The 115343-nt window shown below is 59.5% G+C and carries 98 protein-coding genes and 7 pseudogenes (2 of these 105 cut by a window edge); 73 read left to right on the top strand and 32 right to left on the bottom strand.

What is annotated here, in order from left to right:
• From EAG14_RS10685 to EAG14_RS10665, 5 genes are all read right to left on the bottom strand, one after another.
• Nucleotides 1–128, bottom strand: partial view of a glutaredoxin family protein gene (locus tag EAG14_RS10685; RefSeq protein ID WP_121728842.1) — the 5' portion only. 526 nt of this gene lie to the left of the window's left edge; the window shows 128 of its 654 coding nt (coding positions 1–128); it begins with the start codon at nucleotides 126–128; the stop codon falls past the left edge of the window.
• Between the two features lie 47 nt (nucleotides 129–175).
• Entirely contained in the window at nucleotides 176–2239 is a 2064-nt protein-coding gene (locus tag EAG14_RS10680) for a M3 family metallopeptidase (RefSeq protein WP_121728841.1), read from the bottom strand.
• A 72-nt stretch (nucleotides 2240–2311) separates the two neighbouring features.
• Nucleotides 2312–3163 carry a bifunctional methylenetetrahydrofolate dehydrogenase/methenyltetrahydrofolate cyclohydrolase FolD gene (gene folD / locus EAG14_RS10675; RefSeq protein WP_099655424.1) on the bottom strand — a complete coding sequence of 284 codons (852 nt, stop codon included), beginning with the start codon at nucleotides 3161–3163 and terminating at the stop codon, nucleotides 2312–2314.
• 71 nt (nucleotides 3164–3234) lie between these two features.
• Nucleotides 3235–3861 (bottom strand): response regulator transcription factor, encoded by a 627-nt coding sequence (locus tag EAG14_RS10670; RefSeq protein ID WP_099655425.1) that lies wholly within the window; start codon nucleotides 3859–3861, stop codon nucleotides 3235–3237.
• Nucleotides 3858–6416, bottom strand: a complete 2559-nt coding sequence (locus EAG14_RS10665) for a PAS domain S-box protein (protein ID WP_099658625.1) — start codon at nucleotides 6414–6416, stop codon at nucleotides 3858–3860. Before EAG14_RS10665 ends, EAG14_RS10670 begins: the two co-directional genes overlap by 4 nt.
• Before the next feature lie 163 nt (nucleotides 6417–6579).
• On the opposite strand from EAG14_RS10665, the gene aceE reads away from it, so the two are divergent.
• The 10 genes from aceE (at nucleotide 6580) to EAG14_RS10615 (ending at nucleotide 24318) form a co-directional block, all read left to right on the top strand.
• A complete protein-coding gene (gene aceE, locus EAG14_RS10660) occupies nucleotides 6580–9288 on the top strand; it encodes a pyruvate dehydrogenase (acetyl-transferring), homodimeric type (protein WP_121728840.1) in 2709 nt (902 codons plus the stop codon).
• Nucleotides 9289–9306: 18 nt separating this feature from the next.
• Complete coding sequence (gene aceF, locus EAG14_RS10655) at nucleotides 9307–10965, top strand: dihydrolipoyllysine-residue acetyltransferase (protein ID WP_121728839.1); 1659 nt, start codon at nucleotides 9307–9309, stop codon at nucleotides 10963–10965.
• Between the two features lie 16 nt (nucleotides 10966–10981).
• On the top strand, nucleotides 10982–12841 hold the full coding sequence (gene lpdA / locus EAG14_RS10650) for a dihydrolipoyl dehydrogenase (RefSeq protein ID WP_121728838.1): 1860 nt from the start codon (nucleotides 10982–10984) through the stop codon (nucleotides 12839–12841).
• Between the two features lie 56 nt (nucleotides 12842–12897).
• Complete coding sequence (locus EAG14_RS10645) at nucleotides 12898–13125, top strand: DUF3079 domain-containing protein (RefSeq protein WP_099655429.1); 228 nt, start codon at nucleotides 12898–12900, stop codon at nucleotides 13123–13125.
• A 187-nt stretch (nucleotides 13126–13312) separates the two neighbouring features.
• Nucleotides 13313–15685 carry a M48 family metallopeptidase gene (locus EAG14_RS10640; protein WP_121728837.1) on the top strand — a complete coding sequence of 791 codons (2373 nt, stop codon included), beginning with the start codon at nucleotides 13313–13315 and terminating at the stop codon, nucleotides 15683–15685.
• Nucleotides 15625–17115: a hypothetical protein gene (locus EAG14_RS10635; protein ID WP_162995965.1), complete on the top strand. Its 1491-nt coding sequence runs from the start codon at nucleotides 15625–15627 to the stop codon at nucleotides 17113–17115. Before EAG14_RS10640 ends, EAG14_RS10635 begins: the two co-directional genes overlap by 61 nt.
• Nucleotides 17116–17267: 152 nt before the next feature.
• Nucleotides 17268–18689, top strand: coding sequence for an aspartate kinase (locus tag EAG14_RS10630; RefSeq protein WP_099655431.1), 1422 nt, complete (start codon nucleotides 17268–17270; stop codon nucleotides 18687–18689).
• 151 nt (nucleotides 18690–18840) lie between these two features.
• Complete coding sequence (locus EAG14_RS10625; protein ID WP_121728835.1) at nucleotides 18841–19989, top strand: ATP-binding protein; 1149 nt, start codon at nucleotides 18841–18843, stop codon at nucleotides 19987–19989.
• Between the two features lie 287 nt (nucleotides 19990–20276).
• On the top strand, nucleotides 20277–22082 hold the full coding sequence (locus tag EAG14_RS10620; RefSeq protein ID WP_121728834.1) for an ATP-binding protein: 1806 nt from the start codon (nucleotides 20277–20279) through the stop codon (nucleotides 22080–22082).
• Nucleotides 22075–24318: an AAA-like domain-containing protein gene (locus EAG14_RS10615; protein WP_162995964.1), complete on the top strand. Its 2244-nt coding sequence runs from the start codon at nucleotides 22075–22077 to the stop codon at nucleotides 24316–24318. The genes EAG14_RS10620 and EAG14_RS10615 overlap by 8 nt, the downstream gene beginning before the upstream one ends.
• 622 nt (nucleotides 24319–24940) lie before the next feature.
• Here EAG14_RS10615 and EAG14_RS10610 read toward each other — a convergent pair.
• Together EAG14_RS10610 and EAG14_RS10605 are read right to left on the bottom strand one after the other, a co-directional pair.
• The gene (locus tag EAG14_RS10610) at nucleotides 24941–26419 is read right to left on the bottom strand and encodes a TIGR01777 family oxidoreductase (RefSeq protein ID WP_121728832.1); all 1479 of its coding nucleotides are present in this window, start codon (nucleotides 26417–26419) and stop codon (nucleotides 24941–24943) included.
• Between the two features lie 37 nt (nucleotides 26420–26456).
• Nucleotides 26457–27134, bottom strand: coding sequence for a DUF4166 domain-containing protein (locus EAG14_RS10605; protein WP_121728831.1), 678 nt, complete (start codon nucleotides 27132–27134; stop codon nucleotides 26457–26459).
• Between the two features lie 197 nt (nucleotides 27135–27331).
• On the opposite strand from EAG14_RS10605, the gene EAG14_RS10600 reads away from it, so the two are divergent.
• Nucleotides 27332–29236 carry a sensor histidine kinase gene (locus tag EAG14_RS10600; RefSeq protein WP_121728830.1) on the top strand — a complete coding sequence of 635 codons (1905 nt, stop codon included), beginning with the start codon at nucleotides 27332–27334 and terminating at the stop codon, nucleotides 29234–29236.
• A complete protein-coding gene (locus EAG14_RS10595; protein WP_240457002.1) occupies nucleotides 29179–30681 on the top strand; it encodes a sigma-54 dependent transcriptional regulator in 1503 nt (500 codons plus the stop codon). The genes EAG14_RS10600 and EAG14_RS10595 overlap by 58 nt, the downstream gene beginning before the upstream one ends.
• Nucleotides 30682–30690: 9 nt before the next feature.
• On the opposite strand, the gene EAG14_RS10590 is transcribed toward EAG14_RS10595, so the two are convergent.
• Entirely contained in the window at nucleotides 30691–31668 is a 978-nt protein-coding gene (locus EAG14_RS10590) for a DMT family transporter (RefSeq protein ID WP_121728829.1), read from the bottom strand.
• Between the two features lie 184 nt (nucleotides 31669–31852).
• Here EAG14_RS10590 and EAG14_RS10585 point away from each other — a divergent pair, with 184 nt between their 5' ends.
• A complete protein-coding gene (locus EAG14_RS10585) occupies nucleotides 31853–32755 on the top strand; it encodes a LysR family transcriptional regulator (RefSeq protein WP_121728828.1) in 903 nt (300 codons plus the stop codon).
• Here EAG14_RS10585 and EAG14_RS10580 read toward each other — a convergent pair whose 3' ends face one another.
• Nucleotides 32756–33517, bottom strand: coding sequence for a DeoR/GlpR family DNA-binding transcription regulator (locus tag EAG14_RS10580; RefSeq protein ID WP_099741141.1), 762 nt, complete (start codon nucleotides 33515–33517; stop codon nucleotides 32756–32758).
• 96 nt (nucleotides 33518–33613) lie between these two features.
• Here EAG14_RS10580 and EAG14_RS10575 point away from each other — a divergent pair, with 96 nt between their 5' ends.
• The 3 genes from EAG14_RS10575 to EAG14_RS10565 all read left to right on the top strand — a co-directional run bounded on the left by EAG14_RS10575 (nucleotide 33614) and on the right by EAG14_RS10565 (nucleotide 35763).
• The gene (locus EAG14_RS10575; protein WP_121728827.1) at nucleotides 33614–34024 is read left to right on the top strand and encodes a DUF4406 domain-containing protein; all 411 of its coding nucleotides are present in this window, start codon (nucleotides 33614–33616) and stop codon (nucleotides 34022–34024) included.
• Nucleotides 34021–34641 carry an NUDIX domain-containing protein gene (locus EAG14_RS10570; RefSeq protein WP_099655436.1) on the top strand — a complete coding sequence of 207 codons (621 nt, stop codon included), beginning with the start codon at nucleotides 34021–34023 and terminating at the stop codon, nucleotides 34639–34641. Before EAG14_RS10575 ends, EAG14_RS10570 begins: the two co-directional genes overlap by 4 nt.
• A 168-nt stretch (nucleotides 34642–34809) precedes the next feature.
• Nucleotides 34810–35763, top strand: a complete 954-nt coding sequence (locus tag EAG14_RS10565) for a class I SAM-dependent methyltransferase (protein WP_121728826.1) — start codon at nucleotides 34810–34812, stop codon at nucleotides 35761–35763.
• Nucleotides 35764–35819: 56 nt separating this feature from the next.
• On the opposite strand, the gene EAG14_RS10560 is transcribed toward EAG14_RS10565, so the two are convergent.
• Nucleotides 35820–36308: an EVE domain-containing protein gene (locus EAG14_RS10560; RefSeq protein WP_121728825.1), complete on the bottom strand. Its 489-nt coding sequence runs from the start codon at nucleotides 36306–36308 to the stop codon at nucleotides 35820–35822.
• 326 nt (nucleotides 36309–36634) lie between these two features.
• Here EAG14_RS10560 and EAG14_RS10555 point away from each other — a divergent pair, with 326 nt between their 5' ends.
• Genes EAG14_RS10555 through EAG14_RS10545 form a run of 3 tightly spaced genes read left to right on the top strand, consistent with a single transcriptional unit; the run spans nucleotide 36635 to nucleotide 39108 of the window.
• Entirely contained in the window at nucleotides 36635–37879 is a 1245-nt protein-coding gene (locus tag EAG14_RS10555; RefSeq protein ID WP_121728824.1) for a hypothetical protein, read from the top strand.
• Nucleotides 37880–37906: 27 nt separating this feature from the next.
• Nucleotides 37907–38554 (top strand): DUF3592 domain-containing protein, encoded by a 648-nt coding sequence (locus tag EAG14_RS10550; protein WP_121728823.1) that lies wholly within the window; start codon nucleotides 37907–37909, stop codon nucleotides 38552–38554.
• Entirely contained in the window at nucleotides 38554–39108 is a 555-nt protein-coding gene (locus EAG14_RS10545; RefSeq protein ID WP_121728822.1) for a DUF3592 domain-containing protein, read from the top strand. The genes EAG14_RS10550 and EAG14_RS10545 overlap by 1 nt, the downstream gene beginning before the upstream one ends.
• 57 nt (nucleotides 39109–39165) lie before the next feature.
• Here the strand turns inward: EAG14_RS10545 and EAG14_RS10540 are convergent, their stop codons facing one another.
• Complete coding sequence (locus tag EAG14_RS10540; RefSeq protein WP_121728821.1) at nucleotides 39166–40347, bottom strand: HPP family protein; 1182 nt, start codon at nucleotides 40345–40347, stop codon at nucleotides 39166–39168.
• A gap of 323 nt (nucleotides 40348–40670) precedes the next feature.
• On the opposite strand from EAG14_RS10540, the gene EAG14_RS10535 reads away from it, so the two are divergent.
• Nucleotides 40671–42923, top strand: a complete 2253-nt coding sequence (locus tag EAG14_RS10535) for a cation-translocating P-type ATPase (RefSeq protein WP_121728820.1) — start codon at nucleotides 40671–40673, stop codon at nucleotides 42921–42923.
• A gap of 134 nt (nucleotides 42924–43057) precedes the next feature.
• Here EAG14_RS10535 and EAG14_RS10530 read toward each other — a convergent pair whose 3' ends face one another.
• The 7 genes from EAG14_RS10530 to EAG14_RS10500 form a co-directional block, all read right to left on the bottom strand.
• Nucleotides 43058–45979 carry a DEAD/DEAH box helicase gene (locus EAG14_RS10530; RefSeq protein WP_121728819.1) on the bottom strand — a complete coding sequence of 974 codons (2922 nt, stop codon included), beginning with the start codon at nucleotides 45977–45979 and terminating at the stop codon, nucleotides 43058–43060.
• Between the two features lie 57 nt (nucleotides 45980–46036).
• The gene (locus tag EAG14_RS10525; RefSeq protein WP_121728818.1) at nucleotides 46037–46531 is read right to left on the bottom strand and encodes a hypothetical protein; all 495 of its coding nucleotides are present in this window, start codon (nucleotides 46529–46531) and stop codon (nucleotides 46037–46039) included.
• A 253-nt stretch (nucleotides 46532–46784) separates the two neighbouring features.
• A complete protein-coding gene (locus tag EAG14_RS10520; protein WP_121728817.1) occupies nucleotides 46785–48152 on the bottom strand; it encodes a HAMP domain-containing sensor histidine kinase in 1368 nt (455 codons plus the stop codon).
• Complete coding sequence (locus EAG14_RS10515; protein WP_121728816.1) at nucleotides 48139–48804, bottom strand: response regulator transcription factor; 666 nt, start codon at nucleotides 48802–48804, stop codon at nucleotides 48139–48141. The genes EAG14_RS10520 and EAG14_RS10515 overlap by 14 nt, the downstream gene beginning before the upstream one ends.
• Nucleotides 48805–48818: 14 nt before the next feature.
• The gene (locus EAG14_RS10510; RefSeq protein ID WP_121728815.1) at nucleotides 48819–49364 is read right to left on the bottom strand and encodes a cytochrome b/b6 domain-containing protein; all 546 of its coding nucleotides are present in this window, start codon (nucleotides 49362–49364) and stop codon (nucleotides 48819–48821) included.
• 47 nt (nucleotides 49365–49411) lie between these two features.
• Nucleotides 49412–49669 (bottom strand): PepSY domain-containing protein, encoded by a 258-nt coding sequence (locus EAG14_RS10505; protein WP_099741155.1) that lies wholly within the window; start codon nucleotides 49667–49669, stop codon nucleotides 49412–49414.
• 160 nt (nucleotides 49670–49829) lie between these two features.
• Nucleotides 49830–50666, bottom strand: a complete 837-nt coding sequence (locus EAG14_RS10500; RefSeq protein ID WP_205603511.1) for a LuxR C-terminal-related transcriptional regulator — start codon at nucleotides 50664–50666, stop codon at nucleotides 49830–49832.
• Between the two features lie 122 nt (nucleotides 50667–50788).
• On the opposite strand from EAG14_RS10500, the gene EAG14_RS10495 reads away from it, so the two are divergent.
• From EAG14_RS10495 to EAG14_RS23320, 4 genes and pseudogenes are all read left to right on the top strand, one after another.
• The gene (locus EAG14_RS10495; protein WP_121728814.1) at nucleotides 50789–51265 is read left to right on the top strand and encodes a DUF3237 domain-containing protein; all 477 of its coding nucleotides are present in this window, start codon (nucleotides 50789–50791) and stop codon (nucleotides 51263–51265) included.
• Nucleotides 51266–51364: 99 nt separating this feature from the next.
• Nucleotides 51365–52387, top strand: a complete 1023-nt coding sequence (locus tag EAG14_RS10490; RefSeq protein ID WP_121730413.1) for a tripartite tricarboxylate transporter substrate binding protein — start codon at nucleotides 51365–51367, stop codon at nucleotides 52385–52387.
• A 46-nt stretch (nucleotides 52388–52433) separates the two neighbouring features.
• Nucleotides 52434–52823, top strand: a pseudogene (locus tag EAG14_RS23325) (tannase/feruloyl esterase family alpha/beta hydrolase); the annotation flags it as partial.
• A pseudogene (locus EAG14_RS23320) lies at nucleotides 52820–54156 on the top strand (tannase/feruloyl esterase family alpha/beta hydrolase). The pseudogenes EAG14_RS23325 and EAG14_RS23320, both read left to right, overlap by 4 nt.
• Before the next feature lie 100 nt (nucleotides 54157–54256).
• On the opposite strand, the gene EAG14_RS10480 reads toward EAG14_RS23320, so the two are convergent.
• Nucleotides 54257–54508 (bottom strand): GlsB/YeaQ/YmgE family stress response membrane protein, encoded by a 252-nt coding sequence (locus EAG14_RS10480; protein ID WP_099658630.1) that lies wholly within the window; start codon nucleotides 54506–54508, stop codon nucleotides 54257–54259.
• A gap of 290 nt (nucleotides 54509–54798) precedes the next feature.
• Between EAG14_RS10480 and EAG14_RS10475 the strand changes: the two genes are divergently transcribed.
• Entirely contained in the window at nucleotides 54799–55107 is a 309-nt protein-coding gene (locus EAG14_RS10475; RefSeq protein WP_205603510.1) for a hypothetical protein, read from the top strand.
• 48 nt (nucleotides 55108–55155) lie between these two features.
• Here the strand turns inward: EAG14_RS10475 and EAG14_RS10470 are convergent, their stop codons facing one another.
• Nucleotides 55156–55743 (bottom strand): C40 family peptidase, encoded by a 588-nt coding sequence (locus tag EAG14_RS10470; RefSeq protein WP_121728813.1) that lies wholly within the window; start codon nucleotides 55741–55743, stop codon nucleotides 55156–55158.
• Nucleotides 55744–56015: 272 nt separating this feature from the next.
• Between EAG14_RS10470 and EAG14_RS10465 the strand changes: the two are divergent.
• Nucleotides 56016–56620: pseudogene (locus EAG14_RS10465) on the top strand (isochorismatase family protein).
• A 125-nt stretch (nucleotides 56621–56745) separates the two neighbouring features.
• Here the strand turns inward: EAG14_RS10465 and gloA are convergent.
• Both gloA and EAG14_RS10455 read right to left on the bottom strand, forming a co-directional pair.
• Nucleotides 56746–57159 (bottom strand): lactoylglutathione lyase, encoded by a 414-nt coding sequence (gene gloA / locus EAG14_RS10460; protein WP_099655450.1) that lies wholly within the window; start codon nucleotides 57157–57159, stop codon nucleotides 56746–56748.
• Complete coding sequence (locus EAG14_RS10455; protein WP_121728812.1) at nucleotides 57156–57707, bottom strand: PaaI family thioesterase; 552 nt, start codon at nucleotides 57705–57707, stop codon at nucleotides 57156–57158. The genes gloA and EAG14_RS10455 overlap by 4 nt, the downstream gene beginning before the upstream one ends.
• A 73-nt stretch (nucleotides 57708–57780) precedes the next feature.
• Between EAG14_RS10455 and EAG14_RS10450 the strand changes: the two genes are divergently transcribed.
• From EAG14_RS10450 to EAG14_RS10435, 4 genes are read left to right on the top strand one after another with little or no spacing between them, the layout of a single operon-like run.
• Nucleotides 57781–58281, top strand: coding sequence for a MarR family winged helix-turn-helix transcriptional regulator (locus tag EAG14_RS10450; protein WP_099655452.1), 501 nt, complete (start codon nucleotides 57781–57783; stop codon nucleotides 58279–58281).
• A complete protein-coding gene (locus EAG14_RS10445; protein ID WP_240457000.1) occupies nucleotides 58271–59548 on the top strand; it encodes an MFS transporter in 1278 nt (425 codons plus the stop codon). The genes EAG14_RS10450 and EAG14_RS10445 overlap by 11 nt, the downstream gene beginning before the upstream one ends.
• A 42-nt stretch (nucleotides 59549–59590) precedes the next feature.
• On the top strand, nucleotides 59591–60100 hold the full coding sequence (locus EAG14_RS10440; protein ID WP_121728811.1) for a MaoC family dehydratase: 510 nt from the start codon (nucleotides 59591–59593) through the stop codon (nucleotides 60098–60100).
• Nucleotides 60097–61503 carry an MATE family efflux transporter gene (locus tag EAG14_RS10435; protein ID WP_121728810.1) on the top strand — a complete coding sequence of 469 codons (1407 nt, stop codon included), beginning with the start codon at nucleotides 60097–60099 and terminating at the stop codon, nucleotides 61501–61503. The genes EAG14_RS10440 and EAG14_RS10435 overlap by 4 nt, the downstream gene beginning before the upstream one ends.
• Nucleotides 61504–61593: 90 nt before the next feature.
• Here EAG14_RS10435 and EAG14_RS10430 read toward each other — a convergent pair whose 3' ends face one another.
• Entirely contained in the window at nucleotides 61594–62406 is an 813-nt protein-coding gene (locus EAG14_RS10430; protein WP_121728809.1) for an SDR family NAD(P)-dependent oxidoreductase, read from the bottom strand.
• A gap of 286 nt (nucleotides 62407–62692) precedes the next feature.
• Here EAG14_RS10430 and EAG14_RS22780 point away from each other — a divergent pair, with 286 nt between their 5' ends.
• The 8 genes from EAG14_RS22780 (at nucleotide 62693) to EAG14_RS10405 (ending at nucleotide 75327) form a co-directional block, all read left to right on the top strand.
• Nucleotides 62693–64804, top strand: a complete 2112-nt coding sequence (locus EAG14_RS22780) for a hypothetical protein (protein WP_162995963.1) — start codon at nucleotides 62693–62695, stop codon at nucleotides 64802–64804.
• Between the two features lie 50 nt (nucleotides 64805–64854).
• Nucleotides 64855–65853 carry a hypothetical protein gene (locus tag EAG14_RS22775; RefSeq protein ID WP_162995962.1) on the top strand — a complete coding sequence of 333 codons (999 nt, stop codon included), beginning with the start codon at nucleotides 64855–64857 and terminating at the stop codon, nucleotides 65851–65853.
• Between the two features lie 37 nt (nucleotides 65854–65890).
• Complete coding sequence (locus EAG14_RS22770) at nucleotides 65891–67678, top strand: hypothetical protein (protein ID WP_162995961.1); 1788 nt, start codon at nucleotides 65891–65893, stop codon at nucleotides 67676–67678.
• 530 nt (nucleotides 67679–68208) lie between these two features.
• On the top strand, nucleotides 68209–71913 hold the full coding sequence (locus EAG14_RS10425; RefSeq protein WP_121728808.1) for an ATP-binding protein: 3705 nt from the start codon (nucleotides 68209–68211) through the stop codon (nucleotides 71911–71913).
• Entirely contained in the window at nucleotides 71900–72571 is a 672-nt protein-coding gene (locus tag EAG14_RS10420) for a hypothetical protein (protein WP_121728807.1), read from the top strand. The genes EAG14_RS10425 and EAG14_RS10420 overlap by 14 nt, the downstream gene beginning before the upstream one ends.
• Nucleotides 72568–73800: a hypothetical protein gene (locus tag EAG14_RS10415; protein ID WP_121728806.1), complete on the top strand. Its 1233-nt coding sequence runs from the start codon at nucleotides 72568–72570 to the stop codon at nucleotides 73798–73800. Before EAG14_RS10420 ends, EAG14_RS10415 begins: the two co-directional genes overlap by 4 nt.
• On the top strand, nucleotides 73797–74615 hold the full coding sequence (locus EAG14_RS10410) for a hypothetical protein (protein ID WP_121728805.1): 819 nt from the start codon (nucleotides 73797–73799) through the stop codon (nucleotides 74613–74615). The genes EAG14_RS10415 and EAG14_RS10410 overlap by 4 nt, the downstream gene beginning before the upstream one ends.
• Nucleotides 74616–75024: 409 nt before the next feature.
• Nucleotides 75025–75327: a helix-turn-helix domain-containing protein gene (locus EAG14_RS10405; RefSeq protein ID WP_121728804.1), complete on the top strand. Its 303-nt coding sequence runs from the start codon at nucleotides 75025–75027 to the stop codon at nucleotides 75325–75327.
• Here EAG14_RS10405 and EAG14_RS10400 read toward each other — a convergent pair.
• The gene (locus EAG14_RS10400) at nucleotides 75324–75764 is read right to left on the bottom strand and encodes a hypothetical protein (RefSeq protein WP_121728803.1); all 441 of its coding nucleotides are present in this window, start codon (nucleotides 75762–75764) and stop codon (nucleotides 75324–75326) included. The two genes, EAG14_RS10405 and EAG14_RS10400, sit on opposite strands and share 4 nt — an antisense overlap.
• 178 nt (nucleotides 75765–75942) lie before the next feature.
• Here EAG14_RS10400 and EAG14_RS10395 point away from each other — a divergent pair, with 178 nt between their 5' ends.
• The gene (locus EAG14_RS10395; RefSeq protein ID WP_121728802.1) at nucleotides 75943–76380 is read left to right on the top strand and encodes a helix-turn-helix domain-containing protein; all 438 of its coding nucleotides are present in this window, start codon (nucleotides 75943–75945) and stop codon (nucleotides 76378–76380) included.
• A 75-nt stretch (nucleotides 76381–76455) separates the two neighbouring features.
• Here the strand turns inward: EAG14_RS10395 and EAG14_RS22765 are convergent, their stop codons facing one another.
• Together EAG14_RS22765 and EAG14_RS10385 are read right to left on the bottom strand one after the other, a co-directional pair.
• Nucleotides 76456–77715, bottom strand: coding sequence for a hypothetical protein (locus tag EAG14_RS22765; RefSeq protein ID WP_162995960.1), 1260 nt, complete (start codon nucleotides 77713–77715; stop codon nucleotides 76456–76458).
• A 170-nt stretch (nucleotides 77716–77885) separates the two neighbouring features.
• Nucleotides 77886–80287, bottom strand: a pseudogene (locus EAG14_RS10385) (DNA polymerase II).
• A 792-nt stretch (nucleotides 80288–81079) separates the two neighbouring features.
• Here EAG14_RS10385 and EAG14_RS10380 point away from each other — a divergent pair.
• The 5 genes from EAG14_RS10380 to EAG14_RS10360 all read left to right on the top strand — a co-directional run bounded on the left by EAG14_RS10380 (nucleotide 81080) and on the right by EAG14_RS10360 (nucleotide 86336).
• Complete coding sequence (locus EAG14_RS10380) at nucleotides 81080–82255, top strand: SIR2 family protein (RefSeq protein WP_121728800.1); 1176 nt, start codon at nucleotides 81080–81082, stop codon at nucleotides 82253–82255.
• Entirely contained in the window at nucleotides 82248–84029 is a 1782-nt protein-coding gene (locus tag EAG14_RS10375; protein WP_121728799.1) for an ATP-binding protein, read from the top strand. Before EAG14_RS10380 ends, EAG14_RS10375 begins: the two co-directional genes overlap by 8 nt.
• Nucleotides 84030–84051: 22 nt before the next feature.
• Nucleotides 84052–84261, top strand: a complete 210-nt coding sequence (locus EAG14_RS10370; RefSeq protein ID WP_121728798.1) for a KTSC domain-containing protein — start codon at nucleotides 84052–84054, stop codon at nucleotides 84259–84261.
• A gap of 1152 nt (nucleotides 84262–85413) precedes the next feature.
• Nucleotides 85414–85752 (top strand): MbcA/ParS/Xre antitoxin family protein, encoded by a 339-nt coding sequence (locus EAG14_RS10365; RefSeq protein ID WP_162995959.1) that lies wholly within the window; start codon nucleotides 85414–85416, stop codon nucleotides 85750–85752.
• A gap of 62 nt (nucleotides 85753–85814) precedes the next feature.
• Nucleotides 85815–86336, top strand: coding sequence for an HAD domain-containing protein (locus tag EAG14_RS10360; RefSeq protein ID WP_121728796.1), 522 nt, complete (start codon nucleotides 85815–85817; stop codon nucleotides 86334–86336).
• A 206-nt stretch (nucleotides 86337–86542) separates the two neighbouring features.
• Here EAG14_RS10360 and EAG14_RS10355 read toward each other — a convergent pair whose 3' ends face one another.
• Complete coding sequence (locus EAG14_RS10355; protein ID WP_121728795.1) at nucleotides 86543–86995, bottom strand: HAD domain-containing protein; 453 nt, start codon at nucleotides 86993–86995, stop codon at nucleotides 86543–86545.
• Between the two features lie 328 nt (nucleotides 86996–87323).
• Nucleotides 87324–87671, bottom strand: a complete 348-nt coding sequence (locus EAG14_RS10350; protein ID WP_121728794.1) for an H-NS family nucleoid-associated regulatory protein — start codon at nucleotides 87669–87671, stop codon at nucleotides 87324–87326.
• A gap of 130 nt (nucleotides 87672–87801) precedes the next feature.
• Between EAG14_RS10350 and EAG14_RS10345 the strand changes: the two genes are divergently transcribed.
• Nucleotides 87802–88116, top strand: coding sequence for a hypothetical protein (locus EAG14_RS10345; protein ID WP_121728793.1), 315 nt, complete (start codon nucleotides 87802–87804; stop codon nucleotides 88114–88116).
• Nucleotides 88117–88233: 117 nt separating this feature from the next.
• On the opposite strand, the pseudogene EAG14_RS10340 reads toward EAG14_RS10345, so the two are convergent.
• Together EAG14_RS10340 and EAG14_RS10335 are read right to left on the bottom strand one after the other, a co-directional pair.
• A pseudogene (locus tag EAG14_RS10340) lies at nucleotides 88234–88401 on the bottom strand (DNA/RNA non-specific endonuclease); the annotation flags it as partial.
• A gap of 126 nt (nucleotides 88402–88527) precedes the next feature.
• Complete coding sequence (locus tag EAG14_RS10335) at nucleotides 88528–91398, bottom strand: phospholipase D-like domain-containing protein (protein ID WP_162995958.1); 2871 nt, start codon at nucleotides 91396–91398, stop codon at nucleotides 88528–88530.
• Nucleotides 91399–91905: 507 nt separating this feature from the next.
• On the opposite strand from EAG14_RS10335, the gene EAG14_RS10330 reads away from it, so the two are divergent.
• From EAG14_RS10330 to EAG14_RS10220, 23 genes are all read left to right on the top strand, one after another.
• The gene (locus EAG14_RS10330) at nucleotides 91906–92172 is read left to right on the top strand and encodes a flagellar biosynthetic protein FliQ (protein ID WP_121728791.1); all 267 of its coding nucleotides are present in this window, start codon (nucleotides 91906–91908) and stop codon (nucleotides 92170–92172) included.
• 1 nt (nucleotide 92173) lies between these two features.
• Nucleotides 92174–92992, top strand: a complete 819-nt coding sequence (locus EAG14_RS10325) for a flagellar biosynthetic protein FliR (protein WP_121728790.1) — start codon at nucleotides 92174–92176, stop codon at nucleotides 92990–92992.
• Nucleotides 92993–93030: 38 nt separating this feature from the next.
• Entirely contained in the window at nucleotides 93031–94113 is a 1083-nt protein-coding gene (gene flhB / locus EAG14_RS10320) for a flagellar biosynthesis protein FlhB (protein WP_121728789.1), read from the top strand.
• A 7-nt stretch (nucleotides 94114–94120) separates the two neighbouring features.
• Complete coding sequence (locus tag EAG14_RS10315; protein ID WP_121728788.1) at nucleotides 94121–96223, top strand: flagellar biosynthesis protein FlhA; 2103 nt, start codon at nucleotides 94121–94123, stop codon at nucleotides 96221–96223.
• Between the two features lie 21 nt (nucleotides 96224–96244).
• Nucleotides 96245–97033 carry a flagellar hook-basal body protein gene (locus EAG14_RS10310; protein WP_121728787.1) on the top strand — a complete coding sequence of 263 codons (789 nt, stop codon included), beginning with the start codon at nucleotides 96245–96247 and terminating at the stop codon, nucleotides 97031–97033.
• Between the two features lie 41 nt (nucleotides 97034–97074).
• Nucleotides 97075–97869 (top strand): flagellar basal-body rod protein FlgG, encoded by a 795-nt coding sequence (gene flgG / locus EAG14_RS10305; protein WP_121728786.1) that lies wholly within the window; start codon nucleotides 97075–97077, stop codon nucleotides 97867–97869.
• Between the two features lie 185 nt (nucleotides 97870–98054).
• Nucleotides 98055–98927, top strand: coding sequence for a flagellar basal body P-ring formation chaperone FlgA (gene flgA, locus EAG14_RS10300; protein ID WP_162995957.1), 873 nt, complete (start codon nucleotides 98055–98057; stop codon nucleotides 98925–98927).
• A gap of 14 nt (nucleotides 98928–98941) precedes the next feature.
• Nucleotides 98942–99535 (top strand): flagellar basal body L-ring protein FlgH, encoded by a 594-nt coding sequence (locus EAG14_RS10295; protein ID WP_240456997.1) that lies wholly within the window; start codon nucleotides 98942–98944, stop codon nucleotides 99533–99535.
• The gene (locus EAG14_RS10290; protein WP_240456996.1) at nucleotides 99502–100671 is read left to right on the top strand and encodes a flagellar basal body P-ring protein FlgI; all 1170 of its coding nucleotides are present in this window, start codon (nucleotides 99502–99504) and stop codon (nucleotides 100669–100671) included. Before EAG14_RS10295 ends, EAG14_RS10290 begins: the two co-directional genes overlap by 34 nt.
• Nucleotides 100672–100693: 22 nt before the next feature.
• Nucleotides 100694–101089: a flagellar basal body protein gene (locus EAG14_RS10285; protein WP_121728782.1), complete on the top strand. Its 396-nt coding sequence runs from the start codon at nucleotides 100694–100696 to the stop codon at nucleotides 101087–101089.
• Between the two features lie 20 nt (nucleotides 101090–101109).
• A complete protein-coding gene (gene flgC / locus EAG14_RS10280; RefSeq protein WP_121728781.1) occupies nucleotides 101110–101523 on the top strand; it encodes a flagellar basal body rod protein FlgC in 414 nt (137 codons plus the stop codon).
• Between the two features lie 8 nt (nucleotides 101524–101531).
• Nucleotides 101532–101855, top strand: a complete 324-nt coding sequence (gene fliE, locus EAG14_RS10275; RefSeq protein WP_205603509.1) for a flagellar hook-basal body complex protein FliE — start codon at nucleotides 101532–101534, stop codon at nucleotides 101853–101855.
• 45 nt (nucleotides 101856–101900) lie between these two features.
• A complete protein-coding gene (gene fliF / locus EAG14_RS10270) occupies nucleotides 101901–103406 on the top strand; it encodes a flagellar basal-body MS-ring/collar protein FliF (protein ID WP_240456995.1) in 1506 nt (501 codons plus the stop codon).
• A complete protein-coding gene (locus EAG14_RS10265; protein WP_121728779.1) occupies nucleotides 103403–104122 on the top strand; it encodes a hypothetical protein in 720 nt (239 codons plus the stop codon). Before fliF ends, EAG14_RS10265 begins: the two co-directional genes overlap by 4 nt.
• The gene (locus tag EAG14_RS10260; RefSeq protein WP_121728778.1) at nucleotides 104119–104853 is read left to right on the top strand and encodes a FliH/SctL family protein; all 735 of its coding nucleotides are present in this window, start codon (nucleotides 104119–104121) and stop codon (nucleotides 104851–104853) included. The genes EAG14_RS10265 and EAG14_RS10260 overlap by 4 nt, the downstream gene beginning before the upstream one ends.
• Nucleotides 104808–105047: a FliH/SctL family protein gene (locus EAG14_RS23760; RefSeq protein ID WP_121728777.1), complete on the top strand. Its 240-nt coding sequence runs from the start codon at nucleotides 104808–104810 to the stop codon at nucleotides 105045–105047. Before EAG14_RS10260 ends, EAG14_RS23760 begins: the two co-directional genes overlap by 46 nt.
• Nucleotides 105034–106518 (top strand): FliI/YscN family ATPase, encoded by a 1485-nt coding sequence (locus EAG14_RS10250; protein WP_121728776.1) that lies wholly within the window; start codon nucleotides 105034–105036, stop codon nucleotides 106516–106518. Before EAG14_RS23760 ends, EAG14_RS10250 begins: the two co-directional genes overlap by 14 nt.
• The gene (locus EAG14_RS10245; protein WP_121728775.1) at nucleotides 106518–107033 is read left to right on the top strand and encodes a hypothetical protein; all 516 of its coding nucleotides are present in this window, start codon (nucleotides 106518–106520) and stop codon (nucleotides 107031–107033) included. The genes EAG14_RS10250 and EAG14_RS10245 overlap by 1 nt, the downstream gene beginning before the upstream one ends.
• Complete coding sequence (locus tag EAG14_RS22760) at nucleotides 107030–108193, top strand: hypothetical protein (protein ID WP_162995955.1); 1164 nt, start codon at nucleotides 107030–107032, stop codon at nucleotides 108191–108193. The genes EAG14_RS10245 and EAG14_RS22760 overlap by 4 nt, the downstream gene beginning before the upstream one ends.
• Nucleotides 108190–108588: a flagellar hook assembly protein FlgD gene (locus EAG14_RS10235; protein ID WP_121728773.1), complete on the top strand. Its 399-nt coding sequence runs from the start codon at nucleotides 108190–108192 to the stop codon at nucleotides 108586–108588. The genes EAG14_RS22760 and EAG14_RS10235 overlap by 4 nt, the downstream gene beginning before the upstream one ends.
• A gap of 29 nt (nucleotides 108589–108617) precedes the next feature.
• Entirely contained in the window at nucleotides 108618–109793 is a 1176-nt protein-coding gene (locus EAG14_RS10230; RefSeq protein WP_121728772.1) for a flagellar hook protein FlgE, read from the top strand.
• A 492-nt stretch (nucleotides 109794–110285) separates the two neighbouring features.
• The gene (locus EAG14_RS22755) at nucleotides 110286–110705 is read left to right on the top strand and encodes a FliM/FliN family flagellar motor switch protein (protein WP_162995954.1); all 420 of its coding nucleotides are present in this window, start codon (nucleotides 110286–110288) and stop codon (nucleotides 110703–110705) included.
• 144 nt (nucleotides 110706–110849) lie between these two features.
• Nucleotides 110850–111167 carry a FliM/FliN family flagellar motor switch protein gene (locus EAG14_RS10220; protein ID WP_240456993.1) on the top strand — a complete coding sequence of 106 codons (318 nt, stop codon included), beginning with the start codon at nucleotides 110850–110852 and terminating at the stop codon, nucleotides 111165–111167.
• On the opposite strand, the gene EAG14_RS23310 is transcribed toward EAG14_RS10220, so the two are convergent.
• Nucleotides 111139–111279: a hypothetical protein gene (locus EAG14_RS23310; RefSeq protein WP_240456992.1), complete on the bottom strand. Its 141-nt coding sequence runs from the start codon at nucleotides 111277–111279 to the stop codon at nucleotides 111139–111141. The two genes, EAG14_RS10220 and EAG14_RS23310, sit on opposite strands and share 29 nt — an antisense overlap.
• Here EAG14_RS23310 and EAG14_RS23755 point away from each other — a divergent pair.
• The 5 genes and pseudogenes from EAG14_RS23755 to EAG14_RS10195 all read left to right on the top strand — a co-directional run.
• Nucleotides 111242–111574, top strand: a complete 333-nt coding sequence (locus EAG14_RS23755) for a flagellar biosynthetic protein FliO (RefSeq protein ID WP_371414418.1) — start codon at nucleotides 111242–111244, stop codon at nucleotides 111572–111574. The genes EAG14_RS23310 and EAG14_RS23755 overlap by 38 nt on opposite strands.
• Nucleotides 111571–112343: pseudogene (fliP, locus tag EAG14_RS23750) on the top strand (flagellar type III secretion system pore protein FliP). Before EAG14_RS23755 ends, fliP begins: the two are co-directional and overlap by 4 nt.
• Nucleotides 112344–112367: 24 nt before the next feature.
• Nucleotides 112368–113213, top strand: a complete 846-nt coding sequence (locus EAG14_RS10205; RefSeq protein ID WP_240456989.1) for a sigma-70 family RNA polymerase sigma factor — start codon at nucleotides 112368–112370, stop codon at nucleotides 113211–113213.
• A gap of 67 nt (nucleotides 113214–113280) precedes the next feature.
• Entirely contained in the window at nucleotides 113281–114522 is a 1242-nt protein-coding gene (locus EAG14_RS10200; protein ID WP_121728768.1) for a tetratricopeptide repeat protein, read from the top strand.
• Between the two features lie 119 nt (nucleotides 114523–114641).
• A pseudogene (locus tag EAG14_RS10195) lies at nucleotides 114642–115175 on the top strand (transposase); the annotation flags it as partial.
• 22 nt (nucleotides 115176–115197) lie between these two features.
• Here EAG14_RS10195 and EAG14_RS10190 read toward each other — a convergent pair.
• A protein-coding gene (locus EAG14_RS10190) for a hypothetical protein (RefSeq protein WP_240456988.1) crosses the window boundary here: on the bottom strand, nucleotides 115198–115343 show its 3' portion. It continues 190 nt past the right edge of the window; 146 of the gene's 336 nt are visible here — the last part of the coding sequence; its start codon lies beyond the right edge, outside the window; its stop codon occupies nucleotides 115198–115200.

The raw sequence follows: 115343 nt of genomic DNA, 5'->3' as shown, positions 1-115343 counted from the left end.
GTCTCTGGGGCCTTGTCAGAAAACGTGACTTTGCCATCTGGGCCAACAATACGGTACACCGTCTGGGCCTGTGCACCGACGGCAAGCAGCGCCAACATCAATGGCAAGGTCAGGGCTTTGAGCTGCATGGTGAATTTCCTCGTGGGGTACTTGGGACAACGGCGCATCATAGAGGCTACGAGGCCTGGGCCATACCCTGGTGTCGCAGCAACGCATCAAGCTGCGGCTCGCGGCCACGGAAGGCCTTGAACGACTCCATGGCAGGGCGGCTGCCCCCAGCCTCCAGGATGGCCTTGCGGTACTTGCGTCCGGTTTCGATGCTGGGCAGGCCATCGGCCCCCATGGTTTCCTCGAAAGCAGCGTAAGCGTCGGCACTGAGCACTTCTGCCCATTTGTAGCTGTAGTAACCCGCTGCGTAGCCGCCCGCAAAAATATGGCTGAAGGTGTGCGCAGTGCGGCTGAATTCCGGGGGCTGCAGCACAGCCACTTCATTGCGGACCTGCGTCAGCAGGGGCATCACGTCGTTGGCTGGGTCGTGCTCGGTGTGGAGCAGCATGTCAAACAAGGCAAATTCGATTTGCCGCAGCGTTTGCATACCGCTCTGGAAGTTCTTGGCCGCAATCATCTTGTCAAACAATGCACGTGGCAGCGACTCGCCCGTGTCCACATGGGCGGTCATGTGCTTGAGCACGTCCCATTCCCAGCAGAAGTTCTCCATGAACTGGCTGGGCAACTCCACCGCATCCCACTCCACACCGCCAATGCCGGACACATCACGCTCATTCACCTGGGTGAGCATGTGGTGAAGGCCGTGACCGAACTCGTGGAAGAGGGTGATGACATCGTCGTGCGTGAGCAGTGCGGGCTTGCCGTCCACGCTGTCTGCAAAGTTGCACACTAGATGGGCCACCGGCGTTTGCACCGCGCCCGTGTCCGGGCGCAGCCAGCGGGTGCGCACATCGTCCATCCAGGCGCCGCCACGCTTGCCGGTGCGGGCGGGCTGGTCCAGATAGAACTGGCCGACCAGTTGCGTGCCCATGTGGGCTCCCTCCGGGTGTGTGCGTTCAATGCGATAGAACTCGACCGAGGGGTGCCAGACTGGGGCGCTGTCGCGCCGAATGGCCACTTCAAACAGGGTTTCGATGATTTTGAACAGGCCTGCCAGGACCTTGGGCGCGGTGAAGTACTGTTTGACTTCCTGCTCGCTGAACGCATAGCGCGCCTCTTTGAGCTTTTCGGCCACATAGGGCCAGTCCCACGCCTGGGGGGACGCCAGACCCAGCTCGGTGCGGGCAAACTCGCGCAGATCGGCCACGTCTTTCTCTGCGTAAGGGCGGGCACGTTGGGCCAAGTCGCGCAAAAAGTGCGTTACTTCGGCGGGCGACTTGGCCATCTTGGGCACCACGGAGACTTCGCCAAAGTTGGCATAGCCCAGCAACTGGGCTTCTTCCTTGCGCAAGGCGAGGATCTCGCCCATCAGCGCGGTGTTGTCAAACTTGCGCGCATCCCCCTCGGCTTGGTCAGATGCCCGGGTCACGTAAGCGCGGTACATCTTTTCGCGCAGCGCAGCCTGCGCGGCAAACTGCATCACCGGCAGGTAGCAAGGCATCTTGAGAGTGAGCTTGTAGCCCTCTTTGCCCTCGGCCTGGGCAGCCGCCAGGGCGGCTTGCTGCACATCCGCGGGCACGCCTTGCAGCTCGGGCTCGGTAGCGTAGTAGGCAAACGCATCAGTGGCATCCAGGGCGTTTTCGCTGAACTTCTGGCTCAGCTCCGCCTGGCGCTCCTGAATCTTGGCAAACCGTTCCTTGGCCGCCCCAACCAGCTCAGCACCGCTGAGCACAAAGTTGCGAACCGCATTCTGGTGCGCCTGGCGTTGCTCGGCATTCAGGGTGCTTGGGTCAATGGCCTTGTACTTTGCATACAGGCGCTCATCGGCACCCAGACGGGTCCAGAACTCTGTGACCTGGGGCAGGGCGGCGTTGTAGGCGGCGCGCAGCTCGGCGGTATCGGCCACGCTGTTGAGGTGGCTGACGGCCCCCCACGCAATGCCCAGTTGTTCCGTGGCCACGTCCAGCACCTTGGCAATTGCATCCCAGCGGGCTGGAAAGTCTGCGGCGGTCACCGTATCTAGTGCGGCGTTGGCGCGCTCCAGCAGGGCGTCGACAGCGGGGGCTACGTCGGCGGGTTGGATGCGATCGAACGCGGGCAGGGTGGAGAAGTCGAGGAGGGCGTTGCTCATGCGGATGTAGATAACGGCGCAGTGCGCAGGTTCAAGTTGCCAAGCGGCCGCAAGCGGCTTTTTACCGAAGGTTTACCCGGCGGCGCGTTCAGCGGCCTCCAGGGTGTTGACCAGCAGCATGGTGATGGTCATGGGGCCCACGCCGCCTGGCACGGGGGTGATGTGGCTGGCCACGGCCTTGACGCCTTCAAAGTCCACGTCGCCGCAGAGCTTGCCTTCGTCGTTGCGGTTCATGCCCACATCCAGCACCACGGCGCCGGGTTTGACCATGTCTGCCGTGAGCACGTTGCGCTTGCCCACGGCGGCCACGATCACATCGGCCTGCAGGGTGAGTGCTTTCAAGTCAGCGGTGCGCGAATGGCAAACGGTGACCGTGGCGTCCTTTTGCAGCAGCATCAGCGCCATGGGTTTGCCCACGATGTTGCTGCGGCCAATGACCACAGCGTGCTTACCCTTGAGGTCGTAGCCAATGCTCTCCAGCATTTTCATGCAGCCATAGGGTGTGCAGGGCCAAAAACCGGGCATGCCGGTCATCAGTGCCCCGGCGCTGGCGATGTGAAAGCCGTCCACGTCCTTGGCGGGCGAGATGGCTTCGATCACTTTTTGGGCGTCGATATGGGCTGGCAGGGGCAACTGCACCAGGATGCCGTGGATGCTGGGGTCGTTGTTCAGGGCCTCCACGCGGGCCAGCAGCTCGGCCTCGCTCATGCTGGCGTCGTACTTTTCCAGCACCGAATGCAGGCCGCTGTCTTCGCAGGCCTTGACCTTGTTGCGCACATACACCTGGCTGGCAGGGTTATCGCCCACCAGCACTACGGCCAGGCCGGGGGTAACGCCGCGCGCTTTCAGGGCCGCAGCACGTTCGGCGACTTCGGTGCGCAGTTGGCGGGAAAGTGCGTTGCCGTCGATGGGTTGAGCAGTCATTCTGATCTTCAAATAAAAACAGCCGCTAGCGCAAGTTAGATAAGCGCTAGCAGCTATGAAAAAAGGAGCAATCAGCCCTTGGGTGCGTTTTGCCCCAGGGCAATCTTCAGCAGGTCGGCCACGGTGTTGGCGTTGAGCTTTTCCATGATGTTGGCGCGGTGCGCTTCCACGGTCTTGATGCTGATGCCCAGGTCGTCGGCAATCTGCTTGTTCAAGCGGCCGGCCACGATGCGCTCCAGCACCTGAGCCTCGCGGCTGGTGAGCTTGGAGAGCAGGGCGTCACGGCTGGCGGCCTGTTGAAAGCCGGCGAAGGCCTCACGGGCATGGTCGAGCATGCGCTCCACCAGGCCCAGCAGTTCTTCTTCGTTGAAGGGTTTCTGGATGAAGTCCAGCGCGCCCTTCTTCATGGTGTTCACCGCCATGGGCACATCGCCGTGGCCGGTGATGAAAACGATGGGCAGGGGGGACTTGCGTTCGATCAAGCGGTCTTGCAATTCCAGGCCGGTCATGCCGCCCATGCGGATGTCCACGATCAGGCAGGCCACTTCGCGGGGGTCATAACGGGACAGGAAGGTCTCAGCCGAATCAAAGCAGCGCACCCGATAGTCCTTGCCCTCTAGCAGCCACTGCAAAGAGTCGCGGACGGCCTCATCATCATCAACAACGTATACGGTGCCTTTTTTCGGAATCAAGCTCATGCAATGGTCCTTGGAGTTTGTTCGTTTGCTACAGAGTTTGTAGTGTCATCGGCAGGCTTTGCCAGCGGCAGCCAGAAGGAGAATCGGCAGCCCGTGACCTCTGATCCATTGTAGATGTTCTGCGCCTGCATCCGCCCCTGGTGCGACTCGACGATGCTGCGGCACAGGTTCAGGCCCATGCCCATGCCTTCTTGCTTGGTAGAAAAGAACGCTTCAAACAGGCGCTCCAGCACCTCAGGGGCCAAGCCCTTGCCAGTGTCTTGCACCGAGAACTCCACCACCTCGCGCTCATCCACCTGCTTGGGCACCACGCGCAACTCCACACTGCGGCCCGATGCTGGGCGCTCGGCATGCTGGATCGATTCGGCGCCGTTCTTCATGAGGTTCACCAGCACTTGCTCGATGAGGATGGTGTCGGCCATCACGGGGGGCAAGCGGGCTGCGATGTAGTGCGTGAGGCGCACGTTGTGCCGCCGCAGTTCGATGTCAGCCAGCTCCACCGCTTCAGACACCATGTGGTGCACGTCGGCCAGCGTGCGGTTGGGTTCGCTCTTTTTCACGAAGGCGCGTATGCGCTGAATGATCTGCCCCGCGCGCTGGGCTTGGTGGGCCGTCTTTTGCAGGGCCGTCAGCAGGGCCTCTTCGGTCAGTTGGCCGCTTTGAATGCGCGAGACCATGCCGCTGCAGTAGTTGTTGATGGCGGTGAGCGGCTGGTTCAGCTCGTGCGCCACGCTGGACGCCATCTCGCCCATGGTGATGAGGCGGCTGACCGACTGCGCCCGTTCTGCCTGCCGGTCCGCCTGCTCCTCGGCCAGGCGCCGGGGCGTGATGTCGGTGGCAATCACCATCTGGGCCAGTCGGCCATCCACCCAGTTTAGGTAGCGCGAGCGCACCTCCAGCCACTTGCCCAGATCGGGCAGGTAGATCTCGGCGTTTTCCGAGCGGGCGCTGGTCAACGGGTCGGTGGGCAGGCCCATCAGGCCATCTTCATCGTCCACGCCGCTGCTGGTGCTGCTGGCCACCGGCAACACACCCGCCTGGGCCACCAGCTGCAGGTGGCCTGCTGTTTGGGAGCCAAACCACTGCCGGTACAGCTTGTTGGCAAACAGCAGCTCCTGGCTGCCCAGCGGCGCCACGGACACGGATGCATCCAGAGACTCCAGCACGATCGTGAAGCGCTCATGTGCGGCCGTCAGCTGCTGGCGCACACGGTTGGGCTCGGTGATGTCGGTCATCGAGGTCATCCAGCCGGTTTGCTGCCCATGCGCGTCGATCAGCGGCGACACATACAACCGTGCATCGAACAGGCTGCCGTTCTTGCGCTGCACGCGCACCTGAAACCCGCCCGCCACACTGCGGCCACTGATTTCGTCCCGCAGCTTGGCGTGCAAGGCTTCATGGTCTTCCTTGGGCCAATAAGGGTAGGGGGGCAGCAAGCCCACCAGCTCGGCTTCGCTCCAGCCCGTCATCTGGCACAGCGCGGCGTTCACATAAGTAATACGCCCCTCCATGTCCAGGGCGCGCATGCCCGTCAGGATGGAGTTCTCCATCGCTCGGCGGAAATTGGTCTCGGCCACCAGCGCCTGCTGGGCCTGCAAACGGCGGCGGGTATGGCGCCAGGTGGCAATCAGCATCCACGCAGTCATGGCGCTCAGGGTGCCCACCAACCAGAAGAGCCCACTGCCCACCACCCCAAGTGATGTGCGATAGGCCTGCGCTCGCAGCACCAGCCCGTTGCCTACGGGCGATACGGGCACTTCGTATTCGTTGGCCTTGGGCGTCCAGGGCAGCAAGTGGCTGGCGGGGTTGCGTGCTGGCAGCGGGGTGCCCGCCAGCACCTGGCTGCGCCCATCGAGCAGGGTCACGGCGTAGCGCGCCAGCACCTCGGTGGGGGTGCCATAGCGCAGCAGGCTGTCAATCGAATACTCGCCCAGCACCACGCCAGCGAATTTGCCCTGGTTATTCAATGGCACCTGCAGCTGCAGCAGGGGCGACACATCGCCCTTGGCCGCTGCGGGCTGTGCATACACGGGCTGCTGCAGATCGCGCGCCAAGCCATAGGTATCGGCCGTGTCCCCCGGCTTGAGCACTTCGCCCGCAACCCGAAGCTGCGGGCTCGACAGGGTGGGCGCGGCATGGCTGGCACGGATCTTCCGGCGCTCGTCAATCCAGGTGATAGCCTGCAGCTCGGGGTACTGGCTGATGAGGGCCTCAGCCCGGTTCACGAATTCCGCACGCTCCAGCTCCTGATTGGACAGGTCGCGTGCGATGCGCATGAGCTGCTCTTGCCGCTCCAGCAACCGCAGGCGCACCCGCTGCTGGGCATATTCCACGTCGCGGCGCAAGGCTTCTTGTTCGCGCTCCGCCTCCTCGGCCCTCAAATACCAGAACGCGGCCACGATGGCGGCCAGGAACATCATCACCGCCGCCAAGGGCGCCAGGGCGGCAAACCGGTCTTGTCGCGTAGGCGAAAGGCTGCGCCACCATTTGCGCCACCAGCGCGCTGGCGCGGCAATGGCAGAGGGGGCTGCGATGGGCTCTGAGCTTGTATCCATGGCCGAAGTGTAGAGGACGGGCGTGCACTTTTCAGCAGCTGAAATTATGTGCGTTTGCAGCATTTTTTCTTAATATGAAATTCAAAAGCACGATTTGAAATGATGAAAAAATGTGCGAAACTACGCCCGATTTTTGCCCGCTGCACTTCACAGGAGACAAAGCATGTCAGCTCAGCCCGACCCAAAGGCCGGCCTCGGTATCGGCACCGACGCAGACCAGCAGGAAACCCGCGAATGGATGGATGCCCTGTCCGCCGTCATTGAAAAAGAGGGCGCTGAGCGTGCCCACTCCCTGCTCGAACAACTGCTGGAACACGCCCGCCAGAGCAGCATTGACATGCCGTTCTCTGCCAACACCGGCTATGTGAACACCATTGAGCCTGACAAAGAGGCCCACTGCCCCGGCAACATCGCCATCGAAAAGCGCCTGCGCGCCTACATGCGCTGGAACGCCATGGCCATGGTGGTGCGCGCCAACCGCCTGAACCCCGCCGACGGTGGCGATCTGGGCGGCCACATCGGCTCCTTCGCCTCGGTGGCCAGCATGTTCGGTGCGGGCTTCAACCACTTCTGGCATGCCGCCAGCGAAGACCACGGCGGTGACCTGCTGTACATCCAGGGCCACAGCGCGCCCGGCATCTATGCCCGCGCCTACCTCGAAGGCCGCCTGAGCGAAGAGCAGCTCGACAGCTTCCGCCAGGAAGTGGACGGCAAGGGCCTGTCCAGCTACCCGCATCCCAAGCTGATGCCCGAGTTCTGGCAGTTCCCCACGGTGTCCATGGGCTTGGGCCCGCTGATGGCCATCTACCAGGCCCGCTTCCTCAAGTACCTGCACGCCCGTGGCATTGCCAACACCGAAAACCGCAAGGTCTGGGTGTTCTGCGGCGACGGCGAGATGGACGAACCCGAATCGCTGGGCGCCATCGGCCTGGCCGCGCGTGAAAACCTCGACAACCTGGTGTTCGTCATCAACTGCAACCTGCAGCGCCTGGACGGCCCGGTGCGGGGCAACGGCAAGATCGTGCAAGAGCTCGAAGGCGAATTCCGCGGCGCAGGCTGGAACGTCATCAAGCTGCTGTGGGGCAATGGCTGGGACACCTTGCTGGCCCGCGACAAGACCGGCAAGCTCAAGCAGCTGATGATGGAAACCCTGGACGGCGACTACCAGGCCATGAAGGCCAACGACGGTGCCTTCGTTCGCAAGAACTTCTTTGGCAAGTACCCCGAGACCGCCAAGCTCGTCGAGCACATGACCGACGAAGAGATCTTCGAGCTGCGCCGCGGCGGCCATGAGCCCGCCAAGGTGTACGCCGCCTTCCACGCTGCCAACGCGCACAAGAACCAGCCCACCGTGCTGCTGGTCAAGACCGTGAAGGGCTACGGCATGGGCAAGGCCGGTGAAGGCAAGAACACCGTGCACCAGACCAAGAAGCTGTCGGACGAAGACATCAAGTACATCCGCGACCGCTTCGCGATCCCGATCCCGGACAGCCAACTGGCCGACATCCCTTACTACAAGCCGGCTGACGACACGCCGGAAATGCGCTATCTGCAAGAGCGCCGCAAGGCCCTGGGCGGCTACCTGCCCAAGCGCCTGCCCAAGGCAGACGAGCACTTCACCGTTCCATCGCTGGACACCTTCAAGGCCGTGCTGGAGCCCACCGCCGAAGGCCGTGAAATCTCCACAACCCAGGCCTACGTGCGTTTCCTGACGCAACTGCTGCGCGACCAGGCCCTGGGCCCACGCGTGGTGCCCATCCTGGTGGACGAAGCCCGCACGTTTGGTATGGAAGGCCTGTTCCGCCAGATCGGTATCTACAACCCCAAGGGCCAGCTGTACACCCCGGTGGACCGCGACCAGGTGATGTACTACCGCGAAGACAAGGCTGGCCAGATCCTGCAAGAAGGCATCAACGAAGCCGGCGGCATGGCCAGCTGGATTGCCGCAGCCACCAGCTACAGCACGAACAACCGGATCATGATCCCGTTCTACGTGTACTACTCGATGTTCGGCTTCCAGCGCATTGGCGATCTGGCCTGGGCAGCGGGCGACATGCAGGCGCGTGGCTTCTTGCTGGGCGGTACCTCGGGCCGCACCACGCTCAACGGCGAAGGCTTGCAGCACGAAGACGGTCACAGCCACATCCTGGCCAACACCATTCCCAACTGCGTGAGCTACGACCCCACCTTCGCCCACGAAGTCGGCGTGATCATGCACCATGGCCTCAAGCGCATGGTCGAGCGCCAGGAAAACGTCTTCTACTACCTGACGCTGCTGAACGAAAACTACCCCATGCCTGGCCTGCAGCCCGGCACGGAAGAGCAGATCATCAAGGGCATGTACCTGTGCAAGCCCGGTGCAGACGGCAACAAGCGCGTGCAACTGCTGGGCTCGGGCACCATCCTGCGTGAATCGCTGGAAGCCCAGACCCTGCTGGCCGCCGACTGGGGTGTGCAAGCCGACGTGTGGAGCTGCCCAAGCTTCAACGAGCTGACCCGCGAAGGCCAGGACGCTGACCGCTGGAACCTGCTGCACCCGCTGGAAACCCCACGCGTGCCATTCGTCACGCAGCAACTGGGCAGCCGCAGCGGCCCCATGGTGGCGTCGACCGACTACATGAAGGCCTACGCTGAGCAGATTCGCCCCTTCGTTCCCAAGGGCCGCACCTACCGCGTGCTGGGCACCGACGGCTTTGGCCGCAGCGACTTCCGCAGCAAGCTGCGCGAGCACTTCGAGGTGAACCGCCACTACATCGTGATCGCCGCCCTGAAGGCACTGGCAGACGATGGCGTGGTGCCCGTGGCCAAGGTGGCCGAAGCGATTGCCAAGTACGGCATCAACGCTGACAAGATCAACCCGCTGTACGCGTAACCCCTACCGGAGACAACAATGGCATTGGTCAACATTCAAGTCCCGGACATCGGGGATTTCGATGAAGTCGGCGTGATCGAGTTGCTCGTGAAAGTGGGCGACACCGTCAAGGCCGAGCAATCGCTCATCACAGTGGAGTCCGACAAGGCCTCCATGGAGATCCCCTCCAGCCACGCTGGCGTGGTCAAGGAACTCAAGGTGGTTCTGGGCGACAAGGTCAAACAAGGCTCGGTGATTGCTGTGGTTGAAGCCGCAGGTGTGGCAGCGGCCGCCCCTGAGGCTGCAGCACCAGCTCCCGCAGCGGCTGCGGCGCCCGCCCCGGTGGCGGCCCCAGCACCTGTGGCCCCCGTGGCTGCGGCCGTTGCAGGCCCCGTGGAAGTGCGCGTGCCTGACATCGGCGATTTCAAGGACGTGGCCGTCATTGAGTTGCTGGTCAAGGTGGGCGACACCATCGCTCTGGAGCAATCGCTCTTCACCGTCGAATCGGACAAGGCCTCCATGGAGATCCCTTCGCCCGCCGCAGGCGTGCTCAAGGAGCTCAAGGTCAAGATCGGTGACACCGTGAACATCGGTGATCTGATGGCCATCCTCGAAGGTGTGGCCAGCACTGCGGCGGCAGCCCCTGCCGCGCCCGTCGCTGCGGCACCGGCAGCAGCCCCAGCCATTGCTGCTGCAGCCCCCGCTGTGGCCGTGGCCACCGTGGCTGCGCCAGCGGCGCATCAGCCAGGCGCAGGCACGCTGGGCCTGCCCCACGCCAGCCCCTCGGTGCGCAAGTTCGCTCGCGAGCTGGGTGTGCCACTCGAAGAAGTCAAGGGCACCGGCCCCAAGGGTCGCATTACGCAAGACGACATCCAGAGCTTTACCAAGCAAGTGATGAGCGGCGCTGCGCAAACCAAGGCCCAGGCCGCCAAGGCACCCGCTGCCAGCGGTGGCTCCGGCGTCGGTCTGGACCTGCTGCCCTGGCCCAAGGTCGACTTCGCCAAGTTCGGCCCGGTGGAGCGCAAGGACCTTTCGCGCATCAAGAAAATCAGCGGTGCCAACCTGCACCGCAACTGGGTCGTCATCCCGCACGTCACCAACCACGACGACGCGGACATCACCGACCTCGAAGCCTTCCGCGTGCAGTTCAACAAGGAAAACGAGAAGAGTGGCGTCAAGGTCACCATGCTCGCCTTCATGATCAAGGCCGCCGTGGCCGCGCTCAAGAAGTTCCCCGAGTTCAACAGCTCGCTCGACGGCGACCAACTGGTGCTCAAGAACTACTTCCACATCGGCTTTGCGGCCGATACGCCCAACGGCCTCGTTGTGCCCGTCATCCGCGATGCAGACAAGAAGGGCATCGTCCAAATCTCGCAAGAGATGGGCGACCTGGCCAAGAAGGCGCGCGACGGCAAGCTGGGCCCGGCCGACATGACCGGTGGCTGCTTCTCCATCAGCTCGCTGGGCGGTATTGGTGGTCGTTACTTCACGCCCATCATCAACGCCCCCGAAGTCGCCATCATGGGCGTGTGCAAGAGCACCCTGGAGCCCAAGTGGGACGGCAAGCAATTCGCACCGCGTCTCATGCTGCCACTGAGCCTGAGTTGGGACCACCGCGTGATCGACGGCGCCAGCGCCGCGCGCTTCAATGTGTACTTTGCCTCGCTGCTGGCGGACTTCCGCCGCATCGTGATGTAACGCGAGGGAGCGACACATGGCAATCATCGACATCAAGGTGCCCGACATCGGCGACTTCGCCGAAGTGGCCATCATCGAAGTGCTGGTTAAACCCGGCGACACCATCAAGGCCGAGCAAAGCCTTATCACCGTGGAGTCTGACAAGGCCTCCATGGAGATCCCCTCCAGCCACGCTGGCGTGGTCAAAGAGCTGAAAGTGAAGCTGGGCGACAAAATCGCCGAAGGCGCCGTGGTGCTGACGCTGGAAGTGCAGGGCGCTGCCGCTGCAGCCCCTGTTGCGGCCCCCGCACCAGCGGCACCTGTGGCTGCGGCATCTGAGCCAAAATCGGCTCCAGCGCCCGCCCCACAAGCGCAAGCAGCTATCAATCCAGTAGCATCCAGCTTTGCTGGCGCGGCCGACCTGGAGTGCGACGTGCTCGTGCTGGGCGGTGGCCCTGGCGGCTACAGCGCAGCCTTCCGCGCGGCCGATCTGGGCCTCAAGGTCGTCATCGTCGAACGTTACGCAACGCTCGGTGGCGTGTGCCTGAACGTGGGCTGCATCCCGTCCAAGGCGCTGCTGCACGTGGCCGCCGTCATGGACGAGGTCAGCCATCTGTCCGCCGCAGGCATTGACTTTGGCGCCCCCAAGGTCAACGTCGACATGCTGCGCGGCCACAAGGAAAAGGTCATCGGCAAGCTGACCGGTGGCCTGGCCGCCATGGCCAAAATGCGCAAGGTCACCACCGTGCGCGGCTACGGGGCCTTTGTGGGCGCCAACCATGTCGAGGTCGAAGAAACCACCGGCACGGGCCAGGAGAAGACGGGCACCAAGAAGGTCATTGCCTTCAAGAAGGCCATCATCGCCGCTGGCAGCCAGGCCGTGCGCCTGCCCTTCATGCCCGACGATCCACGCGTGGTCGACTCCACCGGCGCCCTGGCGCTCAAGGAAGTCCCCAAGCGCATGCTCATCCTGGGCGGCGGCATCATCGGCCTGGAAATGGGCACCGTGTACAGCACCCTGGGCGCGCGCCTGGACGTGGTCGAAATGATGGACGGCCTGATGCAGGGTGCCGACCGCGACCTCGTCAAGATCTGGCAGAAGATGAACGCCCCGCGCTTCGACAACATCATGCTCAAGACCAAGACGGTGGGGGCCAAGGCCACGCCTGAAGGCATTGAAGTGACGTTTGCCGCAGCGGAAGAGGGCGGCACCGCCCCCGCGCCCCAGGTCTACGACCTGGTCCTGCAGGCCGTGGGCCGCACGCCCAACGGCAAGAAGATCGCCGCCGATAAGGCTGGCGTGGCTGTCACAGACCGTGGCTTCATCAACGTCGACATCCAGATGCGCACCAACGTGCCGCACATCTTCGCCATCGGCGACATCGTGGGCCAGCCCATGCTGGCGCACAAGGCGGTGCATGAAGCGCACGTGGCGGCTGAAGTCATCGCCGGTGAACTGCAGGGCAACAAGGAACTGGCAGCCGCTGCCTTCAATGCCCGGGTGATTCCGTCGGTGGCCTATACCGACCCCGAAGTGGCATGGGTCGGCCTGACGGAAGACCAAGCCAAGGCCCAAGGCATCAAGGTCAAGAAGGGCCTGTTCCCCTGGACGGCCTCCGGCCGCGCCATTGCCAACGGCCGCGACGAGGGCGTGACCAAGCTGCTGTTCGACGACTCGCCCGAGGCCCACGGCCACGGCAAGATCCTGGGTGGCGGCATCGTGGGCACCCATGCGGGCGACATGATCGGCGAAATCGCGCTGGCCATTGAGATGGGCGCCGACGCGGTGGACATCGGCAAGACCATCCACCCGCACCCCACGCTGGGCGAAAGCATCGGCATGGCGGCAGAGATTGCGCACGGCAGCTGCACGGACGTGCCGCCCGCACGCAAGTAAGGCGCCCACACAGCACAGGTTTGGCGGGAGCCCGGTACCCAGTCTGGAGACGAGCCATGGCAGTCAAGAAGTTTCCCAAAGCCCCCGCCCACCCCGAGCGGGTGTGTTGGGGCTGCAACCTCTACTGCCCCGCCAAAGACATGCGCTGTGGCAATGGCTCCGACCGCACGCAACACCCTGCGGAATTGTTCGGGGACGACTGGGATCAGTGGGGGCTGGATGCTGACGCTGAGGAAAAGTCGGCCAATAGCCTCAGTGCCAGTCCCCGCGAGCCAAACACCTGAAGCCGGGCCGTGGGCGCGCCGCCCGAGGCGGGTCAATGGACACAAACGGCGGTCCACATCCTTCAAAACAGGCTCCCATATTGGGCGGCGTGCAGCTTTGGTAAAAGACTGCATCTGCACCGATCTCCATGGCCGTCGAAGATAAACTTCCTTGAATACTTATTAAGAGAGATTCAGGGAGGATTACATGGAGCTGAAGTATCCAGCTGGGCCGCAGGCTTACCCAGAGGAATTGATCAAAGCCACTTCGTCTTACAAGCGCCACGCGTGGATTGCGCTGTTGGCGCTACTGGGTTTTGTCGCTTTTTACTTTTCGCTGTCAGGCTGGTTTGCCTGGAAGGCCTATGCGCTGATACGCGCAAGTTTGCAGGCTCCACACCAAGCCCTGTGGCTTTTCTTGGGCGGGGTGGCGTCGGGCTTTGTCGCGCTGTTCATGCTCAAAGCCATTTGGTTCGTCAAACGCAGCAATATGTCTGATCTCACCGAGATCACGAAAGACGAACAACCAGAGCTTTTTGCATTTCTGTACCGCTTGGCCGATGAAGCGCGTGCACCGCGACCACGCAAGGTCTTTCTTTCCGCACGGGTGAATGCGGCCGTTTTTTATGATTTATCGCTGCTGAACCTGATATTCCCATCTCGAAAGAACCTTGAGATTGGGTTACCCCTCGTCAACGTGCTGAACGCCTCTGAATTCAAGGCCGTTCTGGCCCATGAATTCGGGCATTTTGCGCAGCGGTCCATGGCGGTGGGGCGGTGGGTGTATGTCGCTCAGCAAATCGCGGGGCATGTGGTCGCCAAACGCGACAGCCTGGACGGGTTTCTGCGCAGTCTTTCGTCTTTCGATATTCGCGTTGCCTGGGTCGGCTGGATTCTTTCGCTCGTGGTGTGGGCGATCCGGTCCGTGGTGGACACGTTTTTCAAACTCGTTCTGGCGGCAGAACGCGCGCTGTCTCGCGAGATGGAGTTTCAGGCAGACAAGGTGTCTGTCAGCTTGACGGGCAGCGATGCACTCATCCATGCGCTGTACCGCTGCCAGTCCGCCGATATGGCCTGGGACCGAACGCTCGCGTTTGCCAATGCGGAGGTGCGCGCCGGGCGCGTGACGGCCGACTTGTTTGAAATCCAGTCGCTGATCATCGCCAAATTGCGCGAAATTCTGGATGACCCTACCTTCGGTGAGCCTGCGCAGCCGCAAGGTGACCCCAGCCAGCACCGCGTTTTCCAGCAGCAGATGGTGCAACCCTCCCGCATGTGGGCGAGCCATCCGCTCAATCACGAACGGGAATTCAACGCCAAGCAGATTTACCTGCCAGTGCCGCTGGAGGCCTGCTCGGCATGGACATTGTTCAGGGATGCCGAATCGCTCAAGCTCAAGACCTGCGCTGAAATGGTTGCGGCCATCGACCCGCCCCTGCCCGTGGCGAGTCGAGAGGAGTCGCTTGCGGCACTGGATGCGGAATACGGCAGGGAGTCTTATCAGCGCGTTTACAAGGGCCGCTATCTGGCGCGCCCCGTGACCCGGTACGCACATGTAGCGAGCGAACTCTATGCCGCAGAAGCTGGCGCGCCCGATGCAACAACGACAGGCACAGAGCTGTACCCCGATTCGCTGCGTGCCGATCTGCAGCAAATGGACCGGCTTGGTGAGGAGAAGAGCCAACTGCTGGCCATTCAAGACGGCGTGGCCAAGGCCGTTGATGGGGTCATTCGTTTTCGCGGTCGCACGCTGAAGCGCAAAGACGTGGGGGCCGCCTTGCAGACGGTCGAAAGCGAGATGAAAGCGCTGGACACGCGCATCGTCGCGCACGACCGCCTCTGCCGTTCGACGGCCCTGGCACTCGCACGCACAGCACGTTCGGGGTGGGAGAGTTACTGGCTGGGCTTGCTGTCGCTCGTTCACTACGCCGAGCACATGCAGGCCAACATCGCCGACGCACACAGCGCTCTGGCCAATGTGGTGTCTATGGTGACTGCCAAGCGCAAGGTCAATGACGACGAGCGCAACCGCTTGCAAAGCCACGCGATGGAACTGTACCGCCTGCTGCAAGAGGTGAATGCTGCGCGCGGATCATTGACGTTGGACGACGCGACGCTGCAGCGCTTGGGATCGGCCAGTTGGAGCGCACTGCTGGGCGAGTTCAATCTGGTGGCGCCGGGGTTGGGCAACATTGGCGATTGGTTGAATGTGATCGACAGCTGGATGCGGCCCGTTGCTGGCGCGCTGGGACAACTGCGTCGCACTGCGCTGGACCAGTTGCTGGAGACCGAGCGCCGCTTGCGAGAAACCGCAGGCAATGCGGATGCGATGGGGGACGCACCAGCGGCGCCCAATGTGCCCAAAAGCTACAGCAGCTTCACAACAGGTCAAGAGCGGCCTCTGCAAAAAAAGCTCGATTGGTGGTCACGCTTTCAAGTGGCGGATGGGTGGGGCCCAGGCGCCGCCCGATTGGTTGTGGCCGGGGCATTATCGGAAGCATTTTGGGCATGGGCGCCACCGTGGGCACCGCCACGCTGTGGGTGCACAACGGATTGGATCGCAAGGTCGTTTCTCAAGTAGGGAGCAAAACCATCACCCTCGCGCCGGGCGCAACGCAGAGCATGGGTGTGGACCTCGACAAGCCGTTGCGGCTGGGCGCCCGCACGGTGGAAGGCCAACAGATCGAGTCGTTTGAGGAAACGCCGGATGTCATCAGCGGCCAGTACATCTACAACATCGCCCAGGCCAGCCCCTTGGTGGAGTGGAGCGCGGGGTACGGAAACCAGAATGGATCGCCTCCGCACGAAGTTGCGGGCAGTCGGTGGGTTTCGACATCGGTTGATCATGTGCTGTCTGAGCCGCCAGCCAACATTCAAACCAAAGGTGGCGGCGGCACGCGGTCGGTGCTCAGCGCGGCGCAGGCCAACTCATGGCGATCCAATCTGGGGATGGCTGAAAAAGACAGCACCCGAAAGGCCGTAGTGCTTGCACACGCCCAGTGGGACGCGGCTGACTCTGTAAGTCTGAGGGATTGGTTGATGCAGGCATCTGATTTGCCGGAGTACCCGACGGTCTTGCAGCGCCGATTGGAGATCAACCCGCTGGATGTCATGACACTGCGCATCGAGCAAGATGTGGCCCCTAACCGGCAGGTGGTGTGCAAACGGCAGGCAACACTGTTCGCCCAGAATGCGAGCAACCCCGACATGCAGTACCTGGCTGTGCGCTGCATGGAAGAGGGCGCAGCGCGCGATGCCGCATTTGCAGCAGGGTACAAAAAGCACCCGAACAACCCTTGGTTCGCCTTGGTCAGTGCTTACGATGCCGCTGTGGCGGGCCGATGGGGGAATGCATACACCGCCTATGGTGTGGCCAGCAATCACCCTGCATTGAGAGAGTTTGTCGTGGTTGACATGGCCCGCATGCGGCGCCTGATGCAGGGCGTAGACGCCAACGTGCAAGACTTGTTGCCCAAGTCAGAGACTTTGCGCAGCAATTACAGCCTTGAAACAGGCAAAGACATCTCCGACAGCGCGCAAGCAAAAATCTATTTTGATCTCCATCGGGGTCAGGTGGAGTCTGCCGCCAGGCGCTGGAACGCCAACAAGGGTGGCGAGCGTGCCTTGCGACTGATTGCGGCATCGGATGGTGCTCCCGCCGAAATCATCGAACGCAGCTTGAAGCTGTTGCCCGACCAAGGCATCGACGGCGACGTGTATTGGAGCGCCTTGGGGTTGGCATTGCGCCACCAGCGCAATGTCGAACCGTTGCTGGCCAAGCTCAATGCCAGCAGCAGTGACGAGTCCCTTGCGCTGCGCAAATTCGTTGCCATCATGCAGACGACGCGCAATGCCGCGCAGGCCGAGAAGGCATTGCAAAACGAGCCGCCACAACGTCGCGCGCAAGCCTACGTCGTCGGCTTGATCGTGCTGGGCAAGCAGGCGCCGCCTGCGTGGCGCGAATTTGCCAAGCGGGCCTTGCTGGTCACTGAACGCCCCTATCTGGGGTAGCTCCAAAGCGGCCTTGAATCACGCTGGCGCACCAGAATCGGTCCCAGAGCCGAGGCATCGCCAAAGTGAGAGAAAATGGAGGGCTTTCTGTCGACAATCCCGACAAGAAGCCCACTTGGCCTTCTAACCCTTTTGCTCCCCTGAGCCTGTCCATGTCAGACGTCAACTCCTCCAAGATCTCTGTCGAGAAAATCGGCGGCACTTCCATGACCGCTTTTGGCGATGTGCTGCGCCATATCGTGCTGCACGACCCCAAACGCATTTACGGCCGAATTTACGTGGTGTCAGCCTACTCGGGCGTGACGAACCAGTTGCTGGAGCACAAGAAGACGGGCGAGCGCGGCATCTATGCCCTGTTTGCAGAAGGCAAGGGTTACCAGGATGCCTTGACGGGCCTGGCTGCCAGCCTGAAGAAGCTCAATGCTGGCTACGCCGACATCGGCCTGCCGCTGGCTGTGGCCGATGCCTTTATCGACCAGCGCATTGGCCAGGCGCGCGAGTACCTGGGCGCCATGCACCATGTACTGGCCAGCGGCTACTTGAGCCGCAAGGATGTGCTGTTGGCCGCGCGCGAAGTGCTGGCATCGATTGGCGAGTCGCACAGCGCGTTCAACTCGGTCGAGATCCTCAAGGCCAATGGCGTCAATGCCATCCTGATGGATCTGGCTGGTTTTGATGACAACGAAGCCTGGACGATTGACGAGCGCATTGCCCACAGCTTCAAGGGCATCGACCTGAGCGACAAAGTGGTGGTGGCCACGGGCTACACCAAGGGCACCGAAGGCATCATGCGCGAGTTTGACCGGGGCTACTCCGAAGTCACCTTCAGCAAGATCGCCGTGGAAGTGCGCCCCGCCGAGGCCGTGATCCACAAGGAATTCCACCTGTCGTCCGCAGACCCCAATCTGGTGGGCCTGGAAAACGCCATCGTGGTGGGTGCCACCAACTACGACGTGGCCGACCAACTGGCCGACGTGGGCATGGAAGCCATCCACCCCAAGGCCGCCAAGCCGATGGAGTTGGCGGGCATCCCGATTCGCCTGAAAAACACGTTTGAGCCTGACCACCCCGGCACGCTCATCACGAAGGACTTTGTGGGTGAGCGCGCCCGCGTGGAGATCGTGACCGGCACCGACAAGGTCACCCTGATCGAGATCCATGACCCTAGCATGGTGGGCACCGTGGGCTTTGATGCAGGGCTAATGGAAGTGTTCTGCAAGCACGACGTGAGCTACATCCTGAAGGCCACCAACGCCAACTCCATCGCCCACTTGGTGTGGGACAACCAGGTGACTCCTGATCTGGTGGCCGAGCTGCAAGAGGCTTACCAGGTCGTCACCATCAAGCCCAGCGCCATCGTGTGCACCATTGGCTCCAACATCGGCATCCCCGGTGTGCTGGCCAAGGCGGCCCAGGCACTGGCCGACGCGCAAGTCAACGTGAACTGCGTGTCGCAGACTTTGCGCCAGGTGAACATGCAATTCGTGATCGAGCGCGAAGACTACAAGACCGCCATCAAGGCACTGAACATGGCCTTGTGCGTCAACTCCGGCACGCCTGTGCCCCGCGTCTGACACGAAGCCACCTTTCAAAAAGCCCGCCCCGTGCGGGCTTTTTTGTGGGCAGGGTGGGGCACCCAGATGTGGCCTTAGCGTGTTTTGCAGGCCTTTATCTTTTTTTATCAAAATCAGATAATTAACCATATTCAGATAAGTGGAGATAACCATGGCCCCCGACGTATTCCACCGCACCGCCTATGCAGAGCAAATGGCCCAGCAGCTGCTGCAGCCATCGCCCCTGCACATGAACGTGCGCTCGGGCGTGCTGCTGTCGGGCATACGCCGCGTGGGCAAAACCACTTTTTTGCGCCAGGACCTGGTGCCTGCGCTGGAGGCGCGGGGTGCGCTGGTGATCTATGTGGACCTGTGGGCTGACCGCAGCAAAAGCCCAGCCGTGCTGGTGCTCGATGCCGTGCGCGCCACGCTGCTGCAAATGCAAACCCCAGGCTCAGGCTTGCTGCAGCGCTTCAAGGGGCTGAACCTGGGCGCGGCGGGTATCACGCTGGGTTTTCAGGTGGAGCATTTGGGCACGCCGGGTGGCACCACGCTGGCTCAGGCGTTTTCAGAGCTGGTGGCCAAAGCCAAGGTGGATGTGGTGCTGATCGTGGACGAAGTGCAGCAGGCCCTGGGCACCGAAGACGGCACCAGCCTGCTGCACGCCCTCAAGGCCGCCCGCGATGCCGTCAACGCCCAGCCCGGCACGCCGGGGTACTTCTTATTTTTGGGCACGGGCTCGCACAAGTCGCTCATCACCGACATGGCCACGCGCCACTCGCAGCCCTTTACCGGCGCGCTGACCACGGCCTACGAACCACTGGGGCAAGACTTTGTGCAATGGCAACTGCAACGCATTGCCAGCAGCCCAGGCGTGGTGCTGCCCAGTGCTGATATGGCTTGGGCGGGCTTTCAGTCCCTTGGCCACCGGCCCGAAGAAATGCTCAAGGCCCTGGTGCAACTGCAAAGCGCCCAGGCCCCGGCAGACCAGGCGTTTCCCATCATCTGCGCCACGCTGGCATCAGCCGCTGCCGATGTAGAGCTGCGCGCCATTGAAGAGTTTGGAGAGCTGGGCCAGGCGGTGTTTGACTTCATCGCGCAGGGCAGCGAGACCGGTGTATCGGGCCTGTTTGGCGAAGAAGCCATGGCCAGCTACACCGCCCGCACGGGGGGCAAGGTGCCCACATCGCAGGTGCAAAAGCTGGCCGAAAAGATGATCAGCGCCAACCTGATCGCCCGCCCAGGCCACGGCATCTACACCGTGGCCGACCCGTTTGTGCGCAAAGTGTGGCTGGAGCGGCGGCGGTTGTTGCAGCGTTGAGGCAGACATTGATCTGCAGCGGCTGGAGGCTACTTCAATTTTGATAGCTGCCAGCGCTTGATGAATAAGCGCTAGAGCGTGATTTGGATTGTGAGAAATACACGCTTGGGGCAAGATGCAAGACCTGACCCCAGCGCCCGTGCGTGTGCGGATTTTTGCCAATCTGAGGGATGGGCGGGAGCCGACGAGTGGGGTGGAGACGACGCGGAGTCAGGTAATTTTTCGGGAGAATTTGCCGTAGGTTGTCCCTGCCACGTTGCCGGATACATTTGTTCTTTCGGCATGGAATGCTCATCTTCTACCAAGTCGGCTTGATGGGCATAAACGCTTCACAGTGCCAGCCAGTTCATCGTCATGCTTTAAATGCACACCCCGTAATTCCAATGCGGATCAAGATCAGCTACAAGGAGAATAAATTGACACCGGTGAAGCCTGTTGAACACGTCGGAGGAGCGGATAAGCCCAAATCACCAATTTTCTCTAATGGGTGGATCCAATACCCTGATTCCGCTGAAATTGCCGTGGTTTTCGTTCATGGCTTTCTCTCAAACGCCTCCGATTGTTGGAAAGGAAAGTCGGGGCATTCATGGCCAGATCTTATTAAAGCCGATCCCAAATTCAAGGAGTGTGCAGTATTTGTTTCAGAATATCATACCATCGCCAATTCCGGAGAGTATGACATCGAGCAAAGTACCAACGAGTTATTCAACCGCTTTAGCTTTGAACCATCATCGGAGTACCGGCCTGTATTAAATTTTACAAATATTATATTTGTATGTCACAGTCTTGGTGGCATCTTAGTGCGACGACTTGTAGAGCAACAAAAGCACTTGCTGATCGAAAAAGCAATAGGCCTATTCTTAGTGGCTTCTCCATCTGGAGGGTCTGAATACGCCAAAACGTTCGATATTGTCGGTCGACTATATAAAAACAAAGTCGTGCGGCAATTAAATTCTGGCAGTGAGGTTCTTAATGATCTGGATGGAAGATTCCGAGATCTTCTTCATAAGAAGACGATTCCGCGGCTGGTTGGGGCAGAGGTTAGCGAGAACTATGGACCTGTATGGGCGGAGTGGCTGCCTATACGCACCAAGCCGATCGTCGAGAAGTCATCTTCCTCACGGTACTTTGGGGTTGCCACAATAATTCCTGGATCGGATCACTTCAACATCGCAAAACCCGGAAGTGTAAATTCCGCTATCTATGTAAATTTCCTGAGGTTTTTTGATCAAAGCTTTAAGCCAATTTTGGAAAAAGCATGTATTGAAAAATCGAAGCAACAGATGGCGAACGTGTTGACTGAGGAAGTCAAACAAGATGCTAACGCCTTGTTTGATATTTACAAAATAGAATGCAAGCCATATTATTTGCTTAGAGATGCAGATCTTGAATTCGAAGAAATAATAAAATATTCAAGCGTGTGGATTTGCGGCCCATCTGGCTGTGGTAAAACATCATTGGCGAGATATGCAGTATTTTCTCTTGGCAAGCCTGTTGCTACCCAAATTGATCTCGGACTGGCATATGAGGCGGGAAACATCGAAGCTTGTTATGAGGCTATCGTCTCGACGTATCGGTCACTTGGATTAACCGACCTAGATCGCCCTTCCTACAACTTTGCAGACGCAGTTGGCGTTCTCGTGAAAGCCCACAGTTCCCAATCTGCAGTGAGAATTCTGCTTGACGAAATTCCTTTGAATAATTCGAGTGGCGTTAGGCTAACGGAATTTCTTTTAAATCTCATAGTGAAAGTTAATTCCGCCTCAAAAGCGAATATTAGATTTGTTATTTGCTCCATAAACACCCCTTCAAATGATTTGATGACGGATAAAGTCCAAGAAAGCTTGCAGGTTAATGCGTTAGATATGTGGTCAAAAGACGAATTAATGAGTCTCATAAAACTCATTGAGGAATCAGTGGGACTGCAACTTGGGGCGGACGATCTCCGAATACGACTTGTGGAACTCGATCTCTGCACTCCGCGAAAAATAAAAAACTTTTTCCGTAGAGTGGTTGCGCTAGGTGGAGCCTCTCCAGATAATGTTGAAACTGCACTAAGCGAATTTGAATTCTATGGAAATGGAAATGAGTAAATCAAAATTTCTACGTTCGCTTACAGTTATACCTGAGCACCTGTATGTCGAGCGTGACGCGGACCGACAAGTTGCAAAAATTCTCGAAGAAATGGGGCGGCCCGGATATGTGTTAGTAGCAAGGCAGATGGGTAAAACCAATCTTCTGTTGCATGCCAAGCAATTTCTAAAACCTGAGTCAGATGTATTTTTGTACATTGATGTCTCGAATCCTATTCCCGACATTAGAGAATTTTTCCGCAATATTATTGACGTTGCGACTGAGGTGTTTCCGCAAAGTGCCGAAACGCTAAATGATATTGCGATTGGACGGCATGGTAATACTCGACTGGCGCACAGGGAGCACGAAAGTGAGTTACGTATCTTACTGCGATCAATTCCAGGCCGACTGATCGTCTGCCTTGATGAAATTGACGCAATTGCTGGATCTGCATATTCTGATCAAGTTTTTACATTTATTAGAAGTGTATATTTTGGCGGAAGACTAAACTTTCCAGAATTTAATCGTTTAACGTATTTGCTTTCAGGTGTTGCTGAACCAGCCGATATTATAAAGAATAAAGATGTTTCACCTTTCAATATTGGTGAAAAAATATATCTGAACGACTTTAGCCTTGCTGAAGTCAGTTATCTGGTTCAGCGAGCAAGTATTCCAATGACGGAAGAAATTATCTCGCGCGTGTACTATTGGACAAGTGGTCATCCGCGTATGACTTGGGATGTATGCTCCGAGCTGGAAGATCGCGATCAAACTCTAACTATCGACGACGTTGATTCTGCGGTCAAAAAACTCTATTTTGGGGAGGTGGATGTTCCCCCGATTGATCACATAAAAAAATTGGTGCTTGAAAGTAGGGAGATTCGAGATTCTTTAATTGCAATTCATTATAAAAAGTCTATTACGATCCCTCAAAGCACGCGCACCAAGCTTTACCTGGCTGGCATCACCAGCTACGATATTAAAGAAAAAACCATTAGTTTCAAGAATCAAATTCTTGAAACGGCGTTGTCGGAATCATACTTGTTGAAATCCGTAACTGAGCAGACTGACCCTTTGACAAGTTGGGTTGAGAGGGCTGAATCCAAAAACTACGCCGCTGCACTGCCGGGTCTACTTGTTTTCGTAACGAGCGCCGAGGATGCTGTTGGTCGTAGTTTGGCCTCGTACTATGCCGGGTATTGCTATTTCTGGATGGGTAATTACGAAGAAGCGTTGAACTATCTGAAGGAGGATTCTGGCGAGTTGAGGTCTGACCTAGCTTTAATGCGGGTGTTTTATACCGGTGTTGCCTCATGGCAGCTATTCCGATATCAAAGTGCTGTAGTGTTTTTTGAATATATTGCGAATCTCAGCGGGAACGAGATCGACATGCCTTGGCTGAGGGTTGAAGCTCGGGCCTATTTGGCGTCGTGCCTCACGCAAGATAAAACGCCTCAAACAGAGCGGGTGAAAAATATTTGTTTGGAGATAGCTAATTCAGTAGAAAACATTAGTGGTGAACCGATTACTCTTGAACGTAGCGAGTTAAAAGGATTTGCTGCAGTAATTTTGGCCCAAGCCTACAAACTGGAGGGTAATGTCGCTGCTGCCGCACAGGTACTTGAACTTGAGATCGAGCTTCAAGAGGAGAGATTGAAGGCAGATTTGTCTATTCGCTTGCTTCAATATATTGTTGTTGGAGCAAATGGCAATGCTCTTGATCGCGCCCACGCGCTAGCCATGAGCGCGAATATCAATTCGAGTGGAGCTCAGCGCCCCCATGAAGATTTGAGTTTAGACCAGTTCCTTGTGCTAATAACAAAGCTAATCGAAGCGGATCGTCACGAAGATGCACTTCGAGTCGCTGAGCATGTTTTTAAAGTCGCGCCAAAAGGAGAGGTGCTCAACGAGGCGATCACCTCAATATGTTCATTAGGACTCAAACTCCCACGCCGTCGACAGATAGCCGCGAAGCTATTTGGTTTAGGCCTTGAGGCCGGTGATGACTCACTGCCAGTCGATCAGAAGCGAGAACTTCTCGGTCTTGTGCTATTTATTGGAGGCGAAGAGAGTTTGATTAAATATAGTGATCGCTATATTCAGACCTTTGAGAGTGCGTCGCTTCAAGAACTCGGGTTAGCTGATTTTCGACCCCTTTATTTAATTATAGCGGAAAGTAAAAATAGACTTTCGGATCAAATTTTGGAGAAAGCCTATCGTGCGATCAATATGACAGTTGCACAAGGGGGGGGATAACTGCAACTGAAACTGAATCAATCAGTTTGTTGCGCGAATATTTAGATGTTCGAAAAAGGCTGCTTAGAGGTGAAGCGACCCGCGCTGCGGAAGCTGTGAGGGATCTTCGCAAGCGACTTGACTCAGCTAAAGAGTTTAGTCTTCTATGGTTCCCTAGTGACTTCCTTATTCAGCTTCGAACTGCGCTTTTATCCCTGGCTCGGCCTGCAAAGCTGTTGACTGAGAAACGACCTGGGAGAAAAATTGGGCGAAATGAAGTAGTCAGGGTCTCTTATAATGGTGATCTCAAGGAGGGTAAGCATAAAAAATTCGAGGCAGATCTGGCGTCTGGATTATGTGTATTGGTAGATGATCCTGAAGATGATTTCATCGCAGCGCAGTCGATATAATCTATTTTTGGATGTGAAAATTCCGTCAAATTGGCCGTTATCGGTTGAATGTAAATAGCTCAACTGGGGAACTCATAGGCCTGCGTGTGGCTCACGGGCGCTGGTTGCTGCAGCACCGAACTCGGCATAGGTCGGGGTGAACCTGAGAGTCCATTGCCACTGTTTTGATAGTTTTCAGCGATTGCCAATAAGCGCTAGAGCCTGTTTTGACTAATATTTTCGCTGGTCGAAGTTCATGCGTGCGTTTCGGCCCACGTAAGGTCTGTCAGCGCACCACTCAGTTGCGCATGCACAAATCGGTAGTCCTGGGCAATTGCCTCGCACGGCACAGCGTTCTGCCCGTCCAGCAAGAGGGAGGACATTTCCCCCAGCAAGACCCGCAACGGCAACCCAGGCATGCGCAGCCAGGCGCGTCGGCCAAACGATGCGGCCAGGGCCCGCGCAAACGCCGCCTGTGTCACCGCCTCAGGCGCCACAGCATTCACGGGGCCTTGCAGGGTGTGGTGCGCCATCGCAAACCGCACCAGCCCCACCGCGTCAGCCAGATGAATCCATGGAGCAGGCTGGCGCCCATGGCCCAGCACAGCACCCAGGCCCAGGCGGGCGGCCAGCGCTTGCATCGGGTACGCGCCACCACCGTGCCCTAGCACCACCCCAAACCGCATGCGCACCACCCGCACGCCCAGCGCTTCTGCCCGCCGCGCCTCGTGCTCGATGGCGGCGCACAGGTCGGACTGGAACTCGCCCGGGCGGGGTGGGGCGGTTTCGTCCAAGGGCTCCATCGACGCATTGGGTGATGCGCCGTAGAAGCCCACGGCCGATGCGCTGACCAGTACACGCGGAGCCTTTTGCAGGCGGCGCATCAGGTGGACAAGGGCCACGGTGGTGTCCACCCGGCTGGCCAGCAACTGGCGTCTGCGCGCCTGGGTCCAGGGCATGCCCAGCACGCGGGCACCTGCCAGGTTGACCACTGCGTCGATGGTCGTTTCAGAGGGGATGGCGTCCAGGGTGTCCACCACCCACACTCCCGGGCCAAAGCTGGCACGGGCCTGCAGTGCGTCGCGCGTCAGCACGATCACCCGCTGGCCATCGCGCACCAGGTCTGCCACCAGGGCGCTGCCCACAAAGCCTGTAGCGCCGGTGACCAAAGTAGCTGGCTGGGGTGAGAGGCTGCTGGCAAGCGGAGCGCTAGTCTGAGCAGACGCAGCCACGCGGTACAGGTGCACCGTGGCGATCGTATTGCGCACGCTCCAGGCCCACACGCCCACCGCGTAGGCGGTGAACAGCCAAGACACCCAGCCGTGCGGGGCCAGCACCATGGCAGTCGGTTGCTGCAGCCAGCCCCACAGCACCGGCGCCACCAGGCCCAGGAACAGGCCGTAACTGATGGTCAGCAGCGTGTGCAGCAAGCGCTCAAACGGCGGCAGGCGGCGGGTGCGGTCTTCTTCCAAAAAGTCGGCCAGGGTAATGCCAAGCTCTATCACCAGCAGGGCAGCTAGCAGCGCGGCAAAGGCGCCGCGCCATTCAAACCAGGCCAGGCCGAAAAAGACGATGCCGTAGATGGCCTCGCGTGCGGCATGCAGTGCCAACTCGTAGCGCGCCGAGGTGCGCTGCGGCAGCCGGGCCTCCAGCTCGTGGTGCCACAGGTTGTCAAACGCGCCCATCACGGCCTGCACGGACAGCAGCAGAAAAATGGTGTTCATGGCATTCATGGTTTTGCCCTCAGTGAGAAGAAAAATGGGTAGGAGGTCAATCGGTGCGCTCATCGACCACGGGGTCGGTGAATACGCCAGACTGGTGGAAGGTTTCGCCCCACAGCGGGTGCACCATGCTCAGCGTGAAGCGGAACTGGCCTGCGCCCAGGTCGGTGTGGGCGACCCGGCAGGTGCCCGGAGCGAGCAGGGTGGGCACAGGGATGCGCAGGCGCCCCAGCACCCACCAGAAGCGGCGGCTGCGAAACACCAACGCGCCGTCTTCTTCGAGCACATCCAGCGACATGGCCAGGCCCCCATCAGTGCGCTCGAGCAAGCCGCCATCGGCGTCCAGCTCCTTGGTAGATCGCACAGTGCGCTCGGTACGTTGGCCGGTGTCTGTGTTGGCGTGAAAGCACCGCTCCCACACCACACCGCCGCGCCCGTTGTGGCTCACATGCACGGTGGCGGGCAGGGCGGTGGTGTGGAGGTGGGTCAGCGGGCCACCCCAAGGGCGGGTCAATGCGGCATAGACATGGCCGATCCGCGAGCAGCGCAGCTCCATCTGGCCGTGGTAGCTCACATCGGCGTGTGCCAGGCCAAAGCGGCGCTGCACGGCAGCGGGCAGGCGTGCCCAGGCTGCGGTCCCCACCAAGGCGCGCAAATCCAGATCGCGGGCTGGGCTTAACGCGGGTGCTTCGCTGTGGCGGGGCGCAGGGGTGAAAAGGGCAAACATGGCGGGCTCGGAAAGAGTGGCGGTTGCTCTGTCTATTGCGAAACCTGGGCCAGCCTCATCGTGCGCTGCAAGTGCTTGATTTCATTGAAATTCGCGGGCCGACCTGCATACTTGGTTTACAGTGCGCGCAGCCCCCACCGTTAACCCCAGGAACAGGTCTCCGCCATGTGCAACGTCTTTGCCCACCCTGTCTGCACATGCTGATCCACGCCGTCCTGGGGTTTTCGGTGCTCGAAACGCTGGTGCTGGCCGCCGTGCTGCTGGCGTGGGCAGACCGTGTGGCGGGTGCCCGGCTTTTGGCGGCTTTCTTGACCGGCATCTCGCTGTGGATGGTGGGCAACGAACTACCCAACTGGCTAGGCCCAGAGACCGAGCCTGTGGCCATGCGCTTGCTGGCGACGGCGCCATTTGCCTCTGCGCTGTTCTTTCATTTCTGCACGGTGTTTTGCCGTGTGGACTTGGGACGCTGGGGTGTTGCGGCAGCCTATGCGCTGGGCGGGTGCGCTACGGTGGTTTCCATGGTTTTGGTGCCAGGGCACTTGATCCATCACCGTGACATAGGCTGGATTGCGGTTGCAGACACCGTAGGCGCTGTGGCCAGCATGGCCTGGGTCATTCTGGGCATTGGAGGTGTGGCGGTGCTGGTGCATGCTTTGCTGCGTGCACGCCAGTCTGGCGACGGGCAAAAGTTTCGGCAAATTGCTGCGGTCACCGCATCGTGCCTGTGGGGCCTGCTGTGCCTGGCGGGCTACGGCATTGCGGTGCTGGATCTTCCGATCTATCCGTTTCCCTTGCTCGGCCTGCCACTGTACTCGTTGATTTTGGTCTACGGCATCTTGCGCTACGGCGTGTTTGTGGCCAATGCCTGGGCGCGCCGCGCCTTGGTGTGGGCGCTGCTGCTGGCGCTGGGGGCGGTGGTGCTGGCGCTCACGCCACTGCTGCCGTTTGAATCGCGCTGGCTGGGTGGGCTGGCGGTAGCGGCCAGTGTGCTGGCGCTCAACGGCCCGGTGCGCCGCGTGGCCGAGCGGCTGATCTACCCAGGGGGTGAGGTGTCGATTGCCGACCTGGGTGCGTGGCGCAGCGCGCTGCTGTCGGCGGAGACGCCCGAGGCCCTGGCGCAGCAGGCCGCCATGCTGCTGAGTGCGCGCATTGGCACGCAGGTGGAGGTGCAGATTGGCGCTCCGTCCGCATCAACAACACCCTCAACGTCATCAGCCCCATCAACGCCACCGGGGAGCACCCCGCAGCTGGTGTGCACCCCGGGCGAGCAAGGCTGGCAAACCACGCTGCAGGGCTGGGACGCTGCACCGCCCGGGCCGCGCCATGTGGCCGAACTGTTTGGTACGGTGGTGGCTGAAGCCGCTGCGCGCGTAGAGCAGGCCCAGCAGTTTGCCGCCCGCGAACGCGAGCGCCAGTTGCAAGCGCGGCTGGCCGAGCTGGGTGCGCTGGCCGCCACGGTGGCGCACGATATCCGCAACCCGCTCAACATCATCTCGATGGCCGTGGCCGTGGCCGCGGCGCCCGGCGAGACGCGGCGCGAGGTGGCCGACCAAGTGGCGCGCATTGCCAACCTGACGCACGACCTGCTGGACTTTGCCAAGCCCTGGAAGCTGGTGCCCCGTGAACTGGACCTGGCCGCCCATGTGCGCAACGCGGCCCTGCGCCTGCCGGAGGTGAGCCTGGGTGCGGGCCTGGCCCAGCCGCTGGTGCTGCAGGCCGACCCCCGGCGCGTGGACCAGGCGCTGACCAACTTGCTAGAGAACGCGCGCATCGCACTGGCGTCCGATGCCGGGTATACCGATGCCGGTGGCGGCGCAACAGCGGCAGCAACCCACAGCCCCGTGCACATCGACGCAGAAACCACCGACAACGCCGTGCTGCTGCACATCTGCGACGCCGGCCCCGGCGTGCCGGATGAAATCCGCAGCCGCCTATTCGAGCCCTTTGCATCGCGCAGCCCCGGTGGCACCGGGCTGGGCCTGGCCATCGTGGCCCGCATCATGGCCGCGCACGGTGGCTCGGTGGCGCTGACAGAGCGGCCGCCATGGAGCACCTGCTTCACGCTGCGCTTTCCTTTGACGACGACACAACGCCTGCCATGACCGCCAACACCACAGACAACGCCGCCGACGCCCCGCCGGATGCAGGGCAAGACGCCACGCCAGCAGGCGAGCCGCAGAACGGCCATGTGCTGCTGGTCGACGACGAGGCGGCTTTTCAGCGGCTGGGCGGTGCCTTTTTGCGCAACCTGGGCCACACCGTCACGCTGGCGGGCGATGGCGAGCAGGCCCTGGCGGCGTTTGCCAAACAGCAGCCTGAACTGGTGCTGCTGGACCTGGCCATGCCGCCGCACATGGACCCGGAGATCGGCCTGGAGCTGATTCCGCGTTTTGCGCGTGTGCCGGTGGTGGTGCTGACCGGCCACGGGGACCACGCGCTGGCCCTGCGCGCCACCGAGCTGGGCGCCTGGGACTTTCTGACCAAACCCATCGACCCCGACATGCTGCGGTTTGTGGTGGCACGCGGGCTGCGCAAGGCGAGGCTGGATGCCGAACTGGCAACCCTGCGCGCAGGGCAGTCGCTGGACGACCTGGGTATGGTGGGGCAGGCGGCGGCCACGGTGCAATTGCGCGCCCTGGTGCGCCGCGTGGCACCCACCCACGTCAGCGTGCTGGTGCTGGGCCCCACGGGCACCGGTAAAGAACTGGTGGCCCGCGCCTTGCACGCCTGCAGCGCCCGCAAGAGCGAGGCCTTTGTCGCCATCCACTGCGGCGCCCTGTCGGCCGAGCTGCTGGAGAGCGAGCTTTTCGGGCACATGAAGGGCAGCTTCACCGGGGCCTACCGCGACCAGCCCGGCCTGGTGGAGGCTGCACACGGCGGCACGCTGTTTCTGGACGAGGTGGGCGAAATGCCGCCGCCCATGCAGGTCAAGCTACTGCGCTTTTTGCAAGAGGGCACTTTTGTGCCCGTGGGCGGCCGTGTGCCCAAGCGCGCCGACACCCGTGTGGTGGCCGCCACCCACCGCGACCTGGAAGCGATGGTGCGCGAAGGCACGTTCCGCGAAGACCTGTTTTACCGCCTCAAGGGCGTGGTGCTGCGCACCCCGCCGCTGGCCGAGCGGCCCGCCGACATCCCGTTGCTTGCCACGCGCTTTTTGCACCGCGTGGCGCACCGCGCCAGCCTGTCGGCCAGCGCCCTGGCGTGGCTGATGGCGCGCGAGTGGCCGGGCAATGTGCGCGAGCTCAAGGCCGTGGTGGAGTCTGCCGGGGCACTGCTGATGCCTGGCCAGCGTGAGGTCGATGCCGAGCTGCTGCAACTGGCCAGCGGCGACCTACCCGACGCAAGCGACATTGCCCCCGCCCACCACGCCACACTTGGCACGCAGGGCAGCACCGGGCCACTGGACGCAGCCCTGATGGAGCTGGAAGTGCGCATGCTCCGCGACACGCTGGCGGCGGTGGCTGGCAATCAGTCGGAGGCCGCCCGGCGGCTGGGAATCTCGCGGGTGGGGCTGATCAAGAAGATGACGCGGTTGGGCTTGCGTTGAAGCGGTGGCTCAGGCAGATGGGGTGCCCGGCTTGGCTAACGGATGAACAGCACTCGGGGATGGACTCACTGCAGGCACCCCCCGCTTGCTGATCAACAACACCCCCGCCAACACCAGCGCCGCCCCCGCCATCTGCGGCCAGGACAAGGGCTCGTCCAGCAACCAGCAGCCAAAAAAGATCGTGAGCACCGGCCCCAGCGTGCCGATCAGCGCGGTTTTGGCGGCGCCAATGCGGCGGATGGCGGCCGAGGTCATGAACACGGGCAGCACGGTCGAGAAAAGGGCCATGCCCAACGCGTGCAGATAGACCGGGGTGGGCTGCACCAACGCGCCCACAGGCTGCGACACCCCAAAGTGCAGCAGCGTGGCACCCGTGGAGACCAACATGGCCAAGGCGGTGAAGTGCGCTGCGCCCAGCCTGCGGATGGCAGGCTCGCTGCCCGCCTGATAGAACGCGTAAGACACCGCTGAGCCGAACACAAAACCGGCCCCGATGAGCACGGCGCGCGTGTCCCCCGCAATGTGCAAGTCGTGCGCAAACGCCAGGCCAATGCCCGCATAGGACAGCAGCAGCGCCCCCAGCTCGCGCCGAGATGCCCGTTTGCCCATGAACAGCACGCCAATCAGGATGGTGAGGGTGGGGTAGGTGAACAGGATCAGCCGCTCCAGGCTGGCGGTGATGTACTGCAAGCCCATGAAGTCGAGGATGCTGGAGCCGTAGTACCCCAGCAAGCCCAGCGCGATGACCACCAACCAGTCGCGCCGAGGCAGCGGGGCCAGGGCGCGGCTGGCGCGCCAACCCACCCAGGCAAACACGGGCACGGAAAACGCCATGCGCAGGGCCAGCAGGGTGACCGAATCCACCGGCACGGCTTGCGGCACCGCGTAGGCCAGCTTCACAAAAATGGCTTTAAAGGAAAAGCCCAGGGCAGCCAAAACGGCCAGAACAATGCCGAGGCGTTCGGCGGACCAGTGTTTCCAGGGCATGGGAAGGGGCAGCGTCCAAAATGGGTAAGTGATGCGGACAGGGCGAACGCTTGCCGTGGCAAGGGTTCAACGATGGGCGATGATCCCTGAGGCGCACCGGCGGCACAATTGCCCATTCCCCAAGCATGCGTTCGTTAAATACGAACGCAGCGCACAGTCCGCCACCCCAGCCAGGAGCCCGTTTGTGAACTACGACCTTGTGGATTTGCGCCTGTTTGTGGCCATGGCCGAGGAGCGCAACCTCACACGCGGCGCCGCGCGGGCTTGCCTGGCCCCTTCGTCGGCCAGCCACCGGCTGCGGCGGCTGGAGGATGCCCTGAACACGCCGCTGTTTGAGCGCCAGACCCGGGGCCTGGCCCTCACGCCTGCGGGCGAGGCCCTGCTGCGCAACGCCCGCGAGGTGTTTGCGCGCATCGAGCAAATGCACGCCAACCTGCAGCCGTTTGCATCGGGCATTCGCGGCCATGTCAGCCTGTGGGCCAACACGCACGCCACGCACACCTTTTTGCCCGACGACCTGGCCGGTTTTTTGAAGCAGCACCCGCAGGTGAGCGTGACGCTGGAGGAGCGCACCAGCGCAGAAATTGTGGTGGCGGTGGCCGGTGGTGAGATCGAGGTGGGCGTGCTGGCAGACAGTGGCTCGGGCGCGGGGGTGGAACTGGTTCCGTACCGGCAGGACCGCCTGGTGCTCATCGTGCCTGCAGGCCATGGGCTGGCAGGGCGCTCGCAGGTGGGGTTTGCCGAGGTGATTGACCATGCCTTTGTCATGTTGCATGCGGGCTCTGCCATCCACACTTTCACGATGAACGCAGCAGCCGCACTGGGGCGCCACCTCGATGTGCGCATCCAGGTGCGCAGTTTTGAGGCCGTGTGCCGCATGGTCGGGGCAGGTGTGGGCATTGGCCTGGTGCCACGGGGTGCCGCCTTGCAGGTGGCAGGGTTGAGCGAGCCGCCCGTGGTGCTGGAAATGAACGAGCCCTGGGCACAGCGCGACCTGCAGATTTGCGTGCGCAAGGGCGCGGTGCTGTCCGGCTTTGCACAGGCGCTGGTGGCCCATTTGCGCCAGAGCGCGGCGTCTGCCAGCTGATCAGGCCATGGCGGTGCTGACCTTCACGCCGCCCGCCTGAAGCTTTTTGCGCAAGGGGGCTGGGGTGGAGGCGGGCACCACCAGGGCCGCAAGTTCGCTGAGGGGGGCAATAGTGAAAGTTGAAGCCGCACCCAGCTTGTCCGCAGAGGCCAGCACCACGGTCTCGGCCGCGCGCTCGTGCAGTGCCCGCTTGACTGCGGCCTCTTCAAAATCGCCCGTGGTCAGCCCCGCCTGGGCGTGCACACCAGTCACCCCCATGAGGTACAGATCCGCGCGAAGCCGGGCGGCGGCTTCCACCACGCTGGCGCCCACGTTCACCATGGAATGCCGAAACAGACGGCCGCCCAACACCAGCACCTCGATCTGCGCATGGCCAGTCAGTGCTACCGCAATGGTGGGGCTGTGGGTGACCACCGTGGCGCGCAGGGTGAGCGGCAGGTGCTGCACCACTTGCAGCGATGTGGTGCCTCCGTCCAGGATCACCACCTGGCCCGGCTGCACCAGCGCTGCGCCAGCGCGGCCCAGGGCCCGTTTTTCGTCGGGAGCCAAAACAGCGCGCACCTGCATATCACCGATGGCGGCAGAAGCGGGCAGCGCACCACCGTGCACGCGCTGCAGCTGGCCTTCGGCGGCCAGCTCGCGCAGATCGCGCCGTACCGTGTCTTCTGAGATGCCCAGCTCTTCGCTGAATGCCTTGGCCACGATCTGGCCCTCCTGCCGAAGGCGCTGGAGGATGAGTTGCTTGCGCTGGGTGGTGAGCATGGCGTGGTTTGTCTGAAAGGTTAGGCGCAGAAATGTGATTGCACGAATTTAATTGAAAGTGCATGATATTGCACAAATCAACCTTTTGACAATCCAATGCCTGACACCGATGCACCCGATCGCCCACTGCTGGTCCTGATTGCGGGCCCCTACCTGTCGGGCACCGACGGCGATCCCACCAAAATCGCAGCCAACCGTGCGCGGCTGGAGGCTGCGGCACTGCCCATCTACGAGCGAGGCCATCTCCCGTTGTTGGGCGAATGGCTGGCGTTGCCCATCATCCATGCGGCGGGTGGGCGCGAGCCCGGCGATGCGGTGTTCCGTGCCTACCAGTACCCGGTGGCTGAGCGGCTGCTGGCGCGCTGCGACGCAGTGTTGCGCTTGCCCGGCGCATCGCGTGGTGCGGACATGGATGTGGCCCGGGCGCAGGTGCGGGGCCTGCCGGTGTACCACCACATCGACGAATTGCCGGTGCGGGCGGCGAGCCACGAAGGGGCTGCCGCATGAGCCGCCCCTCACCCGCCCCCATCAACGCCCAGGCCGAGCATGTGCGCCTGCTGGACGTGCAGTTGCTGTCGAACGACTGGTATGTGCTGCGCAAGGTCACGTTCGAGTTGCAACGCCGCGACGGCCAGTGGCAGCGCCTGAGCCGTGAGGCCTACGACCGGGGCAACGGCGCCACGTTGCTGCTGTTCAATCCACGGCGCGGCACGGTGGTGCTCACGCGGCAGTTCCGCCTGCCAGCGTTCCTCAACGGCTGCGCCGATGGCCATCTGCTGGAAGCCTGCGCCGGCCTGCTCGATGGCGACGACCCGGAGACCTGCATCCGCCGCGAAGCCGAAGAAGAAACCGGCTACCGCATCCGCGCCCCCCGCAAGGTGTTTGAGGCCTACATGAGCCCTGGCTCCGTCACCGAAAAGCTGCACTTCTTTGTGGCCGACTACGAAGCGGCAGACCGTGTTCAAGAGGGCGGGGGGTTGGCGCACGAAGGCGAAGACATCGAGGTGGTCGAGATGGCGCTGAGCGAAGCGCTGGCGGGCATCCGTGCAGGCACCATTGAGGACGGCAAAACCATCATGTTGCTGCAGCATGTGGCGCTGGAGGCATTGCAGGGCGGGCACTGACGAACTGACGCGGCTGGAAGCTGCAAAGAGGCAAAGAACAAGTAAGCTTCAGAGCCCTCGAATCCCTCCGCTCCCAGCGACACACACCGGCAGCCTTTGCCGTGCCAGTCCTGCAGCGGCAGCCAGTTTTTGGGGCACCTACGCCCCTACTGCCAGAAGCCATACCGAATGCAAGCCCTGCTCGACGCCATCGCCTCCATGCCCCTGCCCACCGATGTGCAACGCATCTTTCACGGCCGTGGGGGCCGCTACCCAGGCTGCGAGCAGTGGACGCTGGATGCCTATCCACCCGTCTTTGTGCTCACCAGCTTTCTGCCTGCAGGCGACGAAACCGAGGGGCAACTGGCGGCCATCGGCGCGGCTCTGGCGGAACGCTGGAATTCCATCGCCCCAGGCCAGCCGCTGAACTGGGTGTTTCAGTGCCGCAACGAAGCGCTGCGCACCCAGGGCCGCACCGAAACGCGGCTGATGCAAGGCGAGGTGCCTGACCCGCACACCGTGACCGAGCAGGGCGCTCGCTTCAAAACCCATGTGCTGCGCGGCCAGAACCATGGCCTGTTCCTGGACATGGCCGAAGGCCGCCGCTGGGTGCGCAACTATGCCGAGGCCCGCAGGCAAGACCGCTATGGTCTGAAGGTGCTCAACCTGTTTGCCTACACCTGCGCCTTTTCAGTGGTGGCGCTGCAGGGCGGGGCCAAGCAGGTGGTCAACGTGGACATGAGCCATGGCGCCATGGGCATTGGCCAGCAAAACCATCAGCTCAACGGCATCACCACCGGGGCCAGCTTTTTGGCGCACGACATTTTCAGCAGCTGGGGCAAGATCACCCGCAGCGGGCCGTATGGGCTGGTCATCGTGGACCCGCCCAGCTACCAAAAAGGCAGCTTCGTGGCCACCAAAGACTATGCCCGCCTCATGCGGCGCCTGCCCGATTTGCTGGCACCAGGCGGCCATGCCTTGCTGTGCCTGAACGCACCCGAGCTGGGCGTGGACTTTTTGCAAAACCAGATGCAGGAATTCGCACCCGAGCTGAAGTTTTTGGAGCGCGTGGCCAACCCTGCCGTGTTTGCCGATGTGGACGAGGGCAGGGCACTGAAGGTGTTGGTGTACCAGGCCGGGTAGCGCTGAATCGGTGCTCAATCAGCGCCGCAACAGCGTGTGCAGCCCCGCCGCAACGCTCAGCGGGCCAGCAGTTGCGCCACGGCCGCCCACTCGCCAGGCTCCACCGGTGTGATGGACAAGCGGCTGCCCTTTTGCAGCACCCGCATGCTGGCCAGCGCCGGGGTGCTGCGCAGCTCGGCCAGGCTGACGAGGCGTGTTTTGCGCAGGGCCTGCACGTCCAGCAGCAGCCAGCGGGGGGCGTCGGCGGGAGACTTAGGGTCGAAATACGGTGAGGTCGGGTCGAACTGCGTCGGGTCGGCCCGGGTGCCGCTGGCCACACGGGCCAGGCCTGCAATGCCGGGCTCGGGGCAACTGGAGTGGTAGAACAGCACGCCGTCGCCCACTTGCATGCCATCGCGCATGAAGTTGCGCGCCTGGTAGTTGCGCACGCCCGTCCAGGGCACGGTGGCGCCAGGGGCGGCCAAGGCGTCGTCAATGGAGCACTCTTCGGGCTCGGACTTCATGAGCCAGTAGCGGGGCGTAGGAGCCTGGGTGGAGGTGGTCATGGGGCTGGCGGGCAGGATTGACAGGGTGTTTGTGCTATTTATTTGATAGCTTTTGGCGCTTATTCCGTAAGCGCCATGTGCCATTTTGACTTGAATTGCCGACGGGAAGTTAGACTGATTCCACACCACAAAGAGTGCAGGGGTTTGGGTCTTGGAACCGGTTCTAAATCAGGCGCCCACACCGTGCACCACAACATTTGCGAGGGGATGGGCATGCATTCACCACGGTGGACATGTGAGAGAGCGGGCATGGTGCCCAGAGCTTTGCCTTGTGCGGCATGGGCCGCCGCAGCCGCCGCTGCAGGCGCCCCAGGCGTGGCCATCCCATGACATCCCCAACCCAACCCCGGGCGCGCAGCGCCCAGCCGTGGCTTGAGCGCAAAGCATGGGCCACCAACCGCATCCGCTCGCACAAGCGGTGGGAAGTCATCATCCTGTGGGGCTTCGCCGTGGCCTGGAGCCTGCTGGCCACGCCCCTGGCCTATGTGCAGATTCCACGGGCTCTGGCACGGGGCGAGACACTGGTGGCCGGGATCATCGGGGTCATGCTGCTGGTGGCCGTGGGCTTGCTTGTGGGGGCGGTGCGCACCACGCGGGACGCACGCCGCTTTGGCGATGTGGCGCTGCAGCTGGACCCTTTCCCTGGCAGCATTGGCGGCCACTTTGGCGCCAGCACGGTGCTGCCTGTTGCCTACCGGCCAGGGCTGCAGTTTGTGGCCACGCTGGCGTGCCTGCACCACAGCACCCGCCGCACCACCGGCGGCGACACTGAGGCCCGCGAGAGCGTGCTGTGGCAGGGCGATGGCATGGCCCAAGTGCAGCCGCAGGGCGATGGCATCCGGCTGAGCTTTCGGCTGGATGTGCCCAAAGGCTTGCCTGAATCCGAGCCCACGGAGGGCGACCACCATGCCTGGTGCCTGACCCTGGAAAGCCGCAGCGACCCACCGCTGGCGTTTGAGCGGCACTTTGATGTGCCCGTCTACGCCACGGGCGAGGCATCGCAACATCTGGTGTTGGACGCAGCCCAGCACCCTGCGGCGGTCCAGTCGCGCAAGGCGCAGCTGGACGAGGTGGCCCACCTGCAGCACACGCCCGGCGGGGTGGAACTGTATTTGCCCTATGGCCGAACCTGGCAGCAACACCTGGCGTGGCTGGTGTTTGGTTTGAGCTTTGGCAGCTTTGGCGTGTTTGCAGGCCGCATGGGGGCCCCGCTGATATTTCCCCTGGTGTTTGGCGGCCTGGGCGGGGGTTTTGCCGCGTGGGCCTTTTTTGCGCTGAGCAACAGCCTGAAGGTGCAGTTCAGCCCCCAGGGCCTGCGCACCGAGCGGCGCTTGCTGGGCTTCATTTTTGCCTGGCACCAGGTGCCCCGCAGCGATTTACGGGGGCTGCAACTGGTGCAGAGCTACACCTCGCAAACCGGCACGCGGCACACGGTGTGGTTTCGGATTCGGGTGGCGCTGAAGAACGGCAAGACCATCACCGTGGCCGACAGCCTGCGGGGCAGGGCGGTGGCCGACCAGATGCTGCAGGCGCTGGCCAAAGCCACCGGGCTGCCCGCACGATCGGTCTGAAAGCAGCCCAGCGTCCATACCACCTCGATGCCTCGTTCATCCACACCGTCCGCCCCTCCGTCCTCCGCCCGCGCAAGCCCATGGCGCCCGGGGCCTGGGGCATCGCCGCTCACGCTCAGCCTGGCGGCATTGTTCATCCTGCCCTTTGTCGTGATCGGGCTGAGCATGCTGCTGTTTGGCACAGGGGCCACCGTGGTGGACTGGGCCCGCGCCCAGTCATGGCGGGCCACACCGGCAGTCGTGGAATCAGCCGCCACCCTGTGGGAGCCTTACCCCAAAGGCCGTGGAGGCTACCGTGTAGAGGTGAGTTACCGCTACGAAGTAGAGGGCAAGGCATACCAGGGGCACCGGGCTTCATTTCACAGTGGTTCGGACACGGTGTTCCAAAAACAGCTGGGCGATGGGCTGGAGGCCGCCCAACGCTCGGGCACCCCGGTGCAGGTGTGGGTCAATCCTGCACAGCCCTCCGAGTCGGTCGCAGACCGCAGTCTGAGCCTTGAATCGCTAGCGCTGAGTGCGGTGATTGGGCTCGGCTTCACGGGCGTGGGATTGGGCTTTTGGTGGGTGCTGCTGCTCAGTTGGAGCAGCCTGCGCCTGGCGCGCAAGGCCGCAGACGCCGACCCTGGGCAGAGCGCAGAACGCCAAGGCCCCGCCAGCCACCGAAAGCCCCTTTGATGAAAAAACGCGCCACTGCTGCCGACAAAAAGCAAACGCTGCTTGGGCTGGTCATGCTGGCCGTGCTGGCTGTGCCGTTTGCCGCCGCAGGCCTGGGCATCCTGCTCTTCATGACCGCGCCCATGGTGTACGACTGGGCGCGCATGCAAACGTGGCACAGCGTACCGGCCCAAGTGGATTCGGCCACGCTCCAAAGCCACAAGCCCAGCAAAGGCGGCACCACCTACCGCGTATCTACCCACTACCGCTATCAGGTGGCCGGGGTGGAATACACCGGAGACCGCGCCTCCATCACCACGCGCGCAGACAACATTGGCAGCTTTCAAGAGCGACTGGGGCACAGATTGCAGAGCGCTGAACGCACGGGCGAGCCGGTGCCAGTGTGGGTCAACCCTGCACAGCCCGCCGAATCGGTCGTGGACCGCAGCCTGCGCCCCGGGCTGCTGGCCTTGCAGTTGGGGCTGGCCCTGGTGTTTGGAGCCTTTGGGGGCAGCATGGTGTTTTGGGTGGCGCGCACGCTGCTGCGCAGGCGGCAGCAATCCGCCCACGCATAAAGCGATGCAATGTGGTGTGGGCGGTGTGGGCGGGGCCGCACCGCAGCCCCCAGGCGCTCAAGCCTTGGCCGACTGGCTGGCCTGGTCCAGTGCAATGCTCTTGTACAGCGCCACCAGCAGGTCAGACTGCGTGACCATGCCCACCACCTTGCGCCGCGCGTCAATCACCGGCACATGGGGCAGGGCGCGCTGCGAGATCTGGCGGATCAGCTCAGACAGCGGTGTTTGTGGTGTGGCGGTAAAAACCTCCGGGCTCATGATCTGGCCCACCACCTCGGGCTTGTCGGCATAAGGCCCCGAGGTGCGCTTGAGCAGCGCCTGCACCAGCGTTGCCAGGTCTTTAGGCGTGGCCTGGGCATCGATCTGGCGCAGAAAGTCTGCCACCGTCACGATGCCGATCAGGCGGTCAAACCGGTCGATCACCGGCAACGACTTGATCTTGTGCTTGCGCAGCAGCTGCCAAGCCACGGCCAGGTCGGTGTCAAAGTGGGCGGTGATGACATCGCGCGACATGATGTCCGCGCAGGTCAGCCCCACATGGCGCCCAAACGCATGGTCAACGGCCAGGTTGTAAATCTCGACCAGCTCATCTTCCTGCACGTCCACAAAGGTGTTGAGCGTTTTGACGGCGCTCTCCAGGTCAGTATGGGTCAGCCCCATGCGCTCTATGGGCGCCCGGTCTTGCGTGCGGTGGCCCAGGCCAGGCGGTGTGCTGCTGTGCGGGTAGCGGCGGCGCAAAACCCATCGGTTGATCAGCAAGGTGGCCACCAGCAAGGCCACAGCGTTGATGCCAATCAGCTCGCCCACGGCCAGCATTTGCGCGGGGGTGTAAGGCCCGTTGAGCACCAGTAACAAGGCCAGCGCGCCCCCCGGCGGGTGCACGCAATTGAGCCGGGCCATGAGCCAGATGCACAGCGCTACCGCCAGGGCCGCGGCCCACGCGGGCTGCGCCACCCAGTGCGAGCAGGCCAGCCCCACCAGCGTGGCCACCAGGTAGCTGCCCAGCAAAGGCCAGGGCTGCGCCACCGGGCTGTGAAACTGCACAAACAAGATCACCACACTGGCCCCCACGGGGGCCAGCAGCCAATGGGCATCCAGCGGCAGGCTGCGCAGCAGCAGCCCACAGGCTGCCAGACACAGCAGTGCCCCCAGGCTGGCTTTCCAGCGTTCGCTGCGCGATAGGGACAGGGTGTTGCTGAGCACCCTGGAGTGAAACCAGGCGCTTATTCTTTTGGGCACGTGAAAGGGTCCGTGGCGTGGGCCGTCTATGACCCGTGTTTGGCCCGTCTAGGGCTGGCAGATTTGCACCAAAACTGTGCAGCCGCACATCCTAGCGATCAGGCCACGGCACCGTGGCTTTGGGGTTACCCGGGTTGCGTCCAAGTCACTATCAAATCAATAGCTGTTAGCGCTTTATTCATAAGCGCCAGAGCCTCAAAACACCCATAAATCACCTCATTTTCAGGGGCTGGCACGCCAAACGAAAAGAAGAAACCTCGCCCCTGCTTGACATTGAAGTCACTTCAAGGTTTCCAATAGACTGCATACAACGCCGTCACACCATGAAGTCCACCGAAGCCCTCCACACCCACGCCACTGCACACAGCTGCTGCGGCGACCACCACTGCACCCCCACCCAGCCAGGCAACGCACCACCGGCTGTGCAAGCCACCCAAGGCACGGTGTTTCGCATCGCCGCCATGGACTGCGCTGCCGAAGAAAGCGAAATCCGGCGCGCGCTGGCCTCCATCCCCGGCATACGCGGCTTGGGGTTTCAGCTGGGTGCGCGCACTTTGACGATTGACGCACCGGCCGATGCCATCCCGGCCGCGGTGGCAGCTATCCGCAAGGCGGGCTTTGACCCGCAGCCCATTGGCACAGACGATGCAGGGGCGCAGCCCCATGGCGCCACCGAAGGCCTGTGGCGCATGGCGCTGGCGCTGGGCTTGGCGATTGCGGCAGAGGCCCTGTCATTCTTCTCCCCCGACACCACCGTGTTCAAAGGCCTGGGCATGGCACTGGCGGCTGGCGCCATCGGGCTGGCGGGTTTCTCCACCTACCGCAAGGGCCTGGCCGCGTTGATGCAGGCGCGCCTGAACATCAACGCCCTGATGACCGTAGCCGTCACCGGCGCCTTCCTCATTGGCCAGTGGCCCGAGGCTGCCATGGTGATGGCCTTGTATGCCATCGCTGAATTGATTGAGGGCCGAGCGGTGGACCGCGCCCGCAACGCCATCAAGAGCCTGCTGGCCCTGACCCCAGACACCGCCGAAGTGCGCCAAAGCGACGGCAGCTGGGCTTTGCAGCCCGCCGCCGACGTGCCCGTGGCAGCCACCGTGCGCGTCAAGCCCGGTGCACGCATCCCGCTCGATGGGGCGGTGACCAGCGGCACCAGCGCCGTCAACCAAGCCCCTGTCACAGGGGAGAGCATTCCGGTGGACAAGGCCCAGGGCGACCTGGTGTTTGCGGGCACCATCAATGAAACCGGCACCCTCGAAATCGCCGTGACGGCGGCTGCCAACAACACCACCCTGGCGCGCATCATCCAGTCGGTGGAGCAGGCCCAAGGCTCACGGGCCCCCACTCAGCAGTTTGTGGACCGGTTCGCTGCGGTGTACACCCCAGCCGTATTTGCCATGGCCTTGCTGGTGGCCGTGCTCACCCCGGTATTGCTGGACTTCACCTGGACGCAGGCGCTGTACAAGGCGCTGGTGCTGCTGGTCATTGCCTGCCCCTGCGCGCTGGTGATTGCAACCCCCGTCACCGTGGTCAGCGGCCTGGCCGCCGCCGCACGCCGGGGCATCCTCATCAAGGGCGGTGTGTACCTGGAAGACGCCTACAAACTCAAAGCCATCGCGCTGGACAAGACCGGCACCATCACCGAAGGCAAGCCCAAGCTCGTCGCCCAAGAGGTGCTGAGCACCCAGCAGCCCGCAGCCGCCGTGCTGGCGTGGGCCGCAGACTTGGCCGGGCATTCCGACCACCCCGTCTCCAAAGCCATCGCCCAGGGCCTGCCCAACGGGCCCGGCGGCGTGAGCCACTTCAAGGCCCTACCGGGTCGAGGGGTGGAGGCACAACTGGCCCAGCTGCAAGGCCAGACGCTGTGGCTTGGCAACCACCGTTTGGTGGAAGAGCGGGGGCTGTGCTCTGCGGCCCTGGAGGAGCTGCTGGCCGCGCACGAGGCCCAGGGCCGCACCGTCACGCTGCTGGCCAATGCACACGAGGTGCTGGCGCTGTTTGCCGTGGCCGACACGATCAAGGACAGCTCCCGTGAGGCCATAGCGCAGTTGCACGCGCTGGGCGTGGCCTCGGTCATGCTGACGGGCGACAACCTGTCCACCGCCCAGGCCATCGCCCGGCAAGCGGGCATCGACATGGCGCAAGGCAACCTGTTACCCGAGGACAAGCTCGCCGCCATCGAGCGCATGCAGGTTGACCTGGGCCCCACCGCCATGGTGGGCGATGGCATCAACGACGCCCCCGCTTTGGCGCGCGCGCACATTGGCATTGCCATGGGTGCCGCTGGCACGGACACGGCCATGGAGGCCGCCGACATCGTCATCATGAACGACGACCTGCGCCGCATCCCCGAGGTCATCCGCCTATCGCGCCGCACGCGCAATGTGCTGTGGCAAAACATCGTGTTTGCGCTCGGCATCAAGGGGGCCTTTTTGGCCATGGCGGTGTTGGGCAATGCCTCGATGTGGATGGCGGTGTTTGCCGACATGGGGGCCAGCCTGCTGGTGGTGGCCAATGGCCTGCGCTTGTTGCGCGGTGTGGCCGCTGAGCGCACTGAACGCGAAGAAAGGGGCTGAGAGCTGGCCTGCATCGCCTCATGGGTGGCCCAGGGGGTTATTGGCCTTGTCGCTTGCACCCTTCCTGCACCGCAAATGCTAGCAAAAGCATAGCTTCTAGCGCTTATTCAGAGAGCGCTAGAGGCAAAAAACACTCAAACTTCAGGCGGCTGCAGCGGCCGGGGCCGCCGCTTGCCGGTGCCACCCCAGCGCAAGGCATCTTCGCCAGGAATGGCCAGCGGGTTGTTGGCTGGCTCGGTCAAAGGGGCCAGCAGGGCGCGCAGGTCTGCCTCGCTGAACTTCACCGCGCCCTCTGCGTCGTGGCCCAGCACGCCTTGGGCCAGCGCGGCTTTGCGGGCCTGCAGCTCCAGCATGCGTTCTTCGATGCTGCCTTCCACCACCAGCTTGTAGACGAACACCGGCTGGTCTTGCCCGATGCGGTGGGCGCGGGCGGTGGCCTGTTCTTCCACAGCAGGGTTCCACCACGGGTCGAGGTGGATCACGGTGTCGGCGGCGGTGAGGTTCAGGCCCACGCCCCCGGCCTTGAGGCTGACCAGCAGGATGGGCGCGCTGGCTTCGTCCTGAGCCTGAAAACTCTTGACCACTGCACCGCGCTGGCCCGGCGGTGTCTGGCCCGTGAGCGTGAGGTAGGGCAGGGCCTGGGTGTCGAGTTGCTCTGCCGCCAGCGTGAGCATTTCAGTGAATTGCGAGAACACCAGCACGCGGCGGCCTTCATCGACCAGGGCGGGTAGCAGGTCAGCCAGCAGTTCGAGCTTGGCGCGCTCGATCGTCTGCGCGGTCCTTTTTGCCGCCGGGCCGCCCCAAGGCAAAAAAGCGTCCCCCTCGGGGGGCAGCGACCCGCGCAGCGGCGGAGCGTGGGGGCCTTGTTTTATGCCCTTGACCAATCGTGGATCGCAGCAGACTTGGCGCAGCTTGAGCAACGCGTCCAGGATGGCGATTTGCGAGCCTTCAAAGCCCTGGCGCTCCAGTGCGCGGCGCACCTGCTTGTCGGCGGTGGTGCGCACGGCCTCGTACAGCTCGCGCTGCTTACCTTGCAACTGCACGCGCAGGATCGTCTCGGTGCGCGGCGGCAGTTCGGTGGCCACGTCCTGCTTGCGGCGGCGCAGGATGAACGGGCGCACGCGCTGTGACAGCAGCTGGGCGCGCAGGGTTTCGCCGTTTTCCTCAATGGGCTTGCGCCAGCGGGCGTTGAAGCTACGCACATCGCCCAGAAAGCCGGGCATCAAAAAGTCAAACTGCGCCCACAGCTCGCCCAGGTGGTTTTCGAGCGGCGTGCCCGTCAGGCACAGCAGGTGCGGGGCCTGCAGCTTGCGCAAGGCGCGGGCGCTGCGGCTGCCTGCGTTTTTCACCATCTGGGCTTCGTCCAGGATTAGTAGATGAAACGGCTGCGCAGCCAGTGCCTCCACATCGCGCCACAGCAGGGGGTAGGTGGTCAGCACGAGGTCATGCTCGCCCACCTGCAGGTAGCGCTCGCCCCGGCGGGCCCCGTGCAGCACCAGCACGCGCAGGCCGGGGGCCATGCGGGCGGCTTCGGCCTGCCAGTTGAACAGCAGCGAGGTCGGCACCACCACCAGCGCGGGCCGGGCCAGGCGAGCGGCTTCCTTTTCAGCCAGCACATGGGCCAGGGCCTGGGCGGTTTTGCCCAGGCCCATGTCGTCGGCCAGGATGCCGCCCAGGCCTTGTTCGCGCAGGTATTGCAGCCAGGCCAGGCCCTCCAATTGGTACGGGCGCAGTTGCACTTGCAGCCCCTGCGGTGCGGCCACAGGCCGGGGCGTGCCGATGCGGCGCAGGCGCTGGGCCAGGTGGGCCAGGCCTGCATCGCCCTGCAGTTGCCAGTCGTTGCTCCAGCCGTTCACGGTGCCTACGCGGTGGGCCTGCACCAGCCCGGCACGCAGGGCCTCGATGCGACGGGCCTCCCAGGCGCCCAGGTGCAGCGGGTCGCCGTCCTTGCGCTGGTTGCGGGTGGGGTCTGTAAGCAGGTCGACCATGGCGCCCACAATGGCCTTGAGTGGCCCGGCCGGTGCCTCAATGCGTTTGCCGCCCGGGGCGCGCAGTTTGATGATGGCCAGGTCGTCAATGGCGGCCATTTGCTGGGCGTTGAGCCAGCGCGCATCGCGGCGCAGCAGGTCGGCCAGCAGCGGGGCGAGGTCCAGGGTTTGGCCGTCAATCTCAATGCCCAGCGTCAGCAGCCAGGCACCTTCGCGCTCGGGCAGCATGAGCTTTTGCACGGGGCGTTCGCGCAAACCCAACTGGCCGTCCACTTCCTTGCCCAGCAGCTCGCCCGTGTCGGGTGCGATGTGCAGCTTCCAGCGCAGCACGGGCACGCTTTCGTGCGCAAAGCCGGGCCGCACCACCACGCTCCACCCCTCAGCGCGCAGCTGGGGAATCTGCTCGGCCCAGAAGTCGCCAAAGTGCGCTTCTTGCGGCAGCGTCCACACGGGGCCCAAGGTGCTGGCGGCTGCGCGGTGGCGCCACTGCAGTTTGTGGACATCCACGGGGGTCAGGCCCAGGTCCCACACGCGGTCCATGGCGTCGGATTCAGCCGCCAGGTTGCGCTGCATGCGCACCACAGGGCCGCCGGTGTCAAACAGGTCCTGCACGGGGGCAGGGCGGGCGTTCAGGATCGAGGTAGGCGCAGGCGCCTGCCAGGTGGCGCCGCCGTCAGTGCGGTAGGTCCAGTCGATCTGTACCAGTGTCACGCTGTCGCCGCGCGGGCCCAGCTTGCCCTGCGGTTGCAGGCCCAGCAGGCCATCGCCCCGGCCCAACGTCATCAGGGTGATGCGGGGGGTGAAATGGCCTGGGGCAATGCCCGTGTCGGCGTTTTTGGGCTTGGCCGCAGCTGGGGCGCTGGGCCGTGGCCCGGGCTGCGCCGCGTGGGCATCGCCACGCAGCAGGGCCATCACGAGGGCGGCCTCGGCGTCGCTCAGCGGCGCCAGGGCTTGCAGCTGGGCGCTGCTGGCCTGGTTGCGCAGGGCGTGTACCCACGCCTGCACAAGGGCAGCGCGGTCAGACCTGGGTGGAATGGGCTCTGCAGAGTGGGCGCCGGGGGCAGACATAGGCTGCTGATTGTGCCGTGCTGGCCAGAGGCCTAGCACCGGCGCCCAGAACCAGACTCAAAACTCCCAGGCCATGCCCAACTGGCTGAAGGTGCGGCCATTGCCCCGGCCCACTGCGGCAGAGACCTTGAGCCCATCGGCCACTTCATAGCGCAGGCCCACGGCCTTGTCGGGGCGGCTGTGCCGCTCGCCAAACACCTCAGAGGTGAACTGCAGCCGCTGCGCCAAGGGCAGCTCGTACCCCACAGCCCAGGTGGCCGCATTGTTGCGCGCGCCATCCACCTTGGTGGATTTGCGCCCCGCGTTGAGGTGCAGCACCTGCTCGTTCGCAAAGCGGTAGGTCGCCAAACCGGTGAGCGCGTATTCGCGGTGGGTCAAACGCACGGGGGTGGCTGGATCGCGCACACGGGTGTGCCCCACATCCAGCCGCGCCCCCAGGGACCAACCCGTTTCGTTTTGCCACGGCACCCATTTCAGCCCCAGCCCACGCCCTTTCAGCGTGGTCGATGGTGCGGTGCTGCGGTCTGTGGCCCGTGCCAGCGAGACTTCCATCTCCAGGTTGGGCAAAACCCCTGCGCCCCACAGCAACTCGCCCCCCGGGTTTTGCCATCGCGGCCGATGACAGTCTCCAGCTTCATCGTGCCTTGGCCCAGGGTGCCGGCATCGTCGGTGTGCATCGGTGCCTCGGCATGTGCGGCCAGGGCGCTTGCCAGGCCCAAGAGCGCTGCGCACAAGCGCACCGTGCCTACGGGGTGAGGGGTTTGAAGTTGGGTTCTCATCGGGGGTCTCTCTCTCGGGGTCATTTTTATGGGGTGGCTCTTTGGCCTTGCGGGGCCAAAGGGCCCTGCACCGGATCTGGCCAGCAAAGCTCAATACAAAAGCCTTGGGCACAGTCGGGTAGGGAAGTATGCCCGCCATGTGCGCGGACCACCAGATCGGTCAAAACCAAGCCCAGCCCACGCATGGCACTGCCCTCTGCGTAAGCTTGCTGCCGCAGCGCCTGCTGCAGATCCGACTTGGTTTGCGGGGGGCAGCCGTCGCCGTCATCCTGCAGGCGCAAAACCGTCTCTGCGCCCCGGCTCCATGCCGTGACTGAAACGGTGCGGGCGTGGAAACGCTGGGCGTTGTCCAGCAGGTTCAACAAAGCGGCCGCAAGCAGATCGGGATCGGCAAAGAGAGGCCCTTGCGCTTGGATCTCGATGTTCAAGTCGTGGAACGAGAGCGATCGGATAAATGGTTCCAGCTCAATCGGTTGGCGCTTGGGCTCGATGCCGCTGCGAAACATCATCAGCAACGCCTGCATCACGCGCCCCAGGCGCCCAGCGGCCTCGCGGGCTCGCACCAGCCGGGGGCGAATGGCTTCGGGTGCCTCCTTGATGGCCAGGGCCAGTTGCACATCAATACCTGCCACAGGCGTGCGCAAGGCATGTGCAGCATGGGCGGTGAAGGCACGCTCGCTCACAACACGCCGGGCCAGCCGCTGCCCCAGCTCAGTCACCGAAGCTTCGATAGGCACCAGCTCCGCCCTGGGCTCAGCCCGGGGTGTCGTCTCGGGGCGCAGGGGGTCGTAGCGTTGCACGTCTTGGCTCAAGGCCCCCAGCGGGCTGAGTTCCTGGCGGATGCGCCAGCTCATCCACAACGCAGAGAGCAGCCCCAACGAAAGGGCTGCGCCCAGCGTGTAGAGCACCACCTCGCTGCGTGCCTCATCGCGCTCATTGCGGCTTTGTGCCACCACCAAATAGTGCGTTGCCTGTGGGCTCAAGGGCAAGGCAAAGGCGCGCCACTGACCATCGGCAGTCCAGAGGGCTTTGGTGTCGGCCTTCGCCAGCAAAGGCTGTGCAGGTGCCTTGTGGGAGCGCTGCCGCACCTCGAACGTCACTGCGTCGATCACTTGCCAGACCAAGTGCTCCTCGTACCCAAAGTGCGGGCCTGCAGTGGCGTTCAATGGGCCACCTGCCGATTCGGCGGGCTGGGCTGCCAACACCCCATGAAAAATCTCGGCAGTCTCGCGCAGCTCCTGGTCCATCAGCTCACCCATCTCATGGGCCATCACCAGCCAGACGACCAGTGTGGTCAGCAAACCAAAAGCAATGGCGGTCCACAGGAGCGATTGCGTCAATCGGCCACGAATGGACGGAGGATGGGCCGCGCGCAGGCCATCAGCCAATGGCATGGGGTGCCTCTATCCGGTAACCCAAGCCACGCACTGTCTGAATCAGACCTTTGCCCAGTTTGCTGCGCAGGTGAAAAACGTGTACCTGTAGGGCGTTGCTGCTGAGTTCACTGTCCAGCCCTAGCACCAGCGCCTCCAGGTCGGCGGCTGAAACGGTGCGCCCTGCGCGCAGCACCAAGGCCTCCAGCACCGCCCATTCGCGGGCCGTCAGCTCCACCCGCTGGCCGTGCAGGCGCACGGTCTTGTCGGCCAAAGCCACGTCCACGGCTCCAAACGTCTTGCAAGGGGTGCCACCCGCCATGCGCCGGAACAGGGCGCGCAGGCGGGCGCACAGTTCTTCAGGGGCAAAGGGCTTGACCAGGAAATCATCTGCCCCGCTGTCCAGGCCGTGAATGCGGTCGCTGAGCAAATCCCGCGCGGTAAGCACCAGCGCCGGGGTCTTGGCCCCTTTGGAGCGCAGGCCCCGCAGCCAGTCCAGGGCGGATCCGTCGGGCAAATTCCAGTCGAGCAGCCACGCGTCGTAAGGATCGGAGGCCAACACCCGGGTTTGTGCCAGCGTGGAGCACCAGTCCACCAGGTAACCGTCCTGCTCAAGATAGTCCCGCAGGCCTTCGCCCAACGTCAGGTCGTCTTCCAACAACAGCAGTCGCACCTGGGGCCTTCGTCTCAATAACGCTGCTTCACACCCGTGACCATCGCACGCACCAGGCGCACGCGCTCAAGCCACCCCATGGCAATGGCCGCCACCGCGTGCAATCCTGCAGCCCAAAGCAGCGCTTGCGCCAAGCTCTCGTGCAGTTCCATCAGCCATTCTTCGCCAAACAATGCGTCAGTGGTTTGCAGCCAGCCCGTGGCGCCCAGGGCCAGCACAAGCGCCATCAACGCCAGCATCATCAGAGCGCCCAGTGGGTTATGCCCCTCATAGTGCAAGTGCTGACCCTGGCGCAGGGCCTGCACGTGGCGGAGCAGTCGGCCAGGGGTGGGGAAGAAGTCGCTGAACCGCGCGTGCCTGCTGCCCACGAAGCCCCACACCACGCGCGCCAACACCAGCGCACTGGCGGTGTAGCCCACCCACTCGTGCGCAGTTTTGCCGTCTTCCAGCACAAACTGGTTCAAGACCACGCAGGTGACCAGGCTCCAGTGAAAAATGCGAACGAACGGGTCCCACACTTTGGTGGCTGAGGGGGCTTGATCAGAAGGGCTAGGTTTCATGGGCAACTCGCTTGGCAATGGCCTGGGTCGGTCTGCGCGACGTTGCTTTACTTGCGTTCGAGTTCAGCGCCAGTGGCGGGGTCGAAATAGATTTCCACCTTTTTGCCAGCTTTGTCCAAGCCGTAGATTTCGTAGCACTTGCCCTTGCTGACCTTGAAGGTGCGGATCTGGTAGCCCTGCTTTTCCAGCCCGGCCTTGAAGTCGGCCTCTTTCATCCATTTGTCTTGCGGAACATTGCAGGTGGGGCCAGCAAATGCAGCAGCAGAACCAAGGGCCAAAACGAGTGCGGTGATGTGCAGTTTCATGGGTAACTTTCAAAGAAGATGAACCGAGAAGGCGCAGGCTGTCTGCCCACGAACTGCATTGGAAGCGGTCAAGATTAAGAGGGGATGAAGGGCGAGGGCCCTTTGAAAAGAGGAGGGGTGCCTGGCGACAGCGCCGCCTGCCAAGGCTTAGAACAGGTTCTTAGTGGCCCAGCGCCAGCGCAAACAACTCGTTGCGAAAATGGATGCCCAGGCGGCCAAAAGCGCGGTTTCGGTAGGTTTTGACGGTGGGCAGGCTCAGGCCCAAGTCGCAGGCAATACCCTCTTGCGTCATCCCCTGCAGCAGGCGGGTGCACACGTCGAGCTCGCGCTCGGTCAGGCCCGCATGGGCACGCAGCAGGCGCTCGCGCAGCGCAGGCAATTGCTGGGGCAAGCCCTGGAGTGGGTTGGGGGTGTTTGGCAAGGCCACAGGCTGGTGCTGGGCCAGGGCAATGTGCTTGCGCGCCAGGGCCAGCAGTACGGGGGCCATGGTTTCAAAGTCGCTGATCTGCCGGTCCAGAAACGGCCGTTGGTGCTGGTGGCGGTAAAAGTTGACGGCAAACACGGCGCCATCGTTTTCGTGCTCGACAATGGAGACCCGCTCGGCCATGCCGTGGGCCTCATACACGCGCGCCTGGTGTTCGCCGCCCACTTCGCTGGCGGTGAGGTGGCACAAGCGGGTGCTGGGAGCGGCTGCGACCGATTCCCCCCAAGTGCGGTCGCTGCGATAAGGGCCTGAGAGGTAGGCCCACCAGCAATCTCGCGTGGTGTCTGGAATGCCGTGGCTGGCGGACATGAACAGCGTGGGCTGGCAATGGCGCCCTGTGCGGTACACCGACCACGACGCGGCGGGCAGCACAGGGGCCAGCTCTTGCAGCAAGCCGCTGGCAAAGCCGGCATCGCCCAGCCGCTGGACCATGCCGCCCAGGGCCGCGACCGTGCCGTGAGTGGGCGGCGCAATGCCATCGCCCAAGGTGCTTGCTGGGAGCCAGTGCCTCATGGGTGGTATGCAGCGCAACGGCAGGTGAAAGTCATCGTGTCATCTTCAGGGATGACGCGAATCAAGCGCCACAGGGCTTACGCTAGGTTGCGTTGCACCTTGCCAAAACCCCAAAGCCCACTATGACCGAACCTGTCCCATTGCCTGAACCCCGTTTGCGCTTTTTTGCCGACCTGCGTGTGCAGGTGGGCGCCCCCCAAGAGGTGGGCCGCACCGTGCATGGCCTGCGCCGCCTGATCCCCATCACCGGCGGCCACGCCACGGGCGATGGCTGGCAAGCGCGGGTGCTGGCGGGAGGGGCGGATTTTCAGCTCATCGTGAGCGACACCCTGGCCGAGCTGGATGCCCGCTACACGCTGGAGACCGATGCCGGTGACCTCGTCTATGTGCAAAACCGCGCCTTGCGCGCGGGCCCGGCGGAGCTGATGGCACAGCTGGCCCGCGGCGAGCTGGTGGACCCGGCGCTCATCTACTTTCGCTGTAGCCCCCAGTTTGAAACCGCGTCCCCCACCTTGCGCTGGATTGCCGAGCGCCTGTTCACCGGCAGCGGCGCCCGTTACCCGGATGCAGTGGCCATGCGCTTTTGGGAGGTGATGTAGACACGTCAGCACATGCCAGAACGATCAGCTTCTCGGCCCGCCATGGGCCCATCACACCAATCACACCCAGCACTCGAAAAACACCAGGAGACCTTTGCCATGACACACCAACCCCACCCCGCCCCAACCAACCGCCGCAGCGCCCTCCGGCTTGCCAGCATGGCTGCGGTGCTGGCCACCGGCCTCGCGCCCTTCACTGGGGCCTGGGCGCAAACGGCGCCGTACCCCAACAAGCCCGTGCGCATCATCGTGGGCTTTGCCGCAGGCACGGGGCCAGACATCGTGGCCCGGCTGCTGGCGCAAAAGCTTTCGGAAGGCTGGGGCAACCTGGGCGTCATCGTGGACAACAAGCCTGGCGCTGGCGGCTTGATTGCCGCGAGCGAGGCCGCACGCGCAACCCCCGATGGCTACACGCTGATGCTGGGCGAAACGGGCCAGCTTAGCATTGCCCCCAGCAGCTACAACAAGCTGCCCTACGACCCGCAAAAGGACTTTGCCGCAGTCAGCCAGGTTGTCACTGCAGACTTTGCCTTGCTGGTCAACCCGCAAAAGGTGCCCGCGCGCAACGTCAAAGATTTTGTGGCCTGGACACAGCAGCAAAAGGGGCTGTTCCTGGCCACATTTGGTGCAGGCACCCCGGGCCACTTTGGCGCCTTCATGTTTGGCGAGGCCGTCAAGCTCAAGCCCGAGCCCGTGCACTACAAAAGCACGGCCGACGCGCTGGGGGGCTTGTTTGGTGGCGATGTCCAGGGCGTCTTTGCCAGCGTGGGCCTGGCGGCCCCCAATGTGAAAGCGGGCAAGCTGATTGCCCTGGGCACCACGGGTGGCACCCGGTCCAACGCGTTGCCCGATGTACCCACCATGAAAGAGCAGGGGTACAGCGGCCTGGAATTCAATTCGTGGTTTGGCATCGTGGCGCCCAGCAAGACGCCGCCCGACATCCTGGTGCGCCTGCAGGCCGACGTGATCAAGGCCGTGCAATCGGCCGATGGCAAGGCCAAGCTGGAAGACGCTGGCTTTCGCGCGACCGGCACCACCCGCGAGGAGTTTGCCCGCGTGATTGCGGCCGACGCCGTGACCTGGGGCAAGGCCGTAGCCGCCACCGGGTTCAAGGCCGACTGATCCTGCGCTGCGTTTCAGAGCACACAAAAACACAAGGAGACATGCCATGCCCCAAACACGCCCAACACACCACGGCCGGGCCCTTCAAACCCCACCCGGCAAAACGGGCCCCGCACTGCGCACCAGCCGCTGGCCCACAGCACTGCTGGCACCGCTGACGCTGGCGTTGAGTGCCTGCGGCGGCGGCAGCGCCGTGCTGGTCACCGAAACCACCAATCCAGCGGCCGCCTGCGCCGACCTGGTCGCCAAGGCCCAGCTCAGCGGCACCACGCTGGCCACCAGTTATGTAGCTGCGGACACCCGCCGCCCTGGCGGCGCCGCTTCGGGCAGCTTTCTGCCTGGGCACTGCGTGGTCACCGGCAGCATCAACCCCCGTGTGGGCGTGGATGGCAAAAACTACGCCATCGGCTTTCAGCTGAGCCTGCCGGACCAATGGAATGGGCGGTTTCTGTTCATCGGTGGTGGGGGCAACGACGGCATCTTGCGCGACACGTCGCTCAGCTCCAGCATCTCGGGCGGCACCGCATCCCCCTGGGGCAAGGGTTTGCCGTGGTGTCCACCGATGCGGGGCACAGCGGCACCAGCGCCAGCTTTGGTGCCGACCCGCAGGCGCGCATTGACCACGCCTACAACTCGTACGACAAAACGGCGGTGGCCTCTAAGTCGCTCATCAGCACCCGTTATGGCCGCAAGCCAGACCGCTCGTACTTTTCGGGCTGCTCAGGCGGTGGACGCCAGGGCATGATGTTCTCGCAGCGGTTTCCAGATTACTTTGACGGCATCACCGCAGGGGCGCCCGCCATGCGCGTGTCCAGCGGCGCCACGGTGGCCGCCATGTGGAACACCATCCAGTTCAACGCCATCGCGCCACAAGACGCCAGCGGCAAGCGCATCCTGTCGCAGGCCTTCAGCAATGGCGATCTCAAGCTGGTAGCCAATGCCGTCAATGCCACGTGCGACGCTGCCGACGGGGTGGTCGATGGCCTGGCGCAAAACTTCCAGGCCTGCAAGGCGTTCGACCCCGCCGTGCTGCAATGCAGCGGCAGCAAGACGGACAGTTGCCTGTCATCAGCGCAAGTGGGCGCACTCAAAAATGTGTTTGCCGGCCCACGCAATTCAGCAGGCAAGGGGCTTTACACAGGCCAGCCCTGGGACGCAGGCTTGGCCGCCTCTGGCTGGCGCAGCTGGACGCTGGGCAACTCCACCACAGCCACGCCCGACGCCCGCTACATCACCCTCATGGTGGACGCACTGACCAACGAATTCTTCACGCCCCCCGATGTGGCGTTCGACCCGCTCAAGTTCAACTTTGACACGGACCCCACCCGCATGGAGGCTTACTCAGCCATCTACGACACGTACCGTGATGACAAGCTGGCCGCTTTCCAGCAGCGCGGGGCAAGATGCTGTTCATCCACGGCATGTCAGACCCGATCTTCTCGGCGTTTGACACCATTGACTACTACGAGCGCCTGGCAGCCAACAACGGCGGCATGGCCGCCACCCAGAACTTTGCAAGGACCTTTTTGGTACCCGGCATGAACCACTGCTCTGGCGGGCCAGCCACTGACAACTTCGACTCCATCCAGACCATGGTGGATTGGGTGGAAAAAGGCATTGCACCGCAGAGCATCACCGCCAAGGCCCTGGCCAGCAGCGCTGATTTTCCGAACCGCACGCGGCCCCTGTGCCCCTACCCACAGTTTGCCAAATACAAGGGCACAGGCAGCGTAGAGGATGCCAGCGGCTTTGTCTGCACAGCACCCTAGCGCGTAAAGGCGGCAGGCATGGGCGGACAAGGGCAGGGCGCCCAGTCTGCCCCTCTGCCTACCTCTTGCACGGCCACACTGGCCTTGCAGCGGGGCTGGCTTAGCCTTTGCTTTTGACCAGGCTGTAAATCACCAACAGCACCACCGCGCCGATCACCGAGGCGAACCAGCCCGCGGCAGCGCCTTGTGCATACCACCCCATGGCCACGCCCACATAGGTGGCCAAAAACGATCCCGCCACCCCCAGCAGCGCCGTCATGATCCAGCCGAGCTTGTCATCGCCCGGTTTGACGGCCCGCGCAATCAGACCCACCACCAGACCCACAAGCAGGGTTCCCAACAAAGACAGCATGGAGATTTCTTTCAAAAAATAAAGTCTGGAATGTAAGGCCCGGGAAGGGCCCGGGTTGTCAGACAACTGCGCTATCCATGCCTCCATGCCATGCGGCCGGGTAGGCCTTGTCTGGCACGCGCTACAGCCACACGCTGGCAGGCCCAGGCTGCACCACGCAGGATGATGGCAGCCATGGCGTGCAGGCCGCACGCGTCTGATGAAAAGGAGTTGGAATGAAGCATCGAGATTTTTCCCTGGGCCGCTCTGGCCTCGCTTGCGCGGCAGCCTCCTTGGCCCTGTGTCTACCGATGGGCACCCTGCATGCACAGACAGCGGAAGACGCCTCTCTGGCGCGGGGCGCCCAGGAAGACACCACGCCACAACAGCGCTACCAAACCGCCATACGGGAAGCGGGTGGTGGGCTCAAGATCAGCTTGGAGGAGTGCAAGGCAGCAGCGATGACAGAGCGCACGGCTTGCAACGCACAGGCCCGCGCCCGTTACACGGAAGACATGGCCGCAGCCAAAGCACTATTGAAAAACCCCGAAGCACGCCCCGTGAATGTGACCGGAGGCCCCATCCGTTCCACCATCACGAGCGTGGACATCAAGCCCTGAGAGCGAACACGCTAAATGGGGCTGCGAAGGCGGCAAGCCTGCGCTGGCTTACTTGCCGTCGTCGGCCTGCACAGCAAACTGGTTGGCGGCCGATGGCGTGACGCGGCGGGCGCCATCGAAGCGGCGCTGCCAGTAGGTCTGGCGCATGTCTTCCACACGCACTTCCGAGCCGCTGCGGGGTGAATGGATGAACTTGCCGTCACCCACGTAGATGCCTACGTGGCTGAAGGTGCGGCGCATGGTGTTGAAGAACACCAGATCGCCTGGCTGCAGCTCTTTCTTGTCGATGACTTCGGTAGAAGCCGCCTGCTGGTCTGCACGGCGCGGCAAGATCAGGCCCACGGTTTGCTGGTACATGGCCCGCACAAAACCACTGCAGTCAAACCCGGTTTCGGCACTGTTGCCACCCCGTTTGTAGGGTACGCCCAGGAAACCCATGGCGTTCACCACCAGGTCCGAGGCACGGTCTGCCACGGTGTGCGCCTTGTCTGCCATGCTCAGGCGCACATGTTCCAGTTGGGTGAAAAAGCCTTTATCGGTCAAAAGGCGGTCGATTTCGTCGGAGTTTGCGTCAACCGGGGCCGCATGGGCCGCAGAGGCAAAAACGATGAGAAGTGAGCAAAGCCATTTGGACATGGGGGCGGAGGGTAACACGGTTAGGTGAAAAAACCGCCCGTAAAAACCGTGATTCATGACCTGAGTCAGGCGTTACCCCCTGGGGCAGCTGTCGCTCAGGTGACATTTTTTTGCAATCTGGCGCCTGCATCGCATTGATATCCAGCAGGTCGCGCCCCAAAGACGCCTTGGCCAAAACCACCGCTGCCAGCAGCCCAAGCACCCGGCACGGCTCAGCTGCTGCGACAATGCCGCCTGTTTCAATGAATCAACGCCACCGGGGCGATACAACCATGCTGCTCGACGCTGAAGAATCCCAATTGGTGCTGGTGGACTACCAGGAACGCCTGATGCCCGCCATCTTTGAAGGCCCCTCAGTGTTGGCCAATGCCCGCCTGCTGGCCCAAGTGGCGCAAATCATGGAGGTGCCGGTGTGGGGCACCGAGCAAAACCCCTCGCGCCTGGGCCCCAACGATGCGCAGTTGCGAGCCCTGTGCGCCCGCACCTTGGCCAAAATGCATTTCAGCGCGGCAGAAGAAGGCCTGGGCGAATGGCTGCGCCCCCCGCCAAGCCGCAGCAAGGCGGCAATGCCCGCAGCCTGCCCAAACACCTGCAAAAGCCTGCCCAACAAGCACCAGAGCGCGGCACCATCGTGATCGCGGGCTGCGAAGCCCATGTCTGCCTGCTGCAAACGGCTTTGGACCTGATTGAAGACGAATTCGAGGTGTGGGTGGTGACCGATGCCTGCGGCTCGCGCACCGAACGCAACCGCGATGCCGCATTCGACCGCCTGGCGGGCGCCGGGGCAGAGCTGGTGACCACCGAAATGGTGGCATTTGAGTGGCTGCGCACCTGCGAGCACCCGGACTTCAAGGATGTGCTGGGCCTGGTGAAGTGAGCTGAGCCCAAGCCACTGCACCAGTGGTTTTGAGCCAAATCGGCATATAGCGCCCGCCCTATAAGCGCTAGCAGCTACTAAAAACAGAGCAAAAAGGGCGCCTATCCCAGGCGCCCTTTTTTGTTTCAGCGCAAGCCAGCGCCTGCAGCACCCTCGGCGCGCTGGATCAACTCAATTTTGTAGCCATCAGGGTCCGTCACAAACGCGATCACGGTGGTGCCGCCTTTGACCGGGCCCGCTTCGCGCGTCACGTTTCCGCCAGAGGCCCGGATCTTTTCACACGCGGCATACGCGTCTGGCACACCCAGTGCGATGTGGCCATAAGCTGTGCCCATCTCATAGCTTTCCACGCCCCAGTTGTAGGTCAGCTCGATCTCGGCCTGTGCGGGGTTGCCGCCCTCAAAGCCCAAAAAGGCCAGCGAGTATTTGTACTCGGGGTTTTCGGACTGGCGCAGCAGTTGCATGCCCAGCACCTGGGTGTAGAAGTCAATCGAGCGTTGAAGGTTGCCAACGCGCAGCATCGTGTGAAGGAATTTCATCCCTTCGATTGTGCAGGCAAGTCAAAAACCAAGCAGGTGGTGGTGGCGTGAGCGTAGAGCGTGCCATCTGGCCCCACCAGGCGCGCCTCGGCCGTGGCCAGTTGGCGCCCGCAGTGGATCACGCGGCCTTCGGCACGCACGCGCTGCACCTTGGGCGTGATGGCTTTGACCAGGTTGATGCCCAGCTCGGCCGTGGTGTAACCGCGCCCTGGCTCCATGCGGGTGTGGATGGCACAGCCGAGAGCAGAGTCGAGCAGGGTGGCAAACCAGCCGCCGTGCACCGTGCCCATGGGGTTGAGGTGCTCCAGGCGCGGTGTGCCCTGAAAGATGGCCGTGCCTTCACCCACTTCCACAATCAAAAAGTCCAGCGTCTTGGCGATGGCAGCATAAGGCAACTCGCCCCGCAGCATGGCCTGCATTTGCTCCAGGCCGTTCAGGTGGGCGATCTGGTCGCGCCGGGCCACCCCGGGGCCGGGGCCTGCGTCCAGCGTGGCGAGGATGTCGCGTTCTTGCGCAAGCCAGTGTTCAAGGTGGTTGTGCTGGGTCATGGGGTTTCCTGGTGGGTGGTGTGGTGGAAATCAAAGTATTGCATATGCAATTATTGCAGATACAATTAAATCCATGCAAGCCGACACCACCCTCCGCGAACCTGTTGCTTCCCCCGCTTTGGCGGGGGGGCCGCAGGGGTGTACCAACTTCAAGCTGCGCCAACTGATGCGCCGCGTCGCCAACCATTACGACATCGAAATGGCGAAGTGCGATCTCAAGACCACGCAGTATTCGCTGCTGTCGCATGTGCTCAAGCTGGGCCCCATTCGCCCCAGCGATCTGGCTGTGGCCATGAAGATGGATGCCTCCACGCTGACGCGCAACCTGCGCCCCCTGGTGGACGCGGGGTGGGTGACGCTGGAGGCCGGTGCCGATGCCCGCAGCCGCCTGGTACACATCACAGACGCCGGCCGCGACAAACGTGCGCAAGCACAGCGCCATTGGAAAGCCGCGCAACTGGCGTTGAACAGCGCCCTGGGTGCGGAGCGCGTGATGGCGTTGCATGCGCTGGTCGATGATTCACTCGCGCTGCTGGCGGCGCTGCCTGCCCAGGAGGCTGGTCATGACGAATAAAACGCACAACGCTGCCGCCCAGGCCGGCCCCCAAGCCAGCGCCACCGCGCCGCTGGCACTGTGGCTTGTGCTGCTGGCTGCGGCAGGCACCTTCGCACTGACCATGGGCACGCGGCAGACCATGGGGCTGTTCCTTTCGGCGCTGAACACCTCCACCGCACTGGGCATTGGCAGCATCAGCCTGGCGTTTGCATTCGGCCAGCTCTGGTGGGGCCTGACGCAGCCTTTTGCGGGAGCAGTGGCCGACCGCATTGGCACCGGCCGGGTCATTCTGCTGGGTGTGGCGCTGGTGGCACTGGGCACGTTCATCACCCCCTACATGACCAGCACCTGGGGCCTGATTTTTGCGATCGGCGTGCTCGCAGCGGGTGGGGCAGGGATGGCCGGCCCCTCCGTGCTGATGGCGGCCACGGCACGGCTGGTGCCCGCGCACCAACGGGGCCTTGCCAGCGGTATCGTCAACGCGGGCGGCTCGTTTGGCCAGTTCGTCATGGCGCCCATCGCCATCAGCCTGACGGCGGCCGTGGGCTGGGCCAGCGCCATGCAGTGGCTGGGGGTGATGGTGCTGCTGGCATTGCCCGCGGTGTGGGCGCTCAAGGGGAATTCCAATGCGCTCGCAGCGCAGGCCGCAGCGGCATCCGGCCAAAAGGCACTGACGGCCCGCGAGGCCGTGGCCCAGGCGCTGGCCACCCCCAGTTACCGCTATCTGGCGGTGGGTTTCTTGGTGTGTGGTTTTCATGTGGCCTTCCTGGCCACCCACTTGCCCGGCGTGATTGCCGCCTGCGGGCTGCCCCCTGAAGTGGGCGGCTGGGCCCTGGCGGTGATTGGTCTGTTCAACATCATTGGCAGCCTGGGCATGGGCTGGGCGGTAGGGCGCTGGCGCATGAAGTCGCTGCTCTCGCTGCTGTATGCGACGCGTGGCGTGGCGGTGCTGGTCTTCCTTTTTGCGCCCAAAACACCGGCGGTGGTGATGATTTTTGCCGCCGTGATGGGGGTGACCTTTCTCTCTACAGTCCCGCCCACGGTGGGGCTGGTGGCCAAGATGTTTGGCACGGCCAATATGGCCATGCTGTTTGGCATCGTGATGCTGTCGCACCAGATCGGTGGTTTTCTGGGTGCCTACCTGGGCGGCAGTGTGTTCCAGGCCACGGGCAGCTATGACTGGGTCTGGTACATCGACATCGCGCTGGCTGCCGGGGCTGCCCTGGTGAACCTGCCCATCCGAGAAGCACTGCTGGCGCGCAGCACGGCGCCTGCCGCCGCCTGACCCGACACACTTCATTTTCTCCACCGCCGAAAGCAACCTGCCATGACTTCCCACCTGGCGGCAGCCGCCGCATCGCCTGAAATGTCACAACCGCTGTACCTGGACGATCTTGCCGTTGGCAACCAGTTCACCAGCGGCGAACACGCCATGGACGAGGGCCAGATCAAGGCGTTCGCCGCGCAGTTTGATCCGCAACCCTTTCACCTCGACGAAGCGGCGGGCCGCGCCACACTGTTTGGCGGGCTGGCCGCTAGCGGCTGGCACACCGCCGCCGTGACCATGCGCCTGCAAGTGACGAGCGGCCTGCCCATTGCGGGCGGCATCATCGGAGCAGGGGGCGAGCTGAGCTGGCCCCGCCCCACGCGCGCCACAGATGTGCTGCATGTGGTGAGCGAGGTTGTGCAAATCCAACCCTCTAAATCCAAACCCGACCGCGGCATGGTCACCGTGCGCAGCGAAACCCGCAACCAGCATGGCGATGTGCTGCAGCTGTCCACCGTGCGCATCGTGGTGCCGCGCAAGCCCGCAGCCGATGGCGCGGGGGCCCCATGACCGAGGCCCTGAACCCGCGCACCCGCATGCTGCTGGAGGCGCCCATCGCGCCCACGCTGCTGCGGCTGGCGGCTCCCAATGTGCTGGTGATGCTGGCGCAAGCTGGCGTCGGGCTCATCGAGACCTACTTCGTGGGCCAGCTGGGCACGGACGCCTTGGCGGGTATGGCGCTGGTGTTTCCGGTGGTCATGCTGATGCAGATGACGTCCGCAGGCGCCATGGGCGGCGGCATCGCATCGGCGATTGCGCGCGCGCTGGGCGCCCGCCGGCGCCAGGATGCCGATGCGCTGGTGCTGCACGCACTGGTGATAGCGGCGGTGTTTGCGCTCGTTTTCACCGTAGGCGTGGTCGGAGGAGGGCGCTGGCTCTACGCCCGCATGGGCGGCACAGGTGGGGCGCTGGAGGCCGCACTGGTGTATTCCAACTGGGTGTTCGCGGGCGCAGTGCTGGTCTGGCTGTTCAACACCCTATCGGCCGTGATCCGCGGCACGGGCAACATGGCCGTGCCTGCGTATGTGACGGTGCTGGGCGCCTTTGTCCTGGTGCCGCTGTCGCCCTTGCTCATCTTTGGCTGGGGGCCGCTGCCGGGCATGGGCATTGCGGGCGGTGCGCTGGCACTGATGGCGTACTACGCGGTGGGCAGTGTGGTGCTGGCAGCCTACCTCTGGTCGCCGCGCAGCCTACTTCGGCCATCACTGGCCCACATCCGCTTTCGCTGGGCGCTGTTCAAGGACATCCTGCGCGTGGGTCTGGTGGGCACCGCCTCCACCGTGGCGACCAACCTGGCGATTGGCGTGACAACGGCGCTGGTGGGCGGTTTTGGCACGGCAGCCATCGCAGGCTATGGCACGGCGTCGCGGCTGGAATACCTGCTGGTACCCCTGGTGTTTGGCCTGGGTGCCCCGCTGGTGGCCATGGTGGGCACGTGCATCGGAGCCGGCCAGCGCGAGCGCGCCCTGCGCGCCACCTGGATCGGTGCTGCGATGGCCTTTGCCATGGCCGAGGCCATCGGATTGTGGGCAGCCACGTATCCAGCCACCTGGCTGCGGCTGTTCAACAGCGACCCGGCCATGCTCGAATCCGGCGCGCTCTATCTGCGCACGGTGGGCCCGGTGTATGGCTTTTTCGGGCTGGGCCTGGTGCTGTACTTTGCCTCGCAAGGGGCAGGGCGCCTGATGTGGCCTGTGATCGGCAACATCGCGCGCCTCGCCGTGGCCGTGGCCGGTGGTGGGCTGGCCTTGCGCTGGGGCGGCGGCTTGCAGGCCGTTTTCGCTGCGCAGGGCGTGGCGTTGGTGCTCTACGGGCTGGTCAACGCCTGGGCGATTGCGGGTGGCGCCTGGTTTGGCCGGGTGGGGTGGCCACGCAGCATGTCAGGGCTGCTGCGGCATGTGGCGCAAGCATGATATTGAAAGAAATTGGGCGCTAGCGCTTTATCAATAAGCGCTAGCAGCTATCAATACCATAGTAACTACCGACCTACGACGCCCACCGTTTCACACGGGCACGGTGTAGTTCAGCGTCATGCGGCCGCCGTCCACCGTCACGATTTCGCCGGTGACGTAGCTTGCGGCATCGCTGGCCAGCCAGGCCACCACATCGGCAATCTCCGAAGGCTCGCCCAGCCGCTTCATGGGGGTGCGGCTCATGATCTTGCTTTTGGCCTCATCACTGGTCAGCACCGCCTTGGCGGCCAGCTCCGTGGCGATGGTGCCTGGGGCCACGGCGTTCACACGGATGTTCTTGTCCGCCAGCGCCAACGCCATCACGCGAGTGAGCTGGTTCACACCCCCTTTGCTCACGTTGTAGCTGGAGATGCTGGGAATGGCCAGCACGCCATTGACCGAACTCATGTTGACGATGGCGCCGCCACCGCGGCTGCCATTGTGTGCCGCCATGGCCCGCGCCACCGCCTGGCCCACCAGGAATGACCCCTTGAGGTTGACCCGAAGCACCGCATCGAAGTCTTCTTCGGTCACCTCCAGAAAATCTGCCGCGCGGAAGATGCCCGCGTTGTTCACCAGCACATCGATGCGTCCGTAGGCAGCAAGCACCTGCGCCACCAAAGCGTCCACCTGCGCCTTGTCACCCACATCGCAGCGCACATACAGCGCGCCCAGCGCCTGCGCCAAAGCGTGGCCACGGGCGTCGTCCACATCCACGATGACGGGTTTGGCGCCTTCTGCGGCAAAGCGGCGCACACAGGCTTCGCCAATCCCTTGCGCACCGCCCGTGACGATACAAACACGGCCTTGATGGCCGAAGTGGACGGAAGACGCGACGGAAGGTGCTGGGCTGGTAAGGTTCATGGGCGTGGATGGTAGCGGCTGAATAGCGCGTACAGGAGTCTGGAATGCAGCACAGGAGCGAAGGAGGCAGACTGCATGCAATCGCAAGCTTCCGTTTACTAAACAGAAGTTGTAACTATCTACGCTCTGAAAAATCGTCTATTGACTACGCAGCATGGCCTCAATTCAATTGATTCGCCATCTTGTAACGGAAGACTAGTTGTAGTTCAATTAGCGAAAAAAGTGAAGTTGTAAAAATTTTGCAACCCACCGTCCAGCGGAAGATTTTCTGGACTCGGAGGCGTGTATGCCTAAAAAAGCGCGTATCGGTTCCACGGCTTGGGCTGGTCAGATCCAACTCAATATCCAAGCGGGAGAGCTAGTTGATCCCTCAACTTGGAGTCAAATTGATGAGGACGCTCTCACGGAAGAGAGACGTGAGCTTTTCCTACGCCGAAAAAAAGCTGTGCTCGACTATTTCGACGGAGCCTCTGCTCAGGAAATAAAGCAGCGGTGGGGCATGGGCCGCTCGCAGGTCTATCGGCTCATTAGCGAGCGCTGTCTTAAAACGGCACGCGACGGGCACCTTTTTGGGTGGAGAGGGCTGATTCCTCACATGCGGATCACGCCTTGGACAAGACAAACAACTCCTGAAATTATTGAGGGAAGCGGCGCTGGTAGCGCCGGTAGTCTGCAATGGTTGTTTTCTTCTCCGCAAAACAGGACGTTAGAGCAAAAATTTCGTGAAAGAATTTTAAAAACACCAACAGGTCTCGAGGGCACGAGGAGATCTAAGCAAGTACTTTTACGATGGTTTTATTCAAAACTTCAAGAAAACGGAGTTGAGCTTCGAGGTGAATGGCCCTTTAACACTGCCGCGCGCGGATACACCACGATATGCAAGTTCATAAATAAGGTTCTCAACGAGAACGCCAAAAAAAGCATAGCAATACTAGGTGGCCAGAATGCGCAAAAAAAGTCACGTGCAGGTGACGGAACAAAGCGACCTATATTTAATTTATTCCACCGCGTGGAGTGCGATGCGCATAAATTGGATTTGCGCATGGTTGTAATGGTACCTTCACCACACGGAGGATATCAACCACGAAAAATTCATAGGCTCTGGGTCATAGTAATTATTGAAGTATCCACTCGGGCGGTGCTTGGATATTATCTAAGCATGCGCAGAGAAGTGGGGGCAGAGGATGTTTTGCGCGCCGTTCGAAACGCTCTTGGAAAATGGTGTCGCCGTACAATTTCATTTGGTGAATTTGCTTACAGTGCAGAAGCAAATTTCCCCTCAGCTGTCGATCCAGATTTCTTGGGGGCGTGTTGGGAAGAGTTCAGCGTAGATGGTGCTTTAGCAAATACATGTGCCCGAGTTGAAAAAAGAATAAAAGAAACTGTTGATTGCAAAATAATAAAACCTCAAGATCAAGATTCATTTTCATCGCGACGAAGTCTTGATGACAGACCATTTATTGAAACTTTTTTTAGAACATTAGCTGGCGGAGGATCTGGCCTGCATAATTTGTCTAATTCAACAAAATCAAAACCAGCTGATCTAAAGGGCGATTGTGATCCTGCAAAAAAAGCTTTCGAACTTCAGTTTCAAGTTGAATATCTTAATGAGCTTTTAGATGTCATTATTGCAAATTACAATGCAACCCCGCATCATGGCCTAGGTTATCGCACACCTCTTGCTCAGATGAAATTTCTTAAGAGCAGGAAAAATTCATGTTGCATTAGAAAAGCCGACTCTCGTCAAGTCGCTCGTCTTGGCGCCACCAGAAAGCTATGTAAATTGCTTGGAGGAAAAAATTCAGGACGTCGTCCACATTTTCATTTTAAAAACGCCCAATACTCATCCGAAGATTTAGCACATCGACTTGATCTTGTGGGGGGTAATTTCTGGCTGACTATTGAAAATGAAGATGATGCACGATGGGCTACTGTCAGTACTCAAGAAGGACTGCATGTATGCACGGTCCGTGCTGCACCTCCTTGGCATCAAACACCTCACTCCCTTTATGTCCGGAGTGCTATTCGTGCACTTGCGAGCGAGAGATTTTTGCATTTAACATCTTCAAATGATGCAGTAGATGAGTTAATTAAATATAGTGAAAATCAAAGAGATAATAAACTGCCCGTCCACCCTGCCTATCTTGAGACTCGGAGAATTTTGCAAGCCTACTCTGAAAATATTGCAATCAACCCCTCCATTGACCCCATATCGCTTAATAGTTACACCCAACAATCTTCCAATGGACTCGAAGATGCATGTGAAATTCCAGAGATTCATGATATAAAAATCGTGACGAAAAATAATAAAAAGACTGTAAAAAATACAAATCCCCACATAGCAGACGCACCCAAAAAGCCAGTGCTACTCACGATGCGCAAGGCGAAAACTTGGTAATTTTTAATTATTTCTCGTGATGTAGATTTAAAAAATTAAGGCGGATATACATGATGGATCCACCTCTTGTTCCACCTCACTTGCCTAAAGATCATCCATTGGTAACTCGGGACTACTCACTTTTTACCCCATCAATTAACGCAATGGTTTCGGGCATTGGTCAATGGCTCGATGACCAAATGGATGGAGGGGTTGTATTTGGCCCCTCCCGATTCGGAAAATCTAGTGGGGTTGATAACTGGCTCGGGTCTATGCTTACCGAGAGATGCGGTCAAATTATACCTTTAATTATTTGGAGTCATTCGGAATGTATTTCTGCTGGAATAATGTATGGAAGTCTTTTGCATGCAGCTCACCATGGTTTGGCTGGTGATGTGCGCACCAGTTTGCAACGGAAACATCAACTTATAGAAAAAGTTGTTCACCTTGCATTCGAGGGAGGGGGGCGCTTTGTCGTTCTTGTTATTGATGAGTCACAAGGGATGACGGAGAGGGAGTGGTTGTGGTTGGTTGAAATACATAGTCTATTGGAGAAGGAAAGAATTCGATTAACGGTAATTTCGATTGCCTCGGTCCAGATTTTCGATCAACCAATGGCTCTTGCACTTACAGGTGGCGCGCATGCTGCGGCCAGATTTATGCTGTCGCAGTATCGCTTTTTAGGGATTTCTTCTGAGGAAGAGCTTGAATTTGTGCTGACGGGATACGACTCCGGCACCGATTGGCCAAAGGGATCCGGAATTTCGTTTACCAAGGGTGTTGCGCCGTTGGCATGGGAAAAGGGGTTTCGTATGGCTGAGTGTGCTACTTTAATTTGGGAAACCATGGTTAAGGAACTGCCGCCAGGTTATTGTGGCCCCATGGAATTCCCTATGAAAACAATATCTCAAGTTTCTCGAAATCTTCTTCTTAGAATTGCATCTGGTGCCGACCCCCTTTCAGTTGTTTCACAATCATCCATTCGCGATGTTGTTATCTACTGCGGACACAAGCAATTAATGTCAATAGTTGGCGCGGCAGCACCACGACTGTTGCGGGGGAAAAAATAGAATCTTAAAAATTTCAAGACAAAATACATAAATTTCAATGCTGAACGTCGTCAAACCTCTAACATGGTACAAAGGATCGGTGTTGCCTTATGCATCGCTGTGGAGCACTTTGCTGCGTGCGACTTGGTTAAATGATCTTCACAAGGGTGATATATATAAAATAGCTCAAATTGAAGATAAAAATATTATTGATATTGATGCAAGGAGTGGGGGTAGTGCGGCGATTGTTACGCTCGTAGCTGACGTTCTGGGTGAGACACGCACTTCGTTTTCAAGTTTTTGTTTAAAAGACCAAATTCCTCAATGGCTATATCTGGATCATGCCAGCGCACGACCTCGATGCTGCCCCCAATGTATACGACTCGGTTACCACACATGGCTAATGTCGATAAGACTTGTTGTAGAGTGTCCCATCCATCACGTGGAACTGCGAAGTCATTGCGAAAGGTGTGGTGGCGATTTAAAAATGGGCTTGATGGGACTCGCAGTACGATCCTTAGGATGTCGATGCGGACCAAAATGGGGAGCAATACCATATTCGATGAGACAGCCAACGCTAGCACAAGAAGGAATTAATGCATGGTCAGAGGTCGCCCAATGGGTGCATCATGCGGAGAAGATGCATGTAAATATTGAAGCAAGCAGACCCGATTCGATTGAACAGCTCGCGCTTACCGAGAAGTGGTGTTCTGATTTAGGCATTCCATATCCGGCTTGTTTTGAAAAATCAGAATATTTTTGGCGTTCTGCAAAGTCATCGATTGCGCACTGGACACCATACACTGCGAGCACATCAATTAATGCAAAAAATGCCGTCGGAAAGTATTATTCAGAAATTGAAACTAATCCTCAACTTTCCGTTTATAGGGCAATGTCGCGACATCTCAGGAGGCAAGCAAAAGAAAATCTAGATCAAAAAGTCGTAGAGGCATGCCAGGCTAAAGATCCCTTCAGCCTTTCGAGAGATTTTTATGATAAAAAGCCGGTGCGCGATGCATTTCTCGAGATGTTATGGACCCGCCGACTTGAAAACCATGCATATCTGTGGCGATGGCCCAGGCGCGAAGTGCATGATGATCATAAAAATTACGTATCTGTATTTGAGAATTTTTTTGAAAAGCCGAAAAAATTCGCCTATACAAAATCAGTCAGCTATAGGTATGACACCTGGCTCCAGTATCATTATTCCGCTTTGGTGTGCCTGATCGCATGGGGAGAAGCGATTCGTCAAGTTGAGAAGTCAATGGATGAAAACTGGGCTGACTGGACGACTAAAGATGTTGATTGGAAAGAGGGTAGAGTAGCTTGGTATTCGATCGAGAAATATGAAAAACTTCTATTTGTTGGCTACGCAAAAAATATGATAAATGCCTCTTTTTCATTTGATATCAAGCTGCGACCAGTAGCTTCTGGATTAAATTTTAAAACTCTATACAGAAACAATTATGCTGTAGAAATTAATGAAAAGGAAGAGACATATTTCAGTTCGGTCAAAGCGGTTCGTGGACTGAGTGGCTTTTTAAAGGAGACAGTTTTTGAGTCTTTTTTTTATTATGGAAAATACAAAATTAAATGCATCCTGTTTGATAGAGTTTTTAATTTTGTTGCAACCACTCCGGATGGAATTTTGCAATCTTGGGGATGCGACAAAGAAAGCGCGCTAGAAGCCATCAGGGATGCGGCGTTGGTCTTTTGCAGAAATTATGGTGGCGTTGCACCGTCTGGAGTGAGGTATTCAATAGGCTTTGAATCAAATAATGTGTACACATTGAACTTATTGACTGAAGGAAATCGTTTTCGATTCACCAACAGGTTCGTTAATTAGAGCTTTGATTTTTTGGGGTTTACTGGCGTGTCGGTACGCGGAATACAGGTGTGAATCAAGGATAGTTTTCCTCAAACTTTGGGGTAATGGAATCTTCGGTGTTCATGCAGTTAGCAGACAAAGCCCAGAGTCAAGCGAGGCACTCGGCCTCCCGCAGAGCTCTAACCAGCATACCTAGGGCGAATGCCAAATAGCTGGGACTCTTCATCCAGATTGACGTGCCCGGGGAGACACGTTGAAAAGTGATAGCTGTCCGACATGAGTTTCCCTGTTCATCCACGAATGAGCAACTAATAAAAACAATCACTTAGCTGCGGCCGTTACTGGCGGAAGAGGGTGAGTTCTGTCGCAATCAACGACATAAGTGTCCTATTGGAATGACACGCGTCACGACTGTCCTTGCGGACCCGACTCTTCTCCAGTCAGTTGGCAGCTGCCACCTGTTGGGGTGCATAGGTTTCCCGACGCGATGTTCGAGTCAAGGCACAATGAATTCACAAAGAAAAAACTAATTTGAGGGAACGAACCACATGCCCCATCAGCTTCGCCGCATCATCGCCATCAACATCAGGAACCCCAGCGACAGCAACCCTTCAGGGCGGATCTCGGAGCTGAACCCACGCGGCGGTGTTCTGGCGGTGGGCGACAACGGGGTGGGCAAGACCACTTTTCTGCGCCTGATCCCTCTTTTCTACGGCGCAACCCCCTCCCAGGTCCTCAAGGGGTCCGGGAAGGCGTCCATGATCCGGCATACGTTACCCGACCCCAGCAGCGCTGTTGCCTATGAGTACGAACGAGAGAGTGACTCCCATCTGCGCACGGTGGTGATGTACGCCAAGGAGGGCGAGGACATCCCGGACTTTCGGATCGTCTCAGCCGGGTTTGATGAAACCTTCTTCTACGACGAAAACGACCATTTCGTCACGCGCACGGAGTTCGCCTCCCGGCTTCACAAGCGCAATATCAACGTCTCGCCCGTCCTGCAGCTCAACGAATACCGCAGCGTCATCCTGAATGAGCGCATTAACAGCAAGAACGCCAAGCAGATGATGCTGTTGGCCCGCGATCACTCTTTGGGACCTCGCCCCCTGCGAAATCTCAACCAGATTGCAGCCGCGATGGCCAACGAGAAGATTAGCTTTCGGGACCTGCAGAATATCGTGCTGGAGCGTGTGGCCGAGGACCAGGCCACGGAGTCGAAGCGCCAGAACGTGCGCGAACTCAAGCAGCGCCGGGAGGATGTGACAACCTGGTTGGACAGTCGCACCCACATGGCCGATATCTTGAAGCGCAAACCCGACGCTGACCGGATGAAGGAACGCATCGGCCGCATCAAAGGTGTTCACATGGAGCTGTGCTCGCTCCATGTGGCCGTCAAGGCAGCACTCGCCCAGGCGGCAACGGACCAAGAACGGTTGATCAGTGAGCGCAAGTCCCAGGCAGAGGCCTTCGATCAGGAGCTTGGTGCTTTGGGCAACGAAATCACGGAGGCCGAGCAGAAAAAGGCCGATGCCCATGGCGATTGGGAGCGCCTCAATGCAGCGTTTCAGGCCGTGATCAATCGCCAGAATCACTTCGATCTGATCGATGCGAAGACCCTTGCGGGCAATGAATCCAGGGAAGCCGCCCTGCAGCAGCAGGCGCGGGACAAGGAAAAAGAGCATCTGCGCCTTACCTCTGAATCGGGTTCACTCCAGACCGAATACGAACGGCGCTGTCTCGAAATCGAGCAGTCCGCACAGGCTCAGCAAAGGGAAATCGCTGATCGCAAAACCACGGCACAAAGCGCGGGGGTCGATAAGCGTTTGGCCCTCGGTGAAGCCAAGGACGCGGACTTGCAGGCGCTGGAGGAGCCCCCCAGGCTCGCCGAGATCGCCGAGGAGCGCAACCGCCTGGCCACCCGCGAAGGCGAGATCACCCAAAAGATCAAAAACCCCGCTGCCACGCCGGAGACCCTTGCTGCACGAGAGGAGGCAGAGGCCATTCTCGAACAGCGCCGCCAGGATCACGACACAGCCAGGGAAACCGCCTTGGCACGCGAAAAAGATGAAGGTCAGGCTCGCGGTGAGCTTGAAGCGGCTATCAGGGCCGTGGAGGGTCTTGAGGCCAGTCAGAAAGCGCTGCTGGCCCACATTGAAGCCCTGACCGTCCAGGTCACCCCGGAACCCGGTTCCTTGCTCGCCTTCATCCGTGCAAGCGACGACCCTGTATGGCCCCATGCCAGCAAGCTGATCGCTGAGGCAGTGATTCACCGTACCGACCTCTCCCCTGCGATGCTGGACATCCCAGCCGCACAGAGAGGCGAGGAGGGGGCCGTGGTGGTCGGCAATGCCACGGTGAGCACTCAGGAGCTACCCCTGCCTGAGTGGTTCTCGATGGATTCGGTGCGCCACCAGCTTGAAACGGCAAAAGTCCAGCTGGTAGACATCAACGCGTCGGTGGACAAAGCGGCTGACCACGCGGAAAAAGCCCGACTGAAGCTGAAGCAGGTCGGTACCGACCACGGCAGGGCGGCAGCTAACCTTGGTTTGGCGAAGTCGGCCTTTGATGCTGCGGTCAAAGACAAAGGACGCCTCGACAGCCTTGTGAAGACCGAGCGTAGCGCTGCAGAGGCCCAGGCTCGGAAGGACCTTGATGGCTTGAGTGCGGTTCTGAACGCGCTTGGCAATGAAGAACGTGCCATCCGCGAAGGCGTCAAGAATAAGCGTGAAGCGATCAACGCCGGGTACAAGCTCAAGGCTGATGCCCTTGAAGCCGAGTCGAAGAGGGAGATCAACAAGCTTGATGCCGAGGCATTGCAAGTTGAAGCGACCCTGAAGAACGATTTGTCCAACGCCAAACGGGACTACGAGCGCAAGCTTTCTGGCATGGGGCTCGATACCGTGCGCATCAATGCCGTGGAGGAAGAACTGAAAGGGCTGCGGGACCAGCTTGATGCGATTGCCAACAACCGGCATGAGGTGGCCGCGTGGAAGAAATTCTGTAAGGACGAGCTACCTCACTTTGAAACCACCCGGCGCAAGGTGGGAGAACTGCACACCGCTTATCTCAAGGCGTCACAGAACCTTGGGAATCTGGAAACCAGCCGAAATGATCTGACAAAGCAGGCCAAGGAGGTGCTTGATGCCCTCGACGGGCGCATTGCAACCGCCACCTCTGACGCACAGCGCCTTCAGGAACTGTGCGACCAAAAGCTCAAGGACTTCCTCGACTTTGTGCCCAGCAGCGCCTACATCGGGCGTCCCATGCTGGAACTCGACCAGGAGGTGACTCGCAAACTCCGCACGCTGGTGGATGAGGCTGCGGCCCTGCGTGGCGAGGTCCTCGCCCTGCGCAACGAGTTTGAGAAGAAGGAGGGCGGGCCCAATGACTGGCTCAAGCTCAAGCGCAAGGAGCTGCCCGACCGGCAGACCCGTCTTGAGCACGAGTACCTGTGGCTCGAAGCGGAGCAGCTGTGCGACTGGTTTGAGCGCACTGAATGCGGGAGCTTCATCGAGCAGCTCACCCACCAGATGAACGGCTTCTTCGAAAACGCCAGCGTGTTCGTGAGCCGTTTGGACACCTTCGACCGCTTGGTGGCGACTTTCAACACCGAGCTGGGCAGGGCGCTGGCCACTGCCGAGCACTTCGAGCGCTTCAAGAACCTGAGCGTGCGCGTCACATCGAGCGTGGGCCAGCAGGCCTTCCTCTCGGTGCTGCGCAAGATGCGGGACAAGAGCCCCACGATTTCGCTCACAGGGCGCGCGTACTCCCGTGTCGGCATGGAGCTGCCCTCGGATGAGGACACCGCCTTGGTGCGCGAGTACAAGGAGATCCTGCGCTCCGATGGTGGGGTGCAGGTGGACCTGAACGAGCAGGTTCGCCTCGAATTCAGCCTCTACGAGAACGGCAAGCGCTCCGTCATCAGCAATGAGGAGGAGTTCCGCGCAGTGTCGTCCAACGGCAATTCCGCCCTCATCACGGCCATGTTCCTCATGGGCTTTGTGCAGATGATCCGGGGCTCCTCGCCGGTCCGGTTGGTGTGGGTGACCGACGAATTGGGCCGGTTTGACGCCAAGAACGTCGGCGCGTTCCTCAAGACCCTGGCCCTGAACAACATCGACGTGATCAGCGCCAGCCCTAGTGTCGATCCTGCGCTCGCGCGCCACTTCCCGCGCCTGAGCCTGTTCGAGAACACCGGGGCGATCTTCACCAACGAGACCCACGAACTGGAGGCCGAGCATGAACTCGCTTAAATCCGCGCTCAAGCTGCTCGCCGAGGGTGAGTTTGTCTGCCAAGTACGGTTTGAGAGTGAGTACGAGGCACTGGCGACACAGGAAGGCCAGCAGCAGGCCCAGGAATGGCTGTCGGCCGTGGGGTATCGGCTGGCGCGTCTCCACGACGAGGGGGCGTTCTTCATGGCCTATGACGAATCGCCCACCACCGACACCCGTGCTCGCATCCGGGAGGAACTCAAAACGGTGCGCCACCGGCTGATGCCCTATGTAGGCTTCTTCAACCTGTTGCGGGAGGCGCAGGGGAGCGATCCGCAGCTCCACGCGGGCGACGTGGTGTGGTTGACCGAGATCAGCGAGGCGGTACGCAACTCCTCCGCGCTGGAGCGGCGCTTGGCCGACATGCGCGAACTCGCCGATAACCGGGTGACGGACAGTGGTGCAACGGTGTTTCGCGTCCAGAAGATGTTCAAGATCCTGGAGGACGCGGGCTACCTGCAGCAGACCAACGAGGTGAGCAAGGGCTACACCTTCACCGGCAAGGTGGACTACCTGTTGCAGCTCATTGCCTTCATCAACGAAAACACCCCTCACATCTCTGATGACCAGGTGGTGGACCAGATCGACTCCCAGACGCGGCTGGAAGAGGCTGAGGCTCCCGAAGCGGGGGCTGCATGACCTCCTCCCCAATCAAGGACGTACTGAAGACGCTCTACCAGCATGCCGATGTGGTGGAGCAAACCCGGCGCGACGGCATCATCGTGCCGGCGCAAGATGCCCCGCAGGCGTCCGTGGGGGCTCTGCGGCAGGCCAACGCCTTGCGCCCCGCGGGGGAGGATGGATATCGGCTGCACCCCAAGCTGCGCGACTTCCTGAACGACCACCTGCAGCTCTTCCCGGCCTACCAGACCCTGGCCGAGATCGGCTCGCGCATCAGCCAGGCGCATCAGCTCTGGAACGATGTGGACGATCTGTACCGAGCCAAGGACTACAGCGCGGTGGAGAACATCGTGGAGACCATCGAATCCACGGTCTTCGATATCGGTGACAGCGTGGAGCGCAACCTGTTGTACCTGCACACGCTACTGTCCACTCGCTACGGCAATGTGCGCACGCTGGAGGCTAAGAAGTCGCAGAACCGCTTCTACCAGCGCGAAGCCAACATCCTAGCCCAAGACATGTCGCGCATGGCTGGCGTCTTTGACAGGATCGAGAGCGAAGCAACCGCTCGCGGGATGCCCGAGCTGGCCAAGTTCGTCCGCATGAACCTGCAGGCTCACCTGCAGACCTGGCAGCACGCCATGGCCGAGATGCAGGCGCAGTTGTCGCGGGAGATCTTCCGCATCAGGGAGGTGGAGGACAGCCACAAGCATCTCGCGCGCCTGGACCTGCTCATGCGCCAGCAGCCTTCATGGCTGGGATTCGAGCTGGCCCCTTCAGCGCCCATCCCCAACTTCTTACTGGCCGCGCGCCTGCCCGACTTCGTGCCCCAGATCGAGCCCCAGGACACCGACCACCAGTTTGTGGAAGCCATGGTCAAGGAGGTGGCGGCACTCCCTCCACAGCCTGTAGAGCCCCAACCCAAGGAGATCAAGCGCTTCAAGCGGGTGGTAGACGAGCGGCCCGTGAAAAAGAAGTCCGACGCCGCGATTGCGCTGGACAGGCTGGCCGGTGCCGCCAAGCGCGCTACCGACAAGTTCTCGCTGGCTGAATGGCGCGAGACCGACGACCTTGCCAAGACCCTGCAGCCCCATATATGGCTGGGCTTTGCCGTTCTCGCACTGCGGGAGCAGAAATACCGTGTGGAGGTGGTTTCCAGCCCCGCGCGCCCTGGTGAGCGGTTCCGGCACCGGTTCCACGATGCGATGGTCCACCCGGCCTCGGCTGCGGGGCCCACGAAGGCATGAACCAGCAGCAGGTGACGTTCCTGAGGCGGCTGATCGAGGCGGAGCCACCTTCCCGGCCCTACAGCGCGACCGCTGAATACTTCCTCAACGTCGAGTTCATCGGGAAGGTGCAGGGGAGGAGGGTGGTCTACACCCAGAGAGACTTTGAAATGGCGCGCAATCTGCTCAAGGCGCGGGGCTTTGAGCCGTCGCGCCAGGTGGAGCCGATACCGCGCAGTCAGGTGCAACCTGGTGAATCTGAGAAATGGGGCTCCCAGCGCGTCTCTGAGGGCCTGGTGGCGGTGGTGCCACTGGGCCTGCCTGGGGTTCAGATCCCCAAGGGCGGCATGCTGTGCATGCATATGCGCCAAGCGCTGGCTTTGCCCTATGAGGTTCTCGTGTTCTGCGAGAACCTGGAGCCCATGCTGCGGTTGCACGAATACCAATGGCTAGCGGGATTCCTCAAGGGGCGCCTCGCGCTGGCGCTGTTCCGGGGAGCGCCAGGGTACTTCCGCACGGACGTGGCGAACGAGCTGTTGGTGCAGGACCATCGTCCCGTGCTGGCATTCTTTGATTTCGACCCCAAGGGGCTGTCCATGGCCGCTTCAATGCCACGCCGTGAGGCCTTGTGCTTGCCGCCGCTGGACAGTCTGGAAGTGGCTGTCAGGGCGCAGCGGAGGAAGACTCTGTATCTGGGGTCCGTGGAGGTGTCACGGCCTCATCTGGAAGCCCAGCCTGCAGGTGGCGACGTGGGGCTCGCTTGGGGGCTCATGAAGAGGGTTGAGATGGGGCTCGATCAGGAGCATTTTCCCGGCCGAGAGCTCGGCGCGGAGTAGTCTCACCCCGGTGCAAACACGCTGTCGGTAGGCAAGTATTACCCATGTCTTATTCGCTGGCGTAATCGCCCGTCCGGATTTGTGTCATTGACGCGGTCGAAGTCGAGTTGCCAGTTGTGATCCGATTCTCGGTGTAAGGCCTGTGCGCTCATCGACCGAACAGCGCGATTTACAAAGCTGCTGGTAAAGCCAAGATCGGACACCCAAAGACAACCGATTGCAGTTTGGGACTAATTTGACTTAGAGCCCCTTGTTGCACCTGGCGCCCATCGAAGTCCCAAAAGCAGGATAGGCATGATGCTCAATCCTGGGCAGATTTCCAACGCGATGAAGATTTCTCCCGGCATTGCAAGCCAATGAGACTAGTTGGTCGTGGTCTTTTTGGTCACATTGCGCGGAAATCGGGCGGATGTCTTCCCGAAAGCGTGTTCCACCCCAAGCCGACTTTGGTCGAGCGCTGCAACAGTTGCGCGCGGCGCGTGGCTTGGTTCAGGAAGACATGCTGCTGGCCACTAGCCGCCGTCACATCAGTCGTATCGAGCAGGGGCATCAGGTTCCCAGTATCCGTACCATCGAAGTGCTGGCCGAACAGATGCAAATCCATCCTTTGACGCTTGTTGCTGCTGCATACTGTCCGGACTTTGACGCCGCATCCGTCAGTGAAATTCTCAAAACGGTTAGGGCAGACTTCAAGAAGATCTCCTCAGACTAAATGTGCACGGAGGGCTGCGCGTTCTTCCTTGAGTCCAGAACCAGCAGTTGAAGTCCTTCTAGTAGACCACCGCCAATAGGCGTGGCGTCATTCCGCTGAAGCATTCGGTTGACTATCTCTCGATCAATTGCGGTGCTTAGCAAGTACAGTGACTCCTGCAGAGTCTCCATGCTAACTGCCAGACGACCTTCAGGGCCTTCGGCTCCTGCTTTAGATAGGAGCAGCAGCGCAAGAGGCAAGGCTGCACTGGCGGGGTCATAGTCTTCATGCCAGCCGACCCCTGAAAGAAGATCTCTGAGCTGTTCAGAAATCAACAACAATTTCTTGTCTTCAAGAGCATCTGGCAAAATTGATTTCCATCCTCCGGATGTGATCAAGTCCATCATGTCCTGTGCTCCAAATTGTCCGAGAGTCGCTTTTTCCAAACGCAGCATCATTCGCCATTCCAGTTAATATGAGACTAGTTGGTCCCGTTTGAGACCGTGGCGTGCGAAGATAGCTGAACACACATGCCGTTCAGACGTGGGAAGCGCGCCCACGGCCAAATGGAAAGCTACCGGTTGCCTAATTCCCTGAATCGGGCAACCAGCCTGTTGCCTCATTTGTTGGACTGCCTTGAAAAACCGCTTGGATCTCACCCGCTTGGCCGAACTTGATCGCCAGTTTTGCGATTTCGCGAAACTGCAGCGTGGTCCTACGCCCAGGTGCGGCTGGACAAAAACCATCCGATTGGCACTGGGCATGAGTTCCAAAGCGCTGGGGGCGCGATTGGGTGTGACGGCGCAAGGTGTCCGCAAGCTGGAGCAAGCGGAGGAGGGCGGAACCATCACGCTCAACACCCTCGCTCGCTTAGCCCATGGTCTAGATTGCGAAGTGCACTACATGTTTGTCCCTCGGACCAGCTTGATGCAGCAGGTTCTCCAGCGGACCCTCGAAGTGTCTGGTTCCCCGATGCCACCAATGCTTAAAGTACCTGAGGTGCTTGCAGAGCCCGAGACTCTGGACGCACTCACCCGTGCACTTACTCAAGTGAACAAGCGGGGCCTTTGGTGAGGAGCAGGAACGTCCTTGCTCACAATTAGCGGCTTGGGTCCCGCTCGTAATGGGGCGCCTATATCGGTGCCAGGCTCAGAAATTTCCTGCGGTGGCATTACGCGCGGTTGGCGTTAGTCGATAGACGCATTCAAGATACGGGCCGACCTCCGTCCAGCCCGCCTTGGCGTCGCGCAGAGCAATAAGTGTTCTTCCGACATCCACCACGTCAGGGGTCAAGCGGTTGTTGACGAATGCCGTGCGGCTGTCGGCGTCTGCATGTTTGGCTGAGTCCTGGTGGGTGTAGGAATGAAACTCTTGAATAGGGCCAGGCGCGCGGTGTTGGCTCCCCCCACATTTCTCGCCGCTGGCGGGTTCCATGCGATCGACGTGACCTGCAGCGAAGCTATCCTCTACCATGTGCAGCAGACTCCCGAAGGCTATGTCTCCCAGGTGAGCGCGCAGGCTGGGGTCTCCCAGCGTAAACAGCTCTTGCACCCTCCACCCGCTCGTGCCAAAAAACTGCTCAACGACCGGTAGCTTGACATCCTTGAGCCAAGTGCCAAGCTGGTAGTCACCGCTGACGACTCCCCATGTGAACTCCGCCCAGCTTAAAATTTTCCTGCGCGTCTCGGCTGGGTACTCGCCGTTTGCAGACGCCATCGAGTGGATGAACTGTAGATCGCCAAAATGGGAGCGCAGCGGTAGCGCAGATTGGTTGGTGGCGTTGAAAGCGTTCTCTGGATTCGCTTTGATCTGTTTTTCTGCGGCGAGGAACAACTCACCCCAGCAGCGAGGCTGGGTGATGAACCTGATGGTCATCGGTCGCCCATCCGCATAAGTGGTTTTGCAAGATGTACCCCTGGCTTGGTCGCTTTTCAACTGAAACGGCGGATCATCGTTCCATCGGACGCCAGCAATAACGTGGGGTGTGGCGTACTCAGCATCTGGATTGCCACATATGCCAACGCCCTCAAAGTTGCATTCGTAAGCCCGGTGGGTGATTTCTTCGTGGACCGACTGCTTGAATCGAGGTAGTCCCTTTTCTGCCAAAGAAGAAAGAATCCCATCTAGCCATGAAGGAGCCCATGCTTTAACGGCGTCACGGTCATAACGCGTTCCCTTGGGCGAAAGGTCAAAAGCATGGGCTTGCAGCACGCTGGTGGCAAGCAATCCAATGGTGAGAACTTGCCTTGTCACTACATTGCTCCGGGTCGCAAACGAAGCAGAGGTTGCAGAAGACGCTGCGTCCTTCTTTTCTAAGCTGGGGCGCTTGCCTGTTGCTGAACTCAGCAGGCTCGTTGTTGTCGGCCCAAACACCGACAACCCAACGCCTGATGCAAATCGAAGTGTCATAGATCCCTCCATATTGGTTTTTAGTAAGCGGCCCGCCAACCATCCGCGACCAACGTGTTTCTCCCAGATGCTCCAGCGAAATGCAACCTTTTTTGGCGCGCATTGACCTGTCTCGTGACGATGGCGAGCACGGGGTGCGGGATTCCAGTCGCTTTGCTCTCCCTGCCCCCCTAGAACAGCACCTTCTGTGCACTCGTCAACGCCACAAAGCTTTCCCCCAACGGCTGAAGAATCGCATCAGCAATGGGCTGCAGTTGCTTGACGAAGTAGTGCTCATAGTCAATGCGCGAATGCCGGGCCTCCAGAGGTTCGGGGCCGCTCTGCGTCATCACGTAGTCGATCCAGCCACCATGCTGGTACTGCTGCGGACGGCCCAACTTCGCGTTGTGTGCGTCAGCGATGCGCGCCGCGCGCACCTGGGGTGGCACGTTGACCTCGTAGGCATCAAGCCGGTGGCGCAGACGCTTGCGGTAGACGAGCAGCGCATCCATCTGGCCATCCAGCATGGATCGCGCATAGTCGGCCACGAACGCCCGATAGGGCTCTCCGTGGAAGATGCGTGACAGCAAGCCCTCCTGGAACTGGCGCGCCAGCGGGGTCCAGTCGCTGCGGGCCATTTCCAGCCCACGGTAGACCATCTCCTCGCGCCCCTCTTCATCGACGCTCAGGCCAGCGTAGCGCTTCTTGCTGCCGACATCCGAGCCTCGGATGGTGGGCATGAAGAACTTGGCGTAGTGGGTGTCGAACTCGATCTCGAGGAAGTTCTCCAGCTGCTGCTCGTCCCGCAGCTTGCCTGTCCACCAGCTGTTGATCTCCTTCACCAGTTCGGCTGCAATGGCGTGCGCCTCTGCGTTGGCATGGGTGCGTTTGAGCCAGACGAAGATGGAGTCGGTATCTCCGTAGATGACCTGGTATCCGCGCTGCTCCACGAACGTCCGGGTGAGCTTCATCACCTCGTGGCCCCGCAGGGTCACGGCAGACACCAGCTTGGGATTGAAGAAGCGGCACTCGGACGCGCCCAGCACACCGGCAAAGGAGTTCATAAGCAGCTTCAGGGCCTGCGACAGGGGCTGGTTTCGCACCCGCTTGGCTTCGTCCCGGGCATTTGACAGGGTGGTCACGATGTCGGGCAGACAGTGTTTCTCGCGCGAGAACAGCGTGCCTTGCGGCCCCTGGACCAAGCCGGTCTGGATGTTGGCACTCTCTCCCTCGGCCAGGCCCACGGGATCCACCAGGAAGGTCCGGATGATGGAGGGGTACAGGCTCTTGTAGTCCAGGACCACGACGGAGTCGTAGAAGCCTGGGGTGGAGTCCATCACATAGCCGCCGGGGTAGGCCTTGGCGGCGATGTCACCCACGTTCGGCGCCACGTAGCCCAGGCGGTGCATGCGTGGCAGGTAGTGATGGCTGAACGCGGCGATGGAGCCTCCGAAGTGATCTATCTGCAAGCCTGTCGTCTGAGCTCGCTCCAGCACGAACGGCAGCAACTCCAGCTTGTCGAAGATGCGCAGGACGAGCGCGCAGTCGCGGATGTTGTAGCTGGCCAGGGCTGGCTTGTCCTCCTGGTAGCGCCGCTCGATCTCGGCCATCTTGTCGTAGGCGTCTCCGATTTCCTTGCCCTCGCCGAGTAGTGTCTGCGAGACCGCTTCGAGGCTGAACGACGGGAAGCTCCACATGCCCGCCCTGAGCGCTTCGATGCCATCGACGACGACACGTCCGGGCATTGGAGCGAACAGGTAGCCTTGCCGGCCGGGGTGTGTCCGCCACGCGATGGGACGCCGTTCACGTCCGAGCAGCAGTTGCACGGAGTTTGCATCGGCAGTCTTCTGCAGTACCCGCAGATCGAACTGGATCACGTTCCAGCCGATGATGACGTCCGGGTCATGGGCATCAAACCAGGCATTGAGCTGCTCGATCATCTCCTGGCGAGTTGGGCAGTACACAAGCCTGAAGTCCATCGGCGATAAAGCTGGCGTCGACTCTGAAGCTGGCACTGGCGCCTCCCCCAGCATGAAGACCACCCGGTCGCCCGCGCCATCCAGTGCGATCGAGTACAGCTCTTCGGTAGCGCTCGTCTCGATGTCCAGCGACACCACTTTCAACACCGGGCGCCAACCGGACGCGGGCTTCAATCTGCCGTCGATGATGGTCGAGTCTTCGCGCTGGCCTCCCTCCACGAGGACACCAGCTGTGATGAACCGCTCCATCAGGTAGCGGTCATGCGGCCGCACATCCGCTTCGTACAGCGGGATCCCCAGTGGCTGGAGTGCGCGCGCCAGCTTGCCGAGATCGCGGAACCTGCGGGCGTAGACACCGATGACAGGATCCTGGTCGAACGTCTTCAGACCGAGCTCCTTGACCTCTAGGTCCTGCAGGCTCGCCAGCGGGACATGTGCAGCTGCCCTGTATCGGACCGGGAGGAAGGCGACTGAAGTCTGCTGCTTCAGAAGTACTTTCTTCGGCCCTGGTCGGTGGCCAGCCAGTATTCGATCTCGGTGCCGTCTGGGAGATCGCGCCAGTTGCGTGTGAGGAGGAAGCCCCGGAGTTCGGTGGGTGTGGGGGCAGAGGACATCAGGTGAGGCGAAGGACGCTACCGCGCCGATTCTGAAGAATTTGGCGAGAGGGTTGAGAGGTTTCGGCACGCTCTTGTACAAAATACTGATTTTATATACAGTATTTTAAAAACCTACGAGGAGAACGTCATGGACAAGCCCTGCCGCTATGTATTCCGGCCCGCACGACCCGCCCCTGCGTTTTTGCGCCGTATTTGGGCATGGCTTTGAGGTGGTACTGCTAAGTTACGTGACTGGCCACGCTACTTCATGACATCTTGCACCACAGGGCGGAGATTTGTCTGCGGGAAGGAGAGCGTCTGTATCGGCCGACCGCTTCAGGCTGATTGCTGCCGCTTGCCACAGAAATCCCAATGACTCCTGATGCGTGCATCAGACACCAAGATGCGCTCCTGAAACTCCGCTCTACATTCCAAAGTCATCAACTGAATTAATAGAGCACCAGTCACTGGTTTGACGTTCGTTGAGATGGTGGTCTCGACCAAAAGCAGCCTATCTCAGATAGGCTGGTCGAATCAAATCCCGCGCAAGCCAAGTAGTGAGCGCAAACCGATTGCATAGCAGGGCAGAGCACTTCAATAAACCATGGAGCAAAGTGTTGCGCGCATGTCACTTCATCCGCTTAGTTGACTTAGAGAAGACACTGCTCCGGTCTGTCTGGTTGTATAACACATCATGTGTTGCGAGATGTACATGGGCACGAAGCGTAGATAAAAGAATTAAAAAATGAAAGTGCCCGATTTATTTTTGATAATGGTCAAATTTCCAGAACCTATTATTTAAGGGTAGCCTTGACAAATACCGTTCACAATCCAGATCAGTATATTTTCGATTTCAAACATATCATTTCCCATGGGAGAAAAAAGATAGGAATACTGATCGGCGCGGGCGCTCCCGTCAGCGTGAACGTCGGCAAGGCAGGTGCCTACGAGCCTTTGATCCCTAATGTTGCAGGCTTAACGGAGTTGATCCGGGCGGGCCTCAAGGATGAATTTAAGGAAGCGTTTAAAGAGGTCGAAAAACAAATTCAGAACTCGAACATCGAACTAGCGTTATCGCGCATTCGGGCGCTGGCCGAGGTGATCGGCGAATCCAAGGTCTGCGGTCTTAACGCGGAGGGCTTCCAATCCTTGTCCCAACAAATATGCGCGTTGATTTATGAAATAGTCAGCAAGCATTTGCCAGCGGGAGAAAATCCGTTCTCCGATACGATCTCTTGGATCAATGGCATCAATCGCAATCACCCGGTAGAAATTTTTACCACGAATTATGACTTGCTTTTTGAGGAGGCGATGGAACGCGTTAAGACGCCATATTTCGACGGTTTTTCCGGCTCCAAGGTTCCGTTCTTCGATCCGTCCAGCATTTCAAATAACGACTTGCCCAAGCGTTGGGTGCGCTTGTGGAAGCTGCACGGCTCCATTGGCTGGTCAAAGAGCGACAGCGGAGAGATCGTTCGCAGCAACGCCGACGCGGGCTCCACGATGGTGTACCCATCGCATATCAAGTACGACCAAACTCAGTCCGCGCCATTTTCGTCGTTGTTTGAGCGTTTGAAGAATTTTTTGCTTGAGCCGGACACCTTGCTGATCTGCTCGGGCTTCTCGTTCGCCGACGCACATATCTCCGCCAAGCTGAGCGAGTGCATGTCTGCCAACCCTTCCTCTGCCTTGATCGCGTTACAGTACCAAAATCTTGACAAAGAGGTCCATGCAGCGGATCTGGCGTCGCGCTGCCCCAACATAAGCGTCTACTGCCGGGATGGCGCGATCATCAACGGCATCAAGGCTCCCTGGAAACTGGGCGATCCTCCCAGCAAAAATTGGGAAGTTATCCGCGCGGAGTACTGGAAGGAAGGCCAGTTCTTGTTGGGGGACTTCAAGCTATTGGCTCGATTCCTCGCCATGTCCGGCGGCGGAAAGACCAAAGCGATAGAGTCCGCGCCTGAGGTCGCCACCGATGAATAAGGAGCCGACTTACCTGGGCAGTGTTAGCGCCGTGGCAGGATCGTCCTTAACGGTTGAGCTGGCGCCACAAGTGAAATCGGGCTTACTGATCATTGGCGGTAAAACTCATCGTGTGGGTCAAGTGGGAAGTTTCGTCAGAATTCCCCAAGGGTATAACAACCTGTATGGCCTGATTGCAGAGACAAGCGAATCCTCTAGCGTTGACGAGATCGGCGACACACATGAGACGGATCGGCGCTGGATCAAGATCGAGTTGGTGGGTGAAACGATTGGCGACGAGTTCGAGCGGGGCATCAGCCAATACCCCAGCATCAACGACGAGGCCCATCTGGTCTTGGAGACCGACCTTAGAAAGATCTATGGCGGCGCGGACTCCGGCCAAATCGTCGTGGGCACGCTTTCGAGCTCGGACAGTATTAAGGTCAGCATCGACTTGGACAAGCTCGTGACCCGGCACTCCGCCGTATTGGGGTCGACAGGCTCCGGTAAATCCACCAGCGTGTCCAGCCTACTCAGGTCCATCGTGACGGACGAGCATGGGGCGACCAGTTACCCCGCTGCGCGGATCGTGCTGATTGACATCCATGGAGAGTATTCGGCAGCGCTGGGAGATATCGCCTCCGTTTTTTCGGTTATCCCCAAGGAAGGGGAGACGAAGCTTCATATTCCCTATTGGTGCGTTTCATCCGAAAATTTGATCGATTTTCTTTGCGGCCCGATATCGGAGGGTAACAAGAGTTTGATTTTTGATCGCATTGTGGAACAGAAGCTAGCGTTCATCAAAAACAATGCTGTCGCCGGAATTGATTTGGGGCGGATTACGGCGGATACGCCGATTCCGTTTAACCTGAAGCAGATCTGGCATGACATGATGGTGTACGACAACGCGAACTGGGACGACGAAGAAAAAACGCTGCCATCCTTCACAGACAAAGGGGATCCGGAGACCTTAAGTCCGCCTAAATTCAAGCCGCCTAGCGCTGGTAAGGCCGCGCCACATAAAGGCAATGGTGGCATGATGAAAAGGCAGCTCGATTTGATGCGATCCCGCCTGTTGGATAATCAATTCTCCTTTTTTATGAGCCCCGGTGATTGGCAGCCCGACGCCGAACTGAAGGTGAAAAAGGATCTCTCAGAGCTCATTAAGAACTGGCTGGGTCACGACAAGCCGATCACAATTCTCGACCTCTCAGGCATGCCTTCAACGCGCTTGGATTTGCTGCTGGGGTCTGTGCTAGACATTATTTTCGAGTCGGCTTTGTGGGGGCGCAACTACAAAGAGGGTATGAAAAATAGGCCGGTGCTACTGGTGCTCGAAGAGGCTCACCGCTACTTGTCAGCTGGCACGGTCGGGTTGGCTAAGGGCATGGTGCAGAAAATCGCGAAGGAGGGGCGCAAGTTTGGTGTCGGCGCGATGTTAGTCAGCCAAAGGCCATCCGAAATCGATGAAACAATTTTGTCTCAGTGCGGGACGCTGTTCGCTTTAAGGATCAATAACGCCACGGACCGTAGCCGCGTGAAGTCGGCTATGTCGGAGGGGATATCCGGGATCGTGGACAGCTTGCCAGTGCTTCGGACCGGGGAGGCTGTAATCGCTGGCGAGGCTGCCCGGTTGCCGATGCGTTGTCGGTTCAAGCTGCCGCGAGAAGGGCATTTCCCTGATAGCAAAGACCCGGTGGTCGCTTCAAGCTGGTCGAAGGCGGTTGGCGAGGAGGATTATTCGGCACTAGTTTCTGCGTGGCGCAATCAAGACCCAAGTGCCACACCAAAGTAAAACTTACCAAACAGGAGGAACTATGGAAATGCAATTTGTTGACTCATCGAACATCGAGCGTATCGGCTATGACTCAAGCTCAAGCACTTTGCGCATCGAGTTCAAGTCGAACAGGACATACGACTACTCCAATGTCCCTGAAAACGTTTTCAATGAGCTCAGGAGCGCGTCGTCGGTTGGTAGCTATCACGCGACGAATATCAAGAATTCTTATCCATACACCGAAATATGAAGACTCTGTGAAGGGTAATCGTGCTCGATTTACTGGAAAGCAGCCAATGCTTCTTTAGGTGTGGTGGATAAATCAGTTCAATAGAACTGCTTTATTCTCATGTCTGCATGGCTTCAGCCCCCCTTTTTTAACCAGCCGATCAGTGGTCAGCACTCATCAGAAAACAGTTATTGGGAAATACATTGTCTTATAGCTCGGAATGACTGCTATATGCCACTTGGCAGTACTTCGCCATGCTGGCATGAGTAGCCCCAATCGCTGCGAAGCAGTCCCCTCGGTATGACGTAAGTCTGGGCCATATGGAGGTTACTGGCCCAACTAGGAAGAAGGGCTAAGCTACTTGCGAGACCAAAATCCACCTCAACCCCACTTCGACTGGGCTAGGGCTAAATCATCAATGTGGATCGTTTCTCAAAGCCCCGTTCTGCCAATCTACCTAATGAACCTATAGCGTTCGGGTCAACCAAATAAATTCACGTAGCGCATCAATGCTGCGCTCATGACGTAGAAATAGACGGTAGGTCACTGTCAATTTGGACGCTGTCCCTCACGGACCAGATCGGCTAACCCAGCCTGAGCGCGGTAGGTTTGGTTTCGCGGTGTTTCCCGCTCTACGTTGAGAAACGAGGGGCTGCTGGATTGCTTTCAGCGCGCATCCCCCGTACGCTCTGGTGAGCACTCTCTGGAGCTAAACCGTGTCCACCAATCCTTCACGCAACCTGCGATCCCTCACTCGGCCCAAGGTGTCCCACACAACCACCATGGTGCGAGGAGACACAGTTCATCTCTCTCCAAAACTCTCCGGCTTCAAAGTGGGGCAACGGGTTTTCTTTGCAGTGCGAGACGGAGAGATCGTGATTCACCCCAAGCCCGTCAAAGTCGTTGACGGCAAGCTGCTGTCCAGCCGTGTGCGCCATGCCGTGCGATCACATGCCATGTGGGGCCCCAGAAAGCGTCTTCAGTGAGCTCTGGCATGTAGCCTCAGCGCGTGCCCGCCCGCAGTCGGCAAGAACGCCACGCCGGTAAGCCGTACCAGCTCGCGATAGCTGATGTGCGCCAATTTGATGACCAGTTCAACTGGGAAACGGGTGGGTACACTGGCACGAATGGGGGTGAAAATGAGGGTTCAGGCGTATGACGAATGATCAGGTCTTGACCAAAGGCGCTTTGAGAGCGGGCGAACAGCTGGGCTTGGCCAATGCTAAAATCGCCCAAGTGCTGCACCTTGATGCACAAGCGATCTCCGCCATGGATGCAGGCGTCGAACATCTCCGAGGAGACACACCCAATGGGCAACGGGCCATCACACTGATCAAGATCCACCAAGCGTTGGCAACCAACGTGGGCCTGGACGCAGAGGCCGCAAAACGGTGGATTGCCTCGCACAACACCGCCCTTGCAGGAACCCCTGCATCGCTGATGCAGACTGAAGAAGGCATGAAGGCTGTCTTGGCATACCTGCAGAGCATGGAAGCTCCGCAAGGGGCCTGACGGCTGTGAGCAGCACCGGCTCTTACCCCTATCTCCCTGCCTCCCCACCGCGCAGCGCTGATGTGGTGTTGTACCTGGATTTGGACGGCGTGGTGCACCACGAGAAAGTGCTTTGGCATCCCAGCAAAGGGATCTTCATGAGCCCATACGAAGCAGCGGGACACGCCTTGTTTGAGTGGGTACCGATCCTAGAGGCAGCTCTCGAACCCTACCCAGCAGTGGCCTTGGTGCTCAGCAGCACCTGGTGTATCCGGCCTGGCTACAGCGCAACCCTCAAACGACTTCCAGCAGCACTGCGCACCCGCTTCATCGGGGGGACGTACCACAAGCGGGTGCATGGCATAGACCCATGGAACCAGTCCATGTTCCGCAGCATGCCACGGGGCGTGCAGGTGCAAGAAGATGCACAGCGCAGGAAACCACGGCAGTGGCTTGCTCTGGATGACGATGTGGAGGACTGGCCCGATGCATCAAAGCAAAATCTGATCGCCTGCGAGGGAACCACAGGGCTGTCAGATCCGGAGGTTCAGAGGGAACTCGGGAAGAAGCTGCAGCGCTGCCATGTGGCGCTGGCTGAGGAATAGTGTTCCAGGGGATCTACTGAAAGAAGCCGGAGGACTGGCTTTGATCCAGCCGAGACTGCTGCAAATCCAAGCGGGCAGCTTCGCACATGGGATGCCCCTGCTTGGCCCCTGACATGCGCATGGTGCAAGTGCGGGACACGGGTCTCAAGAAGCAGCATCGCAGTCCTATGCCCATGAGCAGCAGAATCCTGCCGTTAATGCAAATCTCAGAGCAACTGGCGCATCCTCTCCTTCAATTGCTCTCCCGCTAAGGCGGTGAGGCCCGTCTTCCCACTCACCAAGAACAGCGACTTGCAAAACGGCCGGAACAGCCATGAGCGGTCATCTACCGCTAGCCAGGGTCGGTAGGCCATCTCGTTTGCTCTCAGCCACGCCTGGCACTCTGCCTCCCGCTCGTAGCTGACAAGGGTGGAAGGAACATCAATCAGGGTACTGAAGCGGGGTGTGTCTCCCACTACTCTGGCAGCGATGTCCGCAGAAAACCGGCTGCGCAGTTGGGCGAGTGGTTTTTGCAGCCGCCAGGTGCTGGTGATCACCACTTGCCATTGGGGCGCCTCCCGCAGTGCGTCTTCCAGCACCGGTAGGCAGCTGAAATGTTTGGACTCATGGCAGTGTTCGGGGTGTAACACCCCATCAAAGTCCAGAAATAGTATGGCCATGATGTACCTCAGAAGTCATCCTAGAAGACGAACTGCGCACGGACAAGGGCAAACTGCGCCCTAGTGGTCCTGGGCTCAGAGCCGTCGGTGAGAGCCCTTGTCCCCAACGCCTGAAGGCTTCAATGCAGTTTGAGTTTGTGAATGACCACCTGGCTCAGACTGTTGCAGTACAGCCCGCCTTGGTGTTGCGCCATCGGCGCATTCTCGTGCGGGGCAATGCAGATCTGCACCTGAGCGCGCAGCTCGATTCGGGATCGCTGCGCGTGACCTCAAACTGCAGTGAATGGCCTGTAGGGAAGGAGCCTCTTTGACCTCGCTCCCAGTGAGTTCAGGCTGAGACGTCTGCCGCGGACTGAACCATCACCCGGAAGGACTCGATGGTGCCATCTTCGATGGCCTGCTGGATCCAGGCGGGTTTGCGGCCTCGGCCGCTCAACGAGCCGTCCCAGGCCAAACCTGTGTTGGGGTCATAGAAAGTGGTCGGGCGTTTGGTGGAGGGCGGCAAGGGCTTGCGGCTGATAGAGCCCAGACCCACTTGCGCGGGGGTTAAACCAAACTGGGCCACCAACTGGCGTGAGGTCTCAATGGCCTGGCGTTTGTATTCGTGTGCGAGTCGGTCGCGGCGGGCTTGTAGTTCTGCAATCTGTTGATCGATCGCTTTGATTTCTGGATTCATGTGGGGATTTTAAATTCGAGAGAACTCGGCACCATCAACGGCAGAATGCCCTGGCATGCAGGGCGGGAACGCTCGTCCTGCTCAACACTCATGATGACCGATTGCACCCAACCATGGACATAGAGGCCCAATGAGTCAAATCCAATTGAAGCGCGGCAAGGATTGGCAAGACAAGCTGCGCGAGTACCGGGTACTGATCGATGGCAAGCACGTCGCCTCGATTGGCGAGAAATCCGAAGTCAATGTACCCATCACACCGGGCAAGCACGTCCTTCAACTCAGCGTGGACTGGTGCACCTCTCCCAAAGTGGAAGTCACCGTAGAGGAGGGTCAAACCCTAGTCATGGGTTGCGGCCCCAACTCCAATGCATTTCTTGCCCTCCTGTACATCACCCTTTGGCGCAAGAAGTACATCTGGCTCAGGCCACTCCCCGTCAATGCGTAGGGCAAGGTTTGCGCTGATCTCGGCAGTGCGAATAGAGCTCGGTGAGGCCGCCCAAGGCCTATGCAGACAGCCACGGCATTGGACATGCCAATGAACGCAATTCTCTCGGGGGCGCACTCAGGGTTGCAGCGCCGCCTTGGGTAAAAACTCCACCCCCGTCCTTTTGACCAGTTCTTGGTAGCTGATGGGACGGCCTGCCGTCTCACCCTCACGGTTCTCTTGCCAGTGCGCCCAGGCGCGCTTTTCTGTGGCGTCGTAAACCAATTTGTAGAGGTAGGTCGGTAAGGACGCAGCGTTTTCCACGCTGGCGCAAGGGCAGATTGTTGATTTCCACGCAGAAGTGGCCCACTAACCCCCCTGTCCTGGCTCATCTGGTCATGGGGTAGAGCACCTGATCCTCAAGCAGGGTACTCAATCATCCGGATGAAACAACCTTCGGGCCCGGATCTCGCCCTGGTACACGGCCGCCTTCAGCTCGGCCAGCTCCTCAGGCGAGGCGATTTCTTGAACCTTGGGTTTGCCGGGGCGTACGTACACCGTGGACCTCGACCAGCTCTCCCAGTCGTAGATGAAGATGCTCTCCAGGTAGCGCGCGATCTCCACGTCGTAGAAAAGCAGGCTGGCATCGCGGTTCAACACGGTGCCGTCGTAGGACCAGTTGTGGCTGCCGAGTAGCACACGGGCCGAATCGACGATGATGCCCTTAGTGTGCGTACGGTTGCGCCAGCGCACCCGCCCCATGTCAATACCGTGAGTTTTCATGAACTCGATGTGACGCGCCTCTACGCCGTTCTCGGCGCGCAAGATGATGCGCACGTCCAAGCCCTCACGCTGCTTGCGGGCGATGGCCTTGAGTAGCTGGATATAGGTCTGTTCGGCTCGCGGGTCCAATGATTCGTTGATGTACTGGTTCTGTAGATAGATCCGGGATTTCGCACCCTCTATCAGCGGGAGCACCACCTGAACATAGTTGTCGGGGGTGAGTACCGGCTGCACATCCACTTCGCGGTCGATCTCCAGCGGATCGAACGTTCTGATCTCGGCAGAGGCTTCGCGCGGATCGGGATCTAGCGGCGGCAGGAGCTCGTAGGCCAACTCCGCGCCTTTGGGAACGAAGCCGCTCGACTGAGCGAAGTCGTACTGGATGTAGGACTCGAAAATACCAGCGAGAGTAGGGTTGTCGATCACGACGTGCCACTCGCGGTTGTAATTCGTGAGCAAAGCCTTGGCACTGGCCTGGTCTGCTGGCGGCGCATCAGGCGCTTGATTAGAGCTTTGCCAGTTGCCGCTGGAGAGCCAGAACGCACTGGAATCGCGAACAGCCACCTTGATATGGTAGGCCGACGCCCAGAGCGATCCTGTCTGGCCGACATTGGCCCATTGCATTTCGAAATCGTCGCCGAGAACTCCCTTAAGGGTTCTTACAGTGTCGGCATCGTCCGAGTCGCCAGCCTTGGTGCCTGTGCCTACCGAGGCACCGTATTGCATCACCAGCTGTAGCTGAGCGCTCTGAGCTTCGAGCCGCTTGGCGATGGCATCGATGATGTGCGGTGCTCCGAAGTCGTACATCGCGATCGTGAGTTTCCTGTTCGTCTCCTGCAAGAAAGCATCTAGTACTGGCCAACCTTGTTCAGGGCTCACATGCACCGAGACTTTCATGTGCTCCTTCACGCGCGGCAGCGAAAGGTGCGGCGGCTTCTTATAGGTAGGATTCGCCGTGCGCTCGGTGAAGGCTTCACTGCCGTTCAGGCGGCTCAGTTCGTAAAACTCCTCTGCGCTGGCCTGGCGCACATCCACGGGGAAACCATCGAAGGTCGATGGCAACTTGGGCAGCCCCTGTTCGAGCAGCGATGCGGTAGTTTTCTTCTCCTCGACGATCGCAACGATCACCGCTTGATCGGTGATCCAGCCGTCAGTGAACTGCCATCCGGCGCGGACAAGCAGCAAACCTGGAATCGTCCGGAATACGTCGCGCGCCCGTCCGACTGCACGCATCAGCTCCGGCGACATTTCTGGCGAGAGGGCGGAGGTCCGTGAGGGCAGGGCGGGTGTCATCGCTGGCAGCGCAGTGCTGCCCGAAGGGCCTTCGCGGTTGAATATTCCACTCAGACTCACGCTCACGGACAGCGGAATGGTCCACGTTGCCACATCTCCTTTGATCGAAGGCCGCTGCGCGGAGGCTACTGCATCGCTAGCCGTCTGTTGGGATGGATCCGCCGCTTCCAACTGAGGCACGGCGCGCGACAGATCGAGTGCTTGGGCCAGCTGCGCCTGCTCTTCAATGGTGCGGGCGAGTTCCTTAGCGCGCTCGACCAAGACCGACACGCGCACGCCCTCGTTGGCCTTCCACTGCACACGGGCTTCGCCCTGATCGCTGGTCCATGGTTGACCATCGCGGTTGAGGATTCGGCCCTGTGAGTCGCGCTCAGGGACGCCCGAGTGGTGCAAAGCAACCATCTCGAACTGATCGTTGAAGACCGGCGCACCCGAGGACCCCGGAGCGGTGTCGGCCACGTAATGCAGGTAATTCGTCAGCACGTCCACGATGCGGTTTTCTCGCAGCGCGAACATCTTGGGCCCGCCGTTGGGGTGCTGAATCACGTTGACGAATTCCCCGTTGATGGCTTTGCCCTCCTGCGGGTTGAGGCAGATGTAGCCCAGGTCGGTGCCGGGCACGCCCCGACTGTCCGTGGGAGAGACCGCCACGAAAGTGAAATCCAATGCCTCGTCAGTAATGAAGAGCTTCTGTGGGGTGAGGCGGAAGACGCGTTCTTCAGATACCAGCGTAGTGCTGGCCTCAAAACCGAAGGTCACCTCACTTTGCGCAGCGTCGGCGGCGCGCTCAAGTACATGGTGGTTCGTTAGCAGGATGCTGGGGCCGACGAGCATGCCTGTACCGTAGCCCAGCAGGACGCCGCTTGGCCCGCGTACGGTGATGCGGCCTACGCAATGGGCCGCTGCAAGTGCTAACCGGAGAAACTGCGGAGTGACAAGGTCGTCGCGACCAATGGCCCGCTCTTGCGCCAGCTGTGCAACCAATGTGTCTGCATCTATCTCATCCAGAGGGGGGACGTGCTCTGTGAGCATGAGCGTGGAAGCAGTAACAGCGCGCTCAGTGGTGCGTACGTGAGCAAGGCGCTTGGCCACCCGCTCGGGATCGTCTGCGGCCCAGATGTTGCCTTTGTCGGCCTCCTGTAAGCGCTTCACACGAATGCCAGCACGCTCTGCATAGCGCGCTTCCGCAGCCGATGTCAGAAGCATAGCCCGATCAGAGATTTTCACGATGGCCTCCCTTCACCTTAGGATTTCATGATCAGATGGAGTGCGACAGTGGCATTACTACTCCAAGTTCTATGCGTCGCGGCATTTCTGGGCTCGCGCTGTGCTCCAGCAGAAGACGGATCGTATGGTGGTGTCAAGGCAAGGTTTCTGCTACCTCACCATGTCATAGTCTGATCGCCGCAGAGGGCTACAGCTTTCATTGCTTTTGGCATGGCGGTCGTCGCAGGTCATGGACTGATTGCGCTGTTCTGTGACCGAGAAGGGCGTGCGATTCGGCCCGTCGACTGCGCAGATGCTCACCATGAAAAACGCACTGGTGAAGGAATGCCACGTAGCTATTGCTCCCCTTGTGTTTCCACAAAGTTTTAATCTGTAACGGCGCGCAAAGTAAGCGAGAATTATTCTTACAATTGTGAACTAGCCTTGTTCCTAACTTGGTTCATCACTTTTCGGGGTAGGTGTCCTGCTTCGTGTTGGTCTAGACGTCTTCACCAAGCCAAGCAACCTATGAACGCCGATCTCGCACTTCGAATGCTGTCCGACCTATTCTGGACTGGGTTGATCGTTTGCTTGCCAGTTCTGGGACTGACGATGTTGGTGGGCCTGCTAATCAGCGTGCTTCAAGTCGTTACTCAGGTGCAGGAAATGTCCTTGACCTTCGTGCCCAAGTTGCTGATGGCTGGAGTTGCCATTGTCATGTTTGGCCCATGGATGTTGAAGAAGCTTGGGCAGTTCGCGACCCAACTGTGGTCGTCGATACCTGGCATGTTCTGAGATGTCTCAGGGCGCTGCAGGTCAAGTTCTGAGTACGCCGCTGGTGTCTTCTGTTTTTTCAGATGTATCACCTTGGGCTACTGCTGTTTTCCTGCTTTCCTTGCGCATTGCTACGGTACTTGGAATGGCTCCAATACTTTACGCAATTCCTATGCCAAATCGTGTCCGGGCGTTGTTAGTGGTTTCGCTTTCATTGATTCTTGCTGCAGCCTTTTTGGGTAAAGCTGAGATTCATTATTCGAATGCGGGAAGACTGATTGAAGCAGCGTTGCTGGAGGTTTCTTTAGGGCTTACCTTCTCCATCGGAATATTGCTGGCGTTTGCCGCTTTTTCAATGGCGGGGAATTTGCTAGATATTCAGATTGGTTTTGGCATTGCCCAAGTTTATGATCCGTTAAGCAACAGGCCATCAGCTATATTGATTTCAAGCTTCAATTATTTGGGGTTGCTTGTATTTTTTCTTATTGATGGCCATCACGCTCTTTTAAGAGCGTTAGCGTATAGCGTTGATGTGTTCCCCTTGGGCCAAGTTTGGAGAGCGTCAATAGCTTCAACTGGCATTTTGAAGCAAGTTGCCGGCATGTTTGGCTTGGGCTTTGGAATTGCTGCCCCCATTGTGTTTTGCATATTCCTAGTGGAACTGGCTTTGGGGGTTATTTCCAGAAATCTCCCACAAATAAATATGCTTGTCATAGGTGTCCCTGTAAAAATAGTGGCTGGCCTGATTGTTTTGTCGTTGTGGTTTGTAGGGATGGGGCCTTCAATGAATCGTGTATATGCATCCATTTTTCATGCATGGGCTGAGATCATGCGAAATTAGAAAAATAGGCTTGCCGATTAAGATAACAATCAAAATTCATGTCCGAACAAGATCTTGACCGCAACGAGTCAGCCACTCCGTATAAATTAGAAAAAGCCAAAGAAAAAGGACAAGTCGCCAAAAGCAGTGATGTCATATCTTCTGTGGTCTTTATGGCGGCGGCAGTCTATCTGGTATCACAAGGAGGTGATGCCATATTTGAGCAGTTTAAACTTGATCAGGCACTTCTTCGTAGCCTCGGGAGCTCTACGTCGAGTACGTCTTTCTTTTGGCCTCTCATTTCTGCAGCAATTGGTTCATTGCTGATCTTGGTGATGCCTTTTTTTGTCTTGATTTGCCTATCCGCCGTGCTGGCCAATATTTTGCAAACTGGATTTGTATTTTCACCTTCATCGCTTTCAATTGATCTGACAAGAATAAATCCAATCGCAGGTTTTAAAAAGATACTGTCAATTCGAACACTGTTTGACACTGCAAAGGCAGTCATTAAGTTATCGCTGCTCTCAGTGGTTGCTTTCTATGCTTTAAGTGCCCTGTCATCTCAGTTTTATGGCATTGCAAATTTATCACCGACCGAATATGTTCGATTGTTGATCTCAGATGCTGCGAGTCTCAGTATAAAAATTGCCTCACTGCTAATTTTTATTGCATTTTTAGATTGGATTTTCACAAGGCGTGAATTTTCAAAAAAAATGCGCATGAGTAAGCGAGAAATTAAAGATGAGCACAAACAACGGGATGGAGATCCTAGAGTCAAGGCACGCATCCGAGAATTGCAGCGCGAGGCTCTAAAAAAAAGCAAGGCTTTACAGCAAACTAAAAATGCAGACGTGGTTTTGACCAATCCGACCCATGTTGCAGTTGCCTTGCGCTACGAACACGGAAAAATGGAATCTCCTCAAATCGTGGCTAAGGGGGCGGGACATTTGGCATTTGCAATACGGCAAATTGCGTCAAAGCACAACATTCCCGTAGTTCAAAGTCCCAGCTTGGCGCGGAGGCTTTTCAAAGAGTTGGACGTAGAACAGGAAATACCTCCGCAAATGTTTGCAGAAGTTGCAAGAATAGTGGTTTGGGTCTTTGCAATGAGAGACAAAAATAAAAAAATGAGCAGCGCGTAAGAATTAAATGAAATCACTTCAGCGTTTTTTTGGGCGACACAGCGATATAGCCATGGTACTGCTTGTGCTGGGCGTGCTGGTGGTTTTGTTTGCCCCCATCCCAAGCCCACTTCTAGATTTCCTCATTCTGACGAATTTTAGTTTCGCCTTTCTCATTCTTTTGCTGACATTTTACATGTCGCGCCCAGTGGATTTTTCAACATTTCCATCTCTTTTGTTGATTGCTACACTTTTTAGATTATCTCTAAATGTTGCTGCTACACGGTTAATATTATCCGAAGGAGATGCTGGTCGCGTGATTGCCGCTATTGGATCTTATGTGGTGGGCGGGAATTATGTGATCGGCATTATTGTTTTTCTGATACTGATTGTTGTCCAGTATGTTGTAGTCACCAATGGCGCGCAGCGGATTTCAGAGGTTGCGGCACGATTCACCTTGGATAGCATGCCTGGCCAGCAAATGAGCATCGATGCCGATCTGAATATGGGGTTTATTGATCAGATTGAAGCGCAGCGTCGGCGAAAAAACATCGAAAAAGAAGCTGGATTTTATGGGGCCATGGATGGCGCCAGTAAATTCGTGAAGGGCGATGCGATTGCCGGCATAATAATCCTGCTTATCAATATAGTAGGAGGATTGATCATTGGTGTGATGCAACACAAGATGCCATGGGATCAAGCGTTGCGCACATATTCCTTGCTAACCATAGGTGATGGCATCGTCACTCAGGTTCCTGCACTGATCATTGCCGTAGGAACAGGGATTATTGTTACGCGATCTGCATCTGATGGAAACTTGAGCCAGCAGGTTCTGAAACAAATTACATCTTTCCCAAAGACCCTGCTGCTAGTGGCTGCTGCGCTCTTTGGCTTGTTGCTTTTCCCTGGCATTCCTGTATTTCCAACAGCGGTACTTCTTCTGTTGGTGGTAGGAGTTGCGTGGATTGCATATCGAAATGGGGCAGCCGAGGCATCTAAAGCGGCGGTAGATGATGGCGAGTCAACGTCAGGCAATGCACTGGATTCCGATGCACTCACCAATGGCAAAAATGATGATCCCTATGGGGCCCTGCAGGTTGAGCCTGTCGAGGTTCATGTGGGATCGGCATGGGCAGCCTTGGTGAGTCAAGAAACTAGTCCATTGATAGATCGCATATCTAATTTCCGCAAGCAGCATGCAAATGACTTGGGTCTAATACTGCCAAAAGTAAGATTCAAAGACGCTCCTAAACTTCAAGCCGATCGGTATGAAATTCATATTGATGGCGTCATTTGTGGTCGTGGGGAAGTTCGATTGGATAGATTGCTTGCGATTCATCCTGCAGGGAAGACGGATGGTATTCCAGGTGAATCCACTCGCGACCCAACCTATGGGCTTCCTGCACTCTGGATTGAGGAGATTTACCGCGAAAAAGCGTTGGCGGGTAAATTCACACTAGTTGACGCAACTACGGTATTCATGACCCACCTGACCGAAGTGCTTCGGCGAGAGTCGGCGACCTTACTTACCCGAGCTGAAACCGATAGGTTGTTATCCAGGGTTCGTCAGAAAAATCCCGGACTGGTTGAAGAGCTTATACCCACTGTGCTCGCTGTAAGTGACGTGCAGCGTGTATTGCAGAGTTTATTGCGCGAAAAAGTATCTATCCGGCACATAGATGCCATTTTGGAAACCTTGGCCGATGCGGGGAGGCAGTCCAAAGATACCGGCTACCTCACTGAATTGGTGCGCTTGCGCTTGGGGCATGCCATTTGCCAAGGATTACTGGGTGAATCCAACGCGCTGCATGTAATGACACTGGATCCTATTGTTGAGAGTCAGTTTTTGCAGAGCGTCCAGCTCGCACAGTCATCAATGGAAGGCGCGTCGACTGGTGCTACGCAGTTTATTTTAGAGCCCAAGATGGCGGAGCAATTGATGGTGAAGTTGCTGCAGCAATCGGAAAAAATGATGAAAAGTAATTTGCTGCCCGTTTTGCTGTGTGCACCTGAGTTAAGGCGCCATGTGCGGTCTTTGTCTGAGCGGGTCATTCCGCATTTAAGAGTTTTATCAATGAGTGAGATACCGCACTCCATTGAATTAAAGTCTTACGCCGTTGTTGGTGCTTAGAGATTGATCTAAAAATATACCATGCAAGAAATATTGGCAATCAATTTGCAATCCATGAGACAGGATATGCAAAAGCTCGACCAGATCAGTAGCAATATGGCGAATGCTATTACACCCGGGTATCAACGTGGGACGCTTTCCCGTTTGCCTATATCGATTTCGAGTGGTAATTTTTCCGCAATGGTCGAATCTGGGATGGTTGCTAATGGCGCCGCGTCAAGAGCTGCAGGTAGCGCCCAAGGTGTTCATCTTCAAATGGATACAAAGCCTGGCGTCCTGAAAGCCACTGGCCAGAGTCTGGATATAGCCATTGCTGGCCCCGGATACTTTGAAGTCGCAACCCCTTCAGGGCCTGCGTACACCCGTCAAGGTAACTTTAGGCTGGATGAGCGCGGCCGAATAGTCAATTCGTCTGGATTTCCTTTGATAGGTAAAGGGGGTGAAATATTTCTGAAGAGTGAGCGGCCCGTCATAGATGAGCAAGGCAATATTTTTGATAAAAATGAGGCCGACCGACTTCCGGAAACATCCACAGTATTGGATAAAATAAAGCTTATCGAGAGCGAGGATTCCAAAACCTTTCACCGTTTGGGTGATGGCTTGATCACTTTTGATGGCGGCGTTCGTGAGTTGGCAGAATCCGATAGGAAATTAAAACAAGGTTTTCTGGAAAACTCCAATGTAAACACCATGCAAGAGATGGTTCAGTTGATGGAAACAATGAGACATTTCGAGGCAATGCAGAAAATAACTCTGGCCTACGACGAAATGACAGGGCAGGCCATAAAGAAGCTAGGCGAGCTTTCTTGAGTGAGTTGATTGCAGTAATTTTTAGAAAATATTAGACTAATATGTTTGATTCTTTGTATATTGGGGCAACAGGAATGCAAGCCCAGCAGATGAATGTTGACACCATTGCAAACAATCTTGCCAATGTAAATACTACTGGATTTAAAAAGGCACGTATTAGTTTTTCTGATTTGGTCTCCCGTGGTGTATCTGGGGAATCTTCGGCCATGGCAAATGAGTCCTACGGAATTTTTTCGCGAGGATTGTCTGTCGGTGCTGGTGTCAGCATTGCCAACCTCGCCAAAATTTTTGATGTCGGAGACCTTAAAAAAACAGATGCCCCCTTGGATCTATCCATACAAGGTGAGGGATTTATTGAGGTTGTGATGCCAGACGGGTCAAGCGGATTCACTCGTGGAGGAAGCTTGAAAGTCAACAAGGATGGCGTTTTGTCATTGCAAAATGGCTATCCACTGAAGTCCAGTATCAATATTCCGGGCGATGCGCAATCTGTCGTCATCCATCCTGATGGCCGTGTTCAGGCGAAAACTAGCGGCCAAAATACACCGATGGATATTGGCAAGCTGGATTTGGTGCGCTTTACCAGTCCACAGGGATTGTCTGCGCAGGGTGAAAACCTGTATTTAAGTACCACGATGTCAGGTGAGCCCATTGCAACACGGGCGGGAGAGGAAGGTGTTGGCACCTTTGCCCAGGGCTACTTGGAAGGCTCCAACGTCAAGATGGTTGAAGAGATGGTCAATCTCATGGTTGCTCAGCGTTCATACGAAGCGAACGTCAAGGTCGTGCAAGCCGCCGATGAAATCCTGGGCATGATCAACGGGCTGCGCCGATGAATGTGTCTGTGAGCCTTACACGTCCCACCGTTGGACGCCACTGGGTAAGGCCCTCATTGTCTTTCTTGGTTCGGATCGCGGTTGTATGGCTCTGCACGCCTGGATTGATCGCTTGGGCTGGCAGCCACAGCGGATCTTTGTTGACAGTGGAGCTCAGGCCTGTCGCAAACATCAAGTCCCCATACGTGCGTCTTGGCGATGTCGCGTTTTTGGACAGCCCTGACCTCCCTTTGCTTCGCAAGGCAATTCAATTGCCGTTGGGGCGCTCGCCTCGCATCGGAGAAGTCGTCTCGCTCGATGCAGACAGGGTAGGGTCATGGCTTCATTCTCGTCTCGGACTGCCGACTGGCAGTGTGAGATGGGCGGGGCCGTCATCAACACAAATCAGCACCACAGGCAGTGAGGTTTCGGGAGACGAAGTCATCGCGATGGCTCAAGCAGCGCTTCAAAGCCATCTGGCTCGTGACGTGGCCAACAAACAATTGACATCTGCTCGCATCGAGTTGCAACCGATTTCGATGCCAACCAACGTATCTGTCGCAGGGCAAGACGTTCGTTTGCAAGTTCGCCCTCTGGGGAATTCGACATTTGCGAAACGCATGGTGGTCTGGGTAGACGTTTTCTCGGGCGACCTTCATCTTAAGGCTGTGCCCGTGCGGTTCGAGGTGAGTGTGTTTGCGATGGCTCCTGTAGCCACGACCTCCGCCGCCACTGGCAGTCTGTTGAGCCAAGATGCGTTGGTCTGGCAAGAAGCAGAAATCACGCTCCACCCGAGCCTGGCTACCAAGGAAGGACTGGCCTTATCGGAGCTCACCGTGAGAAAGGCGCTTGAGCCTGGCGAAGTCGTTACGCGGCAACATCTGAAGGCCACGCCTGCCGTATCACGCGGTGCATCTGCCACTCTACTTTCGGGCAGCGGAGCGGTCTCGCTGGAGAGTCGTGTGGAGGTATTGCAAGACGGTCATGTTGGCCAGTTGGTGCGGGTCAAGCCTCTGAATGCCGTGGGATCCTTGGTAGCCAGGGTGATTGCCCCTGGGCAGCTGGCGTTTGAGCAATGAATCGGAGTATTGGTGTGACACGTACCTATTTTTGGCGGGGCTTGAATGGCTTGAGCGCCCTGATTTTTATCTTCTGTGCGTTTCCGTCATTTGCCGAGAGTCTGTATCAAGAGCAAACGTTCAGGCCACTGGTCGGCGACAACAGGGCGTTTCGAATAGGCGATGTGCTGACAGTACAAGTTTTTGAGAACTCGAGCGCGACCACCAGTGCCGAAACGGGGACGCGCAGAAACAATGGCTTGTCCGCAAACCTTTCTCATCAGCGCGGTGTTGTTGCCAAAACAGATCTGGGCGTTGGCGGTGACTTTGATGGAGGGGGAAAAACGCAACGTACCAACCGGGTGCTAGCCACGCTGACTGTGTCAGTGAAGGAGATTTTGCCCAATGGGGACCTTCGAATAGGTGGTGAGCAGGTTCTGACGGTGAATGAGGAGCCTCAGAAGGTCGGTCTTGAGGGCCGAGTGAGGCCCCTGGATATTTCTGACGCCAACGTTGTGCTGTCCACCCGACTTGCTGATGCAAAGATCACTTTTCTGGGCGAGGGTGATTTGGCTGAGAGAAATCGAAGGCCTTGGTGGAGAAGTTTCCTGGATGCGGTGGGTTTGTGAATATGGCAGTTTTTCGAATTGTTTTTGCCGTAGTTACGAGTACGGCTCTTGCGGCAGCCATGTTCCTGCCAGCCAGTGCGGCGGCCGAAGTGGTCCGAATCAAGGACTTGGGCAAACTACAGGGATGGCGTGAGAACGCGTTGATTGGTACAGGCATCGTGACGGGCCTCGCGGGGACGGGAGACTCCTCTTCGAATCGGACAGCCCGCCAGGCGCTGTCAAACGCGATGTCCCAGTTCAACCTCAATGTCAGCCCTGACCAAATACAAAGTCGCAACGTGGCGGTCGTGATGGTCAACGCCTCGTTGTCCCCATTCTCACGCGAAGGTGACACGTTGGACGTTACGGTGACCTCCGTTGGGGATGCCCGTAGCTTGGTTGGCGGAAGCTTGATGCTTACTCCCATGAAGGCAGCCAATGGCAGGGTCTATGCGCTTGCTCAGGGGCCTCTCTCGGTCGGTGGATACCGTTATGACGCCAATGGCAATGTGGTGCAAAAGAACCACCCTACCGTTGGTTCTGTACCGAACGGAGCAACAGTCGAGTTGGGCGTATCTGCTCAAATGGCAACGTCCCGATCTCAGCTCACATTTGTGTTGAGCGAGCCAGACTACACCACGGCCAGCCGAATCGCGGACGCGATCAATCAGAAGATGGGGCAGGGCAGGGCCTACGCGCGTGATGCCTCCGGAATAGAGTTGACCATTCCGGAGAGCCAGCAGCAGCAACTCGTGGCTTTCGTGGCCCAGCTGGAGTCTGTGACGGTCGAGCCTGATCGAAGAGCCAAGGTCATACTCAACGAGCGCACTGGCACCGTAGTCTCTGGGGGTGATGTGCGGATCTCCAAAGTCGCAATCTCCCATGGCGATATCAAACTGTCGATTCGAAATGAAACCACGGCGTCTCAGCCTTCATTCATAGGCCAGGCAGGCGACGGCGTTAGAACAGCGTTAGTAACAAACACCCAAGTCAGCGTGGATGAGCAAAGTGGTGCAGGATTTGTCGCTGGTAGCACGACGGTGTCTGACTTGGTGCAATCGCTGAATCGTCTGAAGACACCCACGCGCGACATCATCTCCATACTTCGTGCCGTCAAAGCAGCCGGAGCATTGCATGCCGAACTCATCATCCAATAAGCGATAACGAAAGACCGAAACCGTGACTGCCGCCATTGAATCGATAACGCAAGCCAGCTTGTCTCTGGCTCTGGATGCCGCGACGCTCAGACATCAAGCCATTGCCCACAACATCGCCAATGCAGGTGCAGAGGGATTTGTGCCGATGCGGGTCAAATTTTCTGCGCACATGGATGAGGCGCGAAGGCAGCTGAGTGAGGGAAGCCGCCTTGATCAAACGAGCGTTATGTCCTGGGCACAGGAAGGCGCTGTGATTGAACCTGCTGTTTCGGGAGCCACAGGATTGCCGCAGGCAGTGCAACTGGACTCAGAAGTGGCTCAAATGGCCCAGAACGCCGTTCACTACCAAGCCTTACTCAAGGGACTCTCAAAGCACATGGGGATTCTTGCGTCCGCCGTTTCCGAAGGGAAGCGCTGATTGCGCTCTGTGACCAACTTATGAACTACACACAAGCCTTTGCCATTAGCTCTGCGGGAATGACCGTAGAGCGTACAAGAGTGGAAGTCGCTGCACTCAACCTTGCCAACGCAAATACGGTGGGCACCGTAGACGGCACTTTGTATCGCCCCATGCGGGTGATCGCCCAATCGGCTTTTGGTGCAGCCATTGATCAAGGACTTGCAACCCCTACGGTCACGATTGAGTCCTCACAGCAGCCACCGCGGATGGTTTACGAACCAGGTCACCCTCTGGCCAATGCGCGCGGTTTTGTGGCCTACGCTGCGGTGGACTCCGCTGCGGAGATGATGACGCTGATGAGTGCCATGCGCTCCTATGAAGCCAACTTGGCGGCCATGAACACTTCCCGCAGCCTGGCTTTAAAAACACTTGAAATCGGGGGCGGACAATGAGCGCGGAGATGAGTGCCGCTCTGGCCGCTATCAGCTCACCCTCGGCGATCGAGCCGTCGATGGGATTGCCCAGTTTGAGCAGTGCTCAGGTCGGTGATCTCAAAGCGCAGGGTCCCGGGTTTTCCGATTTGGTGACGCAGGGCCTGCAGCAGGTAAACCAGCAGCTGCTGGCGAGCCAAACGGATTTGCAACAGTTGGCAGTAGGGAACGTGCAGAACCTTCACCAAATCATGATTCGACTGGAAGAAAGCAAGCTTTCCTTTCAACTGATGATGCAGGTCCGCAGCAGATTGCTCGAGGCATATCAGGACGTTATGAAAATGCAGTTGTAGGCGCATAGATAGCCGTCCTTTGGTACCAGAACTGAGAGAAAAATAATGATTGAATTTTGGGAGAGGCTGGGTCAGTCAGCACGTGCTGGACTGATCGCAGGCCTGATCGGCATTGTGTTAATGACTGCTGCAGGTGGATGGTGGCTGATGCGAGGGGACTACCAGGTTCTCTTTGCGGATCTGAAACAGCAGGATCTGTCAGCCATGGTCGGTGAGCTGGAGAAGCTCAAAGTCCCTTACCGCGTGGATGAATCCAGTGCGTCCATTCTTGTGGACAAATCGCAGGTGCATGCGACGCGTATCAAGCTGATGGGCAAAGAGCTCCCCTTGCAAGGGGCGGTCGGTTTTGAGTTGTTTAACAACACAGATTTTGGGATGACGGAGTTCGCCCAAAAGATCAATTACCAACGCGCTCTGCAAGGCGAACTGACCAGAACAATTCTCTCTTTGTCGGAGATTCGCGAGGCCCGTGTCCACCTTGCATTGCCGGAGCAAGGGCTGTTCAAGCAAGCCACGAGCCGTCCAAAAGCCGCCATCACGCTCAGCTTGCGCGAGGGGCAGGCCTTGCGGCCTGAACAGGTGATTGGTATCCAACGTTTGGTCGCCGCTGCGACCCCTGGGATGACGGCCACCGACGTTACCGTGGTGGACCGCCAGGGCGTCACCTTGAGTCGGATGCACGAGGAGAGCAGTGACCCCTCCGTGGCCTCTGCTGGAGCAGGTCGCCTTGAGCTGAAAAAAGAGACAGAGGCGCAATTGGCACGCAAAGCCAGTGCGGTGCTGGACAAAGCGTTTGGCCCTGGCCAAGCCTTGGCAAGCGTGGACGTCGTGCTCAGCATGGACCAGGTGCGCGTGACCACTGAAGACGTCATCCCGGCGCCCTCCAGATCATCGGAGAGTCGTGGGGTGATCGTGAAAGAGCGGGAGTCGGTACGAGACTCTGGTGTCCCACCTCTGGATGCCGCGCGTTCATCGGCCGGATCCAGTTCTGGTAGCACCCAGCGGGAAGTGGACTATCAAGTGGGGCGCCGGGTGGAACAGGTAACGAGCCAAGCGGGTTCTGTTCGCCGCATTCAGTTGGTTGCTGTTGTCCGTCAACCTTTGGACGCCTCACAAGAGGACAAGGTAAAGCGGTTACTTGCCGCTGCTGTGGGCGTCATTCCCGAACGCGGGGACACGGTCGTCGTGCAATCGTTGACCGCTTTGCATTCGTTGCCTTCAGGAACAACGTCTGGCTCACCACAGCTCGATGCGCAGGACACAGCTGATGCCATGGGCGCGTCGACTGCGCTAGCTGAAGTGACGCACCCTGCCTCGCGTGGCGGTTTCGATGCTGTATGGGGTATCAAAATCCTCTTGGCGGCCGTATTGGGAACTCTGGCACTTGTCTGGCTATTGCGCGGCAAGGGCCGCTCTAAATCCGTCGCATCCCTGAATCCCGCTGATCGGCAAGAAGCGTTGCGCCGAGTCCAGGAGTGGATGAAGAACGCTGACCGCGCGGCAGCAACCACGGAGTCTTCTGCCAACCACAATGGGGCACGCGCGCTATGAATTTCGCGCAACTCGTTGACAGTGGCACAGACGGCGCGCGACAAGCGGCGCTGCTGCTGCACACATTGGCGCCCGACGACAAAGACTGGCTGCTGATGCAGTTGCCAGAAGAGCAAAGTACGCAGTTGAGAGGACTCGTCGCAGAACTGGATGCATTGGGCTTGCTGGAGGGCGCTGATCTCAACACGCAATCTCTGCTGGGTGCGCCCTCAACGCTGCGCGCATTCAAAACGGCTTCCTCTGTTGAGAACGCAGTTGTCAGCCACGCATCCCCCGATGCTGATGACACCGAGTTTTTGTCCGCGTTGAACACACATGGCGTTCAGTGCTTGGCCAAACTGTGGAGCGCAGAACCGGCAAAGCTGGTCGCTTTGGCGCTGTCTGCGCACCTGTGGCCGTGGCGTTCCAACCTGTTGGAGTGTCTGCCAACGGCGCAAAGACGTCGGGTTGAGGATGCGGTGCATGGTTTGGGCGTTTCTCGTCCTGGCGCGCTGGTTCGCGCCATGTTGAGCGCTTCGCGTGAGCGATTGGCCGACGCCACTGTGCTGGGACTATCAGACACAGGCGAGCGTAAATCGGAGCATTTCTACGGGGTCTACTCCCAAGCGAATGCGCTGCCTGTCGCGTCGGACAAAAGTCCAGTGCATCGTTTGTGGCTGACCCTGAAAAAGGTCTTTGACCGCAACCCGGTGGTTCAGCGCAAGGACTCGGCATGAAAAAATCTGCCCTTATCTTGCGTGATGCTGCAGTGCAGGCTGAAAGCCGAGGTCTTCGCAGGCCCGCCAAGACGGCTCACTCGACCCCGCACACTTCACGACCCAGACCCTTGGATGGGCAAACGACTCCCGCTGCGAATGCGCTGGTGTCAGGAGCAGTGGCCGCCGGCGGATCTGATGCTGTCGCAACCCTGGATAGCAGCTCCTTGACAGCCAGTACGCAATCGGCGCTTGCCGAGCAGCGTTACGAGGAGGGACGCCTTGCGGGTTATCAAGAGGCTCTTCGCTCTGCGCAAGACAAGGCACAGCGCGAGATTGAACTCAAGGCAGCACAGATGGCTAAGCTGATGCTTGAAGAGCGTGTTCGTGAGGCCATCGCGCAAGCTGAGCAGACGGCGATGGAGTCTCATCGACGCCTGCAAGCGCAGTTAGAGCAGCAACGTGAAGCCTATGCGAAGCTGATTCGCTCAGTCCAAACTCAGCTGCACGCGCGAATGGCGGACTGCGAAGATGACATCGTCGCCATCGCCTTCGAGTTGATGTGCAAGGTGTTGGGTGATCAGGCAGTGACGCGTGAGGGACTCGCAGCCCTTGTTGGTAAAGTTCTGCAGGGCTGGCAGGGTCGAAGTGCGCTGCGCATTCACCTCCATCCAGATGACTTGGCAATGGTGCAGTCTGACGAGCAGTGGCTGACGCACGTCTGTGCAAATGCGCAAAACCTAGGGGGGTAACGCCTCAGCTGGTGGGAGACCCAGCCATCGGTGCTGGAGGATGCGTTTTGCAGTCTTCGGAAGGGGCACTGGATGGACGCCTGGAGGTTCAGCTGCAGGCATTGAAACAAGCCATTGTTCGCACACGCGCTGCTCGCCATACGCAGGGCACTGCGGCAGGATTGAGACGAGACCAAGACCATGCGCCACACTGAAGTAGTGCAGGCATATGGCCGTGCCTTGGCAGGTGTAGAACTCACACGGCGTTTGGGCTGGGTGCTGCAAGTTCAAGGCATGGCCATTGAGTCACGTGGACCAGATGCGGCCGTCGGAGAGCTGTGCCGGGTATTGCCCAAAGCAGCAGGCAAGAGCGGCACGGTCAGCTCAGAGGTCGCGGACGACAGCGGTGTGCTCGCCGAGGTGGTCGGGCTTCGCGGCGAAGCCATCACCCTCATGACGTATGGAAGCATGCAGGGAATTTCTGCAGGTGCGCAAGTCGTTGCCCAGGGGCGTCAGTCCACGCTGGGTGTTGGGCCTGCCTTGCTGGGTCGGGTCATCGATGGGTTCGGTCACGCGATGGACCAGCGGCCTGACCCTGTCACCGTGCTGAAACGTCCCCTCCACGCGCCACCGTTGAACCCCATGCAACGGCCTCGAATACAGAAAGTACTGCAAACCGGTGTGCGCAGTCTGGACGGCCTGTTGACGCTTGGGCTTGGGCAGAGGGTCGGGATATTTGCGGGGAGTGGTGTGGGCAAGAGCACCTTGCTTGCCATGATTGCACGGCATGTCAAAGTGGATGTCAACGTCATTGCCTTGATTGGTGAGCGTGGACGTGAGGTCAAAGAGTTCATCGAGAAGCAACTGGGAGAAGAGGGACTCAAGCGCTCTGTCGTGGTGGTGGCCACCTCCGACCAACCTGCTTTGGCCCGGATCCGCGCTGCCCATGCTGCGGTGACGATCGCAGAGTACTTCCGCGATCAGGGCAAGCAAGTCCTGCTGACCATGGACTCCATCACACGCCTGGCCATGGCTCGGCGTGAAGTCGGTTTGGCGGCGGGTGAGCCGCCTACTGCACGGGGCTACACACCTTCCGTTTTTGCAGAGCTGCCGCAGTTGTGTGAGCGCTGCGGCACAGCGCCCTCTGGTGGATCCATCACTGCTTTGCTCACCGTATTGGTGGAAGGCGATGACATGAACGAGCCCGTGGCGGACAGTCTGCGCTCCATTTTGGACGGTCACCTGGTACTGTCCAGGCATCTGGCGCACGAGGGGCAGTATCCAGCCCTAGATGTGCTGCGCAGCGCAAGTCGTTTACTGCCAGATCTGACAACCAAAGACGAGCGGGAGCTCATCACCGACGCAGTCAAATGCCTGGCGCTCCTGGACCGCAATCGCCAGTTGGTAGACATTGGTGCGTACGAAAAAGGAACCAACCCGGATTTGGACAGAGCGCTTCGAGTCGCACCAGCACTGCAGCAGTGGCTGCGCCAGGCAGACGGAGGCGTGGAGCGGGACAGTGCCATGAAAGATCTGCGTGCGGTGCTGTGGCCAGACCGACCAAGCCTTGCGCCGGCTGCGATGCATGTGCCTGCAGTGCCTGCGGCTAGCCCCGCCTCGCCCCCCAAGAAGGTAAGTTTCTCTCTGGCAGGGCAGGGAACTGCGACAGTAAAGGGGCGCATGTGATGCCGCGCCAAACCGTCAACTCTCAGGCTGATATGCGTGGATTTAACTACGCGCTCGCGCCCTATTTGCGCAAGCAAGAGTGGCTGTATGAACGCCTGCAGAACCAGTTGGCACAGCGCAATCGTGAGCTGGTAACTGCAAGAGAGATGCTTGAAGCACTGCAGGAACAACTTGAATTCCAGGCCAAGAGCTTGCAGGACTTGATGCATACAAGGCCCAGCCCCGAAGTGCACAAGCAAGGCATGGCCTACATCGCGCACCTACGCAAGCAAATAAGCGAAAAGGACACGGAGATCCAAGTGTTACTCCAAGAGAGAAATCAGGCGCAGGCGCAGTGCGTAACGCAGCAGCTCAAGCTGGATGGCCTTCACGACCATCGTGAGCAAGAGCAAGCCAGCTATGCCGCCCAGGCGATGCGCCTTGCAGCGGCGGAGGCAGATCGTGACTGGATGGGTCGCGCCTACCACAGGACACCCGACCAGCCAGTGAACCCTGCCGAGAAGGCGGCCGCATGAGCACCATCGGTAATTTCACTCCAGATCTCTCTGTGGCGACGGCCTTCAAGCGCAGCATGGAAATGCCTCAGCGCTTGAGTTCGCCCAAAGAGAGCACATCAGCCACCTCCGAAGATCAGAAGTCTCGCGGTCAAGCGTGGCTTCGTGAGATGGAGCGGGCACAAGTGACGGGCTGGTTCCTTCCCTTCGAGCCGGGCTCTGCCAAACAGGAATCCGTGCCACCGCGGTCCAGGGCTCAGGCTGCGCCACGTCCCTTTGTGCAGAGCAAGCCCACCTTTGCTCCAGAAAAAAAGGAGCTATCGGCCCATGTTGAACAACCGAACCAGAGTGCTGGTCCGGAGACCGCCAAATTGACCAGACAGATGGGTCAAAATGGCTCTGGGCTGTCTATCACTGCCGATCGAGCTTTGAAACCAGAGGAGGGCTCAGCATCAGATGCCACGGCTTCTGGTGGTACAGCGCATTCTGTGGAGTTTGCGCAAGTTTCGCAGGGGCCAACGCAAGCGACTCAAACAGCTCCGCACCCAGACGCTGGATGGCAGGGAGTGGGCCAGGCTGGTGCATATCAAGCGACACCTCTACCGATCACCGTCATAGGGCGGCCTGAGGCTCAAGTGGCTGCAGCCCAAGAGCGCGGTGTCGAGTCTGCTCGCTCCGCCTTTGCGCTTGGTTCTGCATCCCAGCCCTCCATGCCGCCAGGACTGCAGACCGTTCGCACCACTCAGGCGGGTACGCCGCCCGCGTTGACTCAGGCTTTCGGTGAAGTGCCTGCCGACAGTGCGTTGGATGAACTACAGCCAGAGGCTCAAGCGAAACGACCTGGTGCATCTGCGCCTCTGCAGTCAGAGCGCAGCCCAGCCACCCGGTTGCACAGCCAATGGACGGTGGAAGGCTTGAGTCTATGGATCGGAGCCGATGGCACCGCGCAGCAAGTGCAGTTACAGGCCTCCACCATCGTGGGGGCGTTGCATCGCTCGCTCAAAGACCAGGGTCTCAAACTCAGCCGAGTGGTGTGTAACGGAAGTGTCGTCTTCGACGCTCAAGCGTCTGCCGATGGCGCGGGCCCCTTTACCAACTTTAATGACATCGTGGCGCGCAGCATGGCGCCAGCGGCATTCAGCGACTTCATTCAGACACAGTCTCCCAAGGAAACGTTATGAGCATTGACAGCATTGGTGCAGCCTCCACCAGCCTGCGGGCAAATGGCATGAATCAAGAGGACTTTCTGAAGATCCTTTTGACGCAATTGACCTACCAGGATCCGATGAAACCCATGGACAACCAGGAGTTCATGGCCCAGATGGCGCAATTCACAAGCTTGGAGCAAACACAGCAACTCAATGACAAGATTTCTACCTTGATCAGCAACCAAGCGGCATTGCAGTCGGTCGGCCTTATTGGCCGCACAGTAGACATCACCTCCAATGGTGGTGTGCTGACCGGCACGGTGGTGTCCTTGTCCCTTTCTGGAGACTCGCCTCTTATCACTCTGCGCACGTCGTCTGGTGCGACGTTGCAAGACATCAGCTTGAGCCAGATTACCGCTGTGCGCTGAAAGCCATTTTTTGAATATCTGAGAACACCATGATTGAATCCATCTACGTTGGCATGACAGGCCTCTCCAGCTTCTCGAGGGGGCTGCGCGTGATTGCCAACAACACGACGAATCTGAACACACCGGGTTTCAAAGGTTCGTCGCTGCGGTTTGCCGACGCGTTTTATTCCAACGGAAGCTATTCCGGGCGGCAGTTCGGGCAATTGGGCTACGGAGTCAGCACGACTGGCACCATGATGTCCTTCAAGCCCGGCGAGCTGCGCCAAACGGGCAACGGCCTTGATCTGGCCATCGACGGACAAGGGCTGTTCACGCTCAGAGGCGAGGATGGAAAAATCACCTACACCCGCGCCGGACAGTTCCAGTTCAACAGCGACGGCATCTTGGTCAACCAAGGCACCGGCGAGAAGGTGATGGGCGTGGGCGCAGACGGCAAGCTGACCGAGATCAGTATTGCCAACCGTCGCACGAACGCCGGTAAGCCCACCACCGCGATCAAGTTCACCGGCAACCTGTCCAGCACCGGCACAGACCAGACCATCAACAATGTGCGTGTCATTGACAGTGCTGGTGGCGAACACACCCTCAGTCTCAAGTTCACCAATACCAACACGACAACTGCTGGCAGTTGGCAGGTTGACCTCATGGACGGGACAACGGTTGTCGGAACCAAGCAGCTGATTTTTCAGAACGGCAAGGCAACGGCTGCGACGGAGAAGCTCTCGTTCACCTACACCCCTGCAGGCCAGGCAGCGCAGGCACTCACCCTTGACTTCAGCACCGATGTGACCTCCTTTGCATCGGGCACGCTGTCCACCCTTGCCTTTGCCTCACAAGACGGCTTTGCGCCTGCGGGTTTGAGCTCTGCCGCATTCGATGCCACAGGCACTCTGGTTCTGACATACGCCAACGGTCAGACAGAAAAAGGTGTTCGCCTGTCGCTGGGCCGGTTTGATACCCCAGAGGCCGTCGGTGCCCTCGGAAGCAACCAGTTTGAGGTTCTGGACGGAAGTGCGTGGCACACCGGCGTTGCCGGTACAGACTTTGGCTCGGTGCGCTCCGGCTATATCGAAATCTCGAACGTAGACCTGTCGCAGGAGTTCAGCGATTTGGTCATCATGCAGCGTGGCTACCAAGCCAGCTCGCAAGTGATCTCGACCGCCAACGAGATGCTGCAAGAACTCTTCTCCATGAAGAGCCGATAAGCTGTGACAGCAGAGAACACACTGCAGCACCTGTCGGGTGCGAGCGCAGTATTGCCAGACAGAACTACAGCTTTGCTGTCGCCAGAGGCATCTTGCCAAATGGCGCAGCCATTGCGTGTGAGGATGGCCTCAGAACACGCCCACTTGCAGCGGGTTCTCAGCAACCTCTATGCAGAATGGTGGAGCGAGTGGTGCTGCACCCCACCAATGGGCAAAGACGACCAAGGTGTAGCCGTGCGCGACGACACGGCCAGCGCATCGTCAAAGCTGGATACAGCTCCTGATCTACCCCACGCATTGCTGCGACCATTGGTTCTGGGTGAATCACCCACAGCAGCAGATATGGGCGGGGTTCGACCCGGCTCTCGCCACTCCATCGCCAACGGACTGGTTGAGCAAGCTTGGGCCGCGTGGATAGAGCGCTTGTGCCACGCTACTGGCCAAGCTGGCGCTGGCAATGCCGTTGCGGGTGTTCAGACACCTTCGGCGCCCATGCCATGGTCTGGTGCTGTCGAGGTTGTTTTTTCGATGGGTGAGTCCGACTGGACTTTGCAACTCAACGCACAAGAGGTGGACTACCTGCTCGCGCAAACGGGCTACAAGGCTTCTCCAGCCAGTGCGGGGGCTTTGCGCCCCGGCGGCCTTTTGGTGTCGCTGCCACAGGCGTTGCAGAACCGAACGGTTCGCGTGACTGCAGAGCTCGCGCCTGTCACGCTGAGTCTCGGTCAACTGCAGTCGCTTTCGGTGGGCGATGTTGTTTCGCTTACCCACTCGCTCGACGCGCCTGCACAGCTCTACCTCACGCCCAGCGATGCAGTGGGGCCCGAGCCCGTGGCTCCCACCTTGCTCTGCAGCGCGTGGCTTGGGCAGGTCAATGGAAACATGGCCGTTGAGCTGCATCCCCTCCCATAAACCCGGCGGCCTTGTCCGCCATGCCATAGCCAAATTCCAATGTCTTCAGTTTCTTCCACGGGTAGCGGCCTAGGCCAAAACATTCCGCCATCAGTTGCTGGCGCAGCCAGTGCCGGGCTGGTGCACCCCATCGCCTTGTCTGAAATGCACTCCGATTCGTCGGATGCCGCGGCATCCCTGACCAGCGCCCCCGTAGTCGCTGCTGGCGTGAACCCCCTCCACCAAGTGCGAACCACATTGCAGGTGTGCGTGGGTTCCGCAACCCTCACCGTGGGTGAGCTGCTGGGTGCAAAAGAGCAGCAGGTTTTGCAACTGGATCGCACAGTGCATCAGCCCGTCGATCTGGTCTTGGAAGGCCATGTCGTTGCCCGTGGCCAGTTGGTCGCCGTGGGCGATCATTTTGCAGTGCGCATTACCGAGCTGCCCGTGTCGCTCACCGTGGGCGCTCCAGGAACACCATGAGCTTGCCTGAAACCATACCGGTACGGCGAGAGCCCGAAGCCGTCCCTTCCAGCCCCAGTTCCGAACTGGCGTGGATGGGGGCGGTCGTATTGCTCATTTTCATTGTCGCCATGGTTTGGTCCAAATTGCGCGGCGCGTCTGCAACCTCTAGCCTGGCCTCCAAAGGCGGGCATTGGTTTAGCCGCTTGCAAATGCGTACAGCGCAAGCTCCTCAGGTCCGTGGCAGCACCCGGCTAACGCCTACTCACTCACTGCATGAGGTCGAGTGGCAAGGGCGCCGCCTGCTGGTCGGGTGCAGCAGCCACTCCATTCAAGTGCTGAGTGAGATCGCTATCGGCGCTGAGGCCAGCGCTGAGGCGGGGCAGGGGACTGATGCCGGTCATGCCGGGAAGGACGGCATCCGATGAAGCGTCTCCAAACCATACGACAAGGCTTCAACAGCTCTGCCGCCAAGCGCGGAGCCATGTGGCTTAGCCTGGCCGGGCTGCTCTGCCTCACCGGCACGGTCCAAGCGCAGGGTGCCGGTCCGTTGGCGTCTGCAGTCGGTACTGAGACCTCGCAGGCCTTGCGCATTGTGCTGGGTCTGACCGTGCTGGCCATCCTGCCCGCCTTGCTGGTATGCGTCACGGCGTTCCTGCGCATCATCATCGTGCTGTCCATGCTGCGCCATGCCATCGGAATGAATGAGACACCGCCCAACACCGTCCTGATCGGGTTGGCGCTTTTTTGACGCTGTTCACCATGTCACCCGTCATCGACCGGGTGAATCGCGAGGCATTTCAGCCCTTCATGAGCGGCAAGATCGGAATGGAAGCTGGCTACACCAAAGGCATCGCCCCCCTCAGAGAGTTCATGGTGCGCCAAACCCGAGAGCAAGACCTGGCGCTGATGGTCGAACTCTCCAAAGCCAAGCAACCCGAGTCAATGGACGACATCAGCAACGTGCAGCTCATTCCGGCCTTCATGCTGTCTGAGCTACGTGCCGCTTTTCAGATCGGCTTCGTCGTCTTCCTGCCGTTCCTGCTGATCGACCTGATCGTCTCCAGTGTGCTCATGACCCTGGGGATGATGATGATGCCGCCCACCACCATTGCACTGCCCATCAAGATTCTCATGTTCATCTTGATCGACGGGTGGAGCCTGCTGCTCAAAGCACTGGTGGGCAGCTTCCACTGAAGGCTATAGCCCGCACAGCCGCGCATGCAAACCATGGCTCACCCCGATGACGCCCAGCCTTTCGACGAAGCAATACAGGTCGAGAGTGCGGAAGGCCATTTATGGCAACGCTTGCGCAGCGTTGGGTATGAGGCTGCCCGTGCGCAATTGATCGAGCTGTATATGCCCTATGCCAGAACTCTGGCTGCGGTCATCTACAAGGGCCGGTTTCATGACGAGGTGGAGTTTGCGGACTACATGCAGCTAGCCTGTCTCGGCCTGGTCGAGTCGGTGGACCGTTACGACCCTGAGCAGGGCGTGCAGTTCAGAACCTTTGCCGCCCACCGCATACGGGGTGCCATCCTCAACGGGCTAGAGAAGCAGACCGAAAAAAACCAGCAAATCGCAGCCCAGCAACGCCTCAGAAAAGACCGCCTGGATGCCCTGAAAGAGGCTGCCCAGCAAGACACCGCGCCTAGCCCACAGCAAAGCAAAGGTGGCGAACCGTCCCGAGCAGACGCCGGAAAAGCCCTGTTGGCCTACATGGCCGAGGTAGGCATCGGCCTGGCTCTGGGCATCTTGCTGGAAGGCACCCGCATGATCGAAAGCCCCGAGGGAGACGTTGCAGACAGCGCTCCGCCCCCCGAGGTTGGCTACTTCAAGAAAACCGAGACCCAGCGCCTGCAAGACCTGCTGCGCGCAGCCATTCTTAAACTCAATGCGTCTGAGCGGCGAGTCATTCGCTACCACTACCAGCAAGATGTTTCCTTCGAGGAAATCAGCCACATCCTGGGCGTAACCCGTGGCCGGGTGTCGCAAATCCACCGGCAGGCGCTGCTCAATTTAAGAAAAGCCCTGGCCCAAGGCCCCCCATGTGATGTGTTCTTGTAGCGCATCCCCTGTCCGCCACACCCTCACCGCGCCCAACTTTGCCTGGCCCTGCCAGTGACAACACACCATGAATCCAAACTTTGAAACTGCGGTTGCCAACGCTATGGCCAGCACCCAGGCTCGCCTGGACCGCCTCGAAACCTACCTGCGCGACGACCCTAACAACCCATCGCTACTACAAGAGGCTTTTGCCACCGCGCTGCAGTGCCAGCAGTGGGAGAGGGCGCAGTTCCATCTGCGGCACGCCTTGGCCTTGGAGTCCAACTCGTTGCCGTGGGCTCTGCGCGAGTGCGATTTTTGGTTGGCCCAAGGGGCTTACGATCCCGCCTTACAGGTGCTACAACGCCTGCAAACCATCCCGAATCCTCCCGCCGCGTTGGCCGACACGCTGCTGCACAACACAGCGTTCATTGCATTCCAGCAAGGGCGGTACCCAGACTGCACTGCGCTGCTGGAACACCGCATGGATTTGGAAGCCTTGCAGCAAGACCCCGAGCTGCTTCAAAGCACAGCCTTCCTCTCGTTGGGCAAACTCTGGCTGCGTGCACTCCACTATGCGGGAGATTTGGAGCATGCCGTGCAATGGGCACACCAGCTTGCCCAAGCCCAGCAACTGCACCCCGCCATGGCAGGTGTGGCAAGCCTCGCTGCGCTAGACCATGAACAGTTTGGCCTCGCACAGCAATGGGCAACGCAAGCACTGGAGCATGCTCAGGAAGGCGACAAGCCCCTGGAGGCCCTCGTCACACTGGCATCCCTGGCCCTTGGGGAGCGCAATGCACCCAAAGCACAAGCCTTGGCCGTAGAAGCATTGCGGTTGCAACCAGGAGATGGCCGTGCATGGTCTGCACTGGCCTTTGCGGATTTGCTGGCGGGTGACCCCGCCACGGCCTGCCAGCATTTTGATAACGCCATCAAAGCCATGCCAGGTCACATCGGCACATGGCATGGCCTGGGTTGGGCCCAGCTGGTGCAGCATCAACTGCCTGCAGCGCAATCCACCTTTGAGACCGCTCTGGCGCTAGACCGCAACTTTGCAGACAGCCACGGGGGCCTGGCCGTGGTGCTCGCACTGCAGCAACAAACCGCACAAGCACAAGAGCACGCCAAGCTGGCCCTGCGGCTAGACCCAGCCAGCTTGACCGCCCGTTTTGCGCAAGCACTTTTACAAGGTGAGGCCTCCACTCCAGAGCGTTTCGAAGCCCTGGCCCGCAAGCTGCTGGGCAGCCAGCCAGCCCCCGTGGGCACCGGCAGCTTGTGGGAAGGCGTTCTGGAGTCCATGGCAGCGAAAGCACAGCAGCCTCAGTAGGCAAGCTGTGTGCTTTTGCCTGCCAAGGCCGCAGGTGTGGGTGCAGGCGGTCTTGTATGCTGTGAATTGCGCTGAACATGGCGCGCCCGACGCGGTGCGCACCGACAACGAGGCAATGTTCACCGGGCGGTTGTGGTACACCGTATGAGTTTGGCGTGAAGATCAGGATCAGCATCGCCACTACTCTCAGGGAAGGCCTGGTGGTGGGCATGAGGAGCATGCCGGGCAATCCGTATGACGGCCACACGCTGGCCGAGACACTGGAGCAAGTGGGCATCCTCACCGGCACGGACAAGCCGCCGGCCACGGCCATCGTGGACAAGGGCTACCGTGGCGTGAAGGTTGAGGGCGTGCGCATTCTGATGTCAGGGCAAAAGCGGGGCATCACCAAGACCCTAAAGGCCATGATCAAGCGAAGAAGCGCCATTGAGCCGGCTATCGGGCACATGAAGATGGACGGGCGGTTGGGGCGCAACCCGCTCAAGGGCGCGCGGGGCGATGCGCTGCACGCGGTGATGCGCGGGGCTGGGCACAACCTGGGCCTGATCCTGGCCGCGCTGCGGCTTTATTGCGCCCGATTCGGGCTGTCGATGCGGGTGGTCATCGCAGCCCTTGTCGCTGCACCCGCTGACCGCCGAACTGTCTGCTGCTGAGAACGGAATTGTTCAGGACGGACTAGTTATTGCTACGGTCCGCGACCATGTCAGCAAAGTTTTGATCAACAAAACTCACTACAAATTCGTCTGGATCTGCAGGCACGCCTTGTTGTTGAGCAGCGCCTTTATAACCCTCCCAGAACTCACGAATTCGAGCGGGTACGG

Source organism: Acidovorax sp. 1608163 (genome assembly GCF_003669015.1).
Taxonomy (GTDB): Bacteria; Pseudomonadota; Gammaproteobacteria; order Burkholderiales; family Burkholderiaceae_C; genus Acidovorax.
Note: the sequence above shows the minus strand (reverse complement) of the source record. Positions and strands in the feature narration are given on the sequence as shown.

Bases quoted from the DNA above. Each gene is read 5' to 3' on its own strand.
- EAG14_RS10570 (WP_099655436.1), top strand. From the start codon at position 34,021: ATGAGCCGCCCCTCACCCGCCCCCATCAACGCCCAGGCCGAGCATGTG.
- EAG14_RS10630 (WP_099655431.1), top strand. From the start codon at position 17,268: ATGTCAGACGTCAACTCCTCCAAGATCTCTGTCGAGAAAATCGGCGGC.
- EAG14_RS10330 (WP_121728791.1), top strand. From the start codon at position 91,906: ATGAACGCCGATCTCGCACTTCGAATGCTGTCCGACCTATTCTGGACT.
- EAG14_RS10405 (WP_121728804.1), top strand. From the start codon at position 75,025: ATGTCTTCCCGAAAGCGTGTTCCACCCCAAGCCGACTTTGGTCGAGCG.
- EAG14_RS10535 (WP_121728820.1), top strand. From the start codon at position 40,671: ATGAAGTCCACCGAAGCCCTCCACACCCACGCCACTGCACACAGCTGC.
- EAG14_RS10245 (WP_121728775.1), top strand. From the start codon at position 106,518: ATGCCGCGCCAAACCGTCAACTCTCAGGCTGATATGCGTGGATTTAAC.
- EAG14_RS22760 (WP_162995955.1), top strand. From the start codon at position 107,030: ATGAGCACCATCGGTAATTTCACTCCAGATCTCTCTGTGGCGACGGCC.
- flhB (WP_121728789.1), top strand. From the start codon at position 93,031: ATGTCCGAACAAGATCTTGACCGCAACGAGTCAGCCACTCCGTATAAA.
- EAG14_RS10310 (WP_121728787.1), top strand. From the start codon at position 96,245: ATGCAAGAAATATTGGCAATCAATTTGCAATCCATGAGACAGGATATG.
- aceF (WP_121728839.1), top strand. From the start codon at position 9,307: ATGGCATTGGTCAACATTCAAGTCCCGGACATCGGGGATTTCGATGAA.
- EAG14_RS10450 (WP_099655452.1), top strand. From the start codon at position 57,781: ATGCAAGCCGACACCACCCTCCGCGAACCTGTTGCTTCCCCCGCTTTG.
- EAG14_RS10590 (WP_121728829.1), bottom strand. From the start codon at position 31,668: ATGCCCTGGAAACACTGGTCCGCCGAACGCCTCGGCATTGTTCTGGCC.
- EAG14_RS22755 (WP_162995954.1), top strand. From the start codon at position 110,286: ATGCCATGGTCTGGTGCTGTCGAGGTTGTTTTTTCGATGGGTGAGTCC.
- EAG14_RS10205 (WP_240456989.1), top strand. From the start codon at position 112,368: ATGCAAACCATGGCTCACCCCGATGACGCCCAGCCTTTCGACGAAGCA.
- EAG14_RS10520 (WP_121728817.1), bottom strand. From the start codon at position 48,152: ATGCCATTGGCTGATGGCCTGCGCGCGGCCCATCCTCCGTCCATTCGT.
- EAG14_RS10230 (WP_121728772.1), top strand. From the start codon at position 108,618: ATGATTGAATCCATCTACGTTGGCATGACAGGCCTCTCCAGCTTCTCG.
- EAG14_RS10555 (WP_121728824.1), top strand. From the start codon at position 36,635: ATGACATCCCCAACCCAACCCCGGGCGCGCAGCGCCCAGCCGTGGCTT.
- EAG14_RS10580 (WP_099741141.1), bottom strand. From the start codon at position 33,517: ATGCTCACCACCCAGCGCAAGCAACTCATCCTCCAGCGCCTTCGGCAG.
- EAG14_RS10425 (WP_121728808.1), top strand. From the start codon at position 68,209: ATGCCCCATCAGCTTCGCCGCATCATCGCCATCAACATCAGGAACCCC.
- EAG14_RS10265 (WP_121728779.1), top strand. From the start codon at position 103,403: ATGAATTTCGCGCAACTCGTTGACAGTGGCACAGACGGCGCGCGACAA.
- EAG14_RS10500 (WP_205603511.1), bottom strand. From the start codon at position 50,666: ATGAGGCACTGGCTCCCAGCAAGCACCTTGGGCGATGGCATTGCGCCG.
- EAG14_RS10615 (WP_162995964.1), top strand. From the start codon at position 22,075: ATGAGTAAATCAAAATTTCTACGTTCGCTTACAGTTATACCTGAGCAC.
- EAG14_RS10600 (WP_121728830.1), top strand. From the start codon at position 27,332: ATGCTGATCCACGCCGTCCTGGGGTTTTCGGTGCTCGAAACGCTGGTG.
- EAG14_RS10560 (WP_121728825.1), bottom strand. From the start codon at position 36,308: ATGACCACCTCCACCCAGGCTCCTACGCCCCGCTACTGGCTCATGAAG.
- EAG14_RS10420 (WP_121728807.1), top strand. From the start codon at position 71,900: ATGAACTCGCTTAAATCCGCGCTCAAGCTGCTCGCCGAGGGTGAGTTT.
- flgG (WP_121728786.1), top strand. From the start codon at position 97,075: ATGTTTGATTCTTTGTATATTGGGGCAACAGGAATGCAAGCCCAGCAG.
- folD (WP_099655424.1), bottom strand. From the start codon at position 3,163: ATGACTGCTCAACCCATCGACGGCAACGCACTTTCCCGCCAACTGCGC.
- EAG14_RS10490 (WP_121730413.1), top strand. From the start codon at position 51,365: ATGACACACCAACCCCACCCCGCCCCAACCAACCGCCGCAGCGCCCTC.
- EAG14_RS10370 (WP_121728798.1), top strand. From the start codon at position 84,052: ATGGAAATGCAATTTGTTGACTCATCGAACATCGAGCGTATCGGCTAT.
- EAG14_RS10550 (WP_121728823.1), top strand. From the start codon at position 37,907: ATGCCTCGTTCATCCACACCGTCCGCCCCTCCGTCCTCCGCCCGCGCA.
- aceE (WP_121728840.1), top strand. From the start codon at position 6,580: ATGTCAGCTCAGCCCGACCCAAAGGCCGGCCTCGGTATCGGCACCGAC.
- EAG14_RS10545 (WP_121728822.1), top strand. From the start codon at position 38,554: ATGAAAAAACGCGCCACTGCTGCCGACAAAAAGCAAACGCTGCTTGGG.
- EAG14_RS10440 (WP_121728811.1), top strand. From the start codon at position 59,591: ATGACTTCCCACCTGGCGGCAGCCGCCGCATCGCCTGAAATGTCACAA.
- EAG14_RS10670 (WP_099655425.1), bottom strand. From the start codon at position 3,861: ATGAGCTTGATTCCGAAAAAAGGCACCGTATACGTTGTTGATGATGAT.
- EAG14_RS10640 (WP_121728837.1), top strand. From the start codon at position 13,313: ATGGAGCTGAAGTATCCAGCTGGGCCGCAGGCTTACCCAGAGGAATTG.
- EAG14_RS10680 (WP_121728841.1), bottom strand. From the start codon at position 2,239: ATGAGCAACGCCCTCCTCGACTTCTCCACCCTGCCCGCGTTCGATCGC.
- EAG14_RS10345 (WP_121728793.1), top strand. From the start codon at position 87,802: ATGAGTCAAATCCAATTGAAGCGCGGCAAGGATTGGCAAGACAAGCTG.
- EAG14_RS10510 (WP_121728815.1), bottom strand. From the start codon at position 49,364: ATGAAACCTAGCCCTTCTGATCAAGCCCCCTCAGCCACCAAAGTGTGG.
- EAG14_RS10315 (WP_121728788.1), top strand. From the start codon at position 94,121: ATGAAATCACTTCAGCGTTTTTTTGGGCGACACAGCGATATAGCCATG.
- EAG14_RS10620 (WP_121728834.1), top strand. From the start codon at position 20,277: ATGCTCATCTTCTACCAAGTCGGCTTGATGGGCATAAACGCTTCACAG.
- EAG14_RS22765 (WP_162995960.1), bottom strand. From the start codon at position 77,715: ATGACACTTCGATTTGCATCAGGCGTTGGGTTGTCGGTGTTTGGGCCG.
- EAG14_RS23310 (WP_240456992.1), bottom strand. From the start codon at position 111,279: ATGGCGACAATGAAAATGAGCAATACGACCGCCCCCATCCACGCCAGT.
- EAG14_RS10625 (WP_121728835.1), top strand. From the start codon at position 18,841: ATGGCCCCCGACGTATTCCACCGCACCGCCTATGCAGAGCAAATGGCC.
- EAG14_RS22775 (WP_162995962.1), top strand. From the start codon at position 64,855: ATGATGGATCCACCTCTTGTTCCACCTCACTTGCCTAAAGATCATCCA.
- lpdA (WP_121728838.1), top strand. From the start codon at position 10,982: ATGGCAATCATCGACATCAAGGTGCCCGACATCGGCGACTTCGCCGAA.
- fliE (WP_205603509.1), top strand. From the start codon at position 101,532: ATGAGTGCCGCTCTGGCCGCTATCAGCTCACCCTCGGCGATCGAGCCG.
- EAG14_RS10415 (WP_121728806.1), top strand. From the start codon at position 72,568: ATGACCTCCTCCCCAATCAAGGACGTACTGAAGACGCTCTACCAGCAT.
- EAG14_RS10445 (WP_240457000.1), top strand. From the start codon at position 58,271: ATGACGAATAAAACGCACAACGCTGCCGCCCAGGCCGGCCCCCAAGCC.
- EAG14_RS10505 (WP_099741155.1), bottom strand. From the start codon at position 49,669: ATGAAACTGCACATCACCGCACTCGTTTTGGCCCTTGGTTCTGCTGCT.
- flgC (WP_121728781.1), top strand. From the start codon at position 101,110: ATGAACTACACACAAGCCTTTGCCATTAGCTCTGCGGGAATGACCGTA.
- EAG14_RS10525 (WP_121728818.1), bottom strand. From the start codon at position 46,531: ATGGAAGTCTCGCTGGCACGGGCCACAGACCGCAGCACCGCACCATCG.
- EAG14_RS22770 (WP_162995961.1), top strand. From the start codon at position 65,891: ATGCTGAACGTCGTCAAACCTCTAACATGGTACAAAGGATCGGTGTTG.
- EAG14_RS10495 (WP_121728814.1), top strand. From the start codon at position 50,789: ATGACCGAACCTGTCCCATTGCCTGAACCCCGTTTGCGCTTTTTTGCC.
- EAG14_RS10480 (WP_099658630.1), bottom strand. From the start codon at position 54,508: ATGCTGTCTTTGTTGGGAACCCTGCTTGTGGGTCTGGTGGTGGGTCTG.
- EAG14_RS10610 (WP_121728832.1), bottom strand. From the start codon at position 26,419: ATGAATGCCATGAACACCATTTTTCTGCTGCTGTCCGTGCAGGCCGTG.
- EAG14_RS10375 (WP_121728799.1), top strand. From the start codon at position 82,248: ATGAATAAGGAGCCGACTTACCTGGGCAGTGTTAGCGCCGTGGCAGGA.
- EAG14_RS10200 (WP_121728768.1), top strand. From the start codon at position 113,281: ATGAATCCAAACTTTGAAACTGCGGTTGCCAACGCTATGGCCAGCACC.
- gloA (WP_099655450.1), bottom strand. From the start codon at position 57,159: ATGAAATTCCTTCACACGATGCTGCGCGTTGGCAACCTTCAACGCTCG.
- EAG14_RS10605 (WP_121728831.1), bottom strand. From the start codon at position 27,134: ATGTTTGCCCTTTTCACCCCTGCGCCCCGCCACAGCGAAGCACCCGCG.
- EAG14_RS10350 (WP_121728794.1), bottom strand. From the start codon at position 87,671: ATGAATCCAGAAATCAAAGCGATCGATCAACAGATTGCAGAACTACAA.
- EAG14_RS10575 (WP_121728827.1), top strand. From the start codon at position 33,614: ATGCCTGACACCGATGCACCCGATCGCCCACTGCTGGTCCTGATTGCG.
- EAG14_RS10565 (WP_121728826.1), top strand. From the start codon at position 34,810: ATGCAAGCCCTGCTCGACGCCATCGCCTCCATGCCCCTGCCCACCGAT.
- fliF (WP_240456995.1), top strand. From the start codon at position 101,901: ATGATTGAATTTTGGGAGAGGCTGGGTCAGTCAGCACGTGCTGGACTG.
- EAG14_RS10645 (WP_099655429.1), top strand. From the start codon at position 12,898: ATGGCAGTCAAGAAGTTTCCCAAAGCCCCCGCCCACCCCGAGCGGGTG.
- EAG14_RS10530 (WP_121728819.1), bottom strand. From the start codon at position 45,979: ATGTCTGCCCCCGGCGCCCACTCTGCAGAGCCCATTCCACCCAGGTCT.
- EAG14_RS10435 (WP_121728810.1), top strand. From the start codon at position 60,097: ATGACCGAGGCCCTGAACCCGCGCACCCGCATGCTGCTGGAGGCGCCC.
- EAG14_RS10400 (WP_121728803.1), bottom strand. From the start codon at position 75,764: ATGATGCTGCGTTTGGAAAAAGCGACTCTCGGACAATTTGGAGCACAG.
- EAG14_RS10220 (WP_240456993.1), top strand. From the start codon at position 110,850: ATGCACTCCGATTCGTCGGATGCCGCGGCATCCCTGACCAGCGCCCCC.
- EAG14_RS10665 (WP_099658625.1), bottom strand. From the start codon at position 6,416: ATGGATACAAGCTCAGAGCCCATCGCAGCCCCCTCTGCCATTGCCGCG.
- EAG14_RS10475 (WP_205603510.1), top strand. From the start codon at position 54,799: ATGGGCACCCTGCATGCACAGACAGCGGAAGACGCCTCTCTGGCGCGG.
- EAG14_RS22780 (WP_162995963.1), top strand. From the start codon at position 62,693: ATGCCTAAAAAAGCGCGTATCGGTTCCACGGCTTGGGCTGGTCAGATC.
- EAG14_RS23755 (WP_371414418.1), top strand. From the start codon at position 111,242: ATGGGGGCGGTCGTATTGCTCATTTTCATTGTCGCCATGGTTTGGTCC.
- EAG14_RS10250 (WP_121728776.1), top strand. From the start codon at position 105,034: ATGCGCCACACTGAAGTAGTGCAGGCATATGGCCGTGCCTTGGCAGGT.
- EAG14_RS10235 (WP_121728773.1), top strand. From the start codon at position 108,190: ATGAGCATTGACAGCATTGGTGCAGCCTCCACCAGCCTGCGGGCAAAT.
- EAG14_RS10595 (WP_240457002.1), top strand. From the start codon at position 29,179: ATGGAGCACCTGCTTCACGCTGCGCTTTCCTTTGACGACGACACAACG.
- EAG14_RS10470 (WP_121728813.1), bottom strand. From the start codon at position 55,743: ATGTCCAAATGGCTTTGCTCACTTCTCATCGTTTTTGCCTCTGCGGCC.
- EAG14_RS10430 (WP_121728809.1), bottom strand. From the start codon at position 62,406: ATGAACCTTACCAGCCCAGCACCTTCCGTCGCGTCTTCCGTCCACTTC.
- EAG14_RS10325 (WP_121728790.1), top strand. From the start codon at position 92,174: ATGTCTCAGGGCGCTGCAGGTCAAGTTCTGAGTACGCCGCTGGTGTCT.
- EAG14_RS10410 (WP_121728805.1), top strand. From the start codon at position 73,797: ATGAACCAGCAGCAGGTGACGTTCCTGAGGCGGCTGATCGAGGCGGAG.
- EAG14_RS10260 (WP_121728778.1), top strand. From the start codon at position 104,119: ATGAAAAAATCTGCCCTTATCTTGCGTGATGCTGCAGTGCAGGCTGAA.
- EAG14_RS10355 (WP_121728795.1), bottom strand. From the start codon at position 86,995: ATGGCCATACTATTTCTGGACTTTGATGGGGTGTTACACCCCGAACAC.
- EAG14_RS10455 (WP_121728812.1), bottom strand. From the start codon at position 57,707: ATGACCCAGCACAACCACCTTGAACACTGGCTTGCGCAAGAACGCGAC.